Here is a 115,343-nt window from a genome sequence, read left to right as displayed (position 1 = left end):
TTTCCTGTCATGTTAATGAGTACATCTGCATCATTTAGTTCACTTTTCCATGTGTTTAGAGTTTTAGCATCCCAATGGATATAATTGATATTCTCGATAGATTTGTTACCGCCTCGAGTTAGAATTACAATGGTTTCAACTTTATTTTTGAAATGATCGATTAGAATGTTTCCTAAGAAACCAGTTCCTGCTGCTATGACTAGTTTTTTCATGATTTTTAAGATTTACAATGGGTTTGACTAACTGAGGCTTATCAAATAGAGAAAGCTATTTTTCTGCAGTTATGATATAATATCCAAAACTTTTCATATGCAATCCCGATAGTAATGCAAATAAAGAGCCTTTTAGGTTTTTCCAACTTTGAGGTTTTAGTGTCTCTTTGCTAAAAAGTTTCTTGAAAATAAAGCCAGTTATAGCAAATGGAACATGTAGCACAGAAGGTGCAACTCTAAAAGAAATATCTTCGATTTTTACATTTTTAAAGCCAGTTTTTTCTAGAGATTTTTTAACCTTCTGAATGCTTCCTAAACCTTCTAGACTCCAACCTTTACAGAGTTGGTTGTAGCAATAATGACTTCCTGGACATAATTGCTCTGCATCTTTTTTAAGAAAAGCATCTGCAATGACTAGCTTAGCAGTAGGTTTAAGAATTCTATATGCTTCTTCAAGAGCTTCGATGCTATGACCAGAGTGACATAAACTTTCGATAGCATATGCGCTATCAAAACTATCAGAAGGGAAAGAAGTTTTACAATAATTTTCTTCCAAAATTAAGCCATTCATTTGTTGTAGCCTTTTATTCCCTTCACGAACTTGAAATGGGGAAAGCGTTACTCCGATAATATGCAGACGAGGATATTTTCGTAATCCATATTTAATAGTGCCACCGATACCACAACCTAGATCTGCAACTACGCCATGTTGTTTATTAAAACGTAATCGGTTAAATACTTGATTATTCATTTCATTAAGCATAGTATCTCTTTTAAAGAGTGTAGTCTTAAACGGAATGTAATACCCAAAATGCATATTAAAACCTTTACTCCAGAATTCGTAATCTTCTGTAGCTTCATCATAGAGTTCAATAAGGTTTTCTTTATTAGATTTTTTGAATCTGATTTTATGTAGTAATGGAAATGTAGTGTTCATAATGCTAGATTTTTTAATTAATACCGAAGAATCCTATGCAATTGTAGATGCACAATAAGGAATATACTATTGCGAATAATACGAATAGACAGTTCATAAAGTAACTACCGATTTTAAAAATTGGTTTTTGAGGGATCTCATACATTGGGTAATAAGCAATCTGCGTGAGCACTTTGCCAACCCAATATGCAGCAATTAATCCTGTAAGTGCAATGGCTAATTCTGATTGTTCTTTAAGCTGATCGGTAATAAGAATAGCAATAAGTCCGAAAGAAAAGTTTAATCCTTGAATATACCTTCCGTAGGTTTTCGCTATTTCCTGATTCAATGGCTTTAGTTGTTTTACATCATTGTACCAATCAAACACTTTGTGTCTAATGTATGGATAGATAAGTGCTGTAAATATCTGACCAATGCCTCCTATTATTATGATCCAATTTGGAATATATAGTTTCATGTAGTATGTTTTTAGTTATAAAAAGAAGGTTTGACATCTATTGCTACTTGGCATTTTTTGATACGATAGGTTATATAGACAAAATATGCTGCGATAGACATGGGAACAACAGTTAAATAAATTAGAATGAAAGATGTGTTTCCAATATCAGTAAGTAGTATAAGACCATATGTAATTACTAAAAGAAAATATGATCCGAGATGTATTTTATTTTTTTTACTAAATGAGTTCCAGTTGAAGAGCATATTTAAGGCAATAATGATCTGAATAAGTCCAAGTAAAACCTGTGCTAATAATCCAAAATATACAGTTATATATAATAGTAATGTGATGATAAAACTCCATTTGTTAACCTTGTGTATTGTTTTCATAATTTTAATAATTTAAAACTTTCAATAATTTTTGAAACTTATTTTGAAAAAGAAAAGGAATTACTTCCTTACTTTTTACTGTTGGGATTTAGTATCTATTTAATCAATTTCATTAATGTTTTTGTAATCCAGTTAGATTCTTGATTTACAATCTTATTCATCATCGTATCTGCACTGTCGGCAAGTTCATATAATGCTTTGGTTTGTTTAATAAGTTCTTCTGTCTTTTTTGTCCCATCTCCTTCAATACGCGATACTTCCCTTAATACTTTAATAACTGGTTTGATTTCACGTCTACTTCGCTCTTTAGCTACTTGTCTGGCTAGTTCTTGCACATCTTTTTCAGAAGCAAAATACTCTTTACGTTCACCAGGTTTACTTTCTTTAAAAACAATCCCCCAATCCATTAATTGACGTAAATTCATACTCGTATTTCCTCTAGAGATCTGTAGCTCTTCCATGATATCTTCCATAGAAAGTGGCTCTGGTGAGATCCATAATAAAGCGTGAATCTGGGCCATTGCTTTATTAATACCCCACAAAGTACCTAATGCTCCCCAAGTGGATATAAATTTATCTTTTGCTTCTGTGTAATTCATAGGACAAATATACTATAAATTTTAAACTTTCAAAAATTATTGAAAGTTTAATTTGAATTAATTATGTTAAAACCGTAAACTAACAGATGTTAGTACAGTTGTTATTTTGCGGATAAGCCACTTTGGTGAATGCTTGATTTTCTGTAAGTTAGGATACTAACACAAATTCATTAAAAATGAAAAAATTCAACCTAATTATTTCGCTAGTATTGCTATGCTTATTTTGTAGCAATATGTATGCACAAAAACCATCGGATATGTTCTATGCAACGATGGAAACCAAGGATGCGATAGGGCTTCTTAAGGATCATCCAGAGGATATCCGGATTATCGAATCTAATAATGGTTACAGTGCGGTAATGCTCAGTGATGAAGCAGCGCATGAATTACATCACAAGGTTTTAGTTCATGGTCCTGGTTTTATCTACGAGAGCTCTAAGAAAAAAGCTATTTCTGCAATACAACAGAGAAGGTTATCTCAGAAACTCGCTGGTGGTTTCTCAATTACTCAAGATCAACTGGTAAGACAAAGTCTTGATTTAGTAAACAATTTGAATATTGCAAATCAGATTCAGGAATTAGAAAACTATGGTACACGTTATCATACAAAGAGTAGTGCTACACAAGCGGTGGTAGATCTTAAAACTAAATGGGAAAACCTTGCTGGTGGAAGAAGTGATGTGTCTGTTCGACTTGTAAATCATACTAGTACAAATATGCCTTCTTTAGTAATGACTATTACAGGAAGTGAAAAGCCTGATGAATTCGTAATCATTGGCGGTCATATTGACTCTACATCTGGCGGTAATAATAACGATGCTCCAGGAGCCGATGACAATGCATCGGGAATTGCTACAATTACTGAAGCAGCCAGAGTATTGTTTGATATGAATTTTAAGCCAAAAAGAACTATGGAGTTTATGGCTTACGCAGCAGAAGAAGTGGGATTAAGAGGTTCTAGAGAAATTGCAGAAGATTATCGTAATAGAAATGTAAACGTAGTTAGTTATATGCAACTAGATATGACTAATTATAAAGGGTCTACAAATGATGTATATGTATCTACAGATTCATATAATGACGATACATTAAATGACTTTTTGATGGAGTTAATGGACTATTACAATGCTTCAGGGACACATAGAATTACCTACGGAACTTCGCGATGTAACTACGGGTGTTCTGATCACTATAGCTGGGCGCAAGAAGGATATGATGTAGCTTTTCCTTTTGAAGCCACTTTTAATCAAAGTAATCCAAACATTCATACCACTAGAGATACTTTTGATAGATCTCCAACTCCTAATGCTACGCATGCAGCTAAATTTGCCAAATTAGCTTTAGAATATCTTATTGAAATTTCTAATGGAGTAGACAATGGCGGTGGAGACGGAGATGTTTGTGTTGATACAGTAGTTAACTATCCGTATCAAGAAGGATTCGAAGGTTCATTAAACGGTTGGTTACAGGATGTCGACGATGACATGGATTGGGTAAAGGATGCAAATGGTACTCCATCAAATGGTACTGGTCCAGGTAGTGCAGTCGAAGGTTCTTATTATATGTATGTAGAAGCATCGGGTAATGGTTCTGGATTCCCTAATAAAAGAGCAAACTTGTTTTCTCCTTGTCTTCAGTTAGATGGGTTGTCTTCTCCAGCCTTAAGTTTTCAATATCATATGCAAGGTGACAATGTAGGGAGTTTTTCTGTTGAGGTTACCGAGGATCGAGTAAACTATACGAGCGTATTTAATAAAACTGGATCTCAAGGAAGTAGCTGGAATACAGCAAATATTGACCTTTCTTCTTATATAGGAACAACTATCTGGTTACGATTTAGGGCCGTTACAGGAAGTAGCTGGCAAGGAGATATCGCTATTGATAAATTAGAGATTAAAGAATCTACTGGCGATCCAGATCCAGATCCGGACCCAGATCCATGTGTAGCTTTAAATTTTAATGATTTTACAATCACAGGTTTTTCTAATCAGGATTCAGCTGGTGACTTCTCTGTAGTGAGTAGTGGATCTGGATTGTCGATGCAAAATAATACGTGGAAATATATTTCTTTGAATTATACGGTAACTGCTTCTACGGTATTAGAGTTTGATTTTAATAGCACATCTCAAGGAGAAATTCATGGGGTAGGTTTCGAAAATGATAATAGTTTAACATCTAGTCGATACTTTAAGGTACACGGGACTCAAAACTATGGAGTAACAAACTATGATAATTATACCAGCGGTACTACAACTTATACCATTCCTGTTGGAGATTTTTATACAGGTGCAATGGATCGATTGGTATTAATCAATGATAATGATGCGGGAAGCGGAAATACTTCTACGTTCTCTAATGTGAAAATTTATGAAGGATCTTGTACAAGAGCTGCAACTTCTGTAGTGAATTTTGGAACAAAAACACCAATATTGGGTGATGAAGATGAAATTGATGGATCTTTTATTACAATAGCACCTAATCCTACCAATGATAGTTTTGTTCTAAATGTTAGCGGAACGAACAGTAAAAATATTACAGCTACTGTATATACGATTCTAGGAAAACAAGCATCTAAAATTGAGCTAAATCCAGGAGCAAATAATATTTCTGCTAGCAGTTTATCATTGAGAACAGGAATATATCTGATACGAATAGAAAGCGAAGGAGAAAAACTTGCAGTAAGAAAATTAGTAATTCAATAACCTTACATTGAAATACTAATATGGAACCATAACCTAAAAAGGTGCTTCAAAACTGAAGCACCTTTTTTTGTTTATTCCTTTATAGATGTATTACTCTTTAATCAATCCAGCACGTTTTAATAGTGCTTCTGGTTTTGGTTCTTGTCCACGGAAACGTTTATATAATGTCATTGGGTTTTCTGTCCCTCCTTTAGATAAGACATGATCCTTAAACTTGGTACCGATTTCTTTATTAAAGATTCCTTGTTCTTTAAAATACTCAAAAGCATCAGCATCCAATACTTCTGCCCATTTATAAGAATAATACCCAGCAGAATAACCTCCTTGGAAAATATGAGAAAAAGAAGTGCTCATACAATTATCTTGTACATCAGGATATAAAGAAGTCCCCGCAAAAGCCTTCTTTTCATGTGCTTTTACATCCTTAATATCGCTAGGGTCTTGTGCGTGCCATGACATATCCAGTAGCCCAAAGCTCAGTTGTCTCATCGTAGACATACCTTCCATAAAATTAGCAGACTCCTTTATCTTTTGTACCAACTCCATAGGAATCACTTCGCCTGTTTCATAATGTTTAGCAAATAAGGTTAAAGCTTCTTTTTCGTAGCACCAGTTTTCTAAAACCTGACTAGGTAGTTCTACAAAATCCCAATACACACTAGTTCCTGATAATCCTGGATAAGTAGTATTAGCTAACATGCCGTGTAACGCGTGACCAAATTCATGAAATAAGGTAGTTACTTCATTAAAAGTTAATAATGAAGGTTTACTTGGAGTAGGTTTGGTAAAATTACAAACTATAGAGACGTGTGGTCTTACATTGTTTTTATCTTTTACCATTTGCGGTTTGTAAGATGTCATCCACGCACCATTTCTTTTTCCTGGTCTTGGGTGAAAATCTGCATAAAAAACCGAAATAAAATTACCTTCAGTATCAGTAACGTTGTATGTTTTTACTTCTTCGTGATATTTGTCAACTTGATCCGTTTCTTCAAACTGTAATCCAAATAAATTAGAAGCAACCTTAAAAACACCATCAATAACATTTTCTAACTTGAAATAAGGTTTCAGTTTTTCATCATCAAGATCAAAAAGTTTTTGCTTTAACTTTTCTGAATAATAGGCACCATCCCATTTTTGTAGTTGATCAATTTGATCTAATTCCTTAGCAAAACTTTCTAATTGTTTGAATTCTCTTTGTGCCGCAGGTTTCGCTTTTTCTAGAATTTCATTTAGAAAAGAGAATACCTTTTCTGGAGTTTTAGCCATACGCTCCTCTAGCACATAATTTGCGTGGGATGTATACCCTAAAACTTTAGCACGTTCATGTCGTAGTTTGGCAATTTTAAGAACGATATCTTGATTATCTAATTCATCCCTATGAAATCCTTTAGACCCAAAGGCCAGCGCTAGCTTCTTACGTAGTTCTCTATTATCTGCATAGGTCATAAAAGGAATATAGCTCGGGTAATCTAGAGTGATCATCCATCCTTTTTTCTCTTTAGATGCTGCAAGCGCTTTTGCTGCTTCTTTAGCTCCATCGGGTAAACCAGCCAAATCTGATTCATCAGTTAATAGCATTTCAAAGTTATTGGTCTCAGCCAACACATTCTCTCCAAACTTTAACCCTAATTGAGAAAGTTCTTTATCAATTTCTCTTAATTTATCCTTTTGATCATTAGGTAAGTTTGCACCATTTCTGGAAAATGACTTGTATCTTTTTTCTAATAATGTTGTTTGTTCTGGAGTAAGATCTAGTTCATTCTTTTGATTGTATACTGATTCTATTCTCTTAAACAGGTCTACATTTAAAGCGATGTCATTTCTAAATTCAGAAAGTAATGGAGACGCTTCTTGTGCAATCTTCTGGATTTCTTCGTTAGTTTCAGCACTATTTAAATTAAAAAATATGCTTGTTACGCGATCTAATAATTCTCCACTATAATCCAGTTTTTCTATTGTATTTGAAAAAGTGGGTGTTTCGGAATTTGAAACAATAGTATCTACTTCTTGCTTCGCAATGGTAATCCCATTTTTGATAGCTGGTAAGAAATGCTCAGATTTTATTTGAGAAAAAGGAGCGAGATCAAATGATTCTAATAATGGATTTTTCATTATCTAATGATGATTTTCTTTTATATAATATGTTCGATTATCGAAAAAGTGTGTTTTTTGTCGATAAATGCTGTGTAATAGTACCTCAATTTTGACTGAATCATATGGGATACAAATACATTTGTATAGGTTTATTAGTATTGGTCTGAATAAAGAAATTACTACAGTATTGTAATCAGGGGTATGGATATCAATATGTATTCTTTACTAGGACCAAATATATCGAAAGAGCTACAATAATTGTAGCTCTTTTTTTTCTATTTTGATTAAAAAGTCTACTATCATAATAGAGAATTGTACTAAATGTATGGTTTTTCTACGGTAAAAAACACCAATTCAAATCGATTTAATGCATTTAATCGACAAAAATCGATTTTTATCGAAAATGTTAATAAGTTTTGACAGATAATTATTGCGTAATTAAAGTAAGGGTTTACCTTTGTGTTAGGTTTTAAGAGTATGGTCTTACGATGAATTTTTTGTGTAATATATTTAAGTTGGTTAATAAATATTGTTATATTCTATTGTAAGACCTGATATTGGAAAGAGCCACTGAGGAGTGGCTCTTTTTTTTGTGCTTTATTTTTTTGAATTATTTCTTTATTTTTTTTGCCCCCTCAATTACCTTTTGTTTTAAGCCTTCTTTATATACGAGTATTTTATCCAGTACACAGGTGTCAGATGTTCCTACAATTTGAGCAGCAAGAATGCCAGCATTTAATGCACCGTCTAGGGCAACTGTAGCCACGGGAACTCCTCCTGGCATTTGTAAAATGGACAATACAGAATCCCAGCCATCAATAGAATTTCTTGATTTAACAGGCACTCCAATTACGGGCAGTGGTGATAGCGAAGCTACCATACCAGGAAGGTGAGCTGCTCCTCCAGCACCTGCAATGATTACAGATATTCCTCTGGTATGAGCATTTTTAGCATAATCAAATAATTTTTCTGGTGTACGATGTGCCGATACGATGTCAACTTCTACTTCGATATCAAAACCTTGCAGAATGTCTATTGCTTGTTCCATTACAGGCATATCACTCGTACTTCCCATTATTACTCCTACTTTGCTCATGATATTATAATTTCTTCTTTTTTAGTTATAAATTTTACTGTACAATAATTTGATACCACAATATGGTAATCTTTTCGAGCTTATTTACTTACTACTTTTATAGTTTTCTTTACTTTTTCAGCTATTTTTCTTGCCTCAGCGATGTCTTCATTCACTATAGTAACATGTCCCATTTTTCTAAAAGGTCTGGTTTGTTTTTTACCATAGATATGAGGAGTAACCCCTTTCATTTTCATAATAGTATCGATATTCTCATAGACTACATTACCATTATGTCCTTCTGCACCCACAAGATTAACCATAATACCCGCTAATTTACTTTCGGTTTCTCCTAATGGAAGATCCAGTATAGCTCTTATGTGTTGTTCAAATTGATTGGTGTAACTTGCTTCAATACTATAATGCCCACTATTATGGGGTCTTGGAGCAACTTCATTTACGAGGATGTTATCATCTTTTGTTTGAAACATCTCTACCGCCAGTATTCCTACGTGTTCAAAAGCTTTTGATACTTTTTCGGCAATATTTCTAGCTTTTTTGGCGATTCCTTCGTCTATCCGTGCTGGACAAATTACATATTCCACTTGATTAGCTTCTGGATGAAACTCCATTTCTACTACTGGATAAGTTTTTACTTCGTTTTTAGGATTACGAACAACAATTACCGCTAACTCGTTTTTAAAATCGATCAATTCTTCAGCAATACATTCTGTGTCAGGAAGTCTTGCGATATCAGCACCAGTCCTTATAATTGAAACTCCTTTACCATCATATCCACCTTGTGTACTTTTCCATACAAAAGGTAGTTTTACTTTGTTACTGGTAATTCCTTCTGCTAAATGAGCCTTATTTGAAAATTGCACAAATCCAGCAGTTGGAATTTTTTGCTCTTTATAGAATAGCTTTTGCCTTCCTTTATTCTGAATTTTCTCTAAGGTTTTCGAATCTGGATATACTTTCTTTCCTTCTCTTTCTAATCGAGCTAAAGCTTTAATGTTTACTGTCTCAATTTCGAAAGTAAGTACATCCACTTTTTTTCCAAAATTATATACAGTATCATAATCCATAAGATCACCTTGCTGAAAATGATCACAAGCAATTCTACATGGGGCATCGGGGTTGGGGTCTAGAACATAGGTACAGATATCATATTTTCGGGTTTCATAAAGCATCATTTTGCCTAATTGACCACCACCTAAGATACCTAACTTAAATTCTGACGAAAAATAGTTTGTCATTTTTGGAATAATAAAACGGTCCGTGACCGCAAAAATAATTTTTTAATAAGTAAAAACCACAATATTAGACACTAAATGCAATAGATAACTATCTTAAATCTTATTTGTAATCACTATCTTTGCCGCTTTAAAAACAAAATGGGTGTCGTGATGACCTCTAAATGCAATGATTACATTACATGATTTACAATTTACTCCGTTTATTGCCGAGGAAAAGATAGCCAAGGCGATAGATGTATTAACGGATAAATTGAATAAAGATTTATCAGACTCCAAGCCACTTTTTATTGGGGTGTTAAATGGTGCATTTATGTTTGTGTCTGAAGTATTAAAACGCTTCAATCATGATTGCGAAGTAAGTTTTGTAAAACTAGCGTCATATGAAGGCACCAAAACTACTTCGGAAGTACAAGAACTCATAGGATTGAAGGAAAATATATCAGGAAGAACTGTAGTTGTTCTCGAAGATATAGTAGATACTGGCAGTACGATTGTAGAATTAACAAAAATGTTTAAAGACAAAGGATGCAAAGAGGTAAGAATTGCTACGTTGTTTTTTAAACCAGAAGCATATACAAAAGAAATCACTATAGATTATATAGGGATGGAAATCCCAAATCGATTTATTGTAGGATTCGGATTAGACTATGACGGTTTAGGTCGTAATCTTACAGAAGTTTACCAATTAAAACGCAACAACATGACAAATTTAGTGTTATTCGGACCTCCAGGAGCAGGAAAAGGAACACAAGCAGAAGTTTTAAAACAAAAATATGATCTTGTACATATTTCTACAGGAGATGTATTTAGATATAATATAAAAAATGCAACCGAATTAGGAACACTAGCTAAATCATATATTGATAAAGGGCAATTAGTACCAGATGAGGTAACCATCAACATGTTAAATGCTGAAGTGGATAAAAATCCAGATGCTAAAGGCTTTATTTTTGACGGGTTTCCTAGAACCGAAGCTCAAGCTAAATCATTAGGAGAATTATTGTCTTCTAAAGGATCAGAAGTAAGCGCTATGGTAGCATTAGAAGTAGATGATGAGGTGTTGGTGCAACGTTTGTTAGAAAGAGGGAAAACATCGGGAAGACCTGATGATGCTGATGAGAATGTGATTCGTAATCGTATCAAAGTATATTATGATGAAACGGCTATCCTTAAAAACTACTACCAGAAAGAAGAAAGATATTTTGGAGTTGATGGAGTAGGAGATATTGATGAAATTACTGTGAGATTAAGTTCAGTAATTGATAAATTGTAATTGTTTTTATTAGGTAATGATGAAAATCGTACCGATGATAACAAAATGATGAATTTGAAAAGGTTCTAGCGATGCTAGAATAAGAGTTAAGATATTATGACAGAAGGAAATTTTGTAGATTATGTAAAATTACACGTAACTTCCGGAAACGGAGGAAAAGGATCGGTACATTTACATAGAGAAAAATATATAACCAAAGGAGGTCCTGATGGAGGAGATGGCGGACGAGGAGGTCATGTTATTATTCGTGGGAATCCTAATATGTGGACCTTGTATCACCTTAAATTCAAACGTCATTTTAGAGCAGAACACGGAGGACACGGAAGTAAAAACAGGAGTAGTGGATCAGATGGAGAAGATGTTTATGTAGATGTTCCTTTGGGAACAGTAGTTAGAGATACAGAAACTCAGAATATTCTTCATGAAATTACTGAAGAAGGGCAGCAAATTGTAATTGCCGAAGGAGGAATGGGAGGTCGTGGAAACTGGCACTTTAAAAACTCGGTAAACCAAACTCCAAGATATGCTCAGCCAGGAATCGAAGGACAGCAATACGATATTACATTAGAATTAAAAATATTAGCAGATGTAGGATTGGTAGGATTTCCTAACGCAGGAAAATCTACGTTACTATCTGTAATTACCTCTGCAAAACCAAAAATTGCGGATTACGAATTTACTACGCTAAAACCAAATTTGGGAATTGTAGAATATAGAGATTTTCAAACTTTTGTGATGGCAGATATTCCTGGAATTATTGAAGGAGCTGCAGAAGGAAAAGGTATTGGACATCGTTTTCTTAGACATATCGAGCGTAATTCTACTTTATTATTTTTAGTTCCAGCTGATGCTCCTGATATTAAAGAACAATATGAAATTCTGTTAGATGAACTAAGAAGGTATAATCCAGATCTCTTAGATAAAGAGCGATTGATAGCGATCTCTAAATGTGACATGTTAGACGATGAGCTTAAAACAGAACTTAAAGCAGAACTTGATGAACAATTAGATATACCTTATTTGTTTATCTCTTCAGTAGCTCAGCAAGGATTACAGGAGCTTAAGGATAAACTTTGGTTGATGCTTAATGACTGATTTACTATAGGGAATATTTAACTATATTTGCTCCACCCAAATTGAATATTTATGAAACAAATCTACTTTATAGCAGTATTGCTATGTATTTCTACGCCCATTTTTTCTCAAATTGTAACAATTCCTGATGCAAATTTTAAACAAGCTCTACTTGATTACCCATTTACAATAGACACCAATGGTGATAATGAAATTCAGGTTTCTGAGGCATTAGCTGTTACTTTTTTATTTCTATCAGATCCTACAGATAGTAACGGGCAGGATGATGATGATATTTTTGATATTACTGGAATCGAAGCGTTTGAAAATTTAGAAAGATTTAGTCTGTATTCTCATCCGATTCAGCAGATTGATGTATCTGGATTTTCAAAATTAGAGATACTGGATTTAGGTCAGGTAGCATTAACCTCTATCGATGTTTCTAATAATCCTAATTTAACAAATTTACGATTAGATGATAATAACATAGATTTTGTGGATGTATCTAATAACCCAGAATTAGTGGAGTTAGATTTACGATATAATGATCTAAAGCAATTAGATGTTTCTCAAAATTTAAAATTGAAAATGCTTTCTGTGGATCGTAATATGCTTACGAGTATTGATGTAACAAATAACCTTGATCTAGAAGAGTTTTATTTTTATGAATCACCAGATATCAATGCTATTGATTTAACAAATAACACAAAACTTACAAAAGTTTCTAGTAGTTATAATCAAATAACGACTATCAATATATCCACTCTAGCTAATTTAGAAAGTTTTATTTTTATTGGTAGTCAGATAGAAAGTATTGACTTTTCGGGGAACCCTGAAATTTCTTTGATTACATTATCTACCAATAGAATGTTATCTTCTGTTAACCTCTTTAGAAATAATAAAGTTGCCAGACTTAACCTTATTGGTACTAAAGTAGAAGAAATAGATGTATCTCACATGTCTGATTTGGTCTATTTTGTGTTTTGGAGTAACGAAGCATTACACACATTAAATATGCAAAACGGTAATAATGAAAACGTAAGTACAGGAAATGGATTTGTACAAGTGCCTCTATTGCAGTTTGCTTGTGTAGATGATGTAGTATATGCAAATGCTAATTTTGTTACGGATGGAATTACCCAATTTGTAGAAATCTGTGAAGAAGTTAATGTGATTTCAGGAACAGTTCGTTATGACACAAATAACGATGATTGTGCCAGTGGTTCTCCAATGTCTAATATGACAATATCTGCTACAATTAATAATAATGTGTATAGTAGTATAACTGATGATAATGGAGCATATACTATTAGTATACCTAAGGAAGGAACTTGTGAAGTTTCTTTATCAAGTGAATTGCCTGAGTCTATGACTAACCCTGCAAATCAAATAGTAAATTTCGCAGGATTTAGAAATACTGAAATGTTAGATTTCTGTATAAACCCAACAGCTATTTCTGATTTGAAAGTGTATTTTATTCCTGTAGCTTCTGCGAGACCAGGTTTTACTACTACTTATTATCTTTATGTTCAGAATAACGGTGATCAAATTGATAATGGTACGGTTGAGTTAGAATTCGATGATCAAAAAGTAGAATTAATATCTACTGTGCAAACTCCATTAGAGCAGACCAATACTTCTGTGAAGTTTAGTTTTAATAATCTTTTACCATTTCGATATACTTCTTTTAGATTACGTATTAGAACATTTCCACCACCAACAGTAAACGGAGACGATTTTCTACTATTTAAAGCAACGGCGATGCCAATAGCAGAAGATAATAGACCATCGGATAATATAAAGATTCTTAACCAGCGTGTGGTGAATTCTTATGATCCTAACGATATCGCTGTTCTGGAAGGACCAGAGATTTTTGAGGAAAATATAGATGATTACCTGAACTATCGTATACGATTTCAAAATACAGGTACAGCCTCTGCAATTAATGTGAATATAGAGAACATATTGGATCCAAATTTAGATTGGAACACTTTTTCTCCAACCGTTTCAAGTCACGATTATAGGATAGAAATTACTGATGGTAATAAGGTTAATTTTATTTTTGATGATATTAACTTACCTGATAGTACTAGCGATGAGGAAGGAAGTAATGGTTTTATATCCTATAGAATAAAACCTAAGTCGACTTCTGTAATTGGAGATGATTTTGATAATAAGGCTGATATTTTCTTTGATTTTAATTTGCCTATTATTACCAATGAAGTAAAAACTACAATCGTAGCGCCCTTATCTGTAGATGATTTTATTAACAGTACTAGTGAGTTTAAAGTATATCCTATTCCGTTTGATAATGAAATTAATGTGCATAATACAACTGCTAAAACAATTGATAAAATAGAGCTGTATGCTATTACAGGTGCTATGTTTTATAATCAGAAAGATGTTTCTCGTAATGAGATCAGTATATCTACGGATCAACTTTCTGCTGGAGTTTACTTTATAAAACTAACCACAGGTAATGATGTGCTAATCCAAAAGGTTATTAAAGAATAATGTATTATTACATAAAACAAAAAGCTGATTCTATTCGAGGATCAGCTTTTTGTTTTACTATGATTATAACGACTATTACTTTGTAGGTTTCAGGATTAAAAAATTATCATCCATCACGTTTCCTGTTAAAATAAAATCATCGAACGGCACAGCAACTGTAGATCCTGACATTGTACTACCATCATCAGTAAATACTTTTTCTACAGAATAATCATTTTTTCCTCGATAGGTGATCTTAAGAATTTCTGAAGGAGAAGTGTCTTCTTTTCCTTTTGCATATGCGGCAAATCTCAATAAATTAGGATGTGCTCCGATCCATAGGTTTCCTTCTTTGTCAATATCTATGTTATCAACGCCTGTACCGCATGGGATATCTTCTATAAACTCTAAAGAACCATCTTCGTTTCTAGAATATACTTTGACTAAAAAACCTCTTGGCGATGCTATATAAATCAAATTCCGTGAAGCGTCATAATTGATTCCATTTGCATATGCAATCCCATTAGCCACTTCTTTATAATTTTGTCCATCATAATACAAGACATTAGAAACAGAAAGACCTAAATATTCTTCTAATACTTTACCAATACCTTTTGTATATCCATGATCATTGGTTACGTAAAAGCGGTTTTCATCTAATAATACCAAATCATTAGGACTGATTAGAGAAGCGTGGGTTAATGTTTTTTGATGGATCAAGGTTTGGTCATTTAGGTTAAAAACCTCTATTGAATGCCCTTCAGGTGTATGATTGATCGCCATTACCGTATAGCTGCTATCTTTTTTGATCATCGAAATTCCGTGAGGAGCAAATGACTTAGTAAACGAAGTAGTTAGGTTAGAGACATTAAAATCAGTGTCGTTTAAGTCCATAAAATATAGTGCTCCTTCTTCTTCCTTAACAGGAGGATAGATTTGTCTGTCTGTGGCAGAAATTAATGCAAAACCATCTGTAGCACTACTCATAATATCCTCTGCTCCTGGAATTGGGATTTTTTTTACGACGCTACCTTCGAATTTGTTTTCTACAGTTCTAAAAAATCCTGTGGATATCAATGTATGTGCTACAAAACCTATGATGACAATGATTAGTAAAAGCATAATTCTTTTTACAATACGTTTCATACTTGTATAATCTTATTGTTTCTTAGTAGTATCAGGAATTGGTGGCGGTCCATCTGGAACAATGGCTTCATACACTTCATCACCTTTACGTTCTTTATATTCTGCTTTTACTTTTTCTAATGCTTCTGGATTTTCATAGAGATCGGTCATCGTCATTGCCATCGCTTTTGATGCATATAACATTCCTTTATGGCCAATACTCATACCGCCACAAGCAACTACTGCCCAAGAATGCCAAGGAGTATCTTTTGGAGCGGTAGTTACTCCTAAATTGATATTAGGAACATTCCAGCTCACATCTCCAACATCGGTAGAACCGCCTCCAGGATTTTCTTTAGTCGCTTCGAGTGGATTGATTGCACTGTCCATTCCGACTTGTTCTTTTTTGGTGATTTCCTGAATTTTTTTAGCGAATGTAATTTCTTCATCGGTATAGGTAATGGGCCCCAGAAGTTCTAGATTACCTTGCATAATTTTACCACCTTCACGATTTACGAGTACCTCATAGATTCCTGAGATCAACGAAATTTTATATTCTACATTTGCCATAATCGCCGCTCCTTCTGCCATTTTCTGAACGCGTTCATATACGGGCATCATACCAGAACGTTTCGTATCTCGAACTCGCATCCATAATCTCGAGTAATCAGGAACGACATTTACTACTTGTCCGCCATCCTGAATGTGATAATGCATACGAACGGTAGGTTTTACGTGCTCTCTGTAATAATTAATTCCAGTTGTATATAATTCTAAGGCATCAGAGGCGCTTCTACCGTTCCAAGGATCTGCAGCAGCGTGTGCAGCTTGTCCAAAAAACTCAACTTTAAAATCAACCAATGCCAAAGAACTTTGCACATCTGCTTTGGTAGAGGCAGATGGATGCCAGCTTATATTAGCATCGACATCATTCCAGAGCCCTTCTCTCACCATCCATATCTTACCAAAGTATTTTTCTTCACTTGGGGTACCAAAAAACTTAACGGTTCCTTTAATTTTTCCACTTTCGATTAATTCTTTTACGGCAATAGCAGCGCCTAAACTTCCTGCGCCAAAAAGATTATGTCCACAACCGTGTCCTGCAGCGCCTTCTGTTAGTGCAGCTTTTGTGGGTTGTGCTTTTTGCGAAATTCCTGGTAATGCATCAAACTCTCCTAACACACTAATTACTGGTTTTCCAGATCCATAAGTAGCAACAAATGCAGTAGGCATTCCTGCAACACCACGCGTTACAGTAAATCCTTGCTTTTCGGCATAATCAGCTAGTAATTTTGAAGATTGATTTTCTTCAAAAGCAGTTTCTGCAAGTGCCCAAATCTGATCACTTAGGTTGATAAGTTCTTTTTGATGTTTCTCTACAGAGGCAATGATTGCCTGTTTACTCTTGGATAGTTTCTGTTGACCATACAAGGGAATGATCATAACAGAACAAACCAATATGCGAATACAATTATTTAATTTCATGATAGCCTTATTTGTTGTGTTACATTAAGATGATTAGCATAAAAATACTGCTTTTTATGTGGATAGAAAGATTTTATAACATACTTCTACAGCTTTGATGGGATGATATTTTATCTCAGGTTTATATGAGTTACGGTACAACCACATGGCCTTCATTACGTTTACTAATTGAATTCTTACGAATACTCATTTGTTAACATTTCTTAACGTTAATTACAATAGTTTTAACCTGTCGATCAGTAATACATTGTATATAAAATTGTTTTTAAATCTAACATAAGTTTCACTTTATAAAATCGATTTTAAAAATGAAAATTAAAAGTTCTTTTAACGTTTTAGCACTTTCTGTAGTAATGGTATTTGCATCTTGTCAAGATGGAACTAAGAAAAACAGCAAGGAATTAAAGAATGATAAACTTATCGCCCAAGCTAATGTTCTAGCAAAAGAAAAAAAAGTACCTACAATTAATGAAGTAATATCGTATGATATTGGGTTTACTAAATTGCACAAGATGGTACAATCTTCTGGCTTAGAGAATATGTTAAATGGTACCAAACCATATACCATATTTGCACCGTTAAACGGAGCTTTTGAAAGATTACCAAAAGGAGCTTATGAAAAATTATTAGCCTCTGAGAACAAAGATGAACTTGCCGCCATTATGAGTTGTCACATCATTCCCGGTTTGATTAACGAGCAGGATATTATCAAAGCCATAAATGAAAGAGGAGGTAGTGTAAAGTTAAAGACACTAGGTGGTACACGTTTGATTGCTAGTCGTAAAAGAGGTAAAATATACTTAATCGATAAAAACGGAAATTCTGGTAGATTAATGAAAACAGATATAGAAACTACCAACGGTATGATCCATACCTTAGAATCTGTAATGCTACCAAAGAAATAAGAATATCATTTATATCAAATGGTATAATGTGTTTGTTTAAAAACGAAAAAACCTCATAAGAGATAGACTTGTGAGGTTTTTTTAATGGATTATATCCAGCGACTATGAAATATTTATAACATAGTTTCTAACATTGTCTTGATTTCTTTAAAAGGCATAAAGTCGTTTTTTTGAACGATCGTATTGGATATGTAGACTACGGTTCCATTCTTATCCAGAAATATTATTTTCATGTGATTATTATTCTGAATACGGGTATTAATGAAGTACTCCATTTCTGGAATATATTGAAATGCAAGTTCGTTCTTTTTTACAATTTTTATAGTTTGTTTTTTAGAATAAGGTGTATAACCGATAAAATCAACTTGTTTATTGAAAAGCTTATATAGGTCACGAACTCCTTCGTATATTTTTGGGAAATAATCATGATAATTTTGCCTAAGTCCAGATTCTATGATAATGATCCTTGGTTTTTGATCAATCGTAATGTTTTTATTTTTTTTAACCTTAGATGGTCTAATATGATTATCGTCTGGGAATTTATGGCCTATAAGAACATGACTTAAGTCATTGATGTGATGATCAATCCAAGCATTAATAATTAAAGGATTTTGATTTGACTCATGATGAAAACTAAAAAAATTGACATAATTGATCAAAGAATCATTACGAATCATTTTTTTATGAATGTATAAACCTAATGTATTTTCAGGAGCTAACTTCTTTCGAACTCGTTGCCAATTCCATTCCTGTATAATAGTTTGCGCCGTGTAGGTAGAATCTTGGAATACGTAATACTCGTTTGGCTTAATATAATTTTTTATACGAGCTTGTCTTATATTTTCTTGCACATTTTTTACAACTGGAGGGATGCTTTCTTGAGAAAAAGTCTCTTTTGTAGTAATAAGAGTAATAATAAGTATGATGTAATATAGCTTCATAAATGTTTAATTATCATTGGCAATTGTTTTTATGAGATCCACAAACTTATTTCCCTTGAGTTTGCTATATTCTCCATACTCTCCATAATAAATCATAAACCTACCATCTGGTTTTACCATCAAAAAAATACTAAATTGAACTTCATAAGCAAAAAATAATTGTTCAAGTATTTTGTTTTTATCTTCTAACCAGTTGATCTTGTTTGTGCGATAATAATCTATATCGTAGTTTTCAGGAGAGTATATCCAATAATGTTGTCCGTTTGTTATTTTTTTTAATTTTTTTGCGTGGTATGGGGTTAGAATTCTCCAACTGGATTTTCTATCAGTTTCACTTCTTTTCTTTTTAGATTGTGCAGAAAGATAATCTATCACAATAGTTTTAGTGGTGTCTACTTTTTTGCCGCTAATATTAGTAAGATGTTGTGTAAATATTGAATAATCTTCTTTTTGTAATTGCCCATGATGTTCTCTTGGTATCAAAAATCCCATCAAGATAGGACCATCAGTAAAAAACAGAGATATATTTTTTAGTTCTCGAGCTAAAGCGTAAAATTGTTCAGGGCTTACTTCTTGTCCAATAGTATCAAAAAATATTCGAGTTTCTTTTTCTTTTTGAGACTGGCATAACGATGAATACAAGATGCATATTATTACTACTAGATATCTCATATATTATTTTGGTTATAATACTTAGGGTTTTTATTACTGTTTTTTATGATTTGATTTTATCCTTTTCCAATACTTTGGATCTACAGTTTTCCAATATACTTCATAAAACTTCCTTTTATAAGATTTATTCGTTTTTATCAGATTAGAAAAATATGCTATTAACTTGGTTTTGTAATTGGAATCGCCAGATAATAAATCATTATTTTTTTTGTCAAATACTAGTATGGAAGCATAGATACTTTTAAAGCTTTCTAATCCTGTAGTAGCTACGGTAAATTCTGTTGTATCATTATCAAAAAGTTTTACCTGTTCCCAAACCAACGTAGGATGCGATCCTTTCGTAGGGTAAATTTCATGATTCCATTTGCCGAAAACATCATACATAACTTTTGCAGTAAGTAAAGCAGTATGTACACATTCGTATTTTACTTCATTTAAATAGATGGTATCCTTATCAATTATGGATACAAAGGTATCTTCTTTAATGTTTGCGTAATTATTAGTTAGTATTGATTTACATTTTCTTTCAATCAATTCTTTTTTCTGTGCATTAATCGACACTAAACTAATAACACTTATAAAGATTAAAACGATGTAGTTGTCGTTAAGTTTCACGTACTGATAATTTTTCTAGTATTATTGATACTGACCTATACATTATAAGTATAACTTTTATTTCTGTAATATAAGTAGGTGTTTTGAATTACCGCTTTGTTACCCTAAGAATTATTTTTTTTTGAAATATTGAAAAGAGATTGGTGTCTGTAATGCTGCCAAAGAAATAAGAATATCATTTATATCAAATGGTATAAATGTGTTTTTTTAATGGATTTTATTGTAAATTAATTCGTTCTCTCCAATTAAGTTCTGAAGGTAACTCTTTGTTGCTAAATTCAAGATGTATAACTCTTCTTCTTTGAGTATTGGTAGTGCGATTAGAGCTGTGTAAAAGCAATGGTTTCATTAGCATTACGCCTCCTTTTGGAACATTACAGGTAATTTCTTTTTCATCATTCTAATTAATGGTTTCAGGTCTATAAATTCCTTTGGAATGAGAGGCAGGAATCACTTTTAAAGCACCATTCTTGGAATTAGTATCATCCAGATGTATACGAACTGTATATATGTTTTGTAAAATATCCAAAGGCGGTTGCACTCCAAATTGATCTTTCTTTACAGTCCAATTATTATATCCATCAATCATTACCTTATTATCTACAGAAATTGATAGATCCTGGTGATACGATACAAACCAGTTAGAATTTGAAGGTTTATCAAAGTATAAGGATTTAACTAAGAAAAAATCTGCTCCAAAAAGTTCATGAATTAATCGCTTTAGTGCATCATTCAGTACCATATGTTGAATTTCTGGAACCGCTATTAAAAATTGACGAATAGCAAAAAGGTCTTTGGTCTTTCTGAAATTGGTGTCATTTGTATTTAGAGACTCCAAAATCTTAACAAGTTCGTTGACTTCTTTGATAGAATATATATTGACAAGAGTTGTGAATCCTTGTTTTGTAAGCGTTGATGCGTGAGATGAATATGTGCTCATATTGTATGTTACTTATTTCTATGTATTTGCAGTAACCCAAAATCAAAAGGTGTCCAGAGACACGCTTTGATGTCACTCTGTTTAAAACCTGTATTCACCCAGGTATTGCAGGTGTTAAAGCAATGGTAGTTTCCCTTAGCTTCGTAAAAATTATCGGTAGTGCCATATGTGATTCCAGGAAGTAGGGATTTGTTGTTTTTAATATCTTTCTTAAAAGAATCATCGATATAGGTCTGTAATTTAATTAGTTGTGCTGCTGTTATTTTGATTTCTATCCAATGATTTTGTAGTGCAGTATATCGGGTAATATGCATTAAACTAGGTGTTTTTAACAAAGCAGCTTGAAATCTATTGACTGTATTAAAATGTAGTGAAGTAGCAGCTTTGGTATAATAGGTTTTTTCGCCCCATCCAAATGAAACATATTGCTCGTGCTTATTATAGACTAAGCCTTGTAACAGTGTTGTAGATATGTCAGTCTTGGGAATAATAATTTCTAAATGAATACCATTAGATGCCAAATAAATACTTTGATCCTTTACTTCGTTAGTTGCTTTTGGAGAAATAGCAATATAGGAACAAAGTGTAGCCACAGTAAAATAAAGCACTGGTATGATTAAGAGTGCAGCGAGATATTTTAGTGTCTTTTTGATGATTTGCATACTGCTAGTTACAAAAATCCCCTTTCATATAACACCGATCTAGTATTTATTATATGTGCAGTACTGCATTATACTTGCGATGGTGTGACTAGTTCAAATCCTTTTTCATTAATTCAGCGTATTGATCAATCTGCTTATTCTCATTTGGCCACTTTTTTAACTCTGTATACCATTTGTTAAAATTATCCTTGTCTTTCTGTATATAATAGAACTGCATGATATTGAAACAATTCTCAGCTTGGTAAGGGTCTTTTTTAATAGTCTTTATTGAATTGTAAAATTGAGTGGTCGCTTTTTCGATGTTATCGGTTTTAGTCACACTAAATATATACTCCTTATTTACGTATGCATTTGAAGGGTTCGTTTTTATTTCATATTCTAGAATTTCTATGGCTTTATAATAATCTTCTAAACAATTATATGAAAAGGCAATCTCTACGGCTAACCCTTCAAATTCAGGATCCAGATCTTTGGCTTTCAATAGAAATGAAAGTGCTTTTTCACATTCATTCCATCCATTATACATAAATCCCCATTTGTATTGTCGTTTAGCTGTATTTATATCTGTTTTATAAAGTTTTAGCCATTCAGGTATTTTTTTGATTTGTAAATCTTTAAATAATTTTTCTGGGATTATTGCAACCTTTACATTATTAGGTTCAAGCCTTACTTTGATATTTGCACCTTCCATTTTACTAATTTCGAAAGAGCCATCATTTTTAGGCTTAAAAGTCCCTTCACTATTTAATGTTAAACCAGCTTGATCATCAATATAAATAAACCCATATTGGTGAGAACCGTCTTCATCTACTTTAAAAGCAACCCATTTGTCTTCGCATTCTACAAAACGTTTGTCAAAATTTAGGTTTACTTGCGCTTGAACACTAAAGGATAATACAGTGAAGAAGATAATTATTCTATTCATAAGTTCTAGTTATAGGATATTTTAGCGTCTTTTTGATGATTTGCATACTGCTAGTTACAAAAAAACATAGCATACATTACACTATCTTTAATTGTTATTCATTTAATTCTTTATAAAATTCAGACTTTATTATAGTGTTTTTTAATTTGGATTTCACTTTTTCAGAATCAGTATCAAAAGTAAAATTCCAGCTAGGAACTTCAATTTCGATATCAAAATATTTTATATAATATCTGATCCATTCGTCACCATTTTGTGTAATAGCTTTTGTATACACATGTTGCATTGCTTTTTCAAAATTACGTTGTAACACTGCTGGTTCGTAGTTTTTTTTAAGAATTTCAATAGATAAATGTATGATATCTAAATTGCTGGCTAAACCATTTTCATCTAATACATGCGGTAGCACATAGCTTAATGCTTTTTTAGTCTCTCCTAATCCATTGTATATTCTTGCATATTGTCCAGCACTGTACATTTCATCGGCAGCAAAGGCGTTTCCGCAAAAATGCTGTAAAGGATGTTTTTTATTTATTTCTTTATACTGTATTGCTTTTTTAAAGTCTCCTTTAGCGATATAAATATTTGTTAGCCTATTACTCGCTTCGTTTTTGAAATTAGAATATGGATTAGACATTAAACCGCTACGGCCACTATGTTCTCTATCATTGGCATTACTTTCTAGGATCATAGTAAGATATGTTATCTCTTTTTCTTCATCGCCTAGTAATGCACTAATATGAGATAGATTATAGAGTGACTTATGATAAAGATTAGAATTAGGGTAGTTGTTTACTACTTCTTTAAATTGTTCGTAGGCATAGTCTAATATGTTTTCTTTTGTTGAGGTAAGTGTTTTATGTTTTATTTTTCCTTCGGATGTTGTAGTATCACTATTTTTTATTTCATAGTTCATACTTGTTTCATCAATAACTTCAAAAATGGTAACACCTTTATTAAAAAGTTCCTTATCCAGTTCTTTGATTTGATCAGAAGAAATACTTTTTGAGGACTTACAAGATGCTAGTGATATAAGAATGGCACAGATTAGGAGGTAAGATCTTTTCATTTTGTTTTTAATTATTGGTTTCTCAAAATTATAACCCCAAGAAGTGATTAAAAAACTATAATGAGTAAACGGTTCCTTTCAATGAGTTAACATCATTTAATAACGTATTTCTTATATCTTAAAGGATTATTTTGTGCCTATGCTTCTTCAATTGTCTGATATGAATTGTTACCAACATAGAAGAAAAGCATGCTAACAAATATTCTTTGATCGTTGTTCTATTTTAATTTTTCAGTGGAATCGATATTCCTACTGCTACTGCTCCAGCAAACTGTTCTACAGTATTCTGAAAATAATAGGTGAAGGCAATATCATAATTGTGTTTTGGTCCTAATTCCAGTCCAAAAGAAAAAGGAATGTGCATAATTAATCCACTATCATTTATATTGGTAAAAGGTGTAACGGTTTCAAACGAACCAATTGATGCTCCAATTCCAAATTCTAAATAAGGTGCTACCCAAGGAATAGGTGCCTTAATTCTAGTTTTTCCACCAATTAGAAAAGCTCTTGTAGTAGATTCGTATTCTGGTGCATTCTGCTCATTCTCGTCAGTTTTAGTGAGTATTAAACCTGCGTAAGATCTAATATCAATCCATTTTGTGATAGTAAGTACATATTCTCCTTGGAGATAAAACCCAGAACCAATTATATCAACATCGTCGTATGGTGAACTTATACCATAACCGATAGAAGCATCAATAGATTTTTCTTTTATTAGTTGAGCTTTAACTTGTGTCAAAGTTAAAATAGTCAAAAGTATTACAAGGTATTTCTTCATAGTGTATTACAATGTTAAACATAAGTGTCATTGTAAGCCAAAATGTTACCCTATTTTTTTGATTATTTACCAGTAATTTGCTTTTAGAGGTCTTTCTAACGATCTCAATGCTTAGATAAATACGATATGTTGATGTCGCGAATCTTGGTAATTATATTTTAAAAATTTGAAGTCGCTTAATCCAGAAGATTTCTGATTCGAAAAACTGAAGTCTGGTTTTTATGACTCGATCTGTTTTATCTCTAGAAGGTTTTGTTATAAATCGTGCCCTGGAATTACTAAAATCTAAGGTGTGTTTCTGGTCTATGTCTTTTTCCTTATCTGTACTAAAAGAAACAATTTTGCCATCTACTTTCCAGAGACCTTTACCATATTTATGGACAATTGGAGGAATTCCTGCTTGTACGTTTGTATACGAGTGAAATGTAAATGTTCCATCCTGATGTAAATTTAATTTATATTCAATATAGTGTTCTTGGTTACCAAGCTCACGAAAGTATTCACCCGATATTTGATTGGATTGCGCAAATGAGGTTAGCGTACTGATTAGAAATATAATTATAAAGGTGTTTTTCATAGCATTGTTTTCTTTTTTGCAGTGTAATCGTACTTAGCTTTGGATGATTACTTCGTTTAGTATTCTTTTTCGAAATAATTCCATACTTCATCACCAAGTTTATCTCCATATTCTGAATTGGTAAAAAGTACATACCCCCAATCTTTTTTGGTATCCAAAAGATACGAACAGGTAAATCCAGCATTATTTCCTCCGTGAAAATAAGTATTGCTATAATCTCCATCTGCAGTCAGAAAACCCAATGTATAATAGACATGTATACCTGTAGGAGATGTAGTTATTTTTGAATGATGTTTTAATAATTGACTGTAACTATTTGCGGATAAAATTTTGTCATTCATAACTCCGATCATCCATTTAGAGAAATCTAACGACTCTGTATGAATGGATGAAGGTGCAACAAATGTACCTTTATCTTTTTTGTACCAATAGTCATTTTGCCAATCAATCCATTCTTGCTGGTTGTTATATGGTTCTGCTTTATTTTTAAAAGTGTAAGCAGTAGGAATGAACACGGTATGTTCCATATTCAATGGTTTTGCTACCTTGTCCTGAAAAATGGCTTCTAGACCACTCCAATCAGTGCGTTCTATATGTTTTAGAACTGTAGCAAGATATTGATATCCTTCTCCAGAATATTCATAATCTGTGCCTGGTTCAAATTTAATTTTAAGTTTTTTATCCTCTTCGTTTTCTCTCCAATTTGGAAATCCTGACCTATGACTTAAGACCATTCTGGCTGTTATTTTTTTATACCTTTCGTCATGAGATATATCTGGATAAGGAAGGTATTTGTACAATGGTGTATCCAGATCTAATTTGCCTTCTTCTACAAATAACATTACAAAAAATGCAAATACTGATTTTGATATGGAGGCTCCTTCAAACATGGTTTTGTTGGTTACTGGCAATTTTTTTTCAAGGTTTGCATATCCAAATGTCTTATGATATACTACTTTACTATCGTTTATAACTGCAATAGAAAGGCCAGGAATTTTAAGAGAGTCCATTCTTGATGTAATAAAGGTATCTATAGCGTCAATTGAAACATCAAATCCTGCAAGGTTTTTAATTTTGTTTTGCGAATAGCAACTCGTTACCGTAATTGCTACTAATAAAGAAACCAATAGTTTCTGTACATTTTCTTTCATTGACTGTTTGTTTTTTAAACCTATGTTCATGTGTAGTATAAGTAGTAAGGTTTGTGCATATCTAGTTATAATTTGCTATACAATACTAGCAGTATTTATTTAATATTAGATTTTAATGCGTGCATTTCATCTGCTAGCTCTCGTTTCATTACAAGATAGTTTTTTAGTGTTATAGTTCCTTTTTGCTTATCCTCCTTTAGAACGATTAATGCTTTATTGATTTCATGAATGCGTTTTTCTTGTTCGGTTGGTGATTGATACGCTGAGTTAAACTCTTCCTCTTCCTCATATCCATCGTACACTTCCTTCCAAAATTCATTATTTACATCAAAATTCTTTTTAAATTCTTTTCTAATATCGTCATTACTTGTTTCTAAATCTTTAAGCAGTTTAATTTTATTAGAAAAGTCACTTATATTTTCAGCAACTTTTATCGCAGTCCACTTTCCTGCTCCATGCCAGGCAAAATAAACTGGAAAATTCTTATTCATTTCCGTGATATCAATAAAGAAAGGATCATTGGCATAGGCAGAGCATATTACATACCATGCTTCTTTAAAATCACCCTCTTTAGTTCCTGTTTCTTTTTCACCACTTACACCATTTACTTTGTAACCGATTTGAAAATCCTCGAATGAATCTAATTCAGGATAGAAATGAGGTAAACAATAATTTTCTAATTCGACTCCTTTACTTATAAATTCTTGTATTTCTTTGGGTAGCTTCATATTATTTCGACACGTATCAGTTATTGTTTAATATATTCTTCTTAGAAGAATAACATATTAATCATTTTTTTTAAACCAATAGTTACTATCACCTGATGTTTCGGCTAAATATTTAAAACCTTCTATTTTCTTATCCTTTATGGAAAACTCAATTTTTGTAGATGAGAACGCTGGTAATGAGAATGTAATCCAAAAGTTGTTATCACCGATATAATCTAATTTTCCTTGTAGGTTATGCTGATGTTGAGACAGGATTAATTGTAACTGGTTGTTTGATTCAACAATAGACATATTGCCATATAGCGGGTTAGAATATGTTCCGATAAATTTTTTTCGATCTGATAGTTTTTGAGAATTATCTTTTATCAAAACGTCTATTTTCTTTATCTCTGCGAGATTTTCTTTTTCTTCGGTAGTGTAGTCAATCAAGTAATCTTTACTGAAATTTTGAAAACCCTCTTCCATTAAAGCATAATGTAGCTCATCGATCAGTGCTTCACTAAAATTATGAGAACGCGAATTTGTCAATACAATGACGCCGTATTGTTCTTCTGGAATTATCATAAGATAGGATTTAGTACCATCAGTTCCTCCATCATGTACGTATGTCAATGTATCAAATTCGTCAAAAATATTCCATCCCATTCCACTGAATAAAAACCGAAGTTGATTTCTGTTATCTTTTTTTGTTCTGTATCCTTTTAACTGATATGGTTTTCGTATTCTTTTCTTTACAGAAACAGGAAGAATCCCTTTATCATTGATAAACTCAATGATCCATTTACTTATATCTGTAGATGTCGATACGATGGAACCCGCAGGTCCCATATTCTCGATCTTTTCTTCTTCGATTGATAGTATCTTTGATTTGTGTTTCAGATGAGGTGAGGCCAAGTTTACTCTACTTGATACAGGAATATTGGAAACAGAGGTGTAACTATTGCTCATTTTTAGAGGAGTAAAAAAATCGGTTGCTACAGTTTCTGCCCAATCCTTACCAGTTGCGTTTAAAAATATCTCATTTAAGAGTACATAGGAGATGTTATTGTAAATAAATTTTCGCCTTACTTCTGTCTCTGGTTTTATGTGAGGAAGTATTCTCATTAAGTCCGAACCATCCAAATGAGTTTTCCAAAATAGGAAATCTCCTTTATGACTTCCTAAACCTGTTCTTCCTGTAAGAATATCTTCTATTATTATCGTATCATTTTCATCTTTTAGACTAAACTCAGGAAGCCATTTTTTTATTGGGTCATTTAGTGATAAGGAATCCTTTTCAGCAACAATTACTGTAGAAGCACAAGTAATTGCTTTAGTCAAAGAACCAATCGTAAACAGTGTGTTTGAATCGATAGGAGCGTGTTTGTGAATACTTTTGTGTCCGTAGCCTTTATTGAAAATAAGTTTTCCGTCTTTTACGATCCCAATTGCAAGACCAGGAATCTTCCATTCAGTAATTCCTTTTTCTATATAATTATCCAGAGAGTCATTGATAAAAGTATGTAGCCTACTTTTTTGTGAAAAACAAATGATAGGGAGAAACAGAATAAATATTAATTTGACGATTTTCATAATAGCTTTATTACTGTTAACATCTTGTATTAGAAACATAGGGTAGGTGATACGCTATACGTTTCTTGTTGGTGCTAAGTCAAATATAGAAATTTTACATTTGGCGTGCTTCTTAAAAAATGAGATGGATACGTAATTACGTATAGCCAATGTAGTGTCTTATCTAATTTTATGACCAGTAAATTATCGCTATTATTTTTTTAATTCTTCTGACAGCTGAATGATTTCTCTACAAATAATTTCGGCGTTCTTTTTCTTTGTGAAAATAGTCTGATGGTTCCCGTCTATTAAAATTTGTTTTCCTTGAGTCGAAAGGGTTGTAAACTCTTTCTGGCCTTCTATTAATTCCTGTAAGTGCTTTTCTGGATCAATGCCTCTTTCTTCATAAGAAGCTCTATTTATTTCTATTGCCGTGAATACTCTAATAGGTATTGCGCCAAATTCATTAGCTTTCTGTGCTCGTTTTAATCCAGTGTGGTAATTTTTCATTTCTACTGTATATGCTCTCAAGCGTTTTCCATCCAATAGCACATCGCGCATACGACTATTGATTTCATCTGGTAAACCTTCTCCAGCAAATATTGGTTCGGTAAAACTTTCTAATAAACCTATGGCACCTACATCTGCGAAAAATGTTGCTACGTTCAATCCCCAAATCACTGATTTATACCTAAAAGAAGATTTTGGGGCAGCATTAAACCGTTCAACCTGTTCAGGATGCGTGGAGTCTATAAAAACCAAAGCAGCTACTTCATCTGGGTAAAGTTGTGTAAATACACGTATGTAAGGTCCGCCTAATGAATGACCAGCCAAAATATAAGGTGGTGATTCTCCTGTCTTTTCTAAAAGTGTATGTAATTCTTTTGCAATGGTTTCCAGATCACGTGGTGAATCACTTAATTCACTATATCCAACACCTGCACGGTCATAACGCACAACACGCAAGCTGTCTTTAAGACCTTCGCTCAACCAATGATAATATTCGGTTGATAATCCGCCACCTCCTTCAATAACAAGCGTTGGTTTGTTGTTTTTCTTTCCCGTAGAATTAACATGAAACTTAACACCATCGATATCCACAAGTGCTCCGATAGGCTTATGTGGTTCAGGACCAAATAAACGAAAAACCAAACCTGCTAGAATGATTAGAACTATTAATAATCCAAAGGAGAGAAAGATTCTTTTAAAAATTTTCTTTATAAGTTTCATTATAATTATTAAGTGTTAAAGACAAACAACGATTTTTGATATGAATCGTAGCGTGGATAAAATTAGTAAACTTTTGATGAAGCACTTAGTCAAAACGTATGATTTGTGTTATCTGTTGCTTTATAAAGCAAATCAAAAAGATGTAGCCGTCTTGATTATATTCATTTATATACGATCAGCTCAATCCTATATTTTCCATAAACAGGTTTTAACGAAGTAGATTCTTCATAATATAGATGCGCCTCAAACTCACCTTCTATTTTATAAGTATTAACATGTTCATCTGATGAATCTAACAAAGTAATACTCTTTAAAATGTGATAGTTTTTTTGTTGGAAATCTTCAGAACTATGATACGACCACTCTTCACTATCTAAAGTTCGCCATGAAGTGTTTTCTTTGTAGATATATGTGCTTAGTTGGAAAATGAGATTACTGTCAAAATTAGAACTTGGAAACCCAACAAAACTGGTAGTTTCGCTTCTAAATGGTAAAACAATATTTTGAATTTGACTTTCCCTTATAGGTAACCAAAAATAGAAAGATGATGAAAAACCTGCTGATTCACCATATCCAAATTCTCCAAAACCTACCCTTGAATTAGGACCACTTATAAGACTATGTATGGAAGAAGGTTCGATTTGTTCTCTAGTGTCAACATAAATCCTGTCCCAATATTCATACGCTTTCGTACCATCAAATTCATAATAGAAATAATCTTTACCAAGGAAATCATTACCTAACAAAGGAGCCTCTGTTTCATCATAGTCGCTACAACTAACAAGAAGCAAACAAATTTTAAGCAGTAGTATAGGTTTTCGGTATTTCTGAAATGTGTGTAAATTCATAAAGGTTTAATCTATTTTACTTTAAATGCTCAGTTTTTTGGTTAAATATACATCCTAAAGATTAGAACTTCATTCAAATGTGTTTTCTTTTTGAATTCTCAGCGCGCTAATTTTGAGATAGGATACAAGGTTTACTGTGTATGTCGGATCTGCGTTAAATGTTACCTTGTTTTTTAATTTTTTTCAACGGAGGTTTCCCAACCATCGTAATCGCCTTGATATGAAATTGCCAATTTTCTTAATGAAGAAGTTATGCTGTAAATTGAATCCAGGTCAACATTGTCTATTCTATAAAATTGTACAGCATAAGGTTTAGCTTCGCTCTCTTTTTTTGTTGAATCCTGAACCTTGAATCCCAGTTTTTTGATTTCTTTTTTGAAGGATTCCATGTTGGATTTATCATCAAAATATGTCCAATGATCAACTCGTCGAGCTTTACTCAGATTATCTCCAGCCTTTATTAATGCTTCAACAACATTTTGATCTCCAAGATATTCAAGAATCTCTTCGTTAGGATAAAGAAATTCTCTATAATAACTCCAGCTTTTGTCTTCCTTAAGGTTTATATAATATTCATTATTTGGATAATTTGCATTATAGAATTCTTTAAGTTTATGTTCAATTCCTTTATTTGTTTTGATGTAAAAGTATTCCAGGCGTTCAAAATTAAACATGAAGGAACCAACAAACATATTTTTAGAGTTTTCATTGATGAGTTCTGCTAGTTGATCTCCGAGTTTATGTAAGAGTGTAAAGGTTTCGTCTTCAGGGAATCCATCGGCTCTTTTACTTTCGTATTTGATTCCTGTTACCAAAATATATGGATACTCAGCAATAGGAGTTTGATCCACAATATCCATTCTCACTGTGGTTGATCCTGGTTTATTTTCTTCGTATGCAGCAATGTAAGATTCCCAGTTTTCGACTTCTTTCTGTCCAAAAGTATGTAAGCTACAAACAATAACAAAAATAAGAAGTATGTGTGTTTTTTTCATGCTAAGTAGTAAGTATGGTGTACAACGTTTTATGTGTATGTCGTATCTGTGCAAAATGTTACCATGTTTTTTGATTTTTCTTGGATTGGTTAATAAACGTTCCATGTAAGGTATGATTCCGTTACGTATTGCGAATTCGTTTGGAGATTTAGTATTAACCTACAAAAATGTATGGTTAATACAATGCTTATATTTTTCGTTTGAATTGCTTGTGATATTCCTTGTGTGTTGCGTTTACCTGTCGAAGGCGGCATATGCAATATACAAATTGTTGTATGCTCTTTTAATTTATTGTAATCTCTCTTATTCTATCTGATAAAAATTGATCTATATAATTTGAATTCCAATTGTTGTAATTATCCAATATTTGAATAATATCCTTGTCCGATAAAGGGATAATTAATCCTCTGTCATCGCGATAAGTATCCTGACATCGCTTTATAAATAAATCAAACTTATCTATTGTTCTACATAAAAGAAATCCTACTTTACCACGGTTAGGAGAAAAACGACCACTTAACTGGTCTAATTCAGGATTAACTGGGTCAGATGAATAATTTTTACACTCCATCATGATATATTGGCATGGTATTCCCATATTATTTGATAATCTATGGAATATACCTGTCTCGCTAGCGTTGTCAAAATTTATATCAATTCGTTTCCTTCCATCATGAATTTCTCTTTCGAGGTCTGGATATATTAAGTGTGGGTAAAATATTAGTTCAATAATTCCTGTAATAGTTCTATGATAATCTGTTGCAGATGCTGTTCCTGGAGGAATTGAAGTTAATTTTGTTTTCAATGAACCAATTAACGCTGGTATATCTAATTCTGTCAGTTCTTTATTCGTTAAAGAGCTTGTAGAAGTTTGTCCTTTAAATTGTTGTAAAACTAGTGGGTTCCTGTTTGTAAAGTCTGCTAAGAAATCTTTTGAAAATGGGTATTTTTCCTTTAAGTCTTTTTTTGTAACAAAAGGAGTACCATCTTTTCTTTTTTGTATCAAAGCAGAATTAAGCCGTAGATGCTCATTTTGCATGAAATTCAATACAAAATGCTGATAGTATTTATTAGGAACGTAATCTTTACAATAAGAAACGACACCTTTAGGTACTAGTAATATTTTTTTTCCATTGGCTATTAAGCTATCCACCATTTTTTGTTCCCATTGGGCACTTTGTCTATTCCAATAGAATTCACTTGGCATATTTGCTGTCAGGACAATGCCATGAAGTTTGCATTGTTTTTGAGTGTATTCGATTAAATGACTTCTGATTATATTGGTAGTCATATCAGATAGTTTATCCTTGCCAAATCCTTCTATAAAAAGAATGTTATCCTCTAAGTCTTCGATCAACCCTGTTTGCATTGCTTGACTGCTTGCGATACTTTTAAAAATATCATCTGTATCTGTAGCTCCGACTCCTCGACCTCTTGGAGTACCAACTGACATACCTAAGCACGTTGAATTTGGCTCATGTAAATAGTCAAATAATTTTTTTGCTTCGTCGATTTGATTGTTTCGAAGAAGGTTTAATACAGTCTGGAAAAAACTCCTAATTGTTTTTGTTGCTTCAATAGACCATTTGTCATTTCGTAAACCAAGGAAAAACGGATCTAAAAAAAGAGCAGTGTCTTCTTGTATATCAATATCTATAAAATCGAGTTCTGCTTGACTCTTATGAAGATTAAAAATATTACTTATTTTCATAGGCCTTTAATTGCATGCAACAACTCGTATAAGAAACGTAGGGCAAGTGATAAGCGATACGTTCTGGATTGGTGCTAAGCCAAATATAAATATTTTGCTTTTATCTTTTTGCTTATAAATACCAAATTTTACATTTGGCGGACTTAGTATAAAGCTATAAACTTTAGATTAAGCACCAAAATCCGTATTAACTATATATTGTTAGCAGCAGTTTTTATTCATTTGTTAGTTCTTCGATTGAATTTACTCCTAGCTGCATTAAACATTCTTTTTTGTGATTTTCAATATCTACTAATTCAAAACTATCTTGATTTCCATCTAATTGAATTATGGCATCGTTTCCAACTACAGTATGATCTTTTAGTTTGTAAATAGAGCATTCTCCAGCAACATAAAGGCCTAATTTTTCAGTAGCTTGAGGAGTGATCGCAATGTTAAAGCCTTTTCCTCCAACTCTTACACTCGGATAAATAATTCCGTCTACTCGATTTTTTATAGCCATTTCTGAAAAAATCGCAGAAATCATATAGTCATAATCTTCATTTATATCTTCTTTGGCAAATTCGTCCGCTAAAAAGGTTTGAAATTCTAGTGACCTATCAACTATTTCTTTTGGAACACCTTCAATAAATTTATAATAAGCATTTACTAATTCTTCAGTATAACTACTTTCTTTTAAATAGGTGTCTTTATGAATAATCGCTATTAAATCAATATCTTCTTTTACATACCATCTCCCGAACGATATTTTTTGATAACCTGATTTTGTTTTATCTCTTAGTATAGGAATTGTTTCTGCAACACCAATTATTCTCGTATTGTCTAATTCTCCTTGTTCTATTTTTTCAGGAACTGAAGTTGCATAAAACATCGTTTGGTTAGGTGTACTAGCTCTTTGGTAAGTCTTATTATATTCTTGTGGTTTAAATGAGAAATCTGATTTTTTGGAGAACCTTTCTCCATTGTAATTTGGTCTTGCTCTCATAACTGATTTTCCTCTATGAAATGTCACAAGTATGAAACCCATCTTACCAACTTTTTTAATTAGATTTTCAATTTCTTCTTTGGGGTATTTTGATAAGTCTAACTCCTTAAGTTTTTTTATAATATCCTTTACTTTCATGTTTTTTTTGCAATAGCTGCTAACGGTTAATATAACAAGCGTAGCATACCGACAGGCTGCTATGATTTGTTATACAGTGTTGTACAATTTTTAACTATTTAATATTCTTTTAGTTTGTCTTACTAAGTTAACATATAGTTCCTCCTTTTCATCATAATCCATTTTTAGTACAGACTTACTTGGTGGATTCATCGCTTGATATTGGTTTAACTCAGGAAATTCTTCGAAAAGGCATGGTTTAAGAATAACTATCAAAATTACAGCACCTTCTTCTTCTGCTGCCTTTAAAAGAGGTGGCAGTTCATCTGTTGCTATAAATTCAGAGCCTAAAAAATCAGTACTAACTAATAGTATAGCCACTTTTGTTTCGTTAATAGCTTTTTTTATCTCTTCTTTCCATTTTTGTCCAGGTTGTATTTTTGTATCATCCCAAAAATCTATATGACTTAAAAATGGTTTAAAATGTCTTTGAATATCATTGAGATATTCTTTGTCTAAATGGCTATAGCTGATAAATACTTTTGTTCTTGATTTACCTTCTTTAGTTTCATGTTTTTGATGAGCAATTTTTGGAAAAGTATCAATTTCTTGTCTAATATAAAAGAGTAGTTTTTCTGCTGTATTCTCGTAAGAACATGTTGGACTAGCTTTACCGCCATGAGCACTATCTCTATGTTTTTTTAAATTATCAGTAATTTTCAATTGTATTTCATCCAAGAATACAGCTTTGTTTTCGGGAGTATAAAAATCGTGTAATCGATATTTTAAATCTTTGAAATCATCAATTGGCTGAGTGTTTCCAGAGTTTTTAATTTTCCATTGATAAAATTCTTCAGCTTCTTTTCTTATAATTTTCTCGTCTTCGGTCATGGTTTTAAGCAGGTTTACTGTTTGAATCAATTTTATTTACATAAAGAATAAAACATACGAATATGTTAGTTACAATTTTTTCTTCGATTTTATAGATTTTCCAGAATTCAGAACTGTTTTTTTGTTGTAAAATATCTCCCACTTGGACATCTATTTTCTCAGGAAACTGAAACATTACTACTGAAGAATCTTCTTTTTTATGATTTTTCATTCCTTTAACTTCATAAGAGCTTGAATTATCACAATTAAAATCCTTATGAATTATTATTTGACCTCCAAAAGTATCTAGGAGTTTAAAAAATCCTTTTCTAAATTCTTTTCCTGCATTAATCATAATCTAATTTTACATAGTGTTGTATACTGTTTTATTTATCTTCATTTTTATCAACCTCATTCAGCATTTCAGAAATTGTGACCTTATGAGCTATATCTGACGCTATTTCGATTAAGTCGTCAGTGTTTAAAAGAAAGGACTTTAATGTATCAACATCCCTTTGTATTATAGAACGCATAAAACGCCCTAGAAAAAAACTATTTACGCTAGGATATTTAAAAGTTGCGTATATAGTTCCCGCATTTCTACCTCTTCCTGCTACGGTCATTTTTAAACAAGCCTTAGTACCATATATTTTTACTCCTTTATTATCTCCTACTACATTAACTTGGTTGTCATATATAAACATAAATGGTCTAGGAGCCACAACACATTTCCATCCGCAATCTTTAACATTCCCAGGTTGATCACTCGTGCAGCTATGACCTTTAGAAACAGTTATTTTGACAACTTTATAGTCATTAACTCGTATTTTAAAGAATCTATTAGTTAGTTTATGTATCTCATCAAAGAATAATTCATATCTCTCATCAACAGAAAGATCTGTTCGTTGAGCAACTTCTAATAGTATTAAATCCCTTTTTAATTTGTACTCATCAAAATAAGATGGAAGGGGCTTCAAGTCAATGTTCGATGTGTTTGCTATTGGTTGATTCATTCTGTTTACTTTTAATAGTATACAACATACATATACACACATTGCATATATTTCTTTTATATATAACCGTATCCTAAACGTTTATAATACGACTAGGATCTCTTAAAGAAACTAAAAATTCCCCAAATAAAAAAACCACGAGCATAAGTCGTGGTTTTATTTTGATGATAGCTATTATACTGTATGTAATACTAAAACAGTTTTCTGATCATAGTAACCTTAATGTATTAGCACAGTATTTCTATATGTTTGTAGCAAAGGGATATTACTTCACTTTTACACGTACTCCTTCAGAATGGCTGCTAAACTCTGGAGCATACATACTCTGTATGGTAGTGATACCGTTAGAGAAATCTCCTTTGTTATTTACACGCAGATCATATTCAAATACATATACTCCTTTAGGTAAATAATCAAAAAAGAAATTAGTGGATGCATCTTTGGTGCTTTCATAATATCCTAATCCATCTTGATATTTGTATTGAGAGATTACATTGATCGGTTCTAATCCAGAGGCTCTCATATCTTTCATATGTACAAACTCCATAGCGCGATCTGATCGTAATTCTATACGTACTCTGACTAAGTCGCCTAATTGTAAGCTTGTATTGTCTGTGATTTCGGTAATCTCTTCTCCCGTATCTGTGTTCTTTTTTAGAAATAACTTTTTCTTCAATTGCAATGGCGTTTTGGCAGATGTGATCTTATCCAGGTTTTCAAAATATTGCCAGTACAAAGCTCCCCAAGCAATGCCTTTTCCCTTTTTAGTGATTTTGGCAGTAGCCATATCTTTTTGTATTTCATTGCCGCTCCAAGAAGTTTTAAAATATCCAGTACCAGCTTCGACTTTTACATCTTCTATCTTGCTTGGGTCAATTTTTTGATTTCCTAATACAATACTGACCATATCTGTTACTGATAGCCAATCACTACCTTGTAGTAACAACGCATATACAGCTTCGGTAGTGGCTTTGGTAGTTTGCCAGCGATTGGTTTGTTTGTTTTTAAGTAACCAGACCTTTAGATTGTCTACGATTGTTGTTTTCTTAGGCTCTTGTTCAATTTCAGAGAATACTTCAATCATTAATGCCTGTGTTTCTATCGGTGCCTGATACCAATACCAACTTGCAGTATTGGATTTCCAATACATACCTAACTCATCACTAGTGATGCTTTTTTCATCAAGTGATCTAATAACTTTGGTGGCAGTAGTGGTATCATTATTTCGATGTAAAATCAATGCTAACATCCCTTGTGCATACAGGCTTCTATCTAACCAATACTTTTTAGATTGTCCCAGATAATAATTCCAGGCTTCATTGGTATCATTAGCGCGTTTGATATCAGAAAAGAAACTACGCATATAGAGGTAATGCAGTTGTGTATAACTTAGGTGATCTTTATTAATATCAACCTTGTTTTTTTTGCAATACTTTTTAAGTTCCTTGTATTCTTTTACAAATTCTTTATCCAGATGTTGCACTGCTCGTTGGAGCATATTCTTAGTGTTATTATCAAATCTAGTAACTCCTAATTTTTGTAAATGTCCAAAACCAGTGGCAATATGTTGCGTGATATATCTATTTTCTCTACCACCTTTAAACCAAGGAAATCCTCCAGAACCAAATTGCATTTGTTGTAATTTTTTTAATGCAGCATCTAGTTCATTGTTCATTTTATTAAGATCAAAAAGCAATGCGATTCGTTTCTTTTGTTCGGTTTCGCTCTGTGCATCTCGTAACCAAGGTGTTTCCTGGATGATTAGAGATTTTAGTTCTTGGTTTTTTTCCAGATTGCTTACCAATGCATCTGTATTTTTCCATTGATTAAAAACCTCTTGTATTCTGGGATTCGAATTGGCAATATGACTTGCCAATGCATTGGCATAATATCTAGAGAAAGTTTGCTCGGCACATTCATACGGATACTCCATTAAATACGGCAACGCTTGCACTGCATACCAAGCTGGATTAGAAGTCATTTCTAAAGTAAGCTTATGGTTTTTTAGCGTAGTCGACGTGTTTTTCTTTAATTTATCTAAGGTAAATGTCTTAGTCTGATCAGAACGAATCCACATCGGTAGTGTTTCTGTAACTAACATTCTGTTAGATAATACAGGTAATGCATTTTGTTCTCCATCAGAAAATTCGCCAGCTTTTGCTACGATTTTGTATTGTACTGCTTGGGCAGTATCAGGAATCTGTAGTTCCCAAGATACATTTGTGTTTCCTGTAGCTTTTACAGAAAAATCCTGACGGATATTGGTGTTTTGTAAATCTGCATCTATTGATTTGCCTGTTAATGGGTCTACCAGTTGCAGTTCTATAATACCCGTAAGATCCTTGGCAGAAATATTAGAAACTTTAGTGCTAAATACAATCTGATCACCTTCTCGCAAGAACCTGGGAGGATTAGGTAAAATCATCAATTCTTTTTGGGTAACGGTTTCTAATAGCTGCGTTCCTGCATTAAGTTGTTTGGTGTGTGCAAGAAGTTGTAGTTTCCATTTGGTCAATGCTTCTGGAGCAGTAAAATTAAAGCTCACATTTCCTTCGGGATCTGTGGTTAGTTGCGGAAAGAAAAACGCGGTTTCCTGTAGGTTTTTACGGATTTTGATACCTTCTAACGAAGGTTCTTTTGGTTCATCGTTTTTACCTTCATTTCCTGCCAGACCTCGCTCTAATTCTTTTTCTTCGAGCGCATTTGCAGCTACTACAACTTCTTCTAACTCTGCATCATCAGCCATTTCAGCTGGAGCCGCCATCGACATTTTTGCGGATTCCTGACCAGCAATTCTTCCTAAGCTACTTTTAGCACGTCGATTAGAGAATCGATAAGAATTAGCAAAATACAACCCAAACCAATTTAACTGATCATATCCCTGATGTTGAAAACTTGTATTCCAGATTTGTTGTGGATACATATTAAAATTACCATTGGTAAAGCTGATATCTGCTTTTCGTTGCGAATAAGAGTAATATACAGGTCTGTTAATTGGGTTAAAATACCATTGATGAGGCCTGAACTGATCTAAAGAAGCATCATACATACTGGCTAATAGTTCTGCCGTTACTTTGTCTCCTTTAGGACCCTTGATTGTAAAACTCCAAGTCTCTTGTTGTCCAGGTTGTAATTTATCTCTAAAGGTTTTTGTTGTTATCGTAAGTTCTGTAGGTGCATAAGGCACTGCAATTGGTATCGTGCCACTTTGATATCCATTATAGTTTACAAAACTATAGCTCACCGCAAATCCTCCTAAATCCTCATTGCTAACTGGGATTGTTATCGTTTTACTGGAGTTAGATAATTTGATTAATTTGGTTTCTACGACCTGATGGTTTTTTTCTATATCCAGTGTAATCGTAATATCTTCTGAACCTGAGCTTAGTTTTAATAATACCTTACTACCAATATCGTAAGTGGTTTTATCGGTGGTTATACTAAACAATCCACTATCTGATATTGTATCGTCAGACTGATCAAATAGGTTGATGTAGCTTACATCTTTTACTTCTTGCCCAAATCGATCTTTGGTATGAAGCTCTATTACATAGTTACCAGATTCCCATCTTTTGATATTTCCCAGAGAAATATCCTGGGTTCCCTTCGTCTGACCCTTGGTTTCTTTTGTATCATAGGTTGTGTCTAAAACTATGCTTCCTTTTTCCCAGTTTCTATAATCATCTTCATTTTGATAGGCATCGTGTGGGAATAGTTTTTTAAATTCTTCTTTTGTAAAACCACTATAATCAGGAGCTTTCCAAGGACGATTACGTAATGGGCATTCTGGTGCTTCTAGCTTATAAATTTTAAGAGTACCACTATTTGCTACGAACTCATTATTTAGGTTACGAGTGGTAACGTTTAAAGTGTTGTCTTTTTTGGTTTTATCGATTTTAGAAGGAATATTAATCGTAGCAGTTAATGCATGGTATCCAACATTGACATAGCTTGTGGTGCTCCTGGTTTCGCCATTGATATCCGTAACATCTGCTGTAATTTCATATATAAATGTGGGTTGGTTTTCTTTAGGAACACTTTTATCAGGTAACGCTGCAAATCTAATCGTATATGTACCAGTGTCATTGGTTTTAGTTTCTCCGTGTGTTATTTCCTGAGATTCTGATGAATATCTTGGGAACCAATAGCACCAGCGAGGATATTGCACTTTTCTATGTACACGATACACTACTTTGGCATCTGTAATATTACTACCAGCGTAGGCTGTTGCGGTACCTGTTAGTGTTATAGTATCATTGATTTTAATCGTTTCTGTAACTGGTTTAAACGAGGTCTCGAACTTAGGACGCTTATATTCTTCTACAGAAATAGAAGTACTATGATAATTATCAGTTTGGATGGTGTAGTTGCCTGTTAATCCAGAAGATGGGAGTATAAACTCACCAGCAAAAGAACCATATGCATTTGTTTTAAAATTGAGAGTGTTTACTTCTTGGCCGTTTACATCAATTAATTTTGCAAATGTTGATGTATTAGGAACGATTTTTGGGTCTTCGCTTCCTTGAGAAGCCATCATAATACCTTTAAAATATACCGTTTGTCCAGGTCTGTAGATACTTCTGTCTGTAAAGAGAAATGTGGTATGACGCGTATTATTGTCTGGTGTATTATTATCTGCATATCGATTAAGATACAAACCACCAAAACGAGCTTTATCTGTGTCTTTACTAACGGTTGCTAATACATTATAAAAATACCCTTCTTTAGAAAAATAAGCTTCTCCTTTTTCATTTGTAGTAAGTTTTTTGTCTAAGCTGTTTCTTCTGTTTTCAGAATAAAGATGGATCGTTGCATTGGCAATAGGAGCACCATTATTTCTGTCCACTACCTGAAATGTAGTTTTCTTGGCTGTTTTGTTTTCAATCAGCGTTAGGTTAGTTACCTGAAGGTTACCAAAGGCAAAGGTGTGTTTTTCGCTCAAATCTTTTGTTGTAGATCCAATAATAAGATAGGTTCCTTGCGTTAATTTGGGAACCAAAATTTCTGTTCTATGATTTTGATAGTCTTTTTCATCAATAAGTTTGGAGTCCCAACTAGTGATAACAGCTAATTTGTTCAGAAAATCAATTTGTTTTTTTCGATCATATATCTTCCCAAAGGATTTTAATTGATTTTGATTAATTTTTAAAACCTTAAAATATAATTGCTCCAGATTTTTATAATTGACCAATAAACGCGAGGGTTTGTTGATGGATACATAGTTTTCTGATCGAATAGTATTTATTTGTACATCCAGAATTTGTTCTTTTAGATTTGCACAATTGTTTGCTCCTCTGCTTTTAGGAAATTTGGTAATTGCTGCATCACATACTTCTATAGCTTTCTTAAGTTCCCATCGATAGGTCTCTTTCTCTTTAGGAATATACGTTGCTGCCTGATCTCTATATAGATTGGCAATTTCATAGTTATATAGGGTAGAAGAAGCATGATTTTGGTGTGCTTCTTTTTCTGAAATTAAGCTAGCCAATAGAAGCTCTTGTTTATCATTGAATGTAGCATTCGTATGCACAAATTTTAGGCGCTCGATATTAACCTCTATTAGTGCATCTGCCTTTTTATCTCTTTTATGAAAATTGATAAGGTTCTGGTAAATTTTTAAGGCATGAAATTGCAGTGATAAAGTATCTTTGGTTGTGATATTTAATGTAGAAAACAGCTTATAACTTTTTAAATAATCTGGATTGTTTATCTCAAAAGCGTACGACGGTTTAGTAATGCTGGTTTCAGAAGTTTTATAAAAAGCCAATGCATTATGAGATAAAAAATCATAAAGTGTTGGTCTGTATATTTTAGAATCTTCAGCTTGTGTAAGAATGTCATTAAATTTGGTTAAATCTGTTTGTTGAGCCAGAAGTCCGTTTTCCAGGGATTTTTGATAATACAAGTGAATCTCTGCAAATAAAGTCTCTAGATCCCAGGTTCTAAAATCTTCCTGATCTACTTTTTCAGCGGTTTTGGTTCGATTATAAAACTGCCATCTGTTTTCTTGAAAATATTGCCAATATAGATTCGCTAAAATACTTTGTAATATATTTTTACTGGGAAATTTGCTGTTCTCAATCTCGCTTTTTAACTCTTTGATGATGTTTAATTGTGCATTTTCTTCTAAAACTAAATTGTATTTAGCTTTATAGATCAGGGTCTTGGTAATTTGATTGGTATTATTTGCTTTGCGAGCTTTGTTATGTATGGTTTCGACAACTTCTAGCGCTGATTTTGGTAATCCTTGTCGGTCAAAATCTTCTACTTTTTTCCAATCGTCTTGATAATTGTAATTGTCTTGTGCCATTATATAATTTAGGTTTATGATAGAGAATATAAAAACCAGAATGATGTGCTTCTTCATTTTATTGTTTTTTGCTGATATACTACTTACAAGTCTTATGCCATGTTGTAGCTAAAATCTTGATGAAAGTAAATAACTATATAAAGCTACATAATTGCAACGATAAATTAGGGAAAACCTTGTTTTGTTTAGTGAGATTAATCATTTAATGAGTGAAATCCTTGTTATAGATGTCGATAACAATTGAGATCTCTTAATTTTTTTAATTGTTGCAAATTTCATTAGCTCATGGTTAATTGTATCTTTACTCTTTAGAATTAAGAATATAATTATGCGCGTACATTTTATTGCGATTGGAGGAAGTGCAATGCACAATTTGGCAATGGCACTACATCAAAAAGGAGATACAGTAACTGGAAGTGATGATGTGATTTTCGAACCTTCAAAATCAAGACTAGATCGATTTGGATTACTACCTTCTGATTTTGGATGGTATCCAGAAAAGATTACTGCAGATCTGGATGCAATTATACTAGGAATGCATGCTAAAGAAGATAATCCAGAATTGCGCAAAGCTCAGGAACTAGGATTAAAAATATATTCTTATCCCGAATTTTTATATGAGCAGTCTAAGAATAAAACGCGTGTAGTGATTGGTGGTTCTCATGGTAAAACTACCATTACGTCGATGATACTTCATGTACTACATTACCATGAAAAGGAAGTAGATTATATGGTAGGGGCACAATTAGATGGTTTTGATACTATGGTGCATCTCACAGAAGAGAATGATTTTATGGTTTTAGAAGGAGATGAATACCTTTCTTCTCCGATTGATCGAAGGCCAAAATTTCATTTGTATCAACCTAATATTGCTTTAATAAGTGGTATTGCTTGGGATCATATTAATGTATTTCCAACTTTTGAAAATTATGTAACGCAGTTTCAGATTTTTGTGGATAGCATTGTACGTGGTGGAAGTATTAACTATAATGAAGAAGATCCTGAAGTAGTTAAGGTAGTAGAAAATTCTGAAAATCAGATTCGAAAAATACCTTATACTACTCCCCAATATCGTGTAGAAAATGGTGAAACATTATTACAAACTCCAGAAGGTGAAATGCCTATTGAAGTTTTTGGAGCACATAATCTAAGTAATTTGGCTGGAGCTAAATGGATTTGTCAGCATATGGGAATTGACGAAGACGAGTTTTATGAAGCGATTGCATCGTTTACAGGAGCGTCTAAGCGATTAGAGAAAATTGCAGAAAGCGATGCTGCAGTTGCGTATAAGGATTTTGCACATAGTCCTTCTAAAGTAAGTGCTACTACGAATGCGGTAAAAGAACAATATAAGGATAGGCGAGTAGTTGCCTGTTTAGAATTGCATACCTACAGCAGCCTTAATGCCGAATTTTTAAAAGAATATGAAGGAGCATTGGATGCAGCAGACGAAGCAGTGGTATTTTATTCTCCTGATGCAGTAAAAATTAAACAATTAGAAGAAGTATCTGCTAATCAAATAGCACAAGCTTTTAATAGAGATGATCTTATTATTTATACAAATCCAGAAGAGTTTAAAACTTATCTAAAACAAAAAGATTTTTCTAATTCTGCGTTGCTGCTTATGAGCAGTGGTAATTATGGAGGATTGGATTTTGATGAGGTAAAAGGAATGATTTAGTTAAAAATGCTTCTCGAATAATGTATTTACAAAATCAGTAACACTTTTTTGATTGTTTTTGATCAATTCTTGTTTTGCATTTTCGATATCTGCAGGGACTTTATCCTGACTTAATTTAAACTTCCCTTCCCATTGTTGTATGTCAATTTCGAAACAATGTATGTATGGAACTAAACGATCCATTCTTGGGTCTTCTAAGGATAATTTAAAATCCTGATCGGGAGCTTCCAGAAACTCGGTCATGGTTACCATAGACTTTTTGATAATCTCTGGATTCTTGATCTCTGTCACCACACCAGTTGCATGTGCTATAATATAGTTCCAGGTAGGTAATTGATTCGTAGTATATATTGAAGGTGAAATGTAGGTTTGCGGACCCTGAAAAACAGCAGTAATAGGGTAGTTGTCCTTTAGTAATGTGATATGTGGATTATTGGCATCAATATGTCCTACTAGTTTGTCTCCGTGAAAAATAAGAGGTGCGTGCGTTACATATGGAGTTTTTTCTTTGGCAGAAATTAATGTAGCAAAAGGATATGCTACGGCTACACTTTTTATATTTTCGTCATTATAGTCCTGATGATGAGTAGGTGGATACACAGACTATACGTTAAATTGTTGTAAATGATGATCTAAATGCTTGTACTGCATTTTTCCCCATTGATCTTTAGTGAACTTACCAAACATTGGATGTGGATCCCATTCAGAAACAGTTCTTTTATTAGAAAATTCATTAATAAGTTCTAATAATTGTTCTTTTTCTTGATTAAAAGCCTTGGTGTCTACTACTTTTAATTTAGGATGTGTGGGTAGATTTTTTCTCCAGGGCTTATCGTTATACATTGATTTCTTAAAAAACAATTTTGCCAATAAACTAGGTTTCATTGCTGGATAGTCTTTTTTCAAAGCAATCTTAAGAGGAAATTGGCAATGATAAAACATTTGAGAAACATCCATCTTACCCCAAATTGGAGTATTGGTATCGGATAATTTATGAATACGAACTTCTATTTCGTTTTTTGCAGTTTCTTCAAAGAGAGATTTCATGTAAAAGCACAGTTTAGGTGTCCAACTATTCAAAAATAACAGAATTATTTTAAAATATGGTATACGAATACAAGGCTATTTACTAAATAACTTTCAATTAATACTGTAAAACGGCAAAAACAGTGTGCTAGCCTACTTTTTCAAAAACAAGCTTAAGGAAGCCTTCTAGATCTCCGTTGGCAGAAATATCTGCGGGAGTTCCTAGATTAATCATCAAAGGTTGATCCTTAATTTTTCCCATTAAAAAATATTGGTAAGTAGTTCCAGATTGGAATTTATATCCTTTAAGTTCTGAACCAAATGAAGTGAAAATAACTTCTTTTTTAGAAGCATTGTCCGCTCCAAAAGCATCTATAGTAGCGTCAAAAACAGCTGATAACATATCATCACTGTAATAATCCCATTTTATTGATGTACCATTACAAGCTTGTAGTTCATATTCTGATTGAGCTTGGCATCCTCTTGGTACTTGTATGTGATTTCCTACTAAGTTTAGAAAACTTATACGCTTTCTGTCTTGTCCATAGAAACTAATAGTAGCTAATAATAATACGAAAGTAAAAATGTTCTTCATAAATAGGTTAATTTGAAGTTGTTAAATTCTATGTTTTTAGATTATGGGTGGTCAAATATAGTAAAACTTTCATTTTCAAACAAATATATGTTTGTTTAATCTGTAAAACTGGATGGCAAAAACAAAGGTTATTTGTATATTTTAAATAATAATATATTGTAATTGAGATAAATAGTTTATACTGCTATCTTAACTGGTTCAGGGAATAAAACAATACAAAAAATAAATATGAGCGCATATAATGCTTCATTTTCTATCAGGGAATGGAATGAAAATGATCGTCCAAGAGAGAAATTGTTGGTTAAAGGGAAGAATACTTTAAGTGATGCAGAGTTAATAGCGATTTTGATTGGTTCTGGTAATCGACAAGAGAGTGCGGTAGCATTAAGTAAAAGAATTTTGGCAAGTGTTGATCACCAAATTAACTCCTTGGGAAAATTATCGGCAAAGCAATTGATGGATTTTAAAGGAATAGGAGAGGCAAAAGCAATTGCAATTGTTGCTGCTTTAGAACTAGGAAGAAGGAGGAGAGAAGAAGATGTTCCTGTCATACCAAAAATTACAAGCAGCGCCAGTGCTTTTAATGTTCTTTGTCCACTTATAGGGGATCTTGAACATGAAGAGTTTTGGGTGATTTACCTTAATAATTCGAATAAGGTATTGCAGAAAAAACAAATTAGTATAGGTGGAAAAACAGGAACCTTAGTAGATCCTAGGATCGTGTATAGATACGCACTAGAGTTTGGAGCAACGGCTATAATTTTAGCTCATAATCATCCTAGTGGTTCATTAGTTCCCAGTGAATCAGATAAAGTATTGACTAAAAAATTGAAACAAGCAGGGATTAGTCTGGATATAAAATTATTAGATCACTTAATAATAACAGAAAAGAAGTATTTTAGCTTTGCCGATGAAACCATGCTATAATTAGAAATATGCTATTAGTTTATGTTCAAAAAATAACTCCAAGAGTATCGTATACCTTTAAACAGATATGTAAGCGAATTTTAGGGTTGGAGGTTGATTTTACATCTAAAATTGAAGCTTTTATTGCACACGATGGACCTAAACTTTCTTATGGTAAACAACCTTTAGGTAAAGAGCTGTATTTTCAGAGTGTAGATTTGCTTTTTGAACATGGGTTTAATGAAGTCGAGATACAGGTGCTTCCGTGGGAAGAAACACAATGTTTTTTTCAGGTGAAACATCCTGATACGGCATTACCCTTTGATATTTTTGCAGCTACCTTTTATTTGCTTACGCGATACGAAGAATATCTACCGCATGTAAAGGATGAGTTAGGACGTTTTACAGCAACAGAAAGTGTGGCGTACATTTATGGTTTTTTAGAAGAGCCAGTAGTGGATATATGGTCATATAAATTCAAAAAAACGCTTGAAGAAAAGTATACCGATATCGTATTTCAGGAAAAAAAGTTTAGTGTAAAACCAATAATACAGATCTCTCAGACATTTGCATATTGGCAAAAAGGGATTTTGAGGTCCTTGGGTGGAGGTTTAAGAGACCTTTGGCAACTTAAGCTAAACGAAGTAATGGATAGGATTAAGGTGGTTATTGGCGTCAAAAAAGATCCTTATGACACTTTTGATTTTATAATTGATTTACAGAAAAATAAAACAAGAAATTGTATCATGTTCTTTGGGTTAGGTGATTATACTAACTATGAAAAGAATATTAATCATAGTAATCAGAAACATAAAGAGGTAATTAAACATGTCTCTGATTATATAGATGTAGGGCTTAAAATTTCTTATGAAGCAATATCAGATTTAGCAATACTAAAGAAAGAAAAAACTAGAATAGAAAATATTGTAAATAGCCAATTGAGATACTCTTTATGTGCTTTTTATAAGATAAAATTACCTGAAGCTTACCGTAATTTTATCGAATTAGAAATTAAAGAAGATTTCTCGATGGGATATCCAGACCATTCTGGGTTTAGAGCAGGTACTTGTACTCCATTTATGTTCTATGATTTGGATTATGAGGTACAGACTCCATTAATTATACATTCATTTTGTTGTGCTCCTAATAGTTTTGGTACTGACGAGAATGAGTACTCGGTAAAAAAAGAATTACATTCATATTTAGAAAAAATCAGGAAAGTAAATGGAGTATTTACACCTGTTTTTAGTAATGGTCTATTTAGCGAACTTAATGAGCAAACCTTTTGGAAATCAATATTTGAATTTACTTGGAATAAAGATGAGAATGGAAAAAATTGATCATGTATTTTTTGATTTAGATCATACACTTTGGGATTTTGATAAAAATTCTGCATTAGCGTTTCAGATGATGTTTGAGAAATTTAAGATTCAAATTTCAATTGAGGAGTTTTTATCAGTGTATCAACCTATTAATATGCAATATTGGAAATTGTATAGAGAAGAAAAGGTGACTAAAATAATATTACGCAGAGGACGTCTCATAGATGCATTTGCTGCTTTTGATAAAACATTTTCTTTAGAAATAATAGATGCGCTTTCTGATGATTATATTAGTTTTTTACCATTGAATAATTACCTGATTGATGGAGCAGAAGAATTATTGAAGTATCTACAGCCAAAGTATCAGTTGCATATTATTACAAATGGTTTTAGAGAGGTGCAAAATACGAAGCTTTCTAATGCTAAAATCAAACACTATTTTAAGACTGTAACCAATAGTGAAGAAGTGGGTGTAAAAAAACCTAATCCCATTATCTTCGAACATGCGATTAAAATTTCTGGAGCAGATATTGGTACAAGTTTAATGATTGGCGATAATTATGAGGCTGATATTTTAGGAGCAGAAGCATTAGGGATCAAAGCGATTTGTTTTAACTATCATAAAGAGAAATTACCACTTAAAACGATACAGGTTTCTCAATTAAAACAGATAAAAAGTTATATTTAGTAATAAATATTCGTATATTTTCGTTATTACTAAACAACTCCCCCCAGATGAAAACAAAAAAAACCTATGTGTTGCTGCTTGCAGTTGGCATAATTTTAATGACAGCTTCTTGTGTAAAAGATCTTGATTTAGATCAATTAGATGAGGTGGTACTTACACCTGTATTCGAAGCTGATTTTATTTATTCAGAATTTGATGTTGGAGATTATATTCCTGCTGGAGTTCCTCCGAATACACAATTTACGATTCCTCCTGAATCATTAAGGGATACTATAAATTATGATCTTGTAGGAACAGATTTTGCAATAGATAATTTAGAAAGAGTAGAGTTAACAATAGAAGTTCGCAATACAATACAAACTACATTTACGTTACAGTTTCAATTTTTAACAGATGCAGGTCAGCCTATTGGCGATCTTTATAGTGTTCCAGTTGCCGCAGGTTTGGGTGACGGTACAGAACCTGTGGTGTCATTCTCTGTTCCTAATCCTATAGTGTTAGATAATGCTACATTAAATCAATTGTCTACTGCTCAAAAAATTGCGACAGAGATTATTGTACCCACGTTAAATACGGATCTTAGAGGTGTCGCAGAGATTAGATCAAAAGGGAGCTATTATGTAAATTATGAACTATGAGAATCCTACTATATTTATGTTTGTTAGGGTGCTCGTTATACGCTCAAAACAAAGAAACTTTATACGATTTTACAGATTTGCCTCAATCTTTAATGCTTAATCCTGGTGCAGAAGTAAACTTTAAATCCCATATTGGCGTACCTTTTTTGTCGCAAATACATATTAATGCTGGATTTAGAGGAGCCTCGATTTATGATGTTTTTGCAGATGATGGTAGAGATATCAATGATAAGATCGAAAATACATTGAATACGCTGACCAGTAATGATTATGTTACGTTTACACAACAACTAGAAATTATTAATTATGGATGGAGAAGCAAGTTTAAAAAAGACCTGTATTATTCTGCAGGAATGTATCAAGAACTTGATTTGATTGTATATTTCCCTAAGGATTTTGCTGTATTAGCGTATCAAGGGAATCAGGATTTTATTAATATCCCTTTTAGGTTTTCTAACATCAGTGCTACTGGAGAGTTTTTAACTGTGTATCATTTTGGTTATAATAAAAAGATAAATAAACAATTTACTTTTGGTGCCAGAGCTAAAGTATATTCTAGTATTTTTAATTTCCGAAGTACTAAAAACAGAGGGACTTTTACTACAATAGAAACTCCTCAAGGTAATAACATTTATCAGCATGTGATAAGCAACGCCGATGTTAGTTTGCAAACAGCTGGATATGCTTCTTTACGTGAAATTGAATCCGAGGATAATGCAGATGGAGCTAAACAGGTACTCAATAAGTTTTTAGGTAGAGCATTCTTAGGTGGTAATTTAGGAGTAGGTGTAGATGTTGGGTTTAGTTATAAAATCGAAGATCAGTGGACCATTACTGGAAGTATGACAGATTTAGGGATGATTTTTTACACCAAAGATGTAGAAACATACAGAGCAAGGGGAAATTTTGTTTTTGAAGGGCTTGAAACTCCAATTACAGATGGTAGCAGTCAGGATATCCTGGATGAACTAGAAGAGTCGATACCTATAGATACATTAAATACTAGTTATGTCGCTTTGCGTCCAGTAAAATTAAATGGTTCTATTAAGTATTCATTTAACAGGTATGATGATGGTTCTTGTAATTGTTTTCAAGAAGGAGAAGATCCGCCATATCAAGATGCTTTTGGATTACAGTTGTTTAGTCAATTTAGACCAAAAAGACCGCAGTATGCGGCATCCTTGTTTTATTATAAGCGTTTGTCTAACTTTTTAAGAACAAAAGTAACCTATACTGTGGATGATTATTCGTATTATAATATAGGTTTATTATTATCTACCCATATTAACAAAATAAATTTCTATATTTCGGCCAATAATCTTTTAGAATATTCTAATCTTGCCGACGCTAGGGGAGCATCGGTACAATTAGGATTTAATATAATAATGTGATTGATGAATTTAAAACGTGTTTTATTTTTTGGGCTTATTGTTTTTTCAACCATAAACTTATACAGTCAGAAGACTGTGAATGATTATAAGTATGTAATTGTTCCTGAGGGATATAGTTTTTTTTCGGAGAATGATGCATATCAACTAAATTCTCTATCGAAGTTTCTGTTTAATAAATATGGCTTTAAAGCTTTTGTTAATAATGAAGAGTTACCAGAAGATCTTAAAGCAAATGGTTGTCTGGGACTAAGAGCAGATGTTAAGAAAAACTCTGGGCTTTTTTTAACAAGACTTGCTATCGAACTCAAAAACTGTAATGGAATAGTAGTTTTTACTTCAAAAGAAGGTAAAAGTAAAGAGAAGGATTATAAAAAAGCGTATCACGAAGCACTTAGGGATGCCTTTATGGACATACAGGGTTTAGGTTATGTATATAATTCTAAACAGGACGTTGAAAAAGTAACAGAAGAAAAAGTAACAGAAGAAAAAGTGGTTGTTAAGCAACCCGAAACGATTACAAAACCGTTGGAGCCAATTGCTAAAACTAATAAACCATTAGTTCAAGAAAAAGCCAAAGAAGCTGCACCTGTTATAACTACTGAAACACCAGAACAGGTTGTGTCTTCTGAAAAAATGACTTTATATACTTTTAATGATAAAATATTTGTTTTTAAAAGACAGGAGTATGGCTATGAATTGTTGCAAAAAAACAATGAAAAATCCGTTTCAATAGGTAAAGTGTTTACATCTAATAGGGATAATAGCTATATAATTAAAGCTGGTGATTTAAGTGGAAATGGTTATTTTGATAGTTACGGAAACTTTATTTTAGAAAGAATTAATCCTGCTACTAATAAATTGATCACTGATACTTTTGCCAGACAATAATTTAATATCCATATTTCTCTCCCCAACGAGATTTAAGAAAAGTTCGTAATGAATTTTCGCGTTGATTGTTTCCAGGTTCATAAAGTTTTGTGTTCTCTATAGTCTCAGGTAGAAATTCTTGAGGGATAAAATTTTCTTTATGATCATGGGCATATTTATAATCTTCTCCATACCCTAGTTCTTTCATTAATTTAGTAGGAGCATTTCTGATATGCAATGGTACAGAGAGATCTCCAGTTTGTCGTACAAGTTGTTGGGCTTTATTGATAGCCATGTAAGAGGCGTTACTTTTTGGAGATGTAGCGAGATATACTGCACATTGACTTAAAATAATTCTGGCTTCAGGATACCCTATAGTTGTAACCGCTTGAAAGGTATTGTTTGCCATAATTAGAGCAGTAGGATTGGCGTTTCCAATATCTTCTGATGCCAGTATAATCATTCGACGAGCTAAGAATTTTAGATCTTCACCTCCTTCTATCATTCGCGCTAGCCAGTATACTGCTGCATTAGGATCACTACCACGAACAGATTTAATAAATGCCGAAATGATATCATAATGTTGTTCTCCTGTTTTATCATATCTTACGGTATTCTGTTGCACTAATTTTTGCACAAGATCATTGGTGATTATAATGGAATCCTGATCTTGACTAGAAACTATCAACTCGAAAATATTTAATAATTTTCTGGCATCTCCGCCACTCAATCGAAGTAAAGCCTCTGTTTCTTTGAGGTTAATGCTTTTAGATAATAAATATTCGTCTTCTTGCATTGCTCTATCTAGTAGAGCTTCTAGCTCCTGTTTTCCAAAGGGGTTTAACACATAGACTTGGCATCGAGATAGTAGAGCTGGTATTACCTCAAAACTTGGATTTTCTGTGGTTGCTCCTATTAATGTGATCCAACCTTTTTCCACAGCGCCTAATAAAGAGTCTTGTTGAGATTTGCTGAAACGATGAATTTCATCAATAAACAAAATAGGATTTTTAGAAGTAAATAACCCGCCACTTTGTTTGGCTTTATCTATGACCTCCCTGACATCTTTTACACCACTGTTAATAGCACTTAATGTGTAAAATGGTCTGTCAGATTCATTGGCTATAATATTAGCTAATGTTGTTTTACCTACTCCAGGAGGTCCCCAAAGTATTAAAGAAGGAATAATTCCTTTTTTAATTTGTTGTGTTAAAGAACCATTGTTTCCAATTAAATGCTCTTGACTTAAGTATTCTTCTAACGATTTTGGACGTATTCGCTCTGCAAGTGGTTTATTCATAATTACAAATTTACTAAAGAGTCCTTAGTCGATATATGGTAAACATAAGTTTTATTGTAGATTGGATTAGGTTTTATATTAATATCTTAAAGTATAAAATAATTAATATACTGACAATTTTGCGGGATTTTCTTTTTTGGAGGATTTTTTGATTATCAATATGTAATTATGAATAAAAATGATCATTTTAGGTTTAGTACAGGAGTTATTGGATATCCATTGCTGTTTGTGTTGGCTATATGGATAGTTTTTTGGTTTGAAGTACGTTTTGGTTTTGATTTTAATCATTTAGGTGTATATCCCAGAACATTAACGGGGCTTCGGGGAGTAATATTCTCTCCTTTTATCCATGGAGATTTATCTCATCTATGGCATAACACTTTGCCGTTACTAATATTATCAATGTCACTATTCTTCTTTTATCCCAATAACGCTTGGAAGGTGTTGTTATTAGGAGTTTTTCTTACAGGAATGTTAACTTGGATATTGGGTAGGCCAGCAAACCATATTGGAGCAAGTGGAGTGATCTATATGCTTTTTGGTTTTCTTTTTTTTAAAGGAATATTAGCTAAGCATTTTAGATTAATAGCATTATCATTTATTGTCGTTTTTATATACGGAAGTATGATATGGTATACGTTACCTGTTGATCCTAAGATTTCTTGGGAAGGTCATTTATCTGGATTAATAGTTGGTGTTTTACTTGCTTTTTTTATTAAAAAAGGAATTGCTAAACCAAAAACTTATCATTGGGAATCGCCAGATTATGATGATAGTGAGGATGAATTCTTAAAACATTTTGATGAAAATGGTAATTTTATAGAAAAATTACCAGAAGAAGATATAGAAATAATCTACGAGTATAAGCAAGAACCTGAATCAAAGAAAGGCGAATCTTGATTTACTAAATTATAACCTTTGCCTTATAGACTCATATAGAAATACTCCACAGGCTACCGAAACGTTTAGAGAACCTATCTCTCCGTACATAGGTAATTTAGCCAAGTGATCCGCTAATTTTAATACAGAGTTAGAAATTCCTTTGCCTTCACTACCCATAACAATAGCAGTAGGTGTTTTTAAATCAATGTCATAAATAGGAGAGGATGCTTTTTCTGTTGCTGCAATTATTTGTACTCCTGAAGCTTGTAAATAATACATAGCGTCTTTAATGTGATCCACTTTACAAATAGGAATCTTAAATATTGCTCCAGCTGATGTTTTTACAGTATCAGCGCTTACTGGAGCGCCACCTTTTTTTTGAATTATAATTCCGTGTACACCAGTACACTCAGCAGTTCTTATAATAGCACCAAAATTACGGACATCGGATAATTGATCTAAAATTAAGAATAACGGAGTTTTACCAGACTCAATAACTTGTAATACGAGGTTCTCAAGATTATAAAATTCAATAGGAGAAGTTTGTGCAACAACACCTTGGTGGTTTTTGCGTGTAAGCCTGTTTAGTTTTTCAATAGGGACATAAGAAAAACTAATGCTATTAGTTTTTACCAAATCCATTAATTCTTTCGCAAGCTCACCTTGTAAACCTTTTTGGATAAAAAGTTTATCTATATTTTTTTCCGAGTTAATAGCTTCTATAACTGACCTGATGCCAAAGATTTGAGATTCGTTTTTCATAGTCCGCAAAGATATATATAAAAAAACATCCCGATGAAATTTCATCGGGATGTTTAAGGAATTTTATAAGAATTAAGCAGTTATTACTGCTTGTCAAATCTATGAGATACTTGTATTGGTCCAGCTCCACAGTCAGACTCTACGTTATCCGTAACAGTAACTATAAAAGAAGAGTCATCATTTGCGTCATAGTTAGAAGCAGGAGAACCAGAACCTACACTTAGGTTAACAGTATTTCCTCCACAACCAACTCCAGTATCAACGAATTCGATTAATACATCATTACATACTAAATTCATTACGAAATCAGTAGGGAACGATCCGAAACCAGCATCCGCGATGTAATCTGCAGAAAATGTTCTTTGAGTTGCAGTTGCGCCAACTGCCAATGTAACTGTTCCTCCACTAGGACCAAATACACCAGCACCAAAAACACCTCCTGATAAAGATGTAACAGTATATGCGCCAGTAAACGCTCCATCAGGAATAGGGCAAACCTCAAAGATATCAACGGTTACGGCATTATTACCGCCAATGATAAATCCACTTCCTTCATCAATAGTAAGTACTAAATCCTTACCTTCGATCTCAACACCGTTATCAGTTCCATCAATAGTTAGTGTACCATTGTATTCTCCAGCAGGAACTGTAATACTAGAATTGAAGCTATACGTAGCTGCATCTGCATCAGTTAAATCAGTATCAATTGTTACTGAATAAGTTCTATCTGATGTAGATTTAGTAGAAACATCTAAAGTGATGTCTACTGAACCAGTTTCATTAATAGTTACCGGAAGGCTAGCAGAACTAGCACGGAAAGCTACTAATGTTTGACCATTATTTCCATCAAAAATAACTGGCTCACCACCTTTGTCACAAGAAGCAAAAAATGCAACTGAGGCGATTAAAACAATTTTTGAAATATATTTTTTCATAATTCTTTTTTTTTATTAGTATCCAGGATTTTGCTGATCTCTAATTACCACATTGGCATTTAGCTCAACCTGCGGAATTGGAAGAGTAAAACGGAAGTCAGAGACTGGTAAAGAACAAGCTCCATTAACAGCACAGTCAGTAGGCTCTCTTAATACTTCTCTGTTACCTCTAGCTCCAATACGCTTAAGATCTAAGTAACGGTGTCCTTGTGCAACAAGTTCCTGTCTTCTTTCATCTAGAATAGCTCCAAACGCTTCTGTTTCATTAGCATAAACTGGAAGTGGTTGTGCAGCTCCTAATCTAGCAGTTCTTAACTGCTGAATAAGTGTTGCAGCTCCTACTAAATCACCAGCATCAGCTAATGACTCAGCCTGAATAAATAACATCTCTGCTGATCTGAACACTTTTAAGTCATTAAGTAAAGGTTGCCCTCCTGATCCAGGATATATAAAGAAGTTTAGTACATCTGTACTTTGTCTAAGAGGATCTGTTGCATAACCAGGGTTGATCAAAGCATCTGGTCCTACAAAACGTGCACGTCTGATATCTGCTGCATCATATAGGTTGAAAACCGCTCTACCCATTTCGAAAAAAGGAGCTCCACTAATTGTAGGATCTACGTTAGCAAAAAGACTTCCTGCCCATCCACCACCGTTGGTACCTTGATTATCGAAGTTATCAGCAATAGCTCTATCAATAGAGAATATTTGCTCAGTAGTATCGGCGTCATCCCACATATTAAAGAACTGTCCTTGATCTGCAATAGGGTATCTTGTCAATAAATCAGCAGCTAAAGTTCCTGCAGTAGCATATTGACCTCTATATAAAGCAACTCTCGCTCTTAATGCAATAGTACCATCAACTGTAAAGAAAAGTGGGTCAGCTCCAGCAGGGTCAATTAAACCAGCGGCAAGATCCAAATCAGATATTATAGAAGTAAATATCTCACCATTTGTATTTCTTGGTAAGCTTTGACTAACTTCTGGTACAAAATCAAGAAGAATTACAGCTAAAGCACTATCATCTGTATAATCCGTACTATAGTAAGATAGTAAAGTAAAGTGTGCATAAGCTCTTAAAGCATAACACTGTCCAAGAATATCATTGTATTGATCTTCTTCTCCAGCTTCAGGAGTAATTGCAGCAGCTGCAGCTATTACTCTGTTTACTGAGTTTAATACAGCATAATTAGTAGTCCAAATATTAGTTGGAGCAGTACTAGTAGAATTAAGAATGAACCCATAGCTACCATCTGTTAAACCTTGACCTCCATTTGTTAAACCAAGTGCAATTTCATCAGTAAATACTGCATTAAACAATATTTCATGGGTGCTGTCTAGGTTTCCATAAGCACCTAATAAACCTAGCTGTAAATCAGATACACTTCGGAAAGCTTGATCTGCTCCTAAACGTCCAGGTTGATCTATTTCTATTGCGTCATTACAAGATGTAATAAGTGAGGCAAATACAAATAGAAGGAAAAATTTATTTATAATTTTCATCTTTTATTTTTTTTATTAAAATCCAAATTCAAATCCAACAGAAATTATTCTTGGAGTTGGATAACGGTTAGCAGTAGAGTTTAAACTTTCTGCATCAAATCCTTCCCACTCAGAAAGTGTAAATAAGTTTTCACCATTTACAAAAGCTTTAACCGTTGTAAATCCAGTGTTCTTTAAGAATTTAGATGGGAAACTATATCCAAGACTAGCAAATCTTAATCTGATATAATCAGAATCTCTTAAATATCTATCAGAATTTGAATCTAAAGCTCTATTACTAGCTGTTAAAGAAGGAATATCTGTAACACGGTTATCAGGAGTCCAAGCTCTATCTAATGTTCTTGATGATCTAAAGTTACCAACTGCACTAGGATCTTCAAAACCTTGTAAGTCAAAATCAAATCGCTCTACACCGATAGTATAGTTAAATTGAGCAGTTAAATAGAATCCTTTATAATCAGCGTCAAATCCAAAACTTCCTTGATAATCAGGGAAGATGTTAGCATCTAACCATACTCTATCCGTATCAGGACTTGGGTTTTCAGTTAAGTTTCCATTAACATCTAAGAATAATAACTCACCATTAGCAGGATTTACTCCAGCATATCGGTATACAAAATATTCATTGATAACTCCACCTTCTCTAAGTCCAGTAAGACCACCATTAAATACTACTCCATCATCTGTAGGAAGCTCTAGAATTTCTTGTTTGTTGTAATTACCTACAACTTTTAAAAGAAGGTTGAAACCATCAGAACCACCTCTGATAAGATCATAGTTTAAACTAAGGTCAAAACCTGAATTCTTAAGAGAACCAGTATTGGCATTTAAGTTTGTAGCACCATTGATCGCAGATATAGGTCTGTTTTGGAATAACTCATCTGTTTCTCTGTCATAGTAGTCAAAAGAACCTCTAAGTCTTCTTTCCATAACTTCGAAATCCAATCCAACGTTAAGTTGAGTTACGGTTTCCCACTTTAGTGTGTTGTTACCTATTTGACTTAAGAAAAGAGAGTTTAAACCTCCATAACCAGTTCCAGTTGCGAAAAGATCTCGAGTTAAATCTGGAGCACTAAAATAAGCTTGTGGACCAGCAACGTTATCTAAAATTCTTTGGTTACCTGTAATACCATAAGAAGCTCTAAGTTTTAATAAGTCAAAAACAGAATCTTGCATAAAGTTTTCTGCACTAATATTCCATCTTGCAGCAACAGACCAGAAAGTACCCCATCTATTACTTTCAGAGAAACGATAAGAAGCATCTCTTCTTAATACACCTGTTACACCATATTTCTGATCGAAATCATAATCTAATTGACCGAAATAAGAGAATAAACCAGCATTTAGGATATTAGCGTTGGCAACATCTACGAAGAAATCGTTAGCTGCATTATCACCAATAAATCCAGAACCATCTCCTGGAGAGAAAGTTGCAGGATCTAATCCTTCTTCTCTATATCCAAAAGTTCTTAAATGTGCTTTGAAATATTCAGTAAATAATGTAACGTCTAATGTGTGTTTTTCAGCAAACGTCTTACGATAGTTCACATTAGTCAATGCATTAAATGAAAATGTTCTTATTGATTGTTGTTCTTGAAATCCTGGAGTATTGTTTCCAGTTTGAGCAAATAATATTGCATTAAAAGATGTTGGAAATTCCGCTCTTAATCTTTGCTCATCAGTGAAGTCACCACTAAACACAGTATTTACTGTGATGTCATCAGTAATTTTGTAACTCGCATTAGCACTTGCTACAATCTTAATCTCGTCTTCTCTTCTTTCAAAAGTATCTAATCTGTCTAATAAGAATAATGGAGTGTTTGTTAAAACAACAGGAATAACCCCTCCAGCTCCAGGAGTATAATCAGCAGGAGATAAATAAGGAACCGACTGATATGCACCTAAAACGTAGTTTCTGTTTACAGCACCAGAACCAATACTATTTGGTTCTTCATTTTCTGAGTAGTTAACTGTAAGATTAGTACCATAGGTAAATTTATCATTATCTGATTTACCATTAACGTTACTTCTTAAGTTAAATCTTTTAAGTCCACTTTGATTTAGAACTCCTTCTTGGTCATAATATCCAAAAGAAGTAAAAGAGCTTAAGTTTTCACCACCACTTGTAAATGATAAGGTATGGTTTTGAGTAATACCTGTGTCAAAAAATACTTCATCCCAATTTGTTGTAGAAAAAGCAGCGATTTCAGCATCAGTCAAAGTAGAACCAAGACCTCTACCTAATTCTCTCTCTAATAATAACTGTTCTTGAGAATTTTTCAAGTCATAATCATTACTCTGTAAGCTAGAAAAACTAGTAATTCCTAAGTAGCTTACTTTTAGTTTTGAATTATAACCACCTTGCTTAGTTTTGATAATAATAACACCATTTGCACCTCTATTTCCATAAATAGCAGTTGCACCAGCATCCTTTAATACAGATACAGATGAAATGTCATTAGGGTTTAAACTACGAAAGTTGTCTTCATCTACAGGAGCACCATCTATAATAAATAAAGGCTCTGAGTTACCGTTAATAGAAGTAACCCCACGAAGGTTTATTGTACTATTACCACCTGGTTGACCTGTATTGGTTGTAATATTAAGACCAGAAACCTGACCTTGTAATGTTTGAATAGCCGAAGCGTTTGGTCTTGCTTCAACCGATTGAGCAGTAATTGTAACTGCAGAAATATTGGATGTAGCTTTAGTCGAAGTTCTATATGCTTCAATTACTACTTCCTCTAACTCTGAAGCTGATGCTGCAAGTTGAACATTAATTGTGTTACTGTCACCAATTGCTTTCTCTTGTGATTGGAAACCAACATAGGTAAAAGTTAGGATAGCACCTCTGTTTGCTTTGATAGAATAGTTACCATCAAAATCTGTTTGTGTACCATTAGCTGTGTTTTTCACAACTATATTAACCCCTGGAAGCGGTAAACCTTTGTCATCGGTTACATTACCTGAGATTGTTTTTTCTTGTGCAAAAGTAATTTGCACAATCAACGCTAGAAATAGCGTTAAAATTCCACTAAACTTTGTTCTCATTTTACGATTTATTTGAATTAGCCAGCGTCAAAAATGATAATAATATCTTTATAAAACAACTTTTTACTATTAAAATTTAAATTATTGTTTTAGTCATGTTAATAAATTGTGAAAGGTAACTATAACGTTGTAGTACTTGGGTTCAGGAGATATTTCATTTTTACTTTTCTGGTTTTCAAGCAAAAATAATAGGGGTAAAACTAACTATTAGAGAGAGTTGTAAAAAGTGAATAACTCTGTTAATTTTTTTTCATTTTTTAAATTAATATTGTGTTTATCTATATAATTTTTAACTATTTCTTTTTTGTCTTGCATTATCTTTAAGATATTTCTTTCTTTAGTGCTTATCTTATATAGATGTTCGTCGTTTTCTTTTTTAATATAGTAATCTTCATAAATATTGAACTTAGCAGCACGATCCATTTGATTGGGAGTAGTAGCTTTTTGGGCAGGAGTAAGCTTACATTTTTTTCTTTTATATAGACTTATGTTTTTACCTTCTGATAATACAATGAAATATGATTTGTTTTTAGATTTTGAGTTTTCCTGATAATTTTTCAGAACTAATGTTTGATTATCTAGCATTAGTTTCATCCCCTTAACTTTATAGAGTCCGTATAGTTGATTATTCTCGGTAACTTCAATTTCATCTGAGTAAATGTTATACCTGAATAAATTGTTGTCTATTAATGAATCGTATATGTATAATTTTCCTAAAGAGAACTTTTCATTTAGATATGGGCTTCCTTTGATGCTTTCGAAATCTATAGAATTATCTTTTTTTTCATCCTTTAATAATCTTTTTATTTTTTGAAAGGCTAATAAAGTACTTTGATATTGTCTAATAACTCCGCTCATTGTTGGTTCATCTTGAGCATTTGTTTTTATCGATGGTAACAATATGAAGATGATCAGTAATGTTGTGATATTTGTTTTCATTCGATTGTGTTTTAGAGTTAATATGTTTAATCTTAAATTATAAATTCAAAAGACATTTAGGTTTTCATAGCTTAAAAAATAGTTTAAGAAGTAGTTGGTGTTATAAATTACGGAAGATCAAGCCCAGAGATTGCTGTAGAGTTCTTGGGATACGAATATCCTCTCCAATAAAATCCGTCTCCAGAAAACTTCCAAGCTAATTCGCCATTATTTGTTACTTCCCAATAACCATTGTCACCTTCAGTAATAAGTGTATTTCCATTAGGTAATCGAATTGCTCCAGAAACCTTTCCAGAGTATAAATCTGGATCTTGAAAACTCCAAACTGTTTCGGGTTCATTATTTGCGTTTGGATTTAGTACTAGTGGATTTGGAATTTTGAACTCATAAACAATAGATTGAGAATTGTTGTTCCCGTTCATGAAAATTAAAACATTGTCTTTGCCAATTTCATTTCCTTCTAAGAGATTAGGGAAATGATTATTGTGAAACAATCTTGTTCCCTGGGTATTGTTGTAAGCGGTGGGGTTTCCGAACCTGTATAATAAATCACCTCCTTTGTTATGTTGACCTCCGATATGTGAGCTTGCTTGTTCTGTTGTTGTGCTATGATCAATTACCCATACTTCGCTGTAAAAATTAACACTAATGTAAATGATGTCATTTTCTTCGTCATAATCAATACCGTTGGCGTGCATTATATCACCGTTATCGATTGAATTGTAGTTAATGTTTATTAATTGAGGGTTGTCTGAAACAACGCCAAAATTATCTTTAGTTGAATCATGTTCTTGTATTAGATGATCCCAAGCATGCCATTCCCAAACAATTTCATCTGTTGTTGGATTCACTTCAATAAGAGCTTCGGGATATAGAATGTTCGAAACAGAATAACCTGCTTGTTCTGCTTCTTCAGATGTTTTTTTTATCCATGCTAGAAATAAAATGTTTCCATTTGGAAGCATTTCTACATCATGGTGAGAAAGATGTTCTTCCGTTGCATAAGGATATTCCCATTTAGTCGAGTTGTCTGGGTTGATAATTTTTACAAGTCCACCAAAGCCCCCAAAACTAAACTGAGGATCATCGGCTTCTAGTAAGGTTAGTAATGTGCCATCATCTAATAGTTCTGCATCATTTCCTAGTTTTCCAGATAATGTCCATTCGTGAATAATTTCAGCTTTTTCTTTATTCATCAAATACACTCTATCGGAAGCAGCATCATTAACTAGTAAATAACTATCATCGGTTAATGTAGGGATATAGGTGTCTATTGTTCCTGCTGTTTCTAGAGGAGGGTTTTGGTTGTCGTCGGAGTTTCCGTCTCCTGGATCTGTAGAAGAACCTATTGAGTTATCATCACTAGAACAAGCCGTCTGAAAGAGTAAAATAAAACAAACGACAATATGGAATAAAGATATCTTTTTCATAAGTTTTTTTTAGACATAATAATAGAGCCGAAAGCTAATAGTTTTTTTAAAAAAAAGGCTGCCACAGGGCAGCCTTTTAGTATAAATTGTGAAAAACAAATATTATTCGTTACATAAGTTTAACGGAATTGGACCTGCTGGAGATCCTGGAGTATACGATGCTACAACGTTACCACTTGGTGCTTGTATTGTGAAAGAAATTTCACCCCAAAAATCTCCAGGGAAAAACCATTCAGCAGATGTAGTACCAGGAGGTATTGTAACTGTATCCGATCCAGCGCTTGATTCATTTACACAAGGGAATGAGTTAGCTTCGTAAGGTGTACAAAGTCCAACTTCTAGAACTGTTCCATCATTTAATGTTATAGTGATTCCAGGTCCTCCATTTCCAGAGGTTGTTTGCCATCCATCACCGTAGCTGTCTCCCATCTGAACGATCCAGTCACCAGCAGGAACTTCAGGAAGTTCACAAACAACTGTAGCGGCAAATGTGTGATCTGCAGATTGATTGTCAAAATTTGCACTTACATCAGTGAAAGTTCCATTAGGATTGGTTACAGCTAACCTAAAGTCAAATGTGTCTCCTCCTTCTAAAACTGTAGGAGATACACCTAAAGCACTTAGGATATCCGCTCCATTTATAGAAACTAAAACTTCTGGATATTCTCCTGTATTTGTGAAGCTATCTGAATTAATTGTAGTTAAAAGAGCTTCATCTGCAGATGCATTTAAACCTGTGTAGCTAACATAAACATCTATTCTAGAGATATCAGTACCTCCATTTGGAGTGATTAATTGGTAGCTTTTAGAAAAGGTAGAAGTGCCTGGATCTAGCTTATTGATGTTAGTCAGTCCTTCTGAACCAATTTCAGTAGCAAAAGCACCGCCACTAACTTGAAGTTCATCAAAATCTACAGGGAGCTTATCGTCATCAGAACAATTCCACATTACCAACGCGGAAAAGGCCATTATTAATAGTGATTTATATTTAAAATTTTTCATCTTTCTGTTTTAATACGTTAATTATTGAATAAAACCAGCTGGGTTATTATCCCAAAAAGTTTGAACGGTCAAATCTGCTTTTTGTTGGATGTTTGGATTTCTATCCACTACTACATTAGGATATAAGAAAGATCTTGGGAAACTTCCAGTTCCTAAAAGTGTTGGTTGTAGGTTGTTAGGTGCTCCTGTACGTCTGTATAGGTTGTATGCTTCAACTCCATTACCAAACAACGAGATCCAGTATTCTTTTCCTATAACATTCATACGCTCATCGTCAGATGCTGCTGCATCATATAAAGCAAGTGCTGCAGTTACATAATCGTCAATATCTGTTGCAGTTGGAATATTTGTGAAATCACCAGGGTTTGGTAAAAATCCAGTAACATTAGCAATAGAAGCTCTTATTCCAGTTTCTAACATCATTCTGGCATCATCTGTTGTGCCTAAATAAAGTGCAGCTTCTGCTCGCATAAAGGCAACAAAAGAATCTGTCATGATCGGCCATATACCAGCTCCATCAAGACCATCTCCTGGGTCAATATCTTCAGCATCATCATCATCAAATTTTCCTCCTGCAGGATATACTCCGTAAGTTGCTCTTTTTGAATTGTCTGGTGGTATTCCATCAGCTTCTGCATGATCTCTACCCCAATATCCATCTCCTCTGCCAAATAATGAACAGAATGGTAATGGTGCCGCAGAAATCATATCAATAGGACCATAAGAAGCTGGTCTAGGATCATTCCAACAATCAATTTCATTATCTAATGTAGCAGGATCAGTAGGGAAAGCATCAACCTGACGATATACATAATAACGTAACCTTGGGTCATCAATACCTTTTTCTACAGTAAGTGTCCACATTAGGTAATTAGAAATATAATCTCCTGTACTCGCAGCAAGATATTCATCTATATAATATTGATGTCTACTCTGAGGCAGGTTACTACTAACAGCTCTCCATAAAAAGTTATCATCACTACTTGAAATGAAATTATCCTCAGTAATAAGAGTTTGAATTTCAGTGGCAGCTTCTGCTTGATTTATTAATCTTGTATTAAGGTAGTACTTTAATTTTAACGTATTAACCAATTTTGTCCACTTAGCGGTGTCTGTACCATAAAGTAGATCAGTAGTTGGAGGATTAAGTGTAGTTAAAGCAAAATCCGCCAATGCGTCATTAAGATCTTGTAATGCTGCTGCATATACATCTTCTGGAGCATCTGTATTAGGAAAAACAACTCCAGTTTCTCCTTGTAAAGCTTCTGATAAAGGTACTGGGCCAAAATAATCAACTAATGTCATTAGAGTGTATGCTCTAATTATTTTGGCGATTCCTGCTTGAACATAGAAATCACCACCTTCTTCAGATAAACGAGTTACGGCGTCAACGTCTTTTAATATACCTGCATATGCAGTAGTCCATGCTCCTGATAAATCAGCATTTGTGTTATTAAAATTTGCCTCATATGTATCGAACATATATTCTAGTCGAACAGCATCTGCTCCTGCGGATGTTACACTTTCGAAGAATTCTGAAAAATTTAATTCAATGCTATTTAATGTAAAGTTTACATCAATAGCTTCAGGAACTGGGGCATTAGGATCACTTAAAAGATCCAATTCAGTGGTTTCACACGACGATATAACAATCATCATCGCGAACAACCATATGATATTATTTTTGATTTTTTTCATTTTTAATTTTTTTAGAATGTTAATTTAACGCTCATACCATATCTTCTCGAATTCCAAGAGGTTAAATAATCAAACCCTTGAGAATTTCCTACTCCTAAACTATTAAGTTCAGGATCGTAATTAACACTAGATGGTACATTAAATGCTTTTACAAATAAGTTTTGACCAGCTAAAGTTAAAGAAACAGATCCGAAAGGAGTGTTTTTTAACCATTTGTCAGATAAACTATAGCTAAGAGAAGCTTCTCTTAACCTTACGTGTGAAGCATCATAAATTAATTGCTCATCCAAACCAAAACCTATATTATTAAAATAAGCTTCAGTAGATGTAATCTGAATATCATTTGGTTGCCCTGTTGATTGTCTAATTCCAGGTAAGATAATTCCTTGAGTTCTATCAAAATCAGTATCCTCAACTAAACCTCTTCCTACAAGTGCTCCTACTGTAGTAGCATATATGTCTCCTCCTTGTTGGTATTCCCATTGCATATTAAAGGAAACGTTTTTCCATTTAATACCATTGTTAATAGTCATAAACCATTTAGGATTTGGATCACCTATGATTCCGTTTGTTGGATCCTGAATCCATTCTCCATTTTCATCAATTAGGAAATTCCCGTCAGCATCTCTTAGGACTCTTGTTCCAACGATAACTCCTAATTGCTCTCCGTTAATTGCTGCATTAGCTGGAGTTGCGAATATACCACCGTATAATATCTGCTCTCCTTCATCAAGACCTTTAACTTCACTTTGGTTATTAGTATAACTTCCTGAGATATTCCATCTGAAATTTTCAGTTCTTACAGGAGTGATATCATATGTAATCTCTATACCCTCATTGATAACGTTACCTACATTAGTAAAAGTAGATGTGAAACCTGTTTCTGGTGCAAGAGGTCTTGCTATGATTTGATCTTCAGTATCTCTGTTATAGTAAGTGATTTCAAAACCAATTCTATTATCAAAGAAACGAGCATCAATACCAGCTTCAAATTCTTTTGATAGTTCTGGTCTTAAATCAGGGTTTGCAAGAAAATTATTAACACTAGTTGTTGTGATGTTACCAGCAAATGCGTTTGGTACAAGTGATAATACATTTCTTGTGTTATATGGAGTAGGGAAACCTGGAGAAGTTCCATATCCCATTCTCAACTTTAAGAAGTTAAGTCCATTCTGAGATTTTATTCCTTTAAAAGCAGAGGTAGGTATAAATGAAGCACTAACACCTGGAGAGAATTGTGATCTATTTGCAGTTTCCAAAGTAGAAGTCCACTCGTTTCTTGCTGATGCATTCAAATAAAGATAGTCTTTAAATCCAACTGTTGCAGATACATATGCAGCTATATTGTTTTCTTCAGAATAACTTTGATACGAAACTGTGTTTAGAGGGAAAAGAGTTCCTTCAATAATTCCACTTGCATTCGCATAATTACCAATGTTTTGAAGTCCAAAAATAATTTGATCTCTTCCTTCTACACCGTCTGAAGTTCCAATTCTACTTTGAAAAGTTCCTCCAACTGTTCCTTGAAGATTAAAGTTTTCTGATAATTGTTTGTCGATACCAGCTAATATAGAGTGATCCCAAATCGTGAATCTTGAATTCGTAACTTGTAAATATCCTGTAGGATGTATACCATCTTTAGACCCCTTGTTAATAGAACGTTGAGCTCTTACGTTTTGATTATCTAATCCTACTCTGTAAGTTAATTTTAACCAATCTTTTAGATCATAAGAAACATTGAAATTACTAAAAAGTCTATCAGTAGAATTAGTATCTCTAGTGTTGTTAAGAGTCCATCTAGGGTTTGTTCTGTCATTTCCACCACGATACCATAAACTCTCACCTGTTACTGGGTGTTGGAAAGGATCGTTGATATCAACACTTCTTGGAAGGTATAATATGTTCCAAATTGATTGAATACCTCCAGTACCTGCTGTAGAAAGAGCAACATCACTACCAGTAGATGCATCAGTAAAAGGAGATTGAATGTTGGTTCTTGCATAATTGAATTTACCAGAAACAGTAAATTTATTATCAAACTTATATGTTCCTCCAAAAGAAATATTATTTCTAGTTAAGGAGTTGTTAGGGATGAAACCTTCGTCATTTGTATGTGCATAAGAAGCGTTTATAGATCCTTTGTCGCCTATAGAACCAGATGCATTTATAGAAGTAGTAGAGATAACACCTGTTTTAAAGAATGCTTTTTGACTATCATAAGGTCTGTATACTACGTTTGGATTATCTAATTCAGGTCTATCTGGGAATAATACAGATGGTTCAATACCATCAAAATTATTGTTAATAGAAGTTCTAAAGGCATTAGGGATTGTTTCTTGACTGTCAAACCTTGCTCCCCAGTTACTAAAGAAAGCTCCGTAAACATTTTGGAATCCATTACCCCAAGTGTCTTGGTAATCAGGTAATACAATGTCGTTAAGGAAAACCGACTGATTTACAGTGAATTCGAATTTCTTACGAGCACTGGTTCCAGATTTGGTAGTGATTAAAATCACCCCATTTCTTCCTTGTCCACCATATAATGCTGTTGCACTTAATCCTTTAAGGATACTTACACTCTCAATATTATTAGGGTCAAGATCAGCAAATCTACTACTAACATTTCCTGATTGGAAACTCCCCGATGATGCATCTTGATTAGCTCCTCCTGAAGATCCATCAAAAGGAACACCATCTACTACAAATAGAGGTTGGTTACCACCAGTAATAGAAGATGTACCACGAATGATAATATTCGCTCCTGATCCAGAAACACCTCCTGTACCAGTAATTCTAACACCAGAGGCTTTACCTCTAAGTATTTTACCGATATCCGTATCGGCTTTTTGCTCAAGATCATCGCTTTTTACAGTACTAACTGCATATCCAAGAGCTTTTTTCTCTCTTCGTATACCTTGCGCTGTTACGACAACTTCTTCTAATTGAGCAGCCGAAGGTTCTAGTTGTACATTAATAGTAGTACTACTTCCTACTGTCACTTCTTTGTCAGAAAAACCGAGGTAACTAAATACAAGTACACTTCCTTGAGATGATTCAATAGAATAAATTCCATCAAAATCAGTTTGAGTTCCGTTGTTTGTGTTTTTTACGACAATGTTTACGCCTGGTAAGGGTAAACCTTGATCGTCTGTGACTTTACCAGTTATGGTACTTTCTTGCGCAAACGAAATTTGCGCGACTAATGCTAGAAAAAGCATTAGAATTCGCTTTGTTGGTGATTTCATTATTGTTTAAATTATTAGAATTAGCCAATTCCAAAATTCTGCAAAAGAATCTAATAAAACAACTTTATTGACAATTAAATGGTTAATCGTTGAGGATTAATTAGTTAAATTAGTATAATTTGATAAAAAATCATTTTTTTAACAATTAAAACCTAGCGTTTAAACTGATGTGGACTTTAGTGTTTGAGAATTGAAAGTTGGAATCACTGTTTTTTCCATTGGCAAAGATAATTCTAAATAACCCTGCCTGTGTATTGAGGCCTAATCCAAAGCCAAAACTAGTTAGGTTATCAGAGATATCGTTGCTTTCATCTTCTAGATATGAGTAATCAATGATGGAATGTATGTAAAGATTTTGAGATAGGATATATTGGTATTCAGTATTTAATACATTGAACAAGGAAGCGATGATACTATTTTCTTCAAAACCTCTGATAGAATTAATGCCTCCGAATCTAAAAAGTTCATTTGTAAATAAGTTATCCGAGAAAATTGCAGCAGCAGAATTGTTTAATAAAATAGAATTTCGTTGATTGAGCTTAAAGGTGTGTCTGAGATTAATGCTGCCCTTTATCTGGTTAATAGTTTCGGTTTCTGTTTTTCTAGAACCAAATTCTGCAGTGATTTCATATAGGTTTTCTATTGGAAATAAAGTGTTGTTCTGTTTTTTTGTGTGATTAAAACTGACTCCATAGAATGAAGATGAGTAGTTGTTTATGTTTAAGGAGGGTTGTGGTATGTCTAGGAGGTTATCTGATGTAATGCCTTTGTATCCTACAGATAAACTATTCCTGTTAGTAATAAGGTATTTTAACTTTATGTTTTGTTCTGTAATAAGAAAACTTGAATCTTTTTTGAAAATATTTATTCCAGCATCAATACCTATTGGTGTCTTTAGTATATATGGTAATGAGATTTGGGCTTGAAATCGTTGTTGTTCGTTTCCGTCACTTTTGTATGTTAAATTGAGTCGCTCACCAAAGTTTAGGTTATTAATAAGGTTTAGGTTTAAATATCCATTTAGCTCAAGGTTTCCAGAATCTGTGTCACTTGAAAACCCAAGAAACCCATCAAAGGTATTGGCACTGACTTTTTCTAAGTATAAATATACTTTTGTGGAGTCCTTGTTGAATAAAACTTCGGGTGGTTTTATGTTTTTTGCAAAACCTAGATTATCAATTGTTAAGGACTTGTCTAGGATGTTCTTTTTTGTAAACACGTCTCCTTTTTTTATTCTGCTATTATATTTCAGGTACGAAGGGGAGAATTTGCTATAGCCTTTAATGATGATATCGTCAATTGTTCTGGTTTGGGTTTTTGAACTTATAAGGGTTGCAAAAACATTGCTTTCTTTTTTCTTAATTTCTATAAGTGATAAATTACTAAAGGTGTTTCCCTGGTTAACTAGGTAGTTGGTTAGGTATTGTAGGGTTTCTTCTGTTTTTGTAAAAGGAATTGTGAATTGACTATTTGTTACAGAGGTTGCTATTGGTTTAAGGAGTTCTTTGGGAATTGATTGATTATTGTAGTCAATGGTTAAATTGTTGTACTTAGTGTTAAGTTCTAAGTAGCTTGTGATTGTTGAATCTGATGTTCTTTTGACTTCAATGTTTGTAAGGTCAAGGTATCCAAGCTTTAATAAGCTGGATTGAACAGTTTTAATTTCTTTTTGCAAATCAGAAAAGTTTTCAAACTTTTTTTGATAAAAAAGGCTTTCAATGCTAGAAGTTTCTGTGGAGTCTTTTCCTTTAATAGAGAGTGTTAGAATGGGGTTTTGTGCATAGCAAAAAGAATGTATACATATATTAAGGACAAATAAATAAAATAAAGATGTTTTCAACTTGGATTTTAATGATATCAAAATAACGGAAAATAGTGGGATTTCTTACGGTTAAATAATATGATTTTAAATGTATTTGAAAATTAATGCGTTAGGATTTGAATTGCTGAAAAATATTTCTACCTTTGCAGCCCTCATAAAAGAGGTAATTTAAAAATTATTTTAAAAATAGTGTAAAGCAAATTATGCCAACAATTTCACAATTAGTAAGAAAAGGTAGAGCCAAAATAACTAAGAAGAGTAAATCGGCTGCTTTGGATTCGTGCCCGCAACGCCGCGGTGTTTGTACGCGTGTTTATACTACTACACCAAAAAAACCAAATTCAGCTATGCGTAAAGTAGCTCGTGTTAGGTTAACAAATGGTAAAGAAGTAAACGCATACATCGGTGGTGAAGGTCACAATCTACAGGAGCACTCGATAGTATTAGTTAGAGGTGGAAGGGTAAAAGATTTACCAGGAGTTAGATATCACATTGTTCGTGGAGCCTTAGACACCGCAGGTGTAGAAGGAAGAACACAACGTAGATCTAAGTATGGTGCAAAACGCCCTAAGAAGTAATTAAAAAACTTTAAGAAGAAGACATGAGAAAAAGAAAGGCTAAAAAAAGACCTATTTTGCCGGATCCACGTTTTAACGATCAATTAGTGACTCGTTTTGTAAACATGATGATGTGGGACGGAAAAAAATCGGTTGCTTTCAAGATTTTCTATGATGCGATCGATATCGTAGACGAGAAAAAACAAAACGAAGAAAAAACTGCTTTGGAAATGTGGAAAGATGCATTATCTAATGTAATGCCACACGTAGAAGTAAGAAGTCGTCGTGTTGGAGGGGCTACCTTCCAGATTCCTAACCCAATTAGACCAGATAGAAAGATATCTACCGCTATGAAGTGGTTGATTCAATTTTCTCGTAAGAGAAATGAGAAATCTATGGCTCAAAAACTTGCTGCAGAGATTATTGCTGCAGAAAAAGAAGAAGGAGCTGCGGTTAAGAAGAGAGTAGATACTCACAAGATGGCTGAAGCAAATAAAGCATTCTCACACTTTAGATTTTAATCATTAAGAAATGGCTAGAGATTTAAAATATACTAGAAATATAGGAATTGCTGCGCATATTGACGCAGGAAAAACTACGACAACAGAGCGTATTTTATATTATACGGGTGTTAGTCACAAGATTGGTGAGGTGCATGATGGTGCAGCTACAATGGACTGGATGGAGCAAGAGCAGGAAAGAGGTATTACTATTACTTCTGCTGCGACAACTTGTGAATGGAAATTTCCAACAGAAAACGGTCAAGCAGTAGCGGATACTAAAGGATATCATTTTAATATTATAGATACTCCAGGTCACGTTGATTTTACGGTTGAAGTAAATCGTTCTCTTCGTGTGCTTGATGGACTAGTGTTCTTGTTTAGTGCTGTAGATGGTGTTGAGCCACAATCAGAAACTAACTGGAGGCTTGCCGATAATTACAAAGTTCCGCGTATTGGATTTGTAAATAAAATGGACCGTCAAGGATCTAACTTTATGGAAGTTTGTCAGCAAGTTAAAGATATGTTAGGTTCTAATGCAGTGCCTATTGTCTTAAATATTGGTGACGAAGAAGATTTTAAAGGAATTGTTGATTTGGTTAAGAATCGTGCTATTGTATGGCATGAAGAAGGAATGGGATCAACTTTTGATGTTGTTGATATTCCTGAAGATTTAAAAGAAGAGGCAAAAATGCTACGTGGTAAGCTTATTGAAGAAGTTGCTGCGTATGATGAAGATCTCCTTGAGAAATTTATGGAAGATGAGGATTCAATTACAGAAGAAGAAGTGCATGCTGCACTTAGGGCTGCTGTGATGGATATGTCTATTATTCCTATGATTTGTGGGTCTGCTTTTAAAAATAAAGGAGTACAGTTTCTTTTAGATGCGGTATGTCGTTATTTGCCATCACCAACCGATAAAGAAGGTATTGTAGGAGTAAACCCTAATACAGATCAAGAAGAAATTCGTAAACCTGATGTAAAAGAGCCATTTGCTGCTTTAGCATTTAAGATTGCAACGGATCCATTTGTTGGGCGTTTGGCGTTTTTCCGTGCGTATTCAGGTCGTCTAGATGCGGGTTCTTATGTATTAAACAATCGTTCAGGTAAAAAAGAACGTATTTCTCGTATCTATCAAATGCATGCGAATAAGCAAAATGCTATTGAGTATATAGAAGCTGGAGATATTGGAGCTGCTGTTGGGTTTAAATCTATCAAGACAGGAGATACACTTACAGCTGAAAAGCATCCTATAGTTTTAGAGTCTATGGACTTTCCAGATCCAGTAATTGGTATCGCGGTTGAGCCTAAGACTAAAGCTGATGTGGATAAATTAGGTATGGGGTTAGCTAAATTAGCAGAAGAAGATCCAACGTTTACTGTGCGTTCAGATGAAGCTTCAGGTCAGACTATTATTTCTGGAATGGGTGAACTTCACTTAGACGTGATTGTAGATCGATTAAAGCGTGAATTTAAAGTAGAGGTTAATCAAGGTCAACCACAGGTAGAGTACAAAGAGGCTATTACTCAAGCGGCAGATCACAGAGAGGTTTATAAGAAGCAGTCTGGTGGTCGTGGTAAGTTTGCTGATATTGTATTTACAATAGAACCTGCTGACGAAGGTCAGGTTGGTCTTCAGTTTGAATCTACAATTAAAGGTGGTAATGTTCCTAAAGAATTTATTCCTTCAATAGAAAAAGGTTTCAAGATGGCTATGGTAAATGGACCTTTAGCTGGATATGAGGTTGATGCAATGAAGGTTACGTTAAAAGATGGTTCTTATCATGATGTGGATTCTGATCAGTTATCATTCGAATTAGCAGCTAAGTTAGGATTTAAGAATTCTGCAAAAGCGGCTAAAGCTGTGATAATGGAGCCTATTATGAAATTAGAAGTTATTACTCCAGAAGAAAATATGGGTGATATCGTAGGTGATCTTAACAGACGTAGAGGTCAAGTTAGTGATATGGGTGATAGAGCAGGTGCTAAAACTGTGAAAGCTACTGTGCCACTTTCTGAGATGTTTGGATATGTTACTACATTAAGAACATTGTCATCAGGTAGAGCTACATCTACAATGGAATTTTCTCACTATGCAGAAACTCCTTCTAATATTTCAGAAGAAGTAATTGCTGCAGCAAAAGGAGTTAACGCTTAATTTTACAGAAATGAGTCAAAAAATTAGAATAAAACTAAAATCTTACGATCATAACTTGGTAGACAAGTCTGCTGAGAAGATTGTTAAGACCGTTAAGAGTACTGGAGCTGTGGTTACTGGCCCAATTCCGTTACCAACACATAAGAAGATTTTTACGGTATTACGTTCTCCGCACGTTAATAAGAAATCTAGAGAGCAATTTCAATTAAGTTCTTATAAAAGACTTTTGGATATTTATAGCTCGTCTTCAAAAACGATTGATGCGTTGATGAAGCTAGAATTACCAAGTGGAGTAGAAGTTGAGATTAAAGTTTAATAAAACTTCTAAGTAAGAAAATCTTACGATAAATGTCCCAAGCTGCGTGCAAGGGAAAAACGGCAAAAAAATACATTCAGGGTTGAAGTATTTTAACCCTGTTTTTTTGCAAAACAATAAGTAGAATACTAATTAATAATTAATAAATATGTCTGGGTTAATAGGAAAAAAGATCGGTATGACCAGCATCTTCGACGAAAATGGAAAGAATATTCCATGTACGGTGATTGAAGCTGGACCATGCGTGGTTACCCAAGTCAGAACTGAAGAGGTGGATGGTTATGAAGCTATTCAGCTAGGTTTCGATGACAAAGCAGACAAAAATGCTACTAAAGCGGCTTTAGGTCACTTTAAGAAAGCAGGAACTGTTGCTAAACGTGAAGTTGTCGAATTCCAAGGTTTTGATGAGGAGTACAAGTTAGGTGATACGATAACGGTAGAGCACTTCGTAGAAGGAGAGTTTGTTGATGTATCTGGAACCTCTAAAGGAAAAGGTTTTCAAGGGGTAGTAAAAAGACACGGTTTTGCTGGTGTTGGACAAGCGACACATGGTCAACATAACCGTTTAAGAGCTCCTGGTTCTATTGGAGCTGCATCTTATCCTGCAAGAGTATTCAAAGGAATGCGTATGGCTGGAAGAATGGGTGGAGATAAAGTAAAAGTTCAAAACTTAAAAGTGTTAAAAGTAGTTACTGAAAAGAACTTACTTGTTGTGAAAGGATGTGTTCCTGGACATAAAAACGCTTATGTAACGATTCAGAAGTAATGAAGGTAGCAGTAATTGATATCAACGGAAAAGAAACAGGAAGAAAGGTAGACCTTTCTGATGCTGTTTTTGGTATAGAACCAAACGATCACGCTGTATACTTAGATGTAAAGCAGTATTTGGCTAACCAACGTCAAGGAACTCACAAAGCTAAGGAGCGTGCAGAAATCGTAGGTAGTACAAGAAAGATTAAAAAACAAAAAGGAACTGGTACAGCTAGAGCAGGTAGTATTAAATCTCCTGTGTTTAGAGGTGGAGGTAGAATTTTTGGACCTAGACCACGTAATTATTCTTTTAAATTGAACAAAAATTTAAAAAGATTAGCACGTAAATCAGCACTTAGTATTAAGGCTGGAGATAAGGCAATAACAGTAGTTGAGGACTTTACTTTTGACACGATTAAGACAAAGAATTTTACCTCAGTTTTAAAGTCTTTAGGGCTAGAAGGTAAAAAATCTTTATTTGTGTTGGGTGAGTCAAATAAAAATGTATATTTGTCGTCACGCAATTTGAAAAGTTCAGAAGTTATAACTTCCTCAGAATTAAGTACTTACAAGATACTTAATGCGAATAACGTTATACTTTTGGAAGGTTCTTTGAAAGGAATTGAAACGAATTTAAGTAAATAGAAGCCATGAGTATCTTAATAAAACCTATTATTACGGAAAAGGCTACTGCTGATAGTGAGGTGTATAACCGCTATGGTTTTGTAGTAGAAAAGAAAGCGAATAAGGTAGAGATCAAAAAAGCAGTGGAAGCTGCTTATGGAGTATCTGTTACTAAAGTTCGTACGATTAATGTCCGTCCAGACCGCAAAACTCGTTATACAAAAACGGGTATGGTCACTGGTAAAACAAAAGCAATTAAAAAAGCAATTGTACAGGTGGCGGAAGGTGATGTAATTGATTTATATAGTAATCTTTAAGACTAAAAAATGTCAGTAAGAAAATTGAAACCAATTACCCCAGGTCAGCGTTTTAGAGTAGTTAATGGGTTTGATGCCATTACTACTGATAAGCCGGAGAAGAGTTTATTAGCTCCGAAAAAAAGATCTGGAGGTAGAAACAATCAAGGAAAAATGACCATGCGCTACAAAGGTGGTGGTCATAAAAAAAGGTATCGTATTATTGATTTTAAACGAGATAAGCAGGGAATTCCTGCTACCGTTGCAACAATAGAATACGATCCAAACAGAACTGCTTTTATTGCGCTTTTAAACTATCAAGATGGTGAGAAGCGTTATATTATAGCTCAGAATGGTCTACAAGTGGGTCAAAATGTTGTTTCTGGAAACAACGTTGCTCCTGAAATAGGAAATGCAATGCCACTTAGTGATATCCCTTTAGGTACAATCATTTCTTGTATAGAATTACGTCCTGGTCAAGGTGCTGTTATGGCGCGTAGTGCTGGTTCGTTTGCTCAGCTTATGGCTAGAGATGGTAAGTTTGCTACGGTAAAATTACCTTCTGGAGAAGTGAGATTAGTTTTGGTTAACTGTGTGGCTACTGTTGGAGCTGTGTCTAATAGTGATCATCAGTTAGTAGTAGGTGGTAAAGCTGGTAGAGGAAGATGGTTAGGTCGTCGTCCACGTACTAGACCTGTAGCAATGAATCCAGTTGATCACCCAATGGGTGGTGGAGAAGGACGTTCTTCAGGAGGTCATCCACGTTCTAGAAAAGGTCTTCCTGCTAAAGGATACAGAACCCGTTCTAAGACTAAAGCGAGTAATAAGTATATTGTAGAACGTAGAAAGAAATAATAAGATATGGCACGTTCATTAAAAAAAGGACCTTACATTCACTATAAGTTAGAGAAGAAAGTAGCTGCTAATGTAGAGGCTAACAAAAAGACTGTGATAAAGACTTGGTCAAGAGCATCAATGATATCACCTGATTTTGTAGGGCAAACAATTGCAGTACATAATGGTCGCCAATTTGTTCCTGTATATATTACAGAAAACATGGTAGGTCATAAGTTAGGAGAGTTTTCACCAACACGTTCGTTTAGAGGACACGCTGGTGCTAAAAATAAAGGTAAAAAATAATTTAAGCTATGGGAGTTCGTAAAAGAGAAATGGCGGAAAGAATTAAGGAAGGGAAAAAGCAAATTGCTTTTGCTAAACTTAATAACTGCCCTACGTCACCTCGTAAAATGCGTTTAGTAGCGGATTTGGTTCGTGGTGAGAAAGTTGAAAGAGCGCTTCATATTCTTAGATTTAACCCTAAAGAAGCATCGCGTCGTCTAGAAAAGTTATTGCTTTCTGCAATAGCTAACTGGCAAGCGAAAAATGAAGACGCTAGCATAGAAGATGCAGATCTTTTTGTAAAAGAGATTCGTGTAGATGGAGGAAGTATGTTAAAAAGACTTCGTCCTGCTCCACAGGGTCGTGCACACAGAATAAGAAAACGCTCTAATCACGTAACAATCGTGGTTGCAGCAAAAAATAATACACAAAGCTAATATAAACTATGGGACAGAAGACAAATCCAATCGGAAATCGCCTTGGTATCATCAGAGGATGGGAGTCCAACTGGTATGGAGGTAATGACTACGGTGATAAACTTGCCGAAGACGATAAGATTAGAAAGTATGTACACGCACGTTTAGCAAAGGCTAGTGTATCTAGAGTAATCATTGAGCGTACGCTTAAACTTGTAACCGTTACTATCACTACTGCTAGACCTGGTATCATTATCGGTAAAGGTGGGCAAGAGGTAGACAAGTTAAAAGAAGAGCTTAAGAAGATTACTGATAAGGAAGTTCAGATCAATATCTTTGAAATCAAAAGACCAGAACTTGATGCATTTTTAGTTGGATCTAGTGTTGCAAGACAAATAGAGAGTCGTATCTCTTATCGTCGTGCAATCAAGATGGCTATTGCGGCTGCAATGAGAATGAATGCTGAAGGTATTAAGATTCAGATTTCAGGACGTTTGAATGGTGCTGAGATGGCACGTTCAGAGTCTTATAAAGATGGTCGTATTCCATTATCAACATTTAGAGCTGACATAGATTATGCTTTGGTTGAGGCACATACTACTTATGGTAGGTTAGGTGTTAAAGTGTGGATTATGAAAGGCGAAGTATATGGTAAGAGAGAGCTTTCTCCTTTAGTAGGCCTTTCTAAGAAACAAGGAAAAGGAGGCGATAGAGGTTCTGGATCCGGACGAGGTGGAAATAATAAATCACGTCGTAGAAAGTAATTTTTTAAAGTAAATTAACAATGTTACAGCCTAAAAGAACAAAATTCCGTAAGCAACAAAAAGGTCGTATGAAAGGTCTTTCTCAAAGAGGACATACCCTTTCTAACGGAACTTTCGGAATCAAATCATTAGATTCAAATTTTGTTACAGCTAGACAAATAGAAGCAGCTCGTATTTCTGCTACTCGTTATATGAAAAGAGAAGGTTCTCTGTGGATTAAAATTTTCCCAGATAAACCTATTACAAAGAAACCTCTTGAAGTACGTATGGGTAAAGGAAAGGGTGCTGTTGAGTATTGGGCGGCAGTAGTAAAACCAGGTAGAATCTTATTTGAGATCAGTGGTGTACCTTATGATGTAGCTAAAGAAGCATTACGCTTAGCTGCTCAGAAGTTGCCAGTAAAAACTAAGTTTATCGTAGCTAGAGATTATCAAGCTTAATATTAGAAGATTATGAAACAATCACAAGTAAAAGAATCATCTACAGCTGAATTACAAGAGGAACTTGGTAAATATCGAAAAGAATATTCAGATTTAAAAATGGCTCACGCTATGTCTCCATTAGAGAATCCTTTACAATTGCGTAAAGTAAGAAGATCTATAGCAAGAATGGCTACTGAGTTAACTAAAAGAGAATTAAACGGTTAATTCTGCTGAAAGATGGAAAAAAGAAACTTAAGAAAAGAACGTATAGGTGTAGTTACTAGTAATAAAATGCAGAAATCCATTGTGGTTGCTGAAGTTAAGAAAGTAAAACACCCTATGTACGGAAAGTTCGTGTTAAAAACGAAAAAATACGTAGCACACGACGAGAAAAATGACTGCAATATTGGTGATACTGTAAAGATCATGGAAACAAGACCTATGAGTAGAACCAAGTGCTGGAGATTAGTAGAAGTAATTGAAAGAGCGAAGTAATTATGGTACAACAAGAGTCTAGATTAAAAGTAGCAGATAACACAGGTGGTAAAGAAGTTTTAGTTATCCGTGTTTTAGGTGGTACAAAAAGAAGATACGCCTCTGTAGGAGACAAAATAGTTGTCAGCGTTAAAGAAGCAACTCCTAATGGAAACATTAAAAAAGGAGCGGTTTCTACTGCAGTTGTAGTTCGTACCAAAAAAGAAGTGCGCAGACCAGATGGTTCATATATCCGTTTCGATGATAATGCTTGTGTTCTATTGAACCCTGCAGGAGAAATGAGAGGAACTCGTGTTTTTGGTCCTGTTGCAAGAGAACTTCGTGATAAGCAATTCATGAAGATTGTTTCACTAGCGCCAGAAGTGCTTTAATAGTATAGCAAAGATGACAAAGCTAAAAATTAAATCAGGAGATACTGTAAAAGTGATCGCTGGAGACAATAAAGGTCAACAGGGAACAGTGCAAAAAGTATTGAAAGATAAGAACAAGGCAATTGTAGAAGGTGTAAACTTAGTGTCTAAACACCAAAAGCCTAGTGCTGCTAATCCACAAGGTGGTATAGTGAAGCAAGAAGCACCTATTCATATATCTAATTTATCGTTGTTAACCTCTGGAGGTGACACGACAAGAGTTGGGTATAGAGTAGAAGGAGATAAGAAAGTGAGATTTTCTAAAAAATCTAATGAAGTAATATAGTTATGGCTTATATCCCAAGATTAAAACAAGAGTATAAGGACAGAGTTATGTCTACTCTTACAGAAGAATTTAGTTACGGTAATGTAATGGAAGTGCCAAAGCTTAAAAAAATAGTTTTAAGTAGAGGAGTCGGTGCAGCTGTAGCGGATAAAAAGTTAATCGACCATGCAGTGGATGAGTTAACAATGATCACAGGTCAGAAAGCTGTAGCTACTATGTCTAAGAAGGATGTTGCTACTTTCAAATTACGTAAAGGAATGCCAATTGGTGCTAAGGTTACGTTAAGAGGAGAAAGGATGTATGAGTTTTTAGATCGATTGATTACTTCAGCGTTACCACGTGTAAGAGATTTTGGAGGAATCAAAGCTACTGGTTTTGATGGTAGAGGTAATTACTCATTAGGGATTACTGAACAAATAATTTTTCCGGAAATAGATATTGATAAAGTGAATAAAATTTCAGGAATGAATATCACTTTCGAAACGTCTGCAAAAACGGATAAAGAAGCAAAATCATTGTTAACACAACTAGGGTTACCTTTTAAAAAGAATTAATTATGGCTAAAGAATCAATGAAAGCCCGTGAGGTGAAGAGAGCAAAAACTGTTGCTAAATATGCTGAAAAACGTAAAGCTTTAAAAGAAGCTGGAGATTATGATGCATTGCAAAAGTTACCAAGAAATGCTTCTCCTATCCGTAAACATAATCGTTGTAAATTAACAGGAAGACCAAAAGGATATATGCGTCAATTTGGAATATCTCGTGTTACATTTAGAGAGATGGCTAACAAAGGGTTAATTCCAGGAGTAACTAAAGCTAGTTGGTAATAAAAAAGTAAATTAATTGGTCTAAGGTTCGACTATAATAGTGGAAAACCAAGATCATAAATTAAATACAATGAATACAGATCCTATAGCAGATTATTTAACCAGAATTAGAAATGCAAATAGTGCTCAACATAGAGTAGTTGAGATTCCTGCATCAAAGGTTAAAAAAGAGATCACTAAAATATTATTCGACCAAGGATATATTTTAAGTTATAAATTTGAAGATAATACAACACAAGGTAGTATTAAGATCGCTCTTAAATACGATAAATTAACCAAAGAACCTGTAATAAAAGAATTACAAAGAATCAGTAAGCCTGGTTTGCGTAAATATGCAGGATCTAGCGAGGTTCCAAGAATCCTTAATGGATTAGGAATCGCAATCGTTTCTACTTCTCATGGTGTAATGACTGGTAAACAGGCAAGACAAGAGAATGTAGGTGGTGAATTACTTTGTTACGTATACTAACAGTATAAAAGACAAAAGAAATGTCAAGAATAGGAAAAAATCCAGTAACTATTCCGTCTGGTGTCACTGTAGAAGTGACAGGTAATGTTGTTACTGTTAAAGGAAAATTAGGAGAGCTTTCACAAGAGATAGACGCTATCAATGTGAAAGTAGAAGAAGGTCAGGTTGTTCTAGAAAGACCTAGTGAGGCTAAAGATCATAAAGCAAAGCACGGATTATACAGAGCTTTGATTAATAATATGGTAAAAGGCGTTTCTGAAGGTTTTACTAAGGAATTGGAATTGGTAGGAGTAGGTTATAGAGCTTCTAATCAAGGACAAAAATTAGATTTAGCACTAGGTTTCTCTCACAACATTGTTTTAAATGTTGCTCCAGAGGTGAAAGTAGAAACTATTTCTGAAAAAGGTAAAAACCCGATCGTTAAATTAACTTCTTACGATAAACAATTAGTGGGGCAGGTAGCTGCTAAAATTAGAGGCTTCCGTAAGCCAGAACCATACAAAGGTAAAGGAGTTAAATTCGTAGGAGAACAATTAAGAAGAAAAGCAGGTAAATCTGCATAATAACGAAGTTATGGCATTCTCAAAAGATTTAAGAAGATTAAAAATCAGAAAGCGAATCCGCGGTACAGTAAGCGGAACAGAACAACGTCCTAGATTATCTGTTTTTAGAAGTAATAAAGAAATCTATGCGCAAATCATAGATGATGTAACTGGTAAGACTATCGGTGCAGCTTCTTCAAGAGATAAAGACATTGCTTCTGCATCAGGAAGTAAAGCAGAAAAAGCAACCTTGGTAGGAAAAGCTCTTGCTGAAAAAGCTAAAAAGGCAGGTGTAGATACCGTTTCTTTTGATAGAGGTGGGTATTTATATCACGGTAGAGTAAAATCATTGGCTGAAGGAGCTAGAGAAGCAGGACTTAAATTCTAAGAAATTATGTATCAAAAATATAAAAACGCAGAATTAGTAAAACCAAGTGGACTTGAATTAAAAGATCGTTTAGTTGGAGTACAACGTGTTACTAAGGTAACTAAAGGTGGTAGAGCATTTGGATTCTCTGCAATCGTAGTTGTAGGAGATGAAAACGGTGTAGTTGGTCACGGTTTAGGTAAGTCTAAAGAAGTTGCAGAAGCTATTGCAAAAGCAGTAGAAGATGCTAAGAAAAATTTAGTACGTATTCCATTGACAAAAGGAACTTTACCTCACGAACAAAAAGGTAAATATGGTGGAGCAAGAGTATTATTAATGCCTGCTGCAACTGGTACTGGAGTAATTGCGGGTGGAGCTATCCGTGCAGTATTAGAATCTGTAGGAGTTCATGATGTACTTTCTAAGAACCAAGGATCGTCTAACCCACACAATGTGGTGAAAGCAACCTTTGATGCTTTATTGCAGATGCGAAGCGCACAGCAAGTAGCAACTCAGCGTGGTGTTTCACTTGAGAAAGTGTTTAAAGGATAAATATTAGGAACGATGGCAAAGATTAAAATTACTAAAGTAAAAAGCGCGATTAACCGTACGCAGAGACAAAAAAGAACTCTGGAGGCTTTAGGTCTTAAAAAGATCGGTCAGGTTGTTGAGCATGATGACACTCCTAATATCCTTGGGATGGTAAATAAAGTTAAACATTTAGTTTCTGTAGAAACAAATTAATATAAGCACATGGATTTAAGTAACTTAAAACCTGCTGCAGGTTCAGTAAAAAATAACAGTAAGCGATTAGGTCGCGGTCAGGGTTCTGGAAAAGGTGGAACTGCTGCACGTGGTCATAAAGGAGCAAAATCACGTTCTGGATATTCTAGAAAGATCGGTTTTGAAGGAGGTCAAATGCCACTTCAAAGACGTGTACCTAAATTTGGGTTTAAGAATATTAACAGAAAAGAATATCAAGGGATTAACCTTGATACTTTGCAAAAGTTAGTCGATGCTGGAAGTATAACTGATACCGTTGATCTTGACGTGATACTAGGTGCACGTCTTGCAGGAAAAAATGATTTAGTTAAGATACTGGGTAGAGGTGAATTGAAGGCGAAGTTAAAAGTCTCAGCTCACAAATTTACGGCCACAGCAAAAGCTGCTATCGAAGCAGCAGGTGGTGAAGCAGTAACCTTATAATAGACAGTTCATGAAATTTATTGATACAATAAAAAACATTTGGAAAATCGAAGAACTAAAAAATAGAATCTTAGTCACACTAGGATTACTTTTAGTATATCGTTTTGGAGCACAAGTTGTACTACCAGGAGTAGATGCGGCAGAATTGGCTAATCTTGGTACACAAACTCAAGATGGTCTTTTAGGATTACTTAATGCATTTACAGGAGGAGCATTTGCAAATGCTTCCGTATTTGCCTTAGGTATTATGCCTTATATATCAGCCTCTATTGTTGTACAATTAATGGGAATAGCAATTCCTTATCTTCAAAAATTACAAAAAGAAGGAGAAAGTGGGAGAAAGAAGATTAATCAGATAACACGTTGGTTAACTATAGCTATTACCTTGGTTCAAGGACCAGGTTATATCTATAACTTGTTCGCAACACTTCCGCCGGGAGCTTTTGTACTTGAAAACCAAACTGTTTTTGTTGTGTCTTCTGTAATTATCCTAACAACGGGTTGTATTTTTGCAATGTGGTTAGGAGAAAAGATTACTGATAAAGGTATTGGTAATGGTATCTCATTATTGATTATGGTTGGTATTATTGCAACTTTACCTCAATCATTCGTTCAGAACTTTATTTCTAGAACTTCGGGAGAAGGAGGTGATATAATAATGGTGCTGATAGAATTGGTAATATGGTTTGTAATTATTCTCGCATCCGTACTATTGGTTATGGCAGTGCGCCAAATTCCAGTGCAATATGCTAGAAGAACAGCTAGTGGTGGATACGAAAAAAATGTTTTCGGATCGCGACAGTATATACCATTGAAATTAAATGCTTCTGGGGTAATGCCTATTATATTTGCTCAAGCAATTATGTTTATTCCAGCTGCGGTGGCAGGTCTTTCAGAATCTGAAACTTCACAAGGAATAGCGGCAGCATTTAGCGATATTTTCGGATTATGGTATAATTTATTATTTGCATTGTTGATTATCATATTCACATATTTTTATACTGCGATTACAGTTCCTACCAATAAAATGGCAGATGACCTGAAACGTAGTGGCGGTTTTATTCCAGGGATTAGACCAGGAAGTGAGACAGCTGAATATTTGGATAAAATAATGTCACAAATTACTTTGCCAGGATCTGTATTCTTAGCATTGATCGCTATTTTTCCTGCTATTGCAGTAAAACTTCTTGGTGTTCAGCAAGGATGGGCATTGTTTTTTGGAGGAACCTCTCTATTGATTATGGTTGGGGTTGCTATAGATACAATGCAACAGGTAAATTCATATTTGTTGAATAGACATTATGATGGGTTGATGAAAACTGGTAAAAACCGTAAAGCAGTAGCATAATGGCAAAACAACCAGCAATAGAACAAGACGGAAGTATAATTGAGGCATTATCAAATGCAATGTTCCGTGTAGAATTAGAAAATGGTCACGTGGTGACAGCTCATATCTCTGGTAAAATGCGTATGCATTATATCAAATTATTACCAGGTGATAAGGTGAAGTTAGAAATGAGTCCTTATGATTTATCAAAGGCTCGTATAACATATAGATACTAATAATTTTAAGAATATTAGTTAATTAAGATTTTTTACGTACTTTTGCGGGCTGAAAATCTTGTTAACGAGACCTTCTGAAATGCTTAAAAGGTATTTTCAGGAATTAAACACAAAGAGATGAAAGTAAGAGCATCAATAAAAAAGAGAAGTGCCGAGTGCAAGATTGTGCGTAGAAAAGGCCGACTTTACGTAATTAATAAAAAGAATCCTAGATTTAAACAAAGACAAGGGTAATTATGGCAAGAATTGCAGGGGTAGATATACCTAAACAAAAGCGAGGAGTTATAGCATTAACCTATATCTTCGGAATTGGTAGAAGTAGAGCAAAAGAAATTTTGGACACTGCCAAAGTAGATGAAAGTATTAAAGTTTCGGATTGGGATGATGATCAAATTGGTCGCATTCGTGAAGCTGTAGGAGCCTATACCATAGAAGGAGAATTACGTTCTGAAGTACAATTGAATATCAAACGTCTTATGGATATAGGATGTTATAGAGGTATTCGTCACAGAGCTGGTTTACCACTTAGAGGACAACGTACTAAGAACAACTCTAGAACACGTAAAGGAAGAAGAAAAACAGTTGCTAACAAGAAAAAAGCAACTAAATAATAAGTAGTATGGCAAAGTCAACTTCAAAAAAACGTAAAGTAATTGTTGAATCAGTAGGAGAAGCGCACGTAACAGCTTCTTTTAACAACATTATTGTATCGTTAACTAATAAAAAAGGAGACGTTATTTCTTGGTCTTCAGCTGGTAAAATGGGATTTAGAGGTTCTAAAAAGAACACTCCTTATGCTGCACAGTTAGCTGCAGAAGATGCATCTAAGGTTGCAATCGAAGCAGGACTTAAGAAAGTAAAGGTATATGTTAAAGGCCCTGGTAATGGTAGAGAATCTGCAATACGCTCTCTTCATAATTCAGGAATTGAAGTTTCAGAAATTATTGATGTTACTCCAATGCCTCATAACGGATGTCGTCCTCCAAAAAGACGTAGAGTATAATAAATGTATCCCGAAACATGTTTCGGGATCTTTTATACCTAAATAAATATAATAAATAAGTAAGTCAAAAGAGGGATAAAGATTATCGAAGGAAAGAGACCTTAATTCATAACCTCCTCTAAAATTAAATACAAAGTAATGGCAAGATATACTGGTCCTAAAACAAAAATCGCTCGTAAATTTGGTGAAGCGATATTCGGAGATGATAAATCATTCGAAAAAAGAAATTATCCTCCTGGACAACACGGTAATAATAGACGTAGAGGTAAGAAAAGTGAATATGCAATCCAATTAATGGAAAAGCAAAAAGCTAAATATACTTACGGTATTCTAGAACGTCAATTCCGAAATATGTTCGAAAGAGCTACAAGATCACAAGGTATTACAGGTGAAGTTTTACTTCAATTATGTGAATCTCGTTTAGATAACGTAGCTTTTAGAATGGGATTAGCAAATTCTCGTAGAGGAGCTAGACAATTAGTTTCTCATAGACATATAACTGTAAATGGAGAATTGGTTAATATTCCATCGTACCAGTTAAGACCTGGTGATGTTGTAGGAGTTAGAGAAAAATCAAAATCTTTAGAAGTTATCCAAAATTCACTTGCTAATAATAGCAAAGTGTATGAGTGGATTACTTTTAATAATGACACTAAACAAGGTACTTTCGTATCTGTTCCGGCAAGAATTCAGATTCCGGAAAATATCAACGAACAATTCATCGTCGAATTATATTCGAAGTAATAACTCTTAGAAGAAACAATAATATGGCAATATTAAATTTTCAGAAGCCCGATAAAGTTATCATGATCGACTCTAGTGAGTTTGATGGTAAATTTGAATTTAGACCATTAGAACCAGGGTACGGATTAACAGTTGGTAACGCTTTGCGAAGAGTTTTGCTATCTTCTTTAGAGGGATTCGCTATAACTTCCTTAAGAATAGAAGGAGTAGATCATGAGTTTTCTACTATTTCTGGAGTTGTGGAAGATGTAACAGAAATCATATTAAATCTTAAGCAAGTACGTTTTAAGCGTCAGATTGAAGATATAGATAATGAATCAGTTACAATCTCTATTTCTGGTCAGGAACAATTGACTGCTGGTGATTTTCAGAAATTCATTTCAGGTTTTCAAGTTCTTAACCCAGATTTGGTAATCTGTAATATGGATAAAAAGGTTGCACTTAACCTTGAGATTACTATCGAGAAAGGAAGAGGTTATGTTCCTGCAGAAGAAAATAAAAAAGCTAACGCACCAATAGGAACTATTTTTACAGATTCTATATATACGCCTATTAAAAACGTAAAGTATAGTATTGAAAACTATCGTGTAGAACAGAAAACGGATTATGAGAAATTGGTTTTCGAAATTGTAACTGATGGATCTATTCATCCTAAGGATGCATTGACTGAAGCTGCAAAAATCCTGATTCACCATTTCATGTTATTCTCTGATGAGCGTATCACATTAGAAGCTGATGAGATTGCTCAAACAGAAACATATGATGAAGAATCATTACACATGAGACAGTTGTTGAAAACTAAGTTAATCGATATGGATCTTTCTGTAAGAGCATTAAATTGCTTAAAAGCTGCAGAAGTAGATACACTTGGAGACTTAGTATCATATAACAAAAATGATTTAATGAAGTTCCGTAACTTTGGTAAGAAATCTTTAACTGAGCTAGAAGAGCTTGTAAACGTTAAAGGACTTAACTTTGGAATGGATCTTTCTAAATATAAATTAGATAAAGACTAATACATCATATTTTGCTCCTCAAAATGGGTTGAAGCAAGATGATGATTAAATTTAAATGTCATGAGACACGGAAAAAAAGTAAACCACTTAGGTAGAAAGACAGCGCATCGTAAGGCTATGCTTGCTAATATGGCTTGTTCACTTATCGAGCATAAGAGAATAAATACTACTGTAGCAAAAGCAAAAGCTCTTAAACAATTTGTTGAACCGTTAGTAACTAAATCTAAAGAAGATACTACGCACAATCGTCGTATAGTATTTAGTAAATTACGTAATAAATACGCCGTTGCAGAATTGTTTAGAGATGTAGCAGCTAAAGTAGGTGACAGACCTGGAGGATATACAAGAATTATTAAGCTTGGTAATCGTCTTGGAGATAATGCTGATATGGCGATGATAGAGTTAGTGGATTACAATGAGTTATATAACGCAGGTAAGCCAGCTAAGAAGAAATCTACTCGAAGAGGTAGAACTAAGAAAACTGAAGCTGCACCTGTAGTAGAAACTACTAGTTCTGAAGAAGAATAAATGAAAAATGTGAATTACACATAATTAATAAAGGATAAACGTTCATCGTTTATCCTTTTTTTTTGAATAATTAAAAAGTTTTACCCCTTTAAACAGGGAAATTTATTATCAAATAGAATATAGGATGAAATATCAATCTCGAAAAAAAGCAATTGTTTTATTAGCAGACGGTACAATTTTTTATGGGAAAGCAGTAGGAAAAGAAGGAACTGCTTTTGGAGAAGTGTGTTTTAATACTGGAATGACTGGGTATCAGGAGATTTTTACTGACCCGTCATATTATGGACAATTAATGGTTACTACCAATGCTCATATTGGTAATTATGGAACTAATGATGAAGAAGTAGAATCTGATTCTATTAAAATAGCAGGCTTGATTGTTAAAAACTTTAGTTATGAATTTTCTCGTGATCTTGCCGATACTTCTTTACAAGAGTTTTTAGAAAAACATAATTTATTAGCCATTTCAGATGTTGATACTAGAGCATTAGTAAGTTATATAAGAGATAATGGAGCAATGAATGCGTTAATCTCAACAGAGATTGATGATATCGAAAAGTTAAAAAAGCAATTGGCAGATGTTCCTGATATGAATGGTTTAGAATTAGCTTCAAAAGTTTCTACAAAAGAACCATATTTCTTTGGAGATCCTAATGCTACCTATAAGATTTCAGCATTGGATATAGGTGTAAAAAAGAACATACTTCGTAATTTGGCTAAAAGAGATGCTTACATAAAAGTGTTTCCTTATGATACTAGTTTTGAACAGATGAGCGAATGGGGGCCAGATGGTTACTTTTTATCCAATGGGCCTGGTGATCCAGAGCCATTAACTGAGGCAATTGCTACGGCAAAAGAAATTATAACTAGGGATTTACCATTGTTTGGTATTTGTTTAGGACATCAGGTAATCGCATTGGCTAATGGAATTAGTACTTATAAAATGCATCACGGACATAGAGGAATAAATCATCCTGTAAAAAATTTAATTACTGGCAAAGGAGAAATTACATCTCAAAATCATGGATTTGCTATTAATAGAGAAGAAACTGAAAATCATAATGATGTAGAAGTTACTCATATGCATTTAAATGATCATACTGTAGCTGGAATCAAAATGAAAAATAAAAATTGTTTTTCAGTACAATATCATCCAGAAGCAAGTCCTGGACCAAATGATTCAACGTACTTATTTGATCAATTTATAGAAAATATTAGAACACATAAGTAGATCATATAGACTTCTATAATAATTGAAAATAGAAGCTGTTTTTATAAGGCTTTAATCTATAACGTTATAGTTGATAACTTAGTGCTAATAAAGGGGGTTTCGCAATAAATTAAGAACTTTTAGAAGGTGTTAAAATTTACCTGTTTCGTATATTGCGATCAATTAAAATTATCCAACAAAAAAATAAATCAAGAACATGAGTGTAATAATTAATATTCACGCCAGACAAATTTTAGATTCACGTGGTAACCCTACAGTAGAAGTAGACGTGATAACCGAAAATGGTGTTTTAGGAAGAGCAGCAGTTCCATCAGGAGCTTCTACAGGAGAACATGAAGCTGTGGAGTTGCGAGATGGAGGCAATGATTACATGGGTAAAGGAGTGAAAAAGGCAGTAGAAAATGTAAACACAGTAATTGCTGAAGAATTATTAGGGTATTCTGTATTTGATCAAAATTTATTGGATCAAACAATGATTGATTTGGATGGAACTCCTAATAAATCTAAACTAGGTGCTAATGCAATCTTAGGTGTTTCTTTAGCAGCTGCTAAGGCAGCGGCAAACGAGCTTAATATGCCTTTGTATCGTTACGTTGGTGGAGTGAGTGCTAATACACTTCCAGTTCCTATGATGAATATCATTAATGGAGGTTCGCATAGTGATGCTCCGATAGCGTTTCAAGAATTTATGGTAATGCCTGTAAAAGCGAAGAATTTCACACATGCAATGCAAATGGGAACCGAAATTTTTCATAACCTTAAAAAAGTACTTCACGATAGAGGATTGAGTACTGCAGTGGGTGATGAAGGAGGTTTTGCACCTACATTAGACGGTACTGAGGATGCGCTGGATTCTATTGCTTTGGCGGTAGAGAAAGCTGGATATAAATTTGGAGATGAAATCATGGTTGCATTGGATTGTGCAGCTGCTGAGTTTTTTGTAGATGGTAAATATGACTATACTAAATTTGAAGGAGATACTGGTGTAGTTAGAACCAGTGAAGAGCAAGCTGATTATTTGGCAGAATTGGCTTCTAAATATCCAATTGTTTCAATAGAAGATGGTATGGATGAAAATGATTGGGATGGATGGAAATATCTAACTGATAAGGTGGGTGATAAAGTACAACTAGTAGGAGATGACCTATTTGTTACGAACGTAGAGAGATTATCTAGAGGAATTGAAAATGGTATAGCTAATTCAATACTGATAAAGGTAAATCAGATTGGAACACTTACTGAAACGATTGCCGCTGTAAATATGGCACATAATGCTGGTTATACTTCGGTGATGTCGCATAGATCTGGAGAAACAGAGGATAATACAATAGCAGATTTAGCGGTTGCTTTAAATACAGGTCAGATTAAAACAGGTTCTGCCTCTCGTAGTGATAGGATGGCAAAATATAATCAACTACTTCGTATAGAAGAAGAATTAGGGATGGTAGCTTATTACCCAAAAGAAAAAGCTTTTAAAGTAAAGAAATAAATTAATATTTGTAGGAAAAAGCTCACTTGTTAGTGAGCTTTTTTTATTACAAATAGCTAGGTTTTATAGTGATTTTTAATAAATCCTTTACCTTTTGAAGGGATGAAAAGCGTATTTTTTACGTTAAACTGCTGATTTTTAACTTATTTTAACTATTTTCGAAGGCTGAGTTAGTAATTTTTAATACTTTCGCGGAATCAAAACACATTATATGAAGAGACTTTTACTATTGTTCTTCTTACTGGCTTTATCTACTAACATTACTTTCGGTAACGAATTTGTAATAGTAAATGATATTGCAGAAATTTTAAATAATTCTAAGACATCATCTTATAATGATAAGTCAGATGAAGAATTCGAAAAAATAGAAGTGCTTAATGCCACTTTTGATTATACGCCGTCAGAGTTTTGTCAAGGTGATATAGACCCAATTCCTAATGTGACAACTTCTGGAGGAACTTTTACTAGTACCGCAGGATTAGTTTTTGTTAATTCAACTACTGGAATAATTGATCTGGATGCGAGTACTCCAGGAACTTATCCAGTTACTTATACTGTTGCAAGTGGAAGCCCTTTAACTTTTATGCAGAATGTAACGATTCATTCATCAGACCCGACAACAATAACATATAACGCTAGCGGAACAACATCTACAACTCTTTGTACTTCTGGTTCAAGTCCTGCTCCTGTGATTTCAGGTATAATAGGAGGAGAGTTCTCAACTTCATCTACTGGATTAGTTTTTGGAGGAGGAGGAGGATCTGAATTTATTATAGAACCAGTGGAAAGTAAAATGATGTCAACATCTGCTACGGGAGAAATAGATCTTGCTTCCTCTACGCCTGGAACATATGTTATAACTTATACCGCGCCAGGTGGATGTGTTATTACTACGCATACTGTAAAAATTGTAGTAAGCCTTGATCCTAACTTTTCTTATGCTTCTGATAGCTATTGTAGTGATGATATCAATCCTATTGTTCCTATCTTAGATGAGACGATGCCAGAAACTGCTAATCAAGTATTTCTTGCTGGAGCAGGTCTGGCAATGAATGCTTCTACAGGAGTAATAAGTCCTGGATCTTCTACTCCTGGAACATATTTTGTAAATAGATTTGTCACAAATAATTGTCAGGGAGGAACAAGTTCTGCATCTCCACCTTTTATCATAAATATTGTTTCCTCTGGAGATCCTTCTTTCTCTTATGAGAATACATCTTTTTGTGTAACCGATACCAATCCTGTAGCTACGATATCTGGAACTGGAGGAGGAGTTTTTACAAGCACAGATGCTGATTTGGTATTTGCTAATAACACTACAGGTGAGATTAATTTAGCAGCAACACCTGTTGGTACGTATCCAATAGTGTATGAATTATCAGGGACTTGTGCAGCAACAAGTACTCCACAAAATATAACGATTACAGGTGCTGATGCTTCATTTAATTATGCAGCCACAGTATATTGTAGTGCAGATGTGGATCCTTTACCATCTATTACAGGAATTAGTGGAGGAACATTTTCTAATAGTTCTTCTTCTGGACTGTCAATAAACCCAACATCTGGATTGATAGATCTCGACACAAGTACAGTAGGAGCGCATGAGATAACATATACACTTACAGGTGCTTGTACAGTTTCAAGTACTTTTAACCTTACTATTTCTACTTCTGGTACAGCTGAATTTAATTATTCATCTTCTATCTATTGTAAATCAGATGCTAATCCTATTGCAAATATCACAGGAACCACAGGTGGAGTTTTCTCAAGTACAGATATGAATTTAGTGTTTGTTGATGTTAATACTGGAGAGATCGATGTTGTAGCTACTCCTTTAGGGACATACCCTATAGTATATGAAATATCAGGAAGTTGTGGTGCGACAAGCACTCCTCAAAATATTACTGTTACAAATGAAGATGCTTCATTTAGTTATGCGGCTACAGATTATTGTAGTGGTGATATTGATCCATCACCGACAATAACTGGAACCGCTGGTGGAACATTTACGAATAGCTCTACTTCTGGACTGTCTATTGATGCCGCTTCAGGTTTAATTGATTTAGACACAAGTACAGCAGGAGTTCATGAAATAACGTATACGACACCTGGAATCTGTGCAGTTTCAAGTACTTTTGATCTTACTATTGTTACAAGTAGTTCAGGAGATTTTAACTTTCCTGCTTCTGTATTTTGTGCATCGGATAGCAACCCTACTCCAAGTATTTCTGGAACTGGTGGAGGTACATTTAGTAGTACAACAGGTTTAGTTTTTGTCAGTACGAGTACAGGAGAGATCGATTTGTCTGTAAGTACACCTGGAATGTATACCATTGATTATGTGATCGCAGATCCTTGCGGGATAACTATTCAAAAAGATATTACTATTAATAGTGAAAACCCTACACTCTCATTTGAAACTAGTATTGATGATGCTACGTATGTAGCTAATCCTGCTGAAGCAATTGATGTAGAAATAGGAAAACGGTTAGAATTGCGTTTGCCAGAACCTTTTAATGGAACTGTTTCGTGGACAGGTCCTGATTCTTTTTCGGCTGTAGGAACAGAAATCTTAGTATCAAACGATATTCAGTTGATTAACTCTGGCACATACACTGCTAATGTTAGTTTTGATATCGCTTGCGGATCAGCACCAACTACATATAATTTTGATGTAAATGTTCTGAATGATATTGTTCGAGTTTCCCCTAAGGTTTTCTTACAAGGAGCAATGCTAACGAGTGCGGATAATTTTATGAGAGATGATCTTAGAACATTAGGATATTTGCCTAATAATACACCATATAGTGATGGAGCTTCAGTGGATGGAACCATTTTTAACGATGCTGCTTTGGATGAGGATAATATTGTGGATTGGGTACTTGTTGAATTACGTGATGCGACTACCAATACAACAATAATTGATTCTCAATCCGCTTTTGTTCAAAGAGATGGAGATATTGTGGATGTAAATGGAAATCCAGAAGTTACGATGACAGCTACTTCAGGCGGAAGCTATTATGTAGTTATTAAGCATAGAAATCATCTAGGAATAATGACGGATACTCCTGTGATATTGGATGTAGTTACAACAACGTTGGATTTTAGAAACGGTTCGCAACCAACGTTTGGATCTAATGCGCAAACTTCTAATGGAATGCCAGTTGGAACAATAGGTATGTGTACGGGTGATGCTAATCAAGATGGATCAGTTAGTATAATAGGTTCTGGAAATGATAATGGTTTTTTAAGAGATACTATTTTAAATGATCCAGGAAATTTCTTTCAACTTTTTGGTTTTATAGTTTCAGGATATAATAACGCTGATATAAATCTTTCAGGAGGAGTACAATTAATAGGTTCTGGAAATGATGCGGGTATTTTGATAAATAATATTCTAAATCATCCAAATAATTTATTTTTTCAATTATATGGTTTTGTTATAACAGAACAGCTTCCATAATTAGTTTTTTACTTTGAAGTAAGTAAGATTAATTGTAATAAGTATGGATAAAAAAATATTGTTAATAGCGCAATGTTAATGATATATTAAATATTCTAAAACGAGGATTAGTAATAAATCCTCGTTTTTTTATGAATAATTTTAAAGTAATGCTGTAAGGCTAAAATAGATGCTACGATTAATAATATATTAACGCTATATTTTGTAATTTAGCAACCCATATTATAACAGCAAAATTCTAAATAATCACAATGTCAAAAAAAGCTACGTTAGAAATCGACGGTAACAAGTATGAGTTCCCAATCATAGAAGGAACTGAAAATGAATTAGGAATTGATATCAAAGCTCTTAGAGGAGCCACAGGAGGTGTAACAACAATTGATCCAGGATACAAAAATACTGGAAGTTGTGAGAGTGGGATTACTTTTCTAGATGGAGAAAAAGGAATTCTAAGATACCGAGGTTATTCTATCGAAGAATTGGCAGATAAGGCTGATTTCTTGGAAGTAGCATATTTATTGATTTTTGGGGAATTACCAACCGCTGTGCAGTTGGATAAATTTGATAAAGACATAAAAGAAGAATCTCATGTCGATGAAGATATGAAGAGAATTCTTGATGGTTTTCCTAAAAGTGCGCATCCAATGGGAGTTCTTTCTTCATTAACAAGTGCATTGATAGCTTTTAACCCTATGTCGGTAGATGTAGATTCTGAAGAAGCTATGTATAATGCTATTGTAAAGATAATGGCTAAGTTTCCTGTGCTTGCAGCTTGGACTATGAGAAAACGTAAAAGCCTTCCATTAGATTATGGTGATAGCTCATTAGGGTATGTAGAGAATTTACATAAAATGATGTTTTCTAGACCTAATAAAACCTATGAGGCTAATAAAGTTGTTAACGATGCTCTGGATAAGTTACTTATTTTACACGCTGATCATGAGCAGAATTGCTCAACTTCTACGGTAAGAATTGTAGGTTCTTCTCATGCTGGATTATTTGCATCATTATCTGCTGGAATATCTGCTTTATGGGGACCTTTACATGGTGGTGCGAATCAAGCGGTTATCGAAATGCTTGAAGCAATCAAAGCAGATGGTGGAGATACAGCAAAATATATTGATAAAGCAAAAGATAAAAGTGATCCTTTCCGTTTAATGGGATTTGGGCATAGAGTGTATAAAAACTTTGATCCTAGAGCAAAGATTATTAAAAAATCTGCAGAAGAAGTACTAGGAGATTTAGGAATAGAAGATCCTGTTCTGGATATAGCAAAAGGTCTTGCAAAAGTAGCTTTAGAAGATGAATATTTTGTACAAAGAAAATTATATCCTAATGTTGATTTCTATTCTGGAATTATTTACAGAGCATTAGGGATACCAACAGAAATGTTTACTGTAATGTTTGCCCTAGGAAGATTGCCAGGTTGGATTGCTCAATGGAGAGAAATGCGTCTTCGTAAAGAACCTATAGGAAGACCAAGACAAATATATATTGGAGAAAATTACAGAGAATTTAAGTCTGTTGAAAAAAGATAAAAATAAACTGAATAAATAAAAAAAGGTGTTGAAAAATTCAACACCTTTTTTTATGAAATAAATAATACATCTTTTGAATACGTGTCTAATTTCAGAATTTGATAAAAATTTGATATTTTTTTTGAATAAAATTAGCATCCAAACTATCCGTCTTCCTATATTTGTTTGATCACTAAAGTTATATGTTAACTTTAGTTTTATATAAATATTAGACCATTGAAACTACATATTAGAAACGAAACTTCAAGGCTTAGAGCAGTTGTTTTAGGAACAGCTGTAAGTAACGGACCTGTTCCAAAAATTGAAGAGGCTTATGATCCTAAATCTATTGAACATATAAAGGCTGGCACCTATCCGAAAGAAACCGATATGATCAATGAAATGGAGGCTGTAGCTAAAATTTTTGAGAAATATGACGTAAAAGTATATAGGCCAGAAGTTATTGAGAATTATAATCAGATTTTTGCAAGAGATATTGCCTTGGTTATAGAAGATAAGTTTATAAAGTCAAATATACTTCCGGATAGAGAAAAGGAGATTAAAGCTATAGAATATGTTATAGATCAGGTAGATTCTCAAAAAGTATGTAAAGCTCCTTCTGAAGATATACATTTTGAAGGAGGTGATATTATTATTCATAATGACCATATTTTTATAGGTACCTATAAAGGTGAAGATTATAGTGATTGTATCGTGGCTAGAACTAATATGAAAGGAGTTGCTTATATTCAATCACTTTTTCCAAACAAAATAGTAAAGGAGTTTGATTTAAATAAATCAATGGATGATCCTAGAGATAATGCTTTACATCTGGATTGCTGCTTTCAACCAGTAGGTAAAGATAAAGCAATCATTCATAAAGAAGGCTTTAGAAATCTAGACGATTATGAATATTTGGTAAACTTTTTTGGAGAAGAAAACCTATTTCATATTAGTAAAGATGAAATGTATTATATGAATTCTAATGTGTTTTCGATATCAGAAGATATTGTAATTTCTGAAAAGAACTTTATTAGACTAAATACTTGGCTACGTAGTTTAAATATAACAGTAGAAGAAGTTCCTTATGCAGAAATAGCGAAACAAGAAGGACTTTTACGTTGTTCTACGATGCCATTAATAAGAGATTAAACGCTGTCTTACCTTTTATCAGTAATATATAAACAGATGAAACAAGTAACCAATACAATAGTAATGATTCGTCCAGTAAAATTTAGGATGAATGAGCAAACTGCTGTTAATAATTATTATCAGGATGGATCTGGAATTAGTTCTGAAGATGCTAATATAAAAGCGCAAACAGAATTTGATAATTTCATTAAAACATTGAGATCCGTAGGTGTAAACGTAATTGTTATTGACGATGATCCGAAAAATGATACTCCAGATTCAATTTTTCCAAATAATTGGGTTTCTTTTCATGAAAACGGAGATATAGGGTTGTATCCAATGTTTGCTGTGAATAGGCGGAGAGAACGTCGACCAGAAGTATTGGATACTATAGAAAAATCTGGTTTCGAAATTAAAAATGTGATTGATTATACCGAAGCTGAAAAAGATGAAGTTTTTCTGGAAGGAACAGGTAGTCTTGTTTTAGATAGGGTAGGTAGAAAAGCATATTGTGCTTTATCTCCAAGAGCCGATGAAGAATTACTTATTGAATTCTGTGAAGATTTTGAATATACACCAGTTATTTTTACAGCATATCAGAATGTAGGCAAAGAACGACTTGCCATATATCATACAAATGTGATGATGGGAATTGGAGAGACTTTTGCTGTTGTATGTCTGGATTGTGTAGATGATAAAAAAGAAAGAAAAAATCTTTTAAAACATCTAACAAGTGATGGTAAAGAAATTATTGCCATCACAGAAGATCAGGTAAATAATTTTGCTGGTAATATGTTACAGGTGATAGGAGCAGATGAAAAACGGTATTTGGTAATGTCTTCTGCAGCTTACCATAGTCTAACGAACGATCAAATAGAAAAAATAGAAAAGCATTGTGCTATTCTTCACAGTGATCTAGGTACAATTGAAAAATTAGGTGGAGGAAGTGCTAGATGTATGATGGCAGAGATTTTCCTGCCAATGAATTAGTTTTTCTGGTTCTATACTATAGGTAATTGTATGGAGAAATACGCGAAGTAATATCTTTTAACTATTTTTGAATATAATTATAAAGGAAACATATGCTTTCTAAGAAAACGAAATACGGATTAAAAGCATTGACCTATATCGCAAGAAAGCGGTGTGAACATCCTGTATTGATTTCTGAGATAGCCAAAAGCGAAAATATCTCACAGAAGTTTTTAGAAAGTATATTATTAACACTCCGCAAAAATGGCTTTTTAGGATCCAAGAAAGGAAAAGGAGGCGGATACTATTTAATTAAGCAGCCTAAAGAGATCTCTATGGCATCTGTAATTAGGGTATTAGAAGGGCCAATTGCTATGTTGCCTTGTGTGAGTTTGAACTTCTATGAAAAATGTAATGATTGCCCTGATGAAGACGCTTGTACAGTACATAAACTAATGATAGAAGTAAGAGATAATACTTTAAAGGTTCTAGAAAACAAAACTTTAGCAGATTTTACGGATTAAAATTACTTGCTTTAATTCTCTGAAATTCTAATATACTTATAAGGTCCTTGAATTTTACCCCAAACCTGTTTTCCGTTAATGTCATATCCTCTATCCCAGGAAGTGATTCTCTCTTTGCTAATTACAACATTACTTGTGATATAAGACATATTGGTTTTAAAGCTACTTAAACAGGCTCCCTTTTTAGTTTTTCCTTGATAGATAGTAGAAGTTTTCTTTTTAAAATATAAGTCACATCCATCTCTAATTTTAAGACTATCCATAATTAGATCATCAAAAACAGAAAGATCTTTCCAACCATTTATATATTTTTTTTGATTAGGGATTATATAATTAGCGCTACTAATGGTGACACTGTCAATTCTTTTGATATGAATAATTCTTTGATTGTAAACAAAGGAAGGATCCTGCTCTTTATGTAATTCATGATAAAACCAATACCCTGATCTATCTTCCCATATAGGTGTATTGATAAGTGTTATTTTAGAATATCCTGAATCCTGTTCAGCTTGTTTTTTAGAGGAGAATTTACCTGTAAATGCTTCCATAAAATCATACAGCTGCGCATCGTGATTTATTTTAGATTCACAACCTGTAATAATTATAAATAGGAATACAAAAAAGAAAAATCTCGACATATAGTGGTTTTTATAAAAGTACTAATATTTTTACAAAAAGAGTAATTAATCGATAAAATTGACCTTTTCATCTTGTTTTTTACGGTTTTCAAGTAAATTTTACCGAAATATTCTGCTAAGTATAATGTTATAATAAAGAGGTTGTAATATGTTATGATGAATGTAATATGTTTTGGATAATATGATTTTTTTTTGAGATGTAAATGAAGAAAAAAAATGTGTTGATTTTGTAGATTTTTAAAACGGGAAATATATGTAGTATTAATTCTTTTTAGTTTCTGATAATTTGCTGTGCATAATCCTTATAGTGACTAAAAAATATTTTTAGGTTCATAATGTCAATATACAAGATTGATTAACATTTTTCTTTTGTTTTAAGATACGAATTGATTGGGATTGAAGAGGTAGAACATTATATTTCTATTATCTTTGCTGCCTGATTTTTATATCAAATACAATTTATAAAATGACATTACAGCAAACCATTTCAGGACAGGTAAAAGAGGCAATAAAAGAACTATATAGCGCAAATTTGGAATCCGTTGAGTTACAAGGAACTCGTAAAGAATTCGAAGGTGATATTACGGTTGTGGTTTTTCCTATGTTACGAGTAGTAAAGGGTAATCCTGTACAGATAGGAGAAGCTGTAGGAAATTATTTAGTGCAACATGTTGAAGAAATTACTTCATTTAATGTGGTAAAAGGTTTTTTAAATCTTGTGATTGCAGATCAGTATTATTTGGATTTCTTTTCACAAATAAAAGGAGTTGAGCAGTATGGTTTTGTAACTCCAGAGGAAGATGGTAAAGCTGTAATGGTTGAATATTCTTCACCTAATACCAATAAACCGTTGCATTTAGGTCATATAAGAAATAATCTTTTGGGATATGCTGTGGCCGAAATTATTAAAGCTAGTGGTAAAAAAGTATATAAAACTCAGATTATTAATGATCGAGGGATTCATATTTGTAAAAGTATGGTTGCTTGGCAGAAGTTTGGGAATGAAGAAACTCCAGATTCCACAGGTTTAAAAGGAGATAAACTGGTAGGGAACTATTATGTTCGATTCGATCAAGAGTATAAGAAACAAGTGTCAGAATTGATTGCTTCAGGAAAAACAGAAGATGAAGCAAAAAAAGAGGCTCCGATTTTGATTGAAGCTCAAGAAATGCTTAGAAAATGGGAAGCTGGTGATGAAAATGTCGTGAAGCTTTGGAAGACTATGAATGATTGGGTGTATGCTGGCTTTGATCTAACATATAAGACATTAGGTGTTGATTTTGATAGCTATTATTATGAAAGTAACACATACCTTTTAGGAAAAGATAATATTGAAGAAGGACTTACCAAGGGTGTGTTCTTTAAAAAAGAAGATGGATCCGTATGGTGTGATCTAACTGAGGAAGGTTTGGATGAAAAGTTAGTATTGCGTAGTGATGGTACCGCAGTATATATGACTCAGGATATTGGAACCGCAATACAGCGTGTTAAAGATAATCCTGATATCGGCGGTATGATTTATACCGTTGGTAATGAGCAAGATTATCATTTTAAAGTACTTTTTCTTATTCTTAAGAAATTAGGATACGATTGGTCCAAAAATTTACATCATTTAAGCTACGGAATGGTAGATCTACCTAGTGGTAAAATGAAAAGTAGAGAAGGTACCGTAGTCGATGCAGATGATCTTATAGTCGAAATGGCCAAAACAGCTGGAGAAATATCGAAAGAGTTAGGGAAATTAGATGGGTATTCTGAAGAAGAAAAAAATGATGTTTATAAAACTATTGGTTTAGGTGCATTGAAATACTTTATTCTAAAAGTAGATCCAAAGAAGAGAATACTTTTTAATCCATCTGAATCGGTGGATTTTCAAGGAAACACAGGACCTTTTATTCAATATACTTATGCAAGAATTCAAGCGATTTTGCGTAAAGCAGATTTCGATTGGAATAGCCCAGTGAAAAATATCACGTTGGATATTAGAGAAAAGGAACTTATTAAATTATTAGAATTATATCCAGAAATTATTCAGCATGCAGCTCAGGAATTAAGTCCAGCAGTTATTGCTAATTATACTTATGATGTAGTAAAGGCATACAATTCGTTTTTTCAGAATGTATCGATATTTGGAGCTGATTCTGAAACAGAAAAGATTTTTAGAATTCAATTATCTCAGGTTGTTGGTGCCACGATTAAATCAGCCTTTGGATTGTTAGGAGTAAAAGTTCCAGAACGTATGTAGGTTTATGAAGGATTAATTTTAGGCAATGTTATGAAGAAAGTACTACCTTTTCCAAGAGTACTTTTGATGCCTAAAATCCCTCGATTAAGAGTGATTAATTCGTTACAAATTTTTAAACCTAATCCAGTACCTGTTTCATCACTGGTTCCTTTGGTTGAGAAAGTGTCTTCAGAGAAAAGCTTGGTTAAGTTCTCTTCGGATATTCCTACTCCAGTATCTTTAAAACAGATTTTTATATAATCCTTTTCTAGCTCTTCTTTATATATTGTGATTGTATCACCAGAATTACAAAATTTAATAGCATTTGCGATTAAATTTTGTGTTACAATAGTACACATATCCTTATCTGCAAATACATTGGTGGTATCCGTTAAATTATTAATCAGCTGAATCCCTTTTTGAGATGCTCTTGATTCAAAGAATCTAAATTTGTCTTTTATGATTTCGGTAAAATCAATAGTAACAGGATTGGCTTTAAGTTTATTCATTTGGGACTTTGACCAATTTAAAAGATTAGATAGCAGAATAGTGGTTTGATGGGTGCTATCAGAAAGTAAAGGTATAATTTCCTTAAATTCCTTTTCAGAAATTATGTCATTTTCTAATAAGTTAAGTGTATTGTTTAACCCATGTATTTCGTTTTTTAGGTCATGAGATACTATAGAAAATAATTTGTTTTTTACTTGATTAGATTCATTAAGCTCATTAATATATTTAGCTCTTTCTAATCTACTTTTAATAATGAAAATAATAAAAATCATTGCCACGATAAAAGCGACAATTGCGACATAAGTGTATATCTTTTGTTTTATAAGCTTTTCATTTGTCTCTTGTTCATTGGATCTTTGAACTTCCAGTACTTTTTGTTGTTTACGTTCATTTTCTATTTTTTGTTGAGTAATAGAAACGTTTTTTCTTTTTTCTGCTTCTGATTCTTCATTAAGTAGAGTTTGATGTTTCTTTTGCCATTCAAATGCATTAGCAAAATCCCCTCTAGCAGAATCCAGCTGAGCTGTATATTTATAATTAGCAAGTAATTGACTCACAGAATTGAGTTCTTTGGCCTTTAACCTGCTTTCGGTAAGATGTTTTTCAGCTTCGTCTAAATTTCCTGTTTTGATTGCTATTAAAGCGAGTGCATGCTTTGTGGTTACTAATCTTCGTTTATATTCTACTTTACCTCCAACAAACATAGACGCTTCAAAATATTCTTTTGCTCTGGTATATTTTTTTTGGTCAAGATATATTCTTCCTAAAGCATTATAAGTTCCAGAGATACTTCTGCTGTCCTTTTGTAGTTTGTTTTCTTCAAGAGCTTCATTTAACATTGTAATCGCCGAATCTATTTCACGGGTGTCAATATATATTAACGCAAGGTTGTTTAATGTAGCTCCTAGGTTTTTAAGTTTATTTTTGCGCTTAATACTAATAGATTTTTTATAATACTTTTTTGCAGGGTTAGGTTGTTTTAGTGCGTGGTATACATTACCAATATTGTTAAAAGTATCTGCTAAGCTGATACTGTCATTAAGCTTTTCATAGTATATATTGGCTTTTAATAAGTGGTTTATGCTTTTTTCTAAATTGCCAAGGCGATGTTCAATAATTGACTTGTTATTGTTCGTTACAGCAACACCCCTATTGTATTTAGCTAGCTCAAAATAATGTTCTGCTTGATCATACGATTGCATAGCTGTGAACGATTGATCAGTTATATTATAAATATTGGCTTTCTCAATATATACTCTTCCAGTTCCCTTATTATATGTTATAGATTTAGATATATCAATAAATGTGTTACAATATTTAAGGCCTTCGTCATATTGTTCATCCAGACTCAGTTCATAGATTAAATCTGTTGCAAGATCAATGTTAGAAGAATCTGAAATGGAGGTTGTAATATGAATTAGGCTGTCTAATTTTTGTTGTTGAGAAAAACTATTATTACTTAAGAATAGTAATAATAGTATAATGTAAGCGTAAGAGTGTTTCATAAATTACATTTTAGGGCACTTTTAAATTACTACATTTTTTTATTCTTTAAGTTTTTTTTAACAAAAATTTTATTATCTAATCTTTTTCTCTATATTTATGTGAAAGTTGTTTTACCCCATAGAAAAAAGAAGTATTCTTCTGCTTAATAAATAATGAACTACCTAATCTCTCAAGCTGTCGACTCGGATTTGACCTTAATGCAGCGTCTGTTTTATCAGACCGTTACTATTTATGGTTCCAAAATATTCACTAAATCTGAAGTAAAAATATATTCTAGATTAGCAGCGGATAAGAACTATTGGAAAGAAAAGTTTAAAAATGATTTTGTGTATAATGCAAAATTGAATGGAGAGATTATAGGCTCTTTTTTACTTAATAGAGATGGAGTGATAGAATATATTTTTGTGCACCAGAATTATCAGGGAAGAGGAATTGCTAAAAAGCTATATGCTGTCATGGAAGAAGTTGCAAAAGAGCACAATGTTAGTACACTTACAACTCAAATAAATGCTGTGACAAAAACTTTTTTTCGAAAAAATGGCTTTGAAATAATCGAAAATGTAGAAAAAGTTGTGGGAGGAGAAGAAGAGGTAAGTTATAGTGGTGTAAAAAAGCTTTAAAAATTTAATCGCAAAACCAGATTGGGCGTAGTGCCTAATCCTGATTCCGTTATTTGTTCTACGTCATTTTGATTTCTAATCGAATAGTAATTATTAATAGTATTGTTCTGGCCTAGAATATTCCAGAAAGAAATTCCAGCAAACCCTTTTATTTTTTTAGAAATATTGAATGAGTACGTAGAAGAAATATCTGTTCGGATATAATCATCCAGCCTTGAATTGTTTGGGGTCAAATAATTTATTCGGTTGTTTTCGATAGTATTATTAGGGTCTGGTAAGGTAGTAGGTTTCCCACTATGCCAATTTATACCACCTGAAATTTTTAGGTTTTTATATTGATAAGAAATAGCGAAATTTATGTTATGACGAATGTCGATATTATTTGGAAAATTCGTTTCACTTAAATTATTAAAGGTGTATTCATTATTAGCATAAGAATAACTTAACCATGTACTGAAACTTTTGAACCTTTTGTTGATCAAAAAATCAATACCAAAAACAGCGTAACTACCATGATCTCTTATAAACTCATATTGGTTCTGAAACCCTTGACTACGAGTTATGATCCCATCAACATCTTTATAGTAAAAATCGGTACTTATTAGCCAGTTATTATGGTTGTAGCTAATACCGATCGAAGCTTGTTTACTTTTAATTATAGGAATGTCATTGTCATTAGATAATACCCATCTTCGGTTTTCAATACCTAGAAAATCATTTTGAAGATCTATTATTTGAGAAGTCGCCTGACTTTTAATTTCTCCTAAAAACTCTAAAGTAAAATGATTAGTAAATCTTTTGTATGCACTAACTCTAGGTTCAAAATTGAATGTATCAAATTTTTCAAAATAATTTAGTCGAGCTCCTATATTGTAATATGTAGTGCTATTATTTGAACGGTACTCTAGTTCTGAGAATATTGAATGGGTGCGCACAACTTCTTTTGTAAAATCTCTAAAAGTAGGATTGTTTATATCCTGAAGATTGGATATACCAGTCTCATTAAACTGATATCCGTTTTTTAAATTAGTGTTAGCACCTGTTTTAAGAAGTGTATTTAATTTTAAGCCGCTTTCGAGAACATCATTCTCCTGTAATAGCCTTTGATTGTTTTGAATATCAGAGTTTATGGCCGTAAGCTTATAATTTGTGCCATATAGCAATAGTTCACTTTTAAAGAATTTGTTCCAATCTCGTTGATATAATATTCCTCCTACAATATTACTCTGTTTCGCACTACTTTCTCTAGAAATGTTGGATTGATTTATAGACGAATCTTCTTGAAAAACAAGGTTGTTTCGCATTACCAAAGCATTTACTTTGATGAGATCTTTTGGAGTGAATTGATATAACCAGCGTATACTTGCATCATAAAAAGAGAACTTTTCATCAGAACTATTCATATTGATTACTTCTGAGTTTTGAAATGCTTTATCAAAATATCGATCATAGGTTGGGGTTTCTATGATTTCATTTAAAGAGTGTCTCACTGCCAACTGAATGGATGACTTTTTGTTTAAAGGTGCATCTATATAACCATCTGCACTTATAAGATTTACACCAATACTTGCATCTATATTTTCATTGATCTCATTTGTTGTATTCATAGCGATTACACTAGATACACCTTCACCATACCTAGAACTCGAACCATTTTTAAATATTTGTACGTTTTTGGTTAAATATGGGTTGAATGCAGATATAAGACCAAAGAAATGACTGGATTGGTACATTTTTATTCCGTCCCAGAGTATAAGGTTTTGATCATTAGTTCCACCTCGTACATTGATGTCAGAAACCGTCTCGTTTACACTTAAAACACCAGGAAGTGCTTGAATCGTTTGCAGTAGATCAGGTTCAATAAGACCTGGTAGAATCCCAAAATTATTATAATTAACAGTAACTGAACCATCATTTCTTTTTTGTATTCCTTTAATCAAATAATCATTTAGGATAATCTCATTTAGAGATTCTACTTTTTGGGTGAGTATGATTTTTTTGCAAGGCTTTTCTTTAAAATCAAGTATTGGAATCCTAAGAGGCTTATATCCAATATATGTAATTATAATGATATCGTTAGGAGAATCTATTTTTATCCTAAATCTTCCTTCAGCATCCGATATGGTTCCATGATTGTTAGTTTTGATCGTCGCGTTAGGTATAATCTTATTGTTTAGGTCTAGTATCGTTCCACAGATTTCTTTGATTCTGTAACTTAATGTTATGGTATTATCTTTAAGAATGGTATAACGAAAGGGAGTTGTAGTTTCTAAATATAATATAGTCTCATCTAGTTCTGCTAATTCAGGTGGTTTAGGGATAGTAATGTCATTTAATTCTTGATCTACATATGAAAATCTGTATCCAAATTTTTTTTGAATATTTTTTAAAACTACTATAAGCGGATATGTATCTTTTCCTGTTTGTGCTTTTAGTGGAGAAAGAATGAAGGTCAATAGAATAATTGAAACGAGGATTTTGGTTTGAATCACTCTTTAAATAAAGTTACAGTTTTGTTATTAATCACATATTTCAAACGCATAGGTATCGTAATAGATTTTAACGCAGTTTGAATATCTGAATGTACAAAATTACCAGTAAAAAGTATAGTTTTATCAATGTTTTTAGTTGTAATAGTGACACCATATTGCCATTCTAATTCTTTTAAAACTTTTGAATAAGGCGTGCTATAAAATGAACTTCTATCATTGATCCAATGAGGTTCTTGGCGGTTTATTTTTTTCTCTTTGATAATTTTTGAAGATAACTCTAAGACATCTCCAGCTTTTAAATACTTGACTTGATTCCCAGTTGTTACACTTACAACTCCTTCGTAGCAGGTAACTTCAAAATAGTTACCTCTTTGCTTAATATTAAATTGAGTTCCTAAAACACTTACAATACCTGAACTCGTATGAACATCAAATTTTTTACCATCTGCAACTTTAAAAAAAGCTTCACCTGTTAGAGTAAGACTACGTTGGTTTGGCCAATTCTTTTTATTATACTCAATAGAAGAAAGTGCATTTAATATGGCAGTGGACGTATCGGGTAATTCAATAGTAGATTTTTCACTAGCAAGTGTGGTATAGGTTGTATTGTATTCTTTAAAAAAAGAAAAATATAACCCAATTCCAATTGCAAAAACTGCTGCAATACGAACTAAATTAGGTAAATAAGACCTTTTAAGAGGAACTGTTTTTTGAGGAACTAATTCTTTATATAGGGTTTGGTAGTGCTCGCTAGAATTATAATTAGGAGCCTTGAATTTTTTAGAGGCATCGGATATTTTAACATAAGAATCATAGGCGCTCAATTGCTCAAACGCCTCTGATTCCTGCTTAGTGAGTTGTTCATAGTTCAACCACTTTTTAATAATATCTTCCTTTTTCATAACAAGATTCTAATGTAATAACAATCTTATAGCTAAAACTCCTACCCAGTCTTTCCGTTTTTTTATATTCCTTCTATGTCTTTTCTTAATTTTTCGAGAGCTCCGTAAATTCTCTTTTCTACTGCCTTTCTAGAAATACCAAGTAATGCTGCAATCTCTTTATGCCGTTTGCCTTCAACTCTATTCATAAGAAAGGCTACTCGTTGAGATGCTGTTAAGTTACTTAGTGCTTTCTGATATTTGAGAAGGTATTCTTTTTCTTCTAGTATGAAATGTGGGTTTTCATTAGTGCGATCATTTGTGGGTATCTGCTGATATTTCAGTTTTACCTTATCATGTTTTATCTGGTTTAATGATAGATTGTTTGCTACTGTAAATAAAAAACTTTTTGATTTTTCTAAAGAAACTTTTTTACAATTATCCCACAATTTTATAAAGGCTTCTTGTACTTTGTCTTTTGGTTGTATATGTTCACCGTATTTATAATAGATAAAGTCATGTAGGTTTTTAGCGTGTTTTTTAAAAAGCTCTGAAAAAAGCTTTTCCTCACAAACGTTTTCGAATAAATCTTTGGGCATTAGGAGTTTTTTCTAAAAGTAAAAAAAAAAGAAGCTTAGTAGGAATTTGAATATTTTAATTGTTATAATAACAAACTAAATATAGATAAGTATTATGGGAAATCGTTTATGTTACGCTTTTGTTGTGATGATAGGTTTTGTTTTTTTTATGATTTCTTGTCAAAAAGAAGAAAGGCAATTGATAGATCCTAATATAGATACCACAATTCCTAAAGATTCTCAATTGGCCGATTTAATGCGTAGTATTGTTATCCATGATGGATCCTATGATGATGTAGTAGATGGAGGTAATTGTTATAGTATCAATTTACCTTACTCCATTATACGCAATAGTACCGAAGAGATTGAAATTAATCAAATATCTGATTATAATCAGTTAAATACTTCTGATAATATTCAAATACAGTTTCCGATTACTATCACCAAATCTGACCATACTGAAGAGATTGTAGAAGATTTAAACGCATTACAATCTTTAGCTATTGGTTGCGATATGGATGATCCAGATATTGAGTGCATTGATTTTGTGTACCCACTTCGTTTTTTGACTTTTAATTTTGATATTAACGTATTTGAGACTACCGAGGTTATTCATGATGCTGAGGTATTTGTATTTATGGAAAACCTGGAAGAAAGTACCGTGGTTAGTATAGATTTTCCTATTAGGTTATTACTTCATAATGGTGAATCTGTAGAAGCCACTCATAACGATGAGTTATTATCTAGAATTATTTCTTTTGCAAATTCTTGTGACGAAAATGATGGATGAAGACTTTTTGTTTAACATATTTGTTAAAATATTAAACAAAAAGTTAAAAAAATACTAAACTCATGATTTGGGGTAGCACTTTCCTTGTATGAGTTGTTTAATCACCGAACAATTAATCATAAAATTAAAACCAATGAAAATGAAAAATTTCCTCAAAAAAGCTTTTTTAGCACTATTTGTTATTTCTGTAGTTTCTTGTAGTGATGATGATGATACTGTATTCACACCAGACGTTATGACGATCGCTGATTTTGTTACAGATAATTCAGAGTATAGTTCTTTGTTGGCTGCATTGCAGAGAACTAATTTAGATGTTACACTGAACGGGACAGGTACCTTTACGGTATTCGCACCAAACAATGCTGCATTTGCAGAGTTTTTGGATGGAACTGCACTAGATGATGTTCCAGTAGAAACACTAGAACAAATATTATTAAATCATGTGTTAGGAACCACACAGATGTCTACGGATCTAACCACAGGATATGTGAAAAATTTAGCATCAGAAACCACAACAGGTGCTAATATAAGTATGTATATTAATACTGCAAGTGGAGTGGTTATTAACGGAGAATCTACAGTTATAGATCCTGATATAATGACCGATAATGGAGTTATTCATGCAGTAGATAAGGTGATTCCTTTACCAACAATGCTCACGTTTGTTGGTCTTGATAGTGACCTTTCCTCTTTAGCAGCAGTAGCAACTACAACTTCAGGATTTGATACCGATTTTGAAGCTGTGTTAAATGGGGCGGATAGCAATTTAACATTGTTGGCTCCAGATAATGACGCTTTTACAGCATTAGGAGATATCTCTGGCTTACCTGTGGCTGATTTAGAACAAATTTTATTAAATCATGTACTTGCAGGAGTTAATGTTTCTGCTTCATTAAGTACTGGTTATGGTAATACACTTGCTACATATGGTGATACTATGGCAAATTTGAGTATTTATATCAATACAGCAAGCGGAGTTTCTTTTAATGGGATATCTGATGTAGATGAAGCAGATATTGTAACTACGAATGGAGTTATTCATAAGGTTGGTACTGTAATCACATTACCTACTGTGGTTACTTTTGCTACAGCAGATGCAACTTTTAGCAGTTTGGTTGCAGCACTTACTAGAGATGATCAGTTAGATGAGAATTATGTTGCTACTTTAAGTACAGCAAATGGAACAGCTCCAGCACCTTTTACCGTATTTGCACCTACTGATGATGCTTTTGCGAGTTTATTGACTGAGTTAGGTGCCAGTTCTCTTGCGGATATTGCAGAAGCAACATTGACGGCTACGTTAAACCTCCATGTAGTGGCCGAAGCTAATGTTAGAGCAGAAGATTTAATGAGCGGCGTGGTAACAACTCTTGGAGGTGATATTACTGTCGATGCCATGAACACAACATTAACAGACGCTAATGACAGAGTAAGTAATATTATTGTGACTAATGTTCAAGCGGCTAATGGCGTGATTCACGCAATTGATAAAGTAATCCTTCCTGCATTATAAAAAAATGTTTAGTTAATTAAGAATTCAAGGCATTTGGTTATTCCTCCATTTCCCCCTTAAACCAAATGCTTTGGGTTTATAAATTATTGATTAGGATATTAAGAGTTAAGTGTTGTATTAGAGTTAGCCTACTCCTGGTACATTAAATGAGCTATTGAAACAGTAACTATACTTATAGTGCGCTTCAATAGCTTTTTTTATGTGTATTTTGAATGTAGCCTGCTGGTTAAATTACATCACATAATTAGATTCATCTTCCTTTTATTAATACACTTCAAATCATTAAATTTGCACCTGTCTACTAAAAAAGTAGATATTGAAAAACCCTAAGAAAGCATATGTTTGATAATTTAAGCGATAAGTTAGATAAGGCGTTACATATCCTAAAAGGCCATGGTCAAATTACCGAAGTAAATGTCGCTGAGACACTTAAGGAGGTTCGTAGAGCGTTGGTTGATGCTGATGTGAATTATAAAATAGCTAAAGATTTTACTGCAACAGTAAAAGAAAAAGCCTTAGGAGAGAACGTACTTAAGAGTCTTAAACCTGGTCAATTGATGGTGAAACTTGTTAAAGACGAGTTGACTGAATTGATGGGAGGAGAAGTTGCAGGAGTAAACCTATCAGGGAATCCATCTGTTATTTTGATGTCAGGTTTGCAAGGTTCAGGAAAAACAACCTTTTCTGGAAAATTAGCAAACTTTCTTAAAACCAAGAAAACAAAAAAACCTCTTTTGGTTGCTTGTGATGTGTACCGACCAGCTGCGATAGACCAGTTGCATGTGGTGGGTGATCAAATAAATGTCGAAGTTTTTAGTGATAAAGGAAATAGTGATCCTGTTGCAATAGCAAAAGCAGGTGTTGCCCATGCTAAAGCTAATGGATTTAATGTGGTTATTATAGATACCGCAGGTCGTTTGGCTGTTGATGAGGTTATGATGACCGAGATAGCCAATATCCATAAAGCTGTAACACCCGATGAAACTCTGTTTGTAGTGGATTCGATGACAGGACAAGATGCCGTAAATACTGCAAAAGCATTTAATGATGTTTTGAATTTTGATGGTGTTATCCTTACCAAATTAGATGGTGATACTAGAGGTGGAGCTGCTATTTCTATTAAATCTGTGGTTAATAAACCGATTAAGTTTATTGGTACTGGTGAAAAGATGGAAGCAATTGATGTCTTCTATCCTTCACGTATGGCAGATCGTATTTTGGGAATGGGAGATGTAGTTTCTCTTGTAGAAAGAGCTCAAGAGCAATTTGATGAAGAAGAAGCTAGAAAATTACAGAAAAAAATTGCCAAGAATCAATTTGGGTTTGATGATTTCCTGAAACAAATCCAACAGGTTAAGAAAATGGGTAATATGAAAGATCTTATTGGTATGATTCCAGGTGCTGGTAAGATGATGAAGAATGTAGATGTGGATGATGATGCTTTTAAGCATATCGAAGCAATTATTCATTCGATGACTCCAGACGAGAGAACAAAACCACAAATTATAAATGCTAGTAGAAAAAAACGTATAGGAAAAGGATCGGGAACATCTGTTCAGCAAGTAAATCAATTGCTAAAACAATTTGATCAGATGAGCAAGATGATGAAAATGATGCAAGGCGGTGGTGGAAAACGTATGATGCAGATGATGGGTAAAATGAAATAATAATTCCACATTATAATTTATAACACAAAGTAGGGGTCAAATATGGAAGTCTTAGACGGAAAAAAAGTAAGTAACGATATTAAAAATGAAATCGCTGTCGAAGTTCAGAAGATGAAGGATCGAGGCGAAAAAGTTCCACACCTCGCTGCAGTATTGGTGGGTAATGACGGAGCTAGTCTAACGTATGTTGGAAGTAAAGTAAGAGCATGCGAAAGAATAGGTTTTGAATCTACTTTGGTAAAAATGCCTAGTACTACCAGTGAAATTGAATTGCTTGCTAAGATTAAAGAACTTAATGAAGATAAGAGTATTGATGGGTTTATTGTTCAGTTACCATTGCCTCCACAAATCGATACACAAAAAGTACTATTAGCTGTTGATCCAGATAAAGATGTAGATGGATTTCATCCCATGAATTTTGGTAAAATGGCTTTGGATATGTCAACATTTATACCAGCGACTCCATTTGGTATTTTAGAATTATTAGAACGCTATAATGTGGATACTAAAGGAAAGCATACTGTTGTGATCGGTAGAAGTCATATTGTGGGTAGACCGATGAGTATTTTAATGGGAAGAAAGGGATGGCCAGGTAATTCTACGGTTACGCTTACTCATAGTCATACTAAAAATATTACGCAAATCATTTCTCAAGCTGATATTGTTATTTCGGCATTAGGAGTTCCTAATTTTTTAAAGGCCGAAATGGTTAAAGATGATGCAGTGATTATTGATGTAGGTATTACAAGAGTTGTAGATGATTCTAGAGAAAGAGGGTATAGAATTGTGGGTGATGTTGATTATGAAAATGTGAGTAAAAAAGCTTCGTTTATAACTCCAGTTCCAGGTGGAGTTGGTCCGATGACAATCGCAATGCTTCTTAAAAACACACTATTAGCTAGAGAAAGACATCGTAATAATAACTAATAGAAATATAAAATTAAAATTGTTTTAATAAATTAAAGAACCTTTAGAAAATCACTCTAAAGGTTTTTTTTGATATTGTTTTAAATACAGAAAAGCTATAATGTGGATGAGGATTTTGTTTTAGTTTTTATGCAACTGAATGTGTTTTTGAAAAGCTACCAAACGGGATGATTTGTTAATAATATTTAATTACACAGTTATGGATATATCGATAAAGATCAGAATATCATGGATGTTTCATAAAACTAAAAAGCATCAGCGTAGAAGCTGATGCTTTTTGTTTTTACATTTATTATTGGTGATAATAAAATATTTTTTATTTGTATTCTAAGCTATGCTTTGATAGTTTTTAGAATGCATTGAAATCTCCTGGTGTAATTTTATCTTCATCAGAAGTATTGTTACCATACTCTAATGTTCCGTTAGGAAGAAGATCTAGAGATAAGCTGTAAGAAGGAACATTAATACCTTGCTCAGTCTTAATAGTGTTATAGTTTAACACAGCTCCATCTTTTTCATATAAAGCGTTTTTTGTAAACGTTCCTTGACGTCTTCCATTCTTTGCTTCTGTTTCTTTCCATTCTTTACCATATGCAATAACACAGTAGTACTCTCCTTCAGGAATGTTTCTGATATACTGAGTTTGATTACTGTTAATAAATACGATTCTTACAGTTTCATCATCTTTCTCAGTTTTACCCATTTTGATAAGTTTAACAACAACGTCTGTGTTCTTACCTACTTCAATTTTAAGGTAGTTATCTAATTTGTATTCAAACTTTCCTTTGAATTTGCTAAATGATTTAGGAGTAGCACCAGACTTATATGTCTTTTTCTCCCAATTAGCAAATTTATCTTCTCTTGTTACTTTAGAAGGAGCAGCAGCGGCTCTATTACTATTACTTCCATTAGAAGCAGTCTTAGACTCTATAGGAGTAGAGGCTGTTCTTGTATTTCCTAAAGTTCTTTTGCTTGCTTCTTCCACAGCTCTTTGAGTTTCTGCTAACTCAGCAAGTCTTCTTCTTTCGGCAGCACTTTTACTTTGATTTGCAGCATCAGCTTCAGCAGCAGCAGCAGCAGCAGCAGCTTCAGCAGCTCTTTGTGCCTTTTCAGCATCTGCAATTGCTTTTCTTGCAGCTTCAGCAGCGGCAATTTTAGCTTCTTCAGCGGCTTTGATCGCTTGTTCTGCAGCGATTCTAGCAGCATTCTTTCTAGCTTCAGCAGCTTTAGCAATTCTTTCAGCTTCAGCAATACTACTATCTTCGGCTAATAAATTTGTTAATACAAATCCATTTCCGTTTTTGTACTGTACAGTACTCCATTCACCATATCCTGAGCTAATAACATATACTTGAGTTCCTTGAGGAATTTCTCCAATAATGTCAAAGTTTGCTCCTGGTCCAGTTCTTAATTCTAATTTGGCGGTAGACGTTAAGTATCGATCTAGAGACTCAATTTGAGCAAAAGAAGTCCCAGATGCCATCACCAATAGTAAAATAAATGTAAAAATTGATTTCATAATCTTTTCTGTGTTTACATAATTAAAATTCAAAAATAAAGCAGATTAGGGTTATTTGTAAAAGGTATTAACCTTTCTCGCTTTTTTATCCTTCCTTTAAATAATTTTTTAAAAGTTTTTATTCAAAAATTTCATTCTCAAAAAACATGCCAAACTTTTATGGGGGCATTTTGTTTTTTTTAACAAAGCTTATTTTTTTGCTAAAAATCATAGTTTTTTAAAGAACTTTTTTTAGTTTAAAATGTTGTTTTTCAGCTAGTTACAATTAATTTGCTTTAGTAATACTTCAAACTTGTTAATTAATTAACTGAGTTGAAAACTCTTAAACTATAAACAAAAGTAAGTTATTAATATGAAAAACACAACTTGTTTTGACTTTATTTGTATAAAAATTCACTTTTTTTTTGATCAATTTGTGTTTTTCAACGATTTTTTTGTGTATTACAACCGATTTGGGTTGTGTTTACAGGGCCTGTAGTCGGTTTGTAAAAAACAGAATATATTTTACTTTTTTTTCTACTTCTTACTGAATATTAGAGAATATTTTAGAAGTGTTTTTTTGCAATAATTTAACATTATTAATTATGCATGCATAGTATATTTTTCGAACACGAAAAGCAAACTTTTATTCAATGTTCTTTTATAGAACTTTGATAGTAAGATGTTTATGTAAGGGGTTTAATTTTGATAAGTGAGTTTTTAATAAAGTCTTAAGATGTTAAATAAATCTGAAAATTCAATAAAACAGGCTGCTTTATGTTGAATATACAGGGTGTTAATTTCCCCTATTTTTTATACGGATTATGTGTACGTCGGAAATAGATGACCATATTCTCAGTGTATGAAGTTAATGAGAATATGGTCGTTTATAGAGGTAATATGTAGGTGATTGTTGAGAAACTGAATTAATGGGTGTTTTGTATTAATTCAGGGAATTTTTTTTGAAAACGCCTTAATCTAGGTATCGAAACATTCTGAATGTATCTGTTGTATGGGTTTCTTTTTTCATAATCTTGATGATATCCTTCGGCTTTCCAAAATTTCTGAAACGGAAGTACTTCTGCGGCAATATGTCGGTTTAGGGTTTTGCCTAGTAAATCCTTCTTTTTTGTTATTATATTTTTTTGATCTTCATTCTGAAAGAATATGATAGATCGATATTGTGAACCTCTATCTGGTCCTTGACCGTTTATTTGCGAAGGGTTTTGCGATCCAAAGTATACGTCTACTAAAGTTGAGAAAGAAATAATACTTGGATCGTATAAAACTTCTACTGCTTCTGCGTGTCCTGTGCGACCAGTATTGCTGGATTCATAAGTAGGGTTTTTTGTGTGCCCTCCAG

The 115,343-nt window shown here is 33.5% G+C and carries 110 protein-coding genes (2 of these 110 cut by a window edge); 58 read left to right on the top strand and 52 right to left on the bottom strand.

Features of this window, described 5'->3' with window-relative positions:
* From QBK95_RS04285 to QBK95_RS04265, 5 genes are all read right to left on the bottom strand, one after another.
* Positions 1–212, bottom strand: the 5' end (the start) of a protein-coding gene (locus tag QBK95_RS04285; protein WP_280930928.1) for a TIGR01777 family oxidoreductase. The gene continues 700 nt to the left of window position 1, outside the view; 212 of the gene's 912 nt are visible here — the first part of the coding sequence; the start codon lies at positions 210–212; the stop codon falls past the left edge of the window.
* 55 nt (positions 213–267) lie between these two features.
* On the bottom strand, positions 268–1,149 hold the full coding sequence (locus QBK95_RS04280) for a methyltransferase domain-containing protein (RefSeq protein WP_280930925.1): 882 nt from the start codon (positions 1,147–1,149) through the stop codon (positions 268–270).
* Positions 1,150–1,162: 13 nt separating this feature from the next.
* Positions 1,163–1,606, bottom strand: coding sequence for a hypothetical protein (locus tag QBK95_RS04275; protein WP_280930923.1), 444 nt, complete (start codon positions 1,604–1,606; stop codon positions 1,163–1,165).
* 11 nt (positions 1,607–1,617) lie between these two features.
* Positions 1,618–1,977: a hypothetical protein gene (locus QBK95_RS04270; protein WP_280930922.1), complete on the bottom strand. Its 360-nt coding sequence runs from the start codon at positions 1,975–1,977 to the stop codon at positions 1,618–1,620.
* 95 nt (positions 1,978–2,072) lie between these two features.
* Positions 2,073–2,576, bottom strand: a complete 504-nt coding sequence (locus QBK95_RS04265) for a GbsR/MarR family transcriptional regulator (protein WP_280930920.1) — start codon at positions 2,574–2,576, stop codon at positions 2,073–2,075.
* A 176-nt stretch (positions 2,577–2,752) separates the two neighbouring features.
* On the opposite strand from QBK95_RS04265, the gene QBK95_RS04260 reads away from it, so the two are divergent.
* The gene (locus QBK95_RS04260) at positions 2,753–5,278 is read left to right on the top strand and encodes a M20/M25/M40 family metallo-hydrolase (RefSeq protein ID WP_280930918.1); all 2,526 of its coding nucleotides are present in this window, start codon (positions 2,753–2,755) and stop codon (positions 5,276–5,278) included.
* Between the two features lie 90 nt (positions 5,279–5,368).
* Here QBK95_RS04260 and QBK95_RS04255 read toward each other — a convergent pair whose 3' ends face one another.
* The 3 genes from QBK95_RS04255 to QBK95_RS04245 form a co-directional block, all read right to left on the bottom strand.
* The gene (locus QBK95_RS04255; RefSeq protein WP_280930916.1) at positions 5,369–7,393 is read right to left on the bottom strand and encodes a M3 family metallopeptidase; all 2,025 of its coding nucleotides are present in this window, start codon (positions 7,391–7,393) and stop codon (positions 5,369–5,371) included.
* Between the two features lie 592 nt (positions 7,394–7,985).
* On the bottom strand, positions 7,986–8,471 hold the full coding sequence (gene purE / locus QBK95_RS04250; protein ID WP_280930914.1) for a 5-(carboxyamino)imidazole ribonucleotide mutase: 486 nt from the start codon (positions 8,469–8,471) through the stop codon (positions 7,986–7,988).
* Between the two features lie 80 nt (positions 8,472–8,551).
* Complete coding sequence (locus tag QBK95_RS04245) at positions 8,552–9,709, bottom strand: 5-(carboxyamino)imidazole ribonucleotide synthase (protein ID WP_280930912.1); 1,158 nt, start codon at positions 9,707–9,709, stop codon at positions 8,552–8,554.
* A gap of 166 nt (positions 9,710–9,875) precedes the next feature.
* Between QBK95_RS04245 and QBK95_RS04240 the strand changes: the two genes are divergently transcribed.
* The 3 genes from QBK95_RS04240 to QBK95_RS04230 all read left to right on the top strand — a co-directional run bounded on the left by QBK95_RS04240 (position 9,876) and on the right by QBK95_RS04230 (position 14,570).
* Complete coding sequence (locus QBK95_RS04240) at positions 9,876–10,982, top strand: adenylate kinase (protein WP_280930908.1); 1,107 nt, start codon at positions 9,876–9,878, stop codon at positions 10,980–10,982.
* Between the two features lie 96 nt (positions 10,983–11,078).
* Positions 11,079–12,077: a GTPase ObgE gene (gene obgE / locus QBK95_RS04235; protein ID WP_280930905.1), complete on the top strand. Its 999-nt coding sequence runs from the start codon at positions 11,079–11,081 to the stop codon at positions 12,075–12,077.
* Positions 12,078–12,128: 51 nt separating this feature from the next.
* Entirely contained in the window at positions 12,129–14,570 is a 2,442-nt protein-coding gene (locus tag QBK95_RS04230; protein WP_280930903.1) for a DUF7619 domain-containing protein, read from the top strand.
* A gap of 75 nt (positions 14,571–14,645) precedes the next feature.
* On the opposite strand, the gene QBK95_RS04225 is transcribed toward QBK95_RS04230, so the two are convergent.
* Positions 14,646–15,695, bottom strand: a complete 1,050-nt coding sequence (locus tag QBK95_RS04225) for a strictosidine synthase family protein (RefSeq protein ID WP_280930901.1) — start codon at positions 15,693–15,695, stop codon at positions 14,646–14,648.
* Between the two features lie 12 nt (positions 15,696–15,707).
* A complete protein-coding gene (locus tag QBK95_RS04220) occupies positions 15,708–17,117 on the bottom strand; it encodes an amidohydrolase (RefSeq protein WP_280931071.1) in 1,410 nt (469 codons plus the stop codon).
* A 350-nt stretch (positions 17,118–17,467) separates the two neighbouring features.
* Here QBK95_RS04220 and QBK95_RS04215 point away from each other — a divergent pair, with 350 nt between their 5' ends.
* Positions 17,468–18,064, top strand: a complete 597-nt coding sequence (locus QBK95_RS04215) for a fasciclin domain-containing protein (protein ID WP_280930900.1) — start codon at positions 17,468–17,470, stop codon at positions 18,062–18,064.
* A gap of 113 nt (positions 18,065–18,177) precedes the next feature.
* Here QBK95_RS04215 and QBK95_RS04210 read toward each other — a convergent pair whose 3' ends face one another.
* The 21 genes from QBK95_RS04210 to QBK95_RS04110 form a co-directional block, all read right to left on the bottom strand.
* Positions 18,178–19,005 carry a hypothetical protein gene (locus QBK95_RS04210; protein WP_280930897.1) on the bottom strand — a complete coding sequence of 276 codons (828 nt, stop codon included), beginning with the start codon at positions 19,003–19,005 and terminating at the stop codon, positions 18,178–18,180.
* Between the two features lie 6 nt (positions 19,006–19,011).
* A complete protein-coding gene (locus tag QBK95_RS04205; protein WP_280930895.1) occupies positions 19,012–19,677 on the bottom strand; it encodes a hypothetical protein in 666 nt (221 codons plus the stop codon).
* 33 nt (positions 19,678–19,710) lie between these two features.
* On the bottom strand, positions 19,711–20,292 hold the full coding sequence (locus QBK95_RS04200) for a hypothetical protein (RefSeq protein WP_280930893.1): 582 nt from the start codon (positions 20,290–20,292) through the stop codon (positions 19,711–19,713).
* A gap of 400 nt (positions 20,293–20,692) precedes the next feature.
* A complete protein-coding gene (locus QBK95_RS04195; protein WP_348637319.1) occupies positions 20,693–21,232 on the bottom strand; it encodes a phytanoyl-CoA dioxygenase family protein in 540 nt (179 codons plus the stop codon).
* Positions 21,233–21,240: 8 nt separating this feature from the next.
* Positions 21,241–21,894 carry a DUF2459 domain-containing protein gene (locus QBK95_RS04190; RefSeq protein WP_280930892.1) on the bottom strand — a complete coding sequence of 218 codons (654 nt, stop codon included), beginning with the start codon at positions 21,892–21,894 and terminating at the stop codon, positions 21,241–21,243.
* A gap of 88 nt (positions 21,895–21,982) precedes the next feature.
* Positions 21,983–22,819: a tetratricopeptide repeat protein gene (locus tag QBK95_RS04185; RefSeq protein WP_280930890.1), complete on the bottom strand. Its 837-nt coding sequence runs from the start codon at positions 22,817–22,819 to the stop codon at positions 21,983–21,985.
* Between the two features lie 94 nt (positions 22,820–22,913).
* On the bottom strand, positions 22,914–23,888 hold the full coding sequence (locus tag QBK95_RS04180; RefSeq protein ID WP_280930888.1) for a tetratricopeptide repeat protein: 975 nt from the start codon (positions 23,886–23,888) through the stop codon (positions 22,914–22,916).
* A gap of 223 nt (positions 23,889–24,111) precedes the next feature.
* Positions 24,112–24,666, bottom strand: coding sequence for a hypothetical protein (locus QBK95_RS04175; RefSeq protein WP_280930886.1), 555 nt, complete (start codon positions 24,664–24,666; stop codon positions 24,112–24,114).
* A gap of 151 nt (positions 24,667–24,817) precedes the next feature.
* On the bottom strand, positions 24,818–25,243 hold the full coding sequence (locus QBK95_RS04170) for a hypothetical protein (RefSeq protein ID WP_280930884.1): 426 nt from the start codon (positions 25,241–25,243) through the stop codon (positions 24,818–24,820).
* Positions 25,244–25,299: 56 nt separating this feature from the next.
* Positions 25,300–26,394, bottom strand: coding sequence for a serine hydrolase domain-containing protein (locus QBK95_RS04165; RefSeq protein ID WP_280930882.1), 1,095 nt, complete (start codon positions 26,392–26,394; stop codon positions 25,300–25,302).
* Between the two features lie 95 nt (positions 26,395–26,489).
* A complete protein-coding gene (locus QBK95_RS04160) occupies positions 26,490–27,122 on the bottom strand; it encodes an SMI1/KNR4 family protein (RefSeq protein ID WP_280930880.1) in 633 nt (210 codons plus the stop codon).
* A 57-nt stretch (positions 27,123–27,179) separates the two neighbouring features.
* Positions 27,180–28,694 (bottom strand): serine hydrolase domain-containing protein, encoded by a 1,515-nt coding sequence (locus QBK95_RS04155; protein ID WP_280930878.1) that lies wholly within the window; start codon positions 28,692–28,694, stop codon positions 27,180–27,182.
* Positions 28,695–28,886: 192 nt separating this feature from the next.
* Complete coding sequence (locus QBK95_RS04150; RefSeq protein WP_280930876.1) at positions 28,887–29,903, bottom strand: alpha/beta fold hydrolase; 1,017 nt, start codon at positions 29,901–29,903, stop codon at positions 28,887–28,889.
* A gap of 161 nt (positions 29,904–30,064) precedes the next feature.
* Positions 30,065–30,751, bottom strand: coding sequence for a hypothetical protein (locus QBK95_RS04145; protein ID WP_280930875.1), 687 nt, complete (start codon positions 30,749–30,751; stop codon positions 30,065–30,067).
* Between the two features lie 173 nt (positions 30,752–30,924).
* Entirely contained in the window at positions 30,925–31,746 is an 822-nt protein-coding gene (locus QBK95_RS04140; protein WP_280930873.1) for a DUF695 domain-containing protein, read from the bottom strand.
* A gap of 283 nt (positions 31,747–32,029) precedes the next feature.
* Positions 32,030–33,457 (bottom strand): DUF8370 family protein, encoded by a 1,428-nt coding sequence (locus QBK95_RS04135; protein WP_280930871.1) that lies wholly within the window; start codon positions 33,455–33,457, stop codon positions 32,030–32,032.
* Between the two features lie 214 nt (positions 33,458–33,671).
* Positions 33,672–34,580 (bottom strand): RES family NAD+ phosphorylase, encoded by a 909-nt coding sequence (locus tag QBK95_RS04130; protein WP_280930869.1) that lies wholly within the window; start codon positions 34,578–34,580, stop codon positions 33,672–33,674.
* A 90-nt stretch (positions 34,581–34,670) separates the two neighbouring features.
* Complete coding sequence (locus QBK95_RS04125; RefSeq protein ID WP_280930868.1) at positions 34,671–35,450, bottom strand: toll/interleukin-1 receptor domain-containing protein; 780 nt, start codon at positions 35,448–35,450, stop codon at positions 34,671–34,673.
* Between the two features lie 4 nt (positions 35,451–35,454).
* The gene (locus tag QBK95_RS04120) at positions 35,455–35,784 is read right to left on the bottom strand and encodes a hypothetical protein (protein ID WP_280930866.1); all 330 of its coding nucleotides are present in this window, start codon (positions 35,782–35,784) and stop codon (positions 35,455–35,457) included.
* Between the two features lie 31 nt (positions 35,785–35,815).
* Positions 35,816–36,442: a hypothetical protein gene (locus tag QBK95_RS04115; RefSeq protein WP_280930864.1), complete on the bottom strand. Its 627-nt coding sequence runs from the start codon at positions 36,440–36,442 to the stop codon at positions 35,816–35,818.
* Between the two features lie 265 nt (positions 36,443–36,707).
* The gene (locus QBK95_RS04110; protein ID WP_280930862.1) at positions 36,708–42,809 is read right to left on the bottom strand and encodes an alpha-2-macroglobulin family protein; all 6,102 of its coding nucleotides are present in this window, start codon (positions 42,807–42,809) and stop codon (positions 36,708–36,710) included.
* 271 nt (positions 42,810–43,080) lie between these two features.
* Between QBK95_RS04110 and QBK95_RS04105 the strand changes: the two genes are divergently transcribed.
* Entirely contained in the window at positions 43,081–44,433 is a 1,353-nt protein-coding gene (locus tag QBK95_RS04105) for a UDP-N-acetylmuramate--L-alanine ligase (protein WP_280930860.1), read from the top strand.
* On the opposite strand, the gene QBK95_RS04100 is transcribed toward QBK95_RS04105, so the two are convergent.
* The 3 genes from QBK95_RS04100 to QBK95_RS04090 all read right to left on the bottom strand — a co-directional run bounded on the left by QBK95_RS04100 (position 44,434) and on the right by QBK95_RS04090 (position 46,054).
* Positions 44,434–45,033: an FMN-binding negative transcriptional regulator gene (locus QBK95_RS04100; RefSeq protein WP_280930858.1), complete on the bottom strand. Its 600-nt coding sequence runs from the start codon at positions 45,031–45,033 to the stop codon at positions 44,434–44,436.
* A gap of 3 nt (positions 45,034–45,036) precedes the next feature.
* Positions 45,037–45,480 (bottom strand): DUF1569 domain-containing protein, encoded by a 444-nt coding sequence (locus QBK95_RS04095; protein ID WP_280930857.1) that lies wholly within the window; start codon positions 45,478–45,480, stop codon positions 45,037–45,039.
* Positions 45,481–45,607: 127 nt separating this feature from the next.
* Positions 45,608–46,054, bottom strand: coding sequence for a hypothetical protein (locus tag QBK95_RS04090; protein WP_280930855.1), 447 nt, complete (start codon positions 46,052–46,054; stop codon positions 45,608–45,610).
* A 228-nt stretch (positions 46,055–46,282) separates the two neighbouring features.
* Between QBK95_RS04090 and radC the strand changes: the two genes are divergently transcribed.
* The 6 genes from radC to QBK95_RS04060 are packed head-to-tail and all read left to right on the top strand — an operon-like array spanning position 46,283 to position 51,887.
* Positions 46,283–46,981, top strand: a complete 699-nt coding sequence (gene radC, locus QBK95_RS04085; RefSeq protein WP_280930853.1) for a RadC family protein — start codon at positions 46,283–46,285, stop codon at positions 46,979–46,981.
* An 8-nt stretch (positions 46,982–46,989) separates the two neighbouring features.
* Positions 46,990–48,300: a polysaccharide deacetylase family protein gene (locus QBK95_RS04080; protein WP_280930851.1), complete on the top strand. Its 1,311-nt coding sequence runs from the start codon at positions 46,990–46,992 to the stop codon at positions 48,298–48,300.
* Positions 48,287–48,970: a YjjG family noncanonical pyrimidine nucleotidase gene (locus QBK95_RS04075; protein WP_348637318.1), complete on the top strand. Its 684-nt coding sequence runs from the start codon at positions 48,287–48,289 to the stop codon at positions 48,968–48,970. Before QBK95_RS04080 ends, QBK95_RS04075 begins: the two co-directional genes overlap by 14 nt.
* Positions 48,971–49,017: 47 nt before the next feature.
* Entirely contained in the window at positions 49,018–49,608 is a 591-nt protein-coding gene (locus QBK95_RS04070) for a hypothetical protein (protein WP_280930846.1), read from the top strand.
* Positions 49,605–50,999: a DUF5723 family protein gene (locus QBK95_RS04065; RefSeq protein WP_280930844.1), complete on the top strand. Its 1,395-nt coding sequence runs from the start codon at positions 49,605–49,607 to the stop codon at positions 50,997–50,999. The genes QBK95_RS04070 and QBK95_RS04065 overlap by 4 nt, the downstream gene beginning before the upstream one ends.
* A gap of 3 nt (positions 51,000–51,002) precedes the next feature.
* Positions 51,003–51,887: a hypothetical protein gene (locus QBK95_RS04060; protein ID WP_280930843.1), complete on the top strand. Its 885-nt coding sequence runs from the start codon at positions 51,003–51,005 to the stop codon at positions 51,885–51,887.
* 1 nt (position 51,888) lies between these two features.
* Here the strand turns inward: QBK95_RS04060 and QBK95_RS04055 are convergent, their stop codons facing one another.
* Positions 51,889–53,166 carry a replication-associated recombination protein A gene (locus QBK95_RS04055; RefSeq protein ID WP_280930840.1) on the bottom strand — a complete coding sequence of 426 codons (1,278 nt, stop codon included), beginning with the start codon at positions 53,164–53,166 and terminating at the stop codon, positions 51,889–51,891.
* Positions 53,167–53,334: 168 nt separating this feature from the next.
* Here QBK95_RS04055 and QBK95_RS04050 point away from each other — a divergent pair, with 168 nt between their 5' ends.
* The gene (locus QBK95_RS04050) at positions 53,335–54,066 is read left to right on the top strand and encodes a rhomboid family intramembrane serine protease (protein ID WP_280930839.1); all 732 of its coding nucleotides are present in this window, start codon (positions 53,335–53,337) and stop codon (positions 54,064–54,066) included.
* A gap of 9 nt (positions 54,067–54,075) precedes the next feature.
* Here the strand turns inward: QBK95_RS04050 and rlmB are convergent, their stop codons facing one another.
* The 10 genes from rlmB to QBK95_RS04000 all read right to left on the bottom strand — a co-directional run bounded on the left by rlmB (position 54,076) and on the right by QBK95_RS04000 (position 70,288).
* The gene (gene rlmB / locus QBK95_RS04045) at positions 54,076–54,810 is read right to left on the bottom strand and encodes a 23S rRNA (guanosine(2251)-2'-O)-methyltransferase RlmB (protein WP_280930837.1); all 735 of its coding nucleotides are present in this window, start codon (positions 54,808–54,810) and stop codon (positions 54,076–54,078) included.
* Positions 54,811–54,893: 83 nt separating this feature from the next.
* Complete coding sequence (locus QBK95_RS04040) at positions 54,894–55,745, bottom strand: hypothetical protein (protein ID WP_280930835.1); 852 nt, start codon at positions 55,743–55,745, stop codon at positions 54,894–54,896.
* A 15-nt stretch (positions 55,746–55,760) separates the two neighbouring features.
* Positions 55,761–57,248 carry a RagB/SusD family nutrient uptake outer membrane protein gene (locus QBK95_RS04035; protein WP_280930833.1) on the bottom strand — a complete coding sequence of 496 codons (1,488 nt, stop codon included), beginning with the start codon at positions 57,246–57,248 and terminating at the stop codon, positions 55,761–55,763.
* A 15-nt stretch (positions 57,249–57,263) separates the two neighbouring features.
* Positions 57,264–60,299, bottom strand: a complete 3,036-nt coding sequence (locus QBK95_RS04030; RefSeq protein ID WP_280930831.1) for a SusC/RagA family TonB-linked outer membrane protein — start codon at positions 60,297–60,299, stop codon at positions 57,264–57,266.
* A 207-nt stretch (positions 60,300–60,506) separates the two neighbouring features.
* Entirely contained in the window at positions 60,507–61,238 is a 732-nt protein-coding gene (locus QBK95_RS04025) for a hypothetical protein (protein ID WP_280930829.1), read from the bottom strand.
* Between the two features lie 107 nt (positions 61,239–61,345).
* Positions 61,346–62,668 carry an arylsulfotransferase family protein gene (locus QBK95_RS04020; protein ID WP_280930826.1) on the bottom strand — a complete coding sequence of 441 codons (1,323 nt, stop codon included), beginning with the start codon at positions 62,666–62,668 and terminating at the stop codon, positions 61,346–61,348.
* Between the two features lie 102 nt (positions 62,669–62,770).
* Positions 62,771–63,670, bottom strand: coding sequence for a hypothetical protein (locus QBK95_RS04015; protein WP_280930824.1), 900 nt, complete (start codon positions 63,668–63,670; stop codon positions 62,771–62,773).
* Between the two features lie 21 nt (positions 63,671–63,691).
* Positions 63,692–65,368 carry a SusD/RagB family nutrient-binding outer membrane lipoprotein gene (locus QBK95_RS04010; RefSeq protein ID WP_280930821.1) on the bottom strand — a complete coding sequence of 559 codons (1,677 nt, stop codon included), beginning with the start codon at positions 65,366–65,368 and terminating at the stop codon, positions 63,692–63,694.
* Positions 65,369–65,379: 11 nt separating this feature from the next.
* On the bottom strand, positions 65,380–68,613 hold the full coding sequence (locus tag QBK95_RS04005; RefSeq protein WP_280930819.1) for a SusC/RagA family TonB-linked outer membrane protein: 3,234 nt from the start codon (positions 68,611–68,613) through the stop codon (positions 65,380–65,382).
* A gap of 145 nt (positions 68,614–68,758) precedes the next feature.
* Positions 68,759–70,288, bottom strand: coding sequence for a ShlB/FhaC/HecB family hemolysin secretion/activation protein (locus QBK95_RS04000; RefSeq protein ID WP_280930817.1), 1,530 nt, complete (start codon positions 70,286–70,288; stop codon positions 68,759–68,761).
* 350 nt (positions 70,289–70,638) lie between these two features.
* Here QBK95_RS04000 and rpsL point away from each other — a divergent pair, with 350 nt between their 5' ends.
* The 39 genes from rpsL (at position 70,639) to QBK95_RS03805 (ending at position 98,136) form a co-directional block, all read left to right on the top strand.
* A complete protein-coding gene (gene rpsL, locus QBK95_RS03995) occupies positions 70,639–71,013 on the top strand; it encodes a 30S ribosomal protein S12 (RefSeq protein WP_024770883.1) in 375 nt (124 codons plus the stop codon).
* 23 nt (positions 71,014–71,036) lie between these two features.
* A complete protein-coding gene (gene rpsG, locus QBK95_RS03990; RefSeq protein ID WP_280930815.1) occupies positions 71,037–71,513 on the top strand; it encodes a 30S ribosomal protein S7 in 477 nt (158 codons plus the stop codon).
* Positions 71,514–71,523: 10 nt separating this feature from the next.
* Entirely contained in the window at positions 71,524–73,650 is a 2,127-nt protein-coding gene (gene fusA / locus QBK95_RS03985) for an elongation factor G (RefSeq protein WP_280930813.1), read from the top strand.
* A 10-nt stretch (positions 73,651–73,660) separates the two neighbouring features.
* Entirely contained in the window at positions 73,661–73,966 is a 306-nt protein-coding gene (rpsJ, locus tag QBK95_RS03980) for a 30S ribosomal protein S10 (protein WP_010181931.1), read from the top strand.
* Between the two features lie 148 nt (positions 73,967–74,114).
* Positions 74,115–74,732, top strand: a complete 618-nt coding sequence (gene rplC / locus QBK95_RS03975; protein ID WP_280930790.1) for a 50S ribosomal protein L3 — start codon at positions 74,115–74,117, stop codon at positions 74,730–74,732.
* A complete protein-coding gene (gene rplD, locus QBK95_RS03970) occupies positions 74,732–75,361 on the top strand; it encodes a 50S ribosomal protein L4 (RefSeq protein WP_280930788.1) in 630 nt (209 codons plus the stop codon). Before rplC ends, rplD begins: the two co-directional genes overlap by 1 nt.
* A 5-nt stretch (positions 75,362–75,366) precedes the next feature.
* A complete protein-coding gene (rplW, locus tag QBK95_RS03965) occupies positions 75,367–75,657 on the top strand; it encodes a 50S ribosomal protein L23 (RefSeq protein WP_280930786.1) in 291 nt (96 codons plus the stop codon).
* A gap of 9 nt (positions 75,658–75,666) precedes the next feature.
* On the top strand, positions 75,667–76,491 hold the full coding sequence (gene rplB, locus QBK95_RS03960) for a 50S ribosomal protein L2 (RefSeq protein WP_280930784.1): 825 nt from the start codon (positions 75,667–75,669) through the stop codon (positions 76,489–76,491).
* Between the two features lie 6 nt (positions 76,492–76,497).
* A complete protein-coding gene (rpsS, locus tag QBK95_RS03955; protein WP_027392549.1) occupies positions 76,498–76,776 on the top strand; it encodes a 30S ribosomal protein S19 in 279 nt (92 codons plus the stop codon).
* An 8-nt stretch (positions 76,777–76,784) separates the two neighbouring features.
* Positions 76,785–77,192 (top strand): 50S ribosomal protein L22, encoded by a 408-nt coding sequence (gene rplV / locus QBK95_RS03950; RefSeq protein WP_280930782.1) that lies wholly within the window; start codon positions 76,785–76,787, stop codon positions 77,190–77,192.
* 8 nt (positions 77,193–77,200) lie between these two features.
* Positions 77,201–77,935 (top strand): 30S ribosomal protein S3, encoded by a 735-nt coding sequence (gene rpsC, locus QBK95_RS03945; protein WP_280930779.1) that lies wholly within the window; start codon positions 77,201–77,203, stop codon positions 77,933–77,935.
* Positions 77,936–77,955: 20 nt separating this feature from the next.
* Complete coding sequence (gene rplP, locus QBK95_RS03940) at positions 77,956–78,375, top strand: 50S ribosomal protein L16 (RefSeq protein ID WP_280930777.1); 420 nt, start codon at positions 77,956–77,958, stop codon at positions 78,373–78,375.
* A 12-nt stretch (positions 78,376–78,387) separates the two neighbouring features.
* Entirely contained in the window at positions 78,388–78,582 is a 195-nt protein-coding gene (gene rpmC / locus QBK95_RS03935; RefSeq protein ID WP_118387126.1) for a 50S ribosomal protein L29, read from the top strand.
* A 12-nt stretch (positions 78,583–78,594) separates the two neighbouring features.
* Positions 78,595–78,852 carry a 30S ribosomal protein S17 gene (rpsQ, locus tag QBK95_RS03930; RefSeq protein ID WP_027392544.1) on the top strand — a complete coding sequence of 86 codons (258 nt, stop codon included), beginning with the start codon at positions 78,595–78,597 and terminating at the stop codon, positions 78,850–78,852.
* A gap of 2 nt (positions 78,853–78,854) precedes the next feature.
* Complete coding sequence (rplN, locus tag QBK95_RS03925; RefSeq protein WP_027392543.1) at positions 78,855–79,223, top strand: 50S ribosomal protein L14; 369 nt, start codon at positions 78,855–78,857, stop codon at positions 79,221–79,223.
* 13 nt (positions 79,224–79,236) lie between these two features.
* On the top strand, positions 79,237–79,548 hold the full coding sequence (gene rplX / locus QBK95_RS03920) for a 50S ribosomal protein L24 (protein ID WP_280930773.1): 312 nt from the start codon (positions 79,237–79,239) through the stop codon (positions 79,546–79,548).
* Positions 79,549–79,550: 2 nt separating this feature from the next.
* Positions 79,551–80,102 carry a 50S ribosomal protein L5 gene (gene rplE, locus QBK95_RS03915; protein ID WP_280930771.1) on the top strand — a complete coding sequence of 184 codons (552 nt, stop codon included), beginning with the start codon at positions 79,551–79,553 and terminating at the stop codon, positions 80,100–80,102.
* Positions 80,103–80,104: 2 nt separating this feature from the next.
* Positions 80,105–80,374, top strand: coding sequence for a 30S ribosomal protein S14 (rpsN, locus tag QBK95_RS03910; RefSeq protein ID WP_280930769.1), 270 nt, complete (start codon positions 80,105–80,107; stop codon positions 80,372–80,374).
* 70 nt (positions 80,375–80,444) lie between these two features.
* Complete coding sequence (rpsH, locus tag QBK95_RS03905) at positions 80,445–80,843, top strand: 30S ribosomal protein S8 (protein WP_280930767.1); 399 nt, start codon at positions 80,445–80,447, stop codon at positions 80,841–80,843.
* A gap of 20 nt (positions 80,844–80,863) precedes the next feature.
* The gene (gene rplF, locus QBK95_RS03900) at positions 80,864–81,406 is read left to right on the top strand and encodes a 50S ribosomal protein L6 (protein WP_280930765.1); all 543 of its coding nucleotides are present in this window, start codon (positions 80,864–80,866) and stop codon (positions 81,404–81,406) included.
* 10 nt (positions 81,407–81,416) lie between these two features.
* Positions 81,417–81,773, top strand: a complete 357-nt coding sequence (gene rplR / locus QBK95_RS03895) for a 50S ribosomal protein L18 (protein ID WP_280930763.1) — start codon at positions 81,417–81,419, stop codon at positions 81,771–81,773.
* Positions 81,774–81,779: 6 nt separating this feature from the next.
* Complete coding sequence (gene rpsE, locus QBK95_RS03890; RefSeq protein ID WP_280930761.1) at positions 81,780–82,304, top strand: 30S ribosomal protein S5; 525 nt, start codon at positions 81,780–81,782, stop codon at positions 82,302–82,304.
* Between the two features lie 12 nt (positions 82,305–82,316).
* Positions 82,317–82,496 (top strand): 50S ribosomal protein L30, encoded by a 180-nt coding sequence (gene rpmD / locus QBK95_RS03885; protein WP_280930759.1) that lies wholly within the window; start codon positions 82,317–82,319, stop codon positions 82,494–82,496.
* A gap of 9 nt (positions 82,497–82,505) precedes the next feature.
* Entirely contained in the window at positions 82,506–82,958 is a 453-nt protein-coding gene (gene rplO, locus QBK95_RS03880; protein ID WP_280930757.1) for a 50S ribosomal protein L15, read from the top strand.
* Between the two features lie 10 nt (positions 82,959–82,968).
* Positions 82,969–84,306, top strand: coding sequence for a preprotein translocase subunit SecY (gene secY / locus QBK95_RS03875; RefSeq protein ID WP_280930755.1), 1,338 nt, complete (start codon positions 82,969–82,971; stop codon positions 84,304–84,306).
* Positions 84,306–84,521: a translation initiation factor IF-1 gene (infA, locus tag QBK95_RS03870; RefSeq protein ID WP_010181908.1), complete on the top strand. Its 216-nt coding sequence runs from the start codon at positions 84,306–84,308 to the stop codon at positions 84,519–84,521. Before secY ends, infA begins: the two co-directional genes overlap by 1 nt.
* Before the next feature lie 117 nt (positions 84,522–84,638).
* Positions 84,639–84,755, top strand: a complete 117-nt coding sequence (gene ykgO, locus QBK95_RS03865) for a type B 50S ribosomal protein L36 (protein ID WP_013621733.1) — start codon at positions 84,639–84,641, stop codon at positions 84,753–84,755.
* Positions 84,756–84,757: 2 nt separating this feature from the next.
* On the top strand, positions 84,758–85,132 hold the full coding sequence (rpsM, locus tag QBK95_RS03860) for a 30S ribosomal protein S13 (RefSeq protein ID WP_211075685.1): 375 nt from the start codon (positions 84,758–84,760) through the stop codon (positions 85,130–85,132).
* Positions 85,133–85,140: 8 nt separating this feature from the next.
* The gene (gene rpsK, locus QBK95_RS03855) at positions 85,141–85,524 is read left to right on the top strand and encodes a 30S ribosomal protein S11 (protein WP_091411316.1); all 384 of its coding nucleotides are present in this window, start codon (positions 85,141–85,143) and stop codon (positions 85,522–85,524) included.
* Positions 85,525–85,662: 138 nt separating this feature from the next.
* Positions 85,663–86,268, top strand: coding sequence for a 30S ribosomal protein S4 (gene rpsD, locus QBK95_RS03850; protein WP_280930732.1), 606 nt, complete (start codon positions 85,663–85,665; stop codon positions 86,266–86,268).
* Positions 86,269–86,291: 23 nt separating this feature from the next.
* On the top strand, positions 86,292–87,284 hold the full coding sequence (locus QBK95_RS03845) for a DNA-directed RNA polymerase subunit alpha (protein ID WP_027392530.1): 993 nt from the start codon (positions 86,292–86,294) through the stop codon (positions 87,282–87,284).
* A gap of 60 nt (positions 87,285–87,344) precedes the next feature.
* The gene (gene rplQ, locus QBK95_RS03840) at positions 87,345–87,812 is read left to right on the top strand and encodes a 50S ribosomal protein L17 (protein ID WP_280930728.1); all 468 of its coding nucleotides are present in this window, start codon (positions 87,345–87,347) and stop codon (positions 87,810–87,812) included.
* 124 nt (positions 87,813–87,936) lie between these two features.
* Entirely contained in the window at positions 87,937–89,043 is a 1,107-nt protein-coding gene (gene carA, locus QBK95_RS03835; RefSeq protein ID WP_280930726.1) for a glutamine-hydrolyzing carbamoyl-phosphate synthase small subunit, read from the top strand.
* A gap of 196 nt (positions 89,044–89,239) precedes the next feature.
* Positions 89,240–90,532: a phosphopyruvate hydratase gene (eno, locus tag QBK95_RS03830; protein ID WP_280930724.1), complete on the top strand. Its 1,293-nt coding sequence runs from the start codon at positions 89,240–89,242 to the stop codon at positions 90,530–90,532.
* Between the two features lie 211 nt (positions 90,533–90,743).
* Positions 90,744–93,995: an aldose epimerase family protein gene (locus QBK95_RS03825; protein WP_280930722.1), complete on the top strand. Its 3,252-nt coding sequence runs from the start codon at positions 90,744–90,746 to the stop codon at positions 93,993–93,995.
* Between the two features lie 251 nt (positions 93,996–94,246).
* Entirely contained in the window at positions 94,247–95,533 is a 1,287-nt protein-coding gene (locus QBK95_RS03820; protein ID WP_280930721.1) for a citrate synthase, read from the top strand.
* A gap of 216 nt (positions 95,534–95,749) precedes the next feature.
* Entirely contained in the window at positions 95,750–96,664 is a 915-nt protein-coding gene (locus QBK95_RS03815) for a dimethylarginine dimethylaminohydrolase family protein (RefSeq protein ID WP_280930719.1), read from the top strand.
* Positions 96,665–96,700: 36 nt separating this feature from the next.
* The gene (ctlX, locus tag QBK95_RS03810) at positions 96,701–97,633 is read left to right on the top strand and encodes a citrulline utilization hydrolase CtlX (RefSeq protein ID WP_280930717.1); all 933 of its coding nucleotides are present in this window, start codon (positions 96,701–96,703) and stop codon (positions 97,631–97,633) included.
* Positions 97,634–97,725: 92 nt separating this feature from the next.
* The gene (locus tag QBK95_RS03805; protein WP_280930715.1) at positions 97,726–98,136 is read left to right on the top strand and encodes an RrF2 family transcriptional regulator; all 411 of its coding nucleotides are present in this window, start codon (positions 97,726–97,728) and stop codon (positions 98,134–98,136) included.
* Positions 98,137–98,147: 11 nt separating this feature from the next.
* On the opposite strand, the gene QBK95_RS03800 is transcribed toward QBK95_RS03805, so the two are convergent.
* The gene (locus tag QBK95_RS03800) at positions 98,148–98,774 is read right to left on the bottom strand and encodes a chromophore lyase CpcT/CpeT (protein ID WP_280930713.1); all 627 of its coding nucleotides are present in this window, start codon (positions 98,772–98,774) and stop codon (positions 98,148–98,150) included.
* 466 nt (positions 98,775–99,240) lie between these two features.
* Between QBK95_RS03800 and argS the strand changes: the two genes are divergently transcribed.
* Positions 99,241–101,019, top strand: a complete 1,779-nt coding sequence (argS, locus tag QBK95_RS03795) for an arginine--tRNA ligase (protein ID WP_280930711.1) — start codon at positions 99,241–99,243, stop codon at positions 101,017–101,019.
* Between the two features lie 2 nt (positions 101,020–101,021).
* Here the strand turns inward: argS and QBK95_RS03790 are convergent, their stop codons facing one another.
* Positions 101,022–103,013: an ATP-binding protein gene (locus QBK95_RS03790; protein ID WP_280930710.1), complete on the bottom strand. Its 1,992-nt coding sequence runs from the start codon at positions 103,011–103,013 to the stop codon at positions 101,022–101,024.
* A 153-nt stretch (positions 103,014–103,166) separates the two neighbouring features.
* On the opposite strand from QBK95_RS03790, the gene QBK95_RS03785 reads away from it, so the two are divergent.
* Positions 103,167–103,634, top strand: a complete 468-nt coding sequence (locus QBK95_RS03785; RefSeq protein WP_280930708.1) for a GNAT family N-acetyltransferase — start codon at positions 103,167–103,169, stop codon at positions 103,632–103,634.
* On the opposite strand, the gene QBK95_RS03780 is transcribed toward QBK95_RS03785, so the two are convergent.
* The 3 genes from QBK95_RS03780 to QBK95_RS03770 all read right to left on the bottom strand — a co-directional run bounded on the left by QBK95_RS03780 (position 103,631) and on the right by QBK95_RS03770 (position 107,606).
* Entirely contained in the window at positions 103,631–106,126 is a 2,496-nt protein-coding gene (locus tag QBK95_RS03780) for a TonB-dependent receptor plug domain-containing protein (RefSeq protein WP_280930706.1), read from the bottom strand. The two genes, QBK95_RS03785 and QBK95_RS03780, sit on opposite strands and share 4 nt — an antisense overlap.
* A complete protein-coding gene (locus tag QBK95_RS03775; protein WP_280930704.1) occupies positions 106,123–107,028 on the bottom strand; it encodes a FecR family protein in 906 nt (301 codons plus the stop codon). Before QBK95_RS03775 ends, QBK95_RS03780 begins: the two co-directional genes overlap by 4 nt.
* Positions 107,029–107,090: 62 nt before the next feature.
* Positions 107,091–107,606 carry an RNA polymerase sigma factor gene (locus QBK95_RS03770; protein WP_280930703.1) on the bottom strand — a complete coding sequence of 172 codons (516 nt, stop codon included), beginning with the start codon at positions 107,604–107,606 and terminating at the stop codon, positions 107,091–107,093.
* A 94-nt stretch (positions 107,607–107,700) separates the two neighbouring features.
* Between QBK95_RS03770 and QBK95_RS03765 the strand changes: the two genes are divergently transcribed.
* The 4 genes from QBK95_RS03765 to QBK95_RS03750 all read left to right on the top strand — a co-directional run bounded on the left by QBK95_RS03765 (position 107,701) and on the right by QBK95_RS03750 (position 112,482).
* Positions 107,701–108,375, top strand: coding sequence for a hypothetical protein (locus QBK95_RS03765; protein ID WP_280930700.1), 675 nt, complete (start codon positions 107,701–107,703; stop codon positions 108,373–108,375).
* A 139-nt stretch (positions 108,376–108,514) separates the two neighbouring features.
* A complete protein-coding gene (locus QBK95_RS03760) occupies positions 108,515–109,888 on the top strand; it encodes a fasciclin domain-containing protein (protein ID WP_280930699.1) in 1,374 nt (457 codons plus the stop codon).
* A 338-nt stretch (positions 109,889–110,226) separates the two neighbouring features.
* The gene (gene ffh, locus QBK95_RS03755; RefSeq protein ID WP_280930697.1) at positions 110,227–111,555 is read left to right on the top strand and encodes a signal recognition particle protein; all 1,329 of its coding nucleotides are present in this window, start codon (positions 110,227–110,229) and stop codon (positions 111,553–111,555) included.
* A gap of 42 nt (positions 111,556–111,597) precedes the next feature.
* On the top strand, positions 111,598–112,482 hold the full coding sequence (locus tag QBK95_RS03750; protein ID WP_280930696.1) for a bifunctional 5,10-methylenetetrahydrofolate dehydrogenase/5,10-methenyltetrahydrofolate cyclohydrolase: 885 nt from the start codon (positions 111,598–111,600) through the stop codon (positions 112,480–112,482).
* A 349-nt stretch (positions 112,483–112,831) separates the two neighbouring features.
* On the opposite strand, the gene QBK95_RS03745 is transcribed toward QBK95_RS03750, so the two are convergent.
* Positions 112,832–114,001, bottom strand: a complete 1,170-nt coding sequence (locus tag QBK95_RS03745; RefSeq protein WP_280930694.1) for an SH3 domain-containing protein — start codon at positions 113,999–114,001, stop codon at positions 112,832–112,834.
* A 905-nt stretch (positions 114,002–114,906) separates the two neighbouring features.
* Positions 114,907–115,343, bottom strand: partial view of a peptide-methionine (S)-S-oxide reductase MsrA gene (gene msrA / locus QBK95_RS03740; RefSeq protein WP_280930692.1) — the 3' portion only. Its footprint extends 235 nt past the window's final position; only the last 437 of its 672 coding nucleotides appear in the window; its start codon lies beyond the right edge, outside the window; it ends in the stop codon at positions 114,907–114,909.

This window comes from Aquimarina mycalae (assembly GCF_029906345.1).
Lineage (GTDB): Bacteria > Bacteroidota > Bacteroidia > Flavobacteriales > Flavobacteriaceae > Aquimarina.
The sequence above is the reverse complement of the archived record's forward strand: the minus strand, read 5'-3'. Positions and strand labels throughout refer to the sequence as shown.

What these genes read in the sequence shown, in the direction of transcription:
- QBK95_RS04280 (WP_280930925.1), bottom strand. Translation starts at nt 1,149, where the DNA reads ATGAACACTACATTTCCATTACTACATAAAATCAGATTCAAAAAATCT.
- QBK95_RS04275 (WP_280930923.1), bottom strand. Translation starts at nt 1,606, where the DNA reads ATGAAACTATATATTCCAAATTGGATCATAATAATAGGAGGCATTGGT.
- QBK95_RS04270 (WP_280930922.1), bottom strand. Translation starts at nt 1,977, where the DNA reads ATGAAAACAATACACAAGGTTAACAAATGGAGTTTTATCATCACATTA.
- QBK95_RS04265 (WP_280930920.1), bottom strand. Translation starts at nt 2,576, where the DNA reads ATGAATTACACAGAAGCAAAAGATAAATTTATATCCACTTGGGGAGCA.
- QBK95_RS04260 (WP_280930918.1), top strand. Translation starts at nt 2,753, where the DNA reads ATGAAAAAATTCAACCTAATTATTTCGCTAGTATTGCTATGCTTATTT.
- QBK95_RS04255 (WP_280930916.1), bottom strand. Translation starts at nt 7,393, where the DNA reads ATGAAAAATCCATTATTAGAATCATTTGATCTCGCTCCTTTTTCTCAA.
- purE (WP_280930914.1), bottom strand. Translation starts at nt 8,471, where the DNA reads ATGAGCAAAGTAGGAGTAATAATGGGAAGTACGAGTGATATGCCTGTA.
- QBK95_RS04245 (WP_280930912.1), bottom strand. Translation starts at nt 9,709, where the DNA reads ATGACAAACTATTTTTCGTCAGAATTTAAGTTAGGTATCTTAGGTGGT.
- QBK95_RS04240 (WP_280930908.1), top strand. Translation starts at nt 9,876, where the DNA reads ATGATTACATTACATGATTTACAATTTACTCCGTTTATTGCCGAGGAA.
- obgE (WP_280930905.1), top strand. Translation starts at nt 11,079, where the DNA reads ATGACAGAAGGAAATTTTGTAGATTATGTAAAATTACACGTAACTTCC.
- QBK95_RS04230 (WP_280930903.1), top strand. Translation starts at nt 12,129, where the DNA reads ATGAAACAAATCTACTTTATAGCAGTATTGCTATGTATTTCTACGCCC.
- QBK95_RS04225 (WP_280930901.1), bottom strand. Translation starts at nt 15,695, where the DNA reads ATGAAACGTATTGTAAAAAGAATTATGCTTTTACTAATCATTGTCATC.
- QBK95_RS04220 (WP_280931071.1), bottom strand. Translation starts at nt 17,117, where the DNA reads ATGATCATTCCCTTGTATGGTCAACAGAAACTATCCAAGAGTAAACAG.
- QBK95_RS04215 (WP_280930900.1), top strand. Translation starts at nt 17,468, where the DNA reads ATGAAAATTAAAAGTTCTTTTAACGTTTTAGCACTTTCTGTAGTAATG.
- QBK95_RS04210 (WP_280930897.1), bottom strand. Translation starts at nt 19,005, where the DNA reads ATGAAGCTATATTACATCATACTTATTATTACTCTTATTACTACAAAA.
- QBK95_RS04205 (WP_280930895.1), bottom strand. Translation starts at nt 19,677, where the DNA reads ATGAGATATCTAGTAGTAATAATATGCATCTTGTATTCATCGTTATGC.
- QBK95_RS04195 (WP_348637319.1), bottom strand. Translation starts at nt 21,232, where the DNA reads ATGAGCACATATTCATCTCACGCATCAACGCTTACAAAACAAGGATTC.
- QBK95_RS04190 (WP_280930892.1), bottom strand. Translation starts at nt 21,894, where the DNA reads ATGCAAATCATCAAAAAGACACTAAAATATCTCGCTGCACTCTTAATC.
- QBK95_RS04185 (WP_280930890.1), bottom strand. Translation starts at nt 22,819, where the DNA reads ATGAATAGAATAATTATCTTCTTCACTGTATTATCCTTTAGTGTTCAA.
- QBK95_RS04180 (WP_280930888.1), bottom strand. Translation starts at nt 23,888, where the DNA reads ATGAAAAGATCTTACCTCCTAATCTGTGCCATTCTTATATCACTAGCA.
- QBK95_RS04175 (WP_280930886.1), bottom strand. Translation starts at nt 24,666, where the DNA reads ATGAAGAAATACCTTGTAATACTTTTGACTATTTTAACTTTGACACAA.
- QBK95_RS04170 (WP_280930884.1), bottom strand. Translation starts at nt 25,243, where the DNA reads ATGAAAAACACCTTTATAATTATATTTCTAATCAGTACGCTAACCTCA.
- QBK95_RS04165 (WP_280930882.1), bottom strand. Translation starts at nt 26,394, where the DNA reads ATGAAAGAAAATGTACAGAAACTATTGGTTTCTTTATTAGTAGCAATT.
- QBK95_RS04160 (WP_280930880.1), bottom strand. Translation starts at nt 27,122, where the DNA reads ATGAAGCTACCCAAAGAAATACAAGAATTTATAAGTAAAGGAGTCGAA.
- QBK95_RS04155 (WP_280930878.1), bottom strand. Translation starts at nt 28,694, where the DNA reads ATGAAAATCGTCAAATTAATATTTATTCTGTTTCTCCCTATCATTTGT.
- QBK95_RS04150 (WP_280930876.1), bottom strand. Translation starts at nt 29,903, where the DNA reads ATGAAACTTATAAAGAAAATTTTTAAAAGAATCTTTCTCTCCTTTGGA.
- QBK95_RS04145 (WP_280930875.1), bottom strand. Translation starts at nt 30,751, where the DNA reads ATGAATTTACACACATTTCAGAAATACCGAAAACCTATACTACTGCTT.
- QBK95_RS04140 (WP_280930873.1), bottom strand. Translation starts at nt 31,746, where the DNA reads ATGAAAAAAACACACATACTTCTTATTTTTGTTATTGTTTGTAGCTTA.
- QBK95_RS04135 (WP_280930871.1), bottom strand. Translation starts at nt 33,457, where the DNA reads ATGAAAATAAGTAATATTTTTAATCTTCATAAGAGTCAAGCAGAACTC.
- QBK95_RS04130 (WP_280930869.1), bottom strand. Translation starts at nt 34,580, where the DNA reads ATGAAAGTAAAGGATATTATAAAAAAACTTAAGGAGTTAGACTTATCA.
- QBK95_RS04125 (WP_280930868.1), bottom strand. Translation starts at nt 35,450, where the DNA reads ATGACCGAAGACGAGAAAATTATAAGAAAAGAAGCTGAAGAATTTTAT.
- QBK95_RS04120 (WP_280930866.1), bottom strand. Translation starts at nt 35,784, where the DNA reads ATGATTAATGCAGGAAAAGAATTTAGAAAAGGATTTTTTAAACTCCTA.
- QBK95_RS04115 (WP_280930864.1), bottom strand. Translation starts at nt 36,442, where the DNA reads ATGAATCAACCAATAGCAAACACATCGAACATTGACTTGAAGCCCCTT.
- QBK95_RS04110 (WP_280930862.1), bottom strand. Translation starts at nt 42,809, where the DNA reads ATGAAGAAGCACATCATTCTGGTTTTTATATTCTCTATCATAAACCTA.
- QBK95_RS04105 (WP_280930860.1), top strand. Translation starts at nt 43,081, where the DNA reads ATGCGCGTACATTTTATTGCGATTGGAGGAAGTGCAATGCACAATTTG.
- QBK95_RS04095 (WP_280930857.1), bottom strand. Translation starts at nt 45,480, where the DNA reads ATGAAATCTCTCTTTGAAGAAACTGCAAAAAACGAAATAGAAGTTCGT.
- QBK95_RS04090 (WP_280930855.1), bottom strand. Translation starts at nt 46,054, where the DNA reads ATGAAGAACATTTTTACTTTCGTATTATTATTAGCTACTATTAGTTTC.
- radC (WP_280930853.1), top strand. Translation starts at nt 46,283, where the DNA reads ATGAGCGCATATAATGCTTCATTTTCTATCAGGGAATGGAATGAAAAT.
- QBK95_RS04080 (WP_280930851.1), top strand. Translation starts at nt 46,990, where the DNA reads ATGCTATTAGTTTATGTTCAAAAAATAACTCCAAGAGTATCGTATACC.
- QBK95_RS04075 (WP_348637318.1), top strand. Translation starts at nt 48,287, where the DNA reads ATGGAAAAAATTGATCATGTATTTTTTGATTTAGATCATACACTTTGG.
- QBK95_RS04070 (WP_280930846.1), top strand. Translation starts at nt 49,018, where the DNA reads ATGAAAACAAAAAAAACCTATGTGTTGCTGCTTGCAGTTGGCATAATT.
- QBK95_RS04065 (WP_280930844.1), top strand. Translation starts at nt 49,605, where the DNA reads ATGAGAATCCTACTATATTTATGTTTGTTAGGGTGCTCGTTATACGCT.
- QBK95_RS04060 (WP_280930843.1), top strand. Translation starts at nt 51,003, where the DNA reads ATGAATTTAAAACGTGTTTTATTTTTTGGGCTTATTGTTTTTTCAACC.
- QBK95_RS04055 (WP_280930840.1), bottom strand. Translation starts at nt 53,166, where the DNA reads ATGAATAAACCACTTGCAGAGCGAATACGTCCAAAATCGTTAGAAGAA.
- QBK95_RS04050 (WP_280930839.1), top strand. Translation starts at nt 53,335, where the DNA reads ATGAATAAAAATGATCATTTTAGGTTTAGTACAGGAGTTATTGGATAT.
- rlmB (WP_280930837.1), bottom strand. Translation starts at nt 54,810, where the DNA reads ATGAAAAACGAATCTCAAATCTTTGGCATCAGGTCAGTTATAGAAGCT.
- QBK95_RS04040 (WP_280930835.1), bottom strand. Translation starts at nt 55,745, where the DNA reads ATGAAAAAATATATTTCAAAAATTGTTTTAATCGCCTCAGTTGCATTT.
- QBK95_RS04035 (WP_280930833.1), bottom strand. Translation starts at nt 57,248, where the DNA reads ATGAAAATTATAAATAAATTTTTCCTTCTATTTGTATTTGCCTCACTT.
- QBK95_RS04030 (WP_280930831.1), bottom strand. Translation starts at nt 60,299, where the DNA reads ATGAGAACAAAGTTTAGTGGAATTTTAACGCTATTTCTAGCGTTGATT.
- QBK95_RS04025 (WP_280930829.1), bottom strand. Translation starts at nt 61,238, where the DNA reads ATGAAAACAAATATCACAACATTACTGATCATCTTCATATTGTTACCA.
- QBK95_RS04020 (WP_280930826.1), bottom strand. Translation starts at nt 62,668, where the DNA reads ATGAAAAAGATATCTTTATTCCATATTGTCGTTTGTTTTATTTTACTC.
- QBK95_RS04015 (WP_280930824.1), bottom strand. Translation starts at nt 63,670, where the DNA reads ATGAAAAATTTTAAATATAAATCACTATTAATAATGGCCTTTTCCGCG.
- QBK95_RS04010 (WP_280930821.1), bottom strand. Translation starts at nt 65,368, where the DNA reads ATGAAAAAAATCAAAAATAATATCATATGGTTGTTCGCGATGATGATT.
- QBK95_RS04005 (WP_280930819.1), bottom strand. Translation starts at nt 68,613, where the DNA reads ATGAAATCACCAACAAAGCGAATTCTAATGCTTTTTCTAGCATTAGTC.
- rpsL (WP_024770883.1), top strand. Translation starts at nt 70,639, where the DNA reads ATGCCAACAATTTCACAATTAGTAAGAAAAGGTAGAGCCAAAATAACT.
- rpsG (WP_280930815.1), top strand. Translation starts at nt 71,037, where the DNA reads ATGAGAAAAAGAAAGGCTAAAAAAAGACCTATTTTGCCGGATCCACGT.
- fusA (WP_280930813.1), top strand. Translation starts at nt 71,524, where the DNA reads ATGGCTAGAGATTTAAAATATACTAGAAATATAGGAATTGCTGCGCAT.
- rpsJ (WP_010181931.1), top strand. Translation starts at nt 73,661, where the DNA reads ATGAGTCAAAAAATTAGAATAAAACTAAAATCTTACGATCATAACTTG.
- rplC (WP_280930790.1), top strand. Translation starts at nt 74,115, where the DNA reads ATGTCTGGGTTAATAGGAAAAAAGATCGGTATGACCAGCATCTTCGAC.
- rplD (WP_280930788.1), top strand. Translation starts at nt 74,732, where the DNA reads ATGAAGGTAGCAGTAATTGATATCAACGGAAAAGAAACAGGAAGAAAG.
- rplW (WP_280930786.1), top strand. Translation starts at nt 75,367, where the DNA reads ATGAGTATCTTAATAAAACCTATTATTACGGAAAAGGCTACTGCTGAT.
- rplB (WP_280930784.1), top strand. Translation starts at nt 75,667, where the DNA reads ATGTCAGTAAGAAAATTGAAACCAATTACCCCAGGTCAGCGTTTTAGA.
- rpsS (WP_027392549.1), top strand. Translation starts at nt 76,498, where the DNA reads ATGGCACGTTCATTAAAAAAAGGACCTTACATTCACTATAAGTTAGAG.
- rplV (WP_280930782.1), top strand. Translation starts at nt 76,785, where the DNA reads ATGGGAGTTCGTAAAAGAGAAATGGCGGAAAGAATTAAGGAAGGGAAA.
- rpsC (WP_280930779.1), top strand. Translation starts at nt 77,201, where the DNA reads ATGGGACAGAAGACAAATCCAATCGGAAATCGCCTTGGTATCATCAGA.
- rplP (WP_280930777.1), top strand. Translation starts at nt 77,956, where the DNA reads ATGTTACAGCCTAAAAGAACAAAATTCCGTAAGCAACAAAAAGGTCGT.
- rpmC (WP_118387126.1), top strand. Translation starts at nt 78,388, where the DNA reads ATGAAACAATCACAAGTAAAAGAATCATCTACAGCTGAATTACAAGAG.
- rpsQ (WP_027392544.1), top strand. Translation starts at nt 78,595, where the DNA reads ATGGAAAAAAGAAACTTAAGAAAAGAACGTATAGGTGTAGTTACTAGT.
- rplN (WP_027392543.1), top strand. Translation starts at nt 78,855, where the DNA reads ATGGTACAACAAGAGTCTAGATTAAAAGTAGCAGATAACACAGGTGGT.
- rplX (WP_280930773.1), top strand. Translation starts at nt 79,237, where the DNA reads ATGACAAAGCTAAAAATTAAATCAGGAGATACTGTAAAAGTGATCGCT.
- rplE (WP_280930771.1), top strand. Translation starts at nt 79,551, where the DNA reads ATGGCTTATATCCCAAGATTAAAACAAGAGTATAAGGACAGAGTTATG.
- rpsN (WP_280930769.1), top strand. Translation starts at nt 80,105, where the DNA reads ATGGCTAAAGAATCAATGAAAGCCCGTGAGGTGAAGAGAGCAAAAACT.
- rpsH (WP_280930767.1), top strand. Translation starts at nt 80,445, where the DNA reads ATGAATACAGATCCTATAGCAGATTATTTAACCAGAATTAGAAATGCA.
- rplF (WP_280930765.1), top strand. Translation starts at nt 80,864, where the DNA reads ATGTCAAGAATAGGAAAAAATCCAGTAACTATTCCGTCTGGTGTCACT.
- rplR (WP_280930763.1), top strand. Translation starts at nt 81,417, where the DNA reads ATGGCATTCTCAAAAGATTTAAGAAGATTAAAAATCAGAAAGCGAATC.
- rpsE (WP_280930761.1), top strand. Translation starts at nt 81,780, where the DNA reads ATGTATCAAAAATATAAAAACGCAGAATTAGTAAAACCAAGTGGACTT.
- rpmD (WP_280930759.1), top strand. Translation starts at nt 82,317, where the DNA reads ATGGCAAAGATTAAAATTACTAAAGTAAAAAGCGCGATTAACCGTACG.
- rplO (WP_280930757.1), top strand. Translation starts at nt 82,506, where the DNA reads ATGGATTTAAGTAACTTAAAACCTGCTGCAGGTTCAGTAAAAAATAAC.
- secY (WP_280930755.1), top strand. Translation starts at nt 82,969, where the DNA reads ATGAAATTTATTGATACAATAAAAAACATTTGGAAAATCGAAGAACTA.
- infA (WP_010181908.1), top strand. Translation starts at nt 84,306, where the DNA reads ATGGCAAAACAACCAGCAATAGAACAAGACGGAAGTATAATTGAGGCA.
- ykgO (WP_013621733.1), top strand. Translation starts at nt 84,639, where the DNA reads ATGAAAGTAAGAGCATCAATAAAAAAGAGAAGTGCCGAGTGCAAGATT.
- rpsM (WP_211075685.1), top strand. Translation starts at nt 84,758, where the DNA reads ATGGCAAGAATTGCAGGGGTAGATATACCTAAACAAAAGCGAGGAGTT.
- rpsK (WP_091411316.1), top strand. Translation starts at nt 85,141, where the DNA reads ATGGCAAAGTCAACTTCAAAAAAACGTAAAGTAATTGTTGAATCAGTA.
- rpsD (WP_280930732.1), top strand. Translation starts at nt 85,663, where the DNA reads ATGGCAAGATATACTGGTCCTAAAACAAAAATCGCTCGTAAATTTGGT.
- QBK95_RS03845 (WP_027392530.1), top strand. Translation starts at nt 86,292, where the DNA reads ATGGCAATATTAAATTTTCAGAAGCCCGATAAAGTTATCATGATCGAC.
- rplQ (WP_280930728.1), top strand. Translation starts at nt 87,345, where the DNA reads ATGAGACACGGAAAAAAAGTAAACCACTTAGGTAGAAAGACAGCGCAT.
- carA (WP_280930726.1), top strand. Translation starts at nt 87,937, where the DNA reads ATGAAATATCAATCTCGAAAAAAAGCAATTGTTTTATTAGCAGACGGT.
- eno (WP_280930724.1), top strand. Translation starts at nt 89,240, where the DNA reads ATGAGTGTAATAATTAATATTCACGCCAGACAAATTTTAGATTCACGT.
- QBK95_RS03825 (WP_280930722.1), top strand. Translation starts at nt 90,744, where the DNA reads ATGAAGAGACTTTTACTATTGTTCTTCTTACTGGCTTTATCTACTAAC.
- QBK95_RS03820 (WP_280930721.1), top strand. Translation starts at nt 94,247, where the DNA reads ATGTCAAAAAAAGCTACGTTAGAAATCGACGGTAACAAGTATGAGTTC.
- ctlX (WP_280930717.1), top strand. Translation starts at nt 96,701, where the DNA reads ATGAAACAAGTAACCAATACAATAGTAATGATTCGTCCAGTAAAATTT.
- QBK95_RS03805 (WP_280930715.1), top strand. Translation starts at nt 97,726, where the DNA reads ATGCTTTCTAAGAAAACGAAATACGGATTAAAAGCATTGACCTATATC.
- QBK95_RS03800 (WP_280930713.1), bottom strand. Translation starts at nt 98,774, where the DNA reads ATGTCGAGATTTTTCTTTTTTGTATTCCTATTTATAATTATTACAGGT.
- argS (WP_280930711.1), top strand. Translation starts at nt 99,241, where the DNA reads ATGACATTACAGCAAACCATTTCAGGACAGGTAAAAGAGGCAATAAAA.
- QBK95_RS03790 (WP_280930710.1), bottom strand. Translation starts at nt 103,013, where the DNA reads ATGAAACACTCTTACGCTTACATTATACTATTATTACTATTCTTAAGT.
- QBK95_RS03785 (WP_280930708.1), top strand. Translation starts at nt 103,167, where the DNA reads ATGAACTACCTAATCTCTCAAGCTGTCGACTCGGATTTGACCTTAATG.
- QBK95_RS03775 (WP_280930704.1), bottom strand. Translation starts at nt 107,028, where the DNA reads ATGAAAAAGGAAGATATTATTAAAAAGTGGTTGAACTATGAACAACTC.
- QBK95_RS03770 (WP_280930703.1), bottom strand. Translation starts at nt 107,606, where the DNA reads ATGCCCAAAGATTTATTCGAAAACGTTTGTGAGGAAAAGCTTTTTTCA.
- QBK95_RS03765 (WP_280930700.1), top strand. Translation starts at nt 107,701, where the DNA reads ATGGGAAATCGTTTATGTTACGCTTTTGTTGTGATGATAGGTTTTGTT.
- QBK95_RS03760 (WP_280930699.1), top strand. Translation starts at nt 108,515, where the DNA reads ATGAAAAATTTCCTCAAAAAAGCTTTTTTAGCACTATTTGTTATTTCT.
- ffh (WP_280930697.1), top strand. Translation starts at nt 110,227, where the DNA reads ATGTTTGATAATTTAAGCGATAAGTTAGATAAGGCGTTACATATCCTA.
- QBK95_RS03750 (WP_280930696.1), top strand. Translation starts at nt 111,598, where the DNA reads ATGGAAGTCTTAGACGGAAAAAAAGTAAGTAACGATATTAAAAATGAA.
- QBK95_RS03745 (WP_280930694.1), bottom strand. Translation starts at nt 114,001, where the DNA reads ATGAAATCAATTTTTACATTTATTTTACTATTGGTGATGGCATCTGGG.